The 115,343-nt window shown below is 52.2% G+C and carries 104 protein-coding genes (2 of these 104 cut by a window edge); 21 read left to right on the plus strand and 83 right to left on the minus strand.

The features are described from left to right. From MF6394_RS00650 to MF6394_RS00665, 4 genes are all read right to left on the minus strand, one after another. Positions 1 to 681, minus strand: the 5' portion of a protein-coding gene (locus tag MF6394_RS00650) for a trypsin-like peptidase domain-containing protein (protein WP_078465809.1). Its footprint begins 459 nt before the window's first position; the window shows 681 of its 1,140 coding nt (coding positions 1-681); its start codon is at positions 679 to 681; its stop codon lies off the left edge, out of view. Positions 682 to 771: 90 nt separating this feature from the next. Next, positions 772 to 1,770 carry an ATP-grasp domain-containing protein gene (locus tag MF6394_RS00655; protein ID WP_078465810.1) on the minus strand — a complete coding sequence of 333 codons (999 nt, stop codon included), beginning with the start codon at positions 1,768 to 1,770 and terminating at the stop codon, positions 772 to 774. 481 nt (positions 1,771 to 2,251) lie between these two features. Then, positions 2,252 to 2,950, minus strand: a complete 699-nt coding sequence (locus MF6394_RS00660; RefSeq protein WP_153045950.1) for a hypothetical protein — start codon at positions 2,948 to 2,950, stop codon at positions 2,252 to 2,254. A 9-nt stretch (positions 2,951 to 2,959) separates the two neighbouring features. Continuing rightward, positions 2,960 to 4,240, minus strand: coding sequence for a site-specific DNA-methyltransferase (locus MF6394_RS00665; RefSeq protein ID WP_078465812.1), 1,281 nt, complete (start codon positions 4,238 to 4,240; stop codon positions 2,960 to 2,962). A 124-nt stretch (positions 4,241 to 4,364) separates the two neighbouring features. On the opposite strand from MF6394_RS00665, the gene MF6394_RS00670 reads away from it, so the two are divergent. Further along, complete coding sequence (locus MF6394_RS00670) at positions 4,365 to 4,766, plus strand: hypothetical protein (RefSeq protein WP_078465813.1); 402 nt, start codon at positions 4,365 to 4,367, stop codon at positions 4,764 to 4,766. Positions 4,767 to 5,022: 256 nt separating this feature from the next. Here the strand turns inward: MF6394_RS00670 and MF6394_RS00675 are convergent, their stop codons facing one another. Next, positions 5,023 to 7,437, minus strand: coding sequence for a UvrD-helicase domain-containing protein (locus tag MF6394_RS00675; protein WP_078465814.1), 2,415 nt, complete (start codon positions 7,435 to 7,437; stop codon positions 5,023 to 5,025). A 194-nt stretch (positions 7,438 to 7,631) separates the two neighbouring features. Between MF6394_RS00675 and MF6394_RS00680 the strand changes: the two genes are divergently transcribed. Beyond that, entirely contained in the window at positions 7,632 to 8,279 is a 648-nt protein-coding gene (locus MF6394_RS00680) for a helix-turn-helix domain-containing protein (RefSeq protein WP_078465815.1), read from the plus strand. Between the two features lie 373 nt (positions 8,280 to 8,652). Here the strand turns inward: MF6394_RS00680 and MF6394_RS00690 are convergent, their stop codons facing one another. The 5 genes from MF6394_RS00690 to MF6394_RS00710 form a co-directional block, all read right to left on the minus strand. Next, on the minus strand, positions 8,653 to 9,768 hold the full coding sequence (locus tag MF6394_RS00690) for a hypothetical protein (protein ID WP_161952142.1): 1,116 nt from the start codon (positions 9,766 to 9,768) through the stop codon (positions 8,653 to 8,655). Between the two features lie 466 nt (positions 9,769 to 10,234). Beyond that, positions 10,235 to 10,744, minus strand: coding sequence for a hypothetical protein (locus MF6394_RS00695; RefSeq protein ID WP_153045953.1), 510 nt, complete (start codon positions 10,742 to 10,744; stop codon positions 10,235 to 10,237). A gap of 22 nt (positions 10,745 to 10,766) precedes the next feature. Continuing rightward, on the minus strand, positions 10,767 to 11,897 hold the full coding sequence (locus tag MF6394_RS00700; protein WP_228759002.1) for an endonuclease/exonuclease/phosphatase family protein: 1,131 nt from the start codon (positions 11,895 to 11,897) through the stop codon (positions 10,767 to 10,769). A 44-nt stretch (positions 11,898 to 11,941) separates the two neighbouring features. Further along, entirely contained in the window at positions 11,942 to 12,451 is a 510-nt protein-coding gene (locus MF6394_RS00705; protein ID WP_169904182.1) for a DUF922 domain-containing protein, read from the minus strand. Positions 12,452 to 12,548: 97 nt separating this feature from the next. Continuing rightward, positions 12,549 to 14,201, minus strand: coding sequence for a tetratricopeptide repeat protein (locus MF6394_RS00710; RefSeq protein WP_153045954.1), 1,653 nt, complete (start codon positions 14,199 to 14,201; stop codon positions 12,549 to 12,551). 129 nt (positions 14,202 to 14,330) lie between these two features. On the opposite strand from MF6394_RS00710, the gene MF6394_RS00715 reads away from it, so the two are divergent. From MF6394_RS00715 to MF6394_RS00725, 3 genes are all read left to right on the plus strand, one after another. Then, entirely contained in the window at positions 14,331 to 15,308 is a 978-nt protein-coding gene (locus tag MF6394_RS00715; protein ID WP_078465821.1) for a DNA replication terminus site-binding protein, read from the plus strand. Between the two features lie 112 nt (positions 15,309 to 15,420). Next, on the plus strand, positions 15,421 to 15,855 hold the full coding sequence (locus MF6394_RS00720) for a tetratricopeptide repeat protein (protein WP_169904180.1): 435 nt from the start codon (positions 15,421 to 15,423) through the stop codon (positions 15,853 to 15,855). A 2-nt stretch (positions 15,856 to 15,857) separates the two neighbouring features. Next, positions 15,858 to 17,015 carry a hypothetical protein gene (locus tag MF6394_RS00725; protein ID WP_078465822.1) on the plus strand — a complete coding sequence of 386 codons (1,158 nt, stop codon included), beginning with the start codon at positions 15,858 to 15,860 and terminating at the stop codon, positions 17,013 to 17,015. Positions 17,016 to 17,565: 550 nt separating this feature from the next. Here MF6394_RS00725 and MF6394_RS00730 read toward each other — a convergent pair. Further along, complete coding sequence (locus tag MF6394_RS00730; protein ID WP_078465823.1) at positions 17,566 to 17,934, minus strand: PilZ domain-containing protein; 369 nt, start codon at positions 17,932 to 17,934, stop codon at positions 17,566 to 17,568. Between the two features lie 186 nt (positions 17,935 to 18,120). Here MF6394_RS00730 and MF6394_RS00735 point away from each other — a divergent pair, with 186 nt between their 5' ends. The 6 genes from MF6394_RS00735 (at position 18,121) to MF6394_RS00760 (ending at position 21,289) form a co-directional block, all read left to right on the plus strand. Next, the gene (locus MF6394_RS00735) at positions 18,121 to 19,086 is read left to right on the plus strand and encodes a hypothetical protein (protein WP_078465824.1); all 966 of its coding nucleotides are present in this window, start codon (positions 18,121 to 18,123) and stop codon (positions 19,084 to 19,086) included. After that, on the plus strand, positions 19,083 to 19,349 hold the full coding sequence (locus tag MF6394_RS00740; RefSeq protein WP_078465825.1) for a hypothetical protein: 267 nt from the start codon (positions 19,083 to 19,085) through the stop codon (positions 19,347 to 19,349). The genes MF6394_RS00735 and MF6394_RS00740 overlap by 4 nt, the downstream gene beginning before the upstream one ends. 75 nt (positions 19,350 to 19,424) lie before the next feature. After that, positions 19,425 to 19,838, plus strand: a complete 414-nt coding sequence (locus MF6394_RS00745; protein WP_078465826.1) for a 30S ribosomal protein S10 — start codon at positions 19,425 to 19,427, stop codon at positions 19,836 to 19,838. Then, positions 19,838 to 20,563 (plus strand): Crp/Fnr family transcriptional regulator, encoded by a 726-nt coding sequence (locus tag MF6394_RS00750; RefSeq protein WP_078465827.1) that lies wholly within the window; start codon positions 19,838 to 19,840, stop codon positions 20,561 to 20,563. Before MF6394_RS00745 ends, MF6394_RS00750 begins: the two co-directional genes overlap by 1 nt. Then, entirely contained in the window at positions 20,542 to 20,763 is a 222-nt protein-coding gene (locus tag MF6394_RS00755; protein WP_078465828.1) for a hypothetical protein, read from the plus strand. Before MF6394_RS00750 ends, MF6394_RS00755 begins: the two co-directional genes overlap by 22 nt. 1 nt (position 20,764) lies before the next feature. Next, positions 20,765 to 21,289, plus strand: a complete 525-nt coding sequence (locus MF6394_RS00760; protein WP_078465829.1) for a hypothetical protein — start codon at positions 20,765 to 20,767, stop codon at positions 21,287 to 21,289. Positions 21,290 to 21,291: 2 nt separating this feature from the next. Here the strand turns inward: MF6394_RS00760 and MF6394_RS00765 are convergent, their stop codons facing one another. After that, complete coding sequence (locus MF6394_RS00765; protein WP_078465830.1) at positions 21,292 to 24,657, minus strand: UvrD-helicase domain-containing protein; 3,366 nt, start codon at positions 24,655 to 24,657, stop codon at positions 21,292 to 21,294. Positions 24,658 to 24,835: 178 nt separating this feature from the next. Beyond that, positions 24,836 to 27,532 (minus strand): PD-(D/E)XK nuclease family protein, encoded by a 2,697-nt coding sequence (locus MF6394_RS00770; RefSeq protein WP_078465831.1) that lies wholly within the window; start codon positions 27,530 to 27,532, stop codon positions 24,836 to 24,838. 151 nt (positions 27,533 to 27,683) lie between these two features. Here MF6394_RS00770 and MF6394_RS00775 point away from each other — a divergent pair, with 151 nt between their 5' ends. Then, complete coding sequence (locus tag MF6394_RS00775) at positions 27,684 to 28,448, plus strand: EAL domain-containing protein (protein ID WP_078465832.1); 765 nt, start codon at positions 27,684 to 27,686, stop codon at positions 28,446 to 28,448. 28 nt (positions 28,449 to 28,476) lie between these two features. Here MF6394_RS00775 and MF6394_RS00780 read toward each other — a convergent pair whose 3' ends face one another. From MF6394_RS00780 to MF6394_RS00905, 27 genes are all read right to left on the minus strand, one after another. Next, on the minus strand, positions 28,477 to 29,514 hold the full coding sequence (locus tag MF6394_RS00780; protein WP_078465833.1) for an ATPase, T2SS/T4P/T4SS family: 1,038 nt from the start codon (positions 29,512 to 29,514) through the stop codon (positions 28,477 to 28,479). A 10-nt stretch (positions 29,515 to 29,524) separates the two neighbouring features. After that, entirely contained in the window at positions 29,525 to 30,694 is a 1,170-nt protein-coding gene (locus MF6394_RS00785) for a transcriptional regulator (protein ID WP_238597266.1), read from the minus strand. Continuing rightward, a complete protein-coding gene (locus MF6394_RS00790) occupies positions 30,675 to 30,989 on the minus strand; it encodes a hypothetical protein (protein WP_153045955.1) in 315 nt (104 codons plus the stop codon). The genes MF6394_RS00785 and MF6394_RS00790 overlap by 20 nt, the downstream gene beginning before the upstream one ends. Before the next feature lie 2 nt (positions 30,990 to 30,991). Continuing rightward, entirely contained in the window at positions 30,992 to 32,104 is a 1,113-nt protein-coding gene (locus MF6394_RS00795; RefSeq protein ID WP_233100552.1) for a radical SAM protein, read from the minus strand. 119 nt (positions 32,105 to 32,223) lie between these two features. After that, the gene (locus MF6394_RS33625; protein WP_153045956.1) at positions 32,224 to 32,892 is read right to left on the minus strand and encodes a hypothetical protein; all 669 of its coding nucleotides are present in this window, start codon (positions 32,890 to 32,892) and stop codon (positions 32,224 to 32,226) included. Positions 32,893 to 32,999: 107 nt separating this feature from the next. Continuing rightward, positions 33,000 to 33,644 carry a 2OG-Fe(II) oxygenase family protein gene (locus MF6394_RS00800; RefSeq protein ID WP_078465836.1) on the minus strand — a complete coding sequence of 215 codons (645 nt, stop codon included), beginning with the start codon at positions 33,642 to 33,644 and terminating at the stop codon, positions 33,000 to 33,002. Continuing rightward, on the minus strand, positions 33,641 to 34,837 hold the full coding sequence (locus MF6394_RS00805; RefSeq protein ID WP_177345119.1) for an SPASM domain-containing protein: 1,197 nt from the start codon (positions 34,835 to 34,837) through the stop codon (positions 33,641 to 33,643). The genes MF6394_RS00800 and MF6394_RS00805 overlap by 4 nt, the downstream gene beginning before the upstream one ends. Beyond that, positions 34,834 to 36,369, minus strand: a complete 1,536-nt coding sequence (locus MF6394_RS00810; RefSeq protein ID WP_078465838.1) for a radical SAM protein — start codon at positions 36,367 to 36,369, stop codon at positions 34,834 to 34,836. Before MF6394_RS00810 ends, MF6394_RS00805 begins: the two co-directional genes overlap by 4 nt. A gap of 100 nt (positions 36,370 to 36,469) precedes the next feature. Further along, positions 36,470 to 39,901, minus strand: coding sequence for a PEP-utilizing enzyme (locus MF6394_RS00815; protein WP_078465839.1), 3,432 nt, complete (start codon positions 39,899 to 39,901; stop codon positions 36,470 to 36,472). Next, positions 39,898 to 41,727, minus strand: a complete 1,830-nt coding sequence (locus tag MF6394_RS00820) for a radical SAM protein (RefSeq protein ID WP_233100549.1) — start codon at positions 41,725 to 41,727, stop codon at positions 39,898 to 39,900. The genes MF6394_RS00815 and MF6394_RS00820 overlap by 4 nt, the downstream gene beginning before the upstream one ends. A 75-nt stretch (positions 41,728 to 41,802) precedes the next feature. Continuing rightward, complete coding sequence (locus MF6394_RS00825) at positions 41,803 to 43,422, minus strand: radical SAM protein (RefSeq protein WP_078465840.1); 1,620 nt, start codon at positions 43,420 to 43,422, stop codon at positions 41,803 to 41,805. Positions 43,423 to 43,531: 109 nt separating this feature from the next. Then, complete coding sequence (locus tag MF6394_RS00830) at positions 43,532 to 44,590, minus strand: hypothetical protein (protein ID WP_078465841.1); 1,059 nt, start codon at positions 44,588 to 44,590, stop codon at positions 43,532 to 43,534. A gap of 42 nt (positions 44,591 to 44,632) precedes the next feature. Continuing rightward, a complete protein-coding gene (locus tag MF6394_RS00835) occupies positions 44,633 to 46,204 on the minus strand; it encodes a hypothetical protein (protein WP_078465842.1) in 1,572 nt (523 codons plus the stop codon). Positions 46,205 to 46,216: 12 nt separating this feature from the next. Beyond that, positions 46,217 to 46,591 (minus strand): hypothetical protein, encoded by a 375-nt coding sequence (locus MF6394_RS00840; RefSeq protein WP_078465843.1) that lies wholly within the window; start codon positions 46,589 to 46,591, stop codon positions 46,217 to 46,219. A 236-nt stretch (positions 46,592 to 46,827) separates the two neighbouring features. Beyond that, complete coding sequence (locus tag MF6394_RS00845; RefSeq protein ID WP_078465844.1) at positions 46,828 to 47,946, minus strand: radical SAM protein; 1,119 nt, start codon at positions 47,944 to 47,946, stop codon at positions 46,828 to 46,830. Next, positions 47,943 to 49,085: a radical SAM/SPASM domain-containing protein gene (locus MF6394_RS00850; RefSeq protein WP_078465845.1), complete on the minus strand. Its 1,143-nt coding sequence runs from the start codon at positions 49,083 to 49,085 to the stop codon at positions 47,943 to 47,945. Before MF6394_RS00850 ends, MF6394_RS00845 begins: the two co-directional genes overlap by 4 nt. Further along, a complete protein-coding gene (locus MF6394_RS00855; protein ID WP_238597267.1) occupies positions 49,085 to 50,281 on the minus strand; it encodes a radical SAM protein in 1,197 nt (398 codons plus the stop codon). Before MF6394_RS00855 ends, MF6394_RS00850 begins: the two co-directional genes overlap by 1 nt. A gap of 41 nt (positions 50,282 to 50,322) precedes the next feature. Beyond that, positions 50,323 to 51,333 carry a type II secretion system protein gene (locus MF6394_RS00860; RefSeq protein ID WP_078465846.1) on the minus strand — a complete coding sequence of 337 codons (1,011 nt, stop codon included), beginning with the start codon at positions 51,331 to 51,333 and terminating at the stop codon, positions 50,323 to 50,325. Continuing rightward, positions 51,317 to 51,841, minus strand: coding sequence for a type II secretion system protein (locus tag MF6394_RS00865; RefSeq protein WP_078465847.1), 525 nt, complete (start codon positions 51,839 to 51,841; stop codon positions 51,317 to 51,319). The genes MF6394_RS00860 and MF6394_RS00865 overlap by 17 nt, the downstream gene beginning before the upstream one ends. Further along, the gene (locus MF6394_RS00870) at positions 51,838 to 53,007 is read right to left on the minus strand and encodes a type II secretion system F family protein (protein ID WP_011922843.1); all 1,170 of its coding nucleotides are present in this window, start codon (positions 53,005 to 53,007) and stop codon (positions 51,838 to 51,840) included. The genes MF6394_RS00865 and MF6394_RS00870 overlap by 4 nt, the downstream gene beginning before the upstream one ends. Before the next feature lie 15 nt (positions 53,008 to 53,022). Continuing rightward, positions 53,023 to 53,490 (minus strand): type II secretion system protein, encoded by a 468-nt coding sequence (locus tag MF6394_RS00875; protein WP_078465848.1) that lies wholly within the window; start codon positions 53,488 to 53,490, stop codon positions 53,023 to 53,025. A gap of 278 nt (positions 53,491 to 53,768) precedes the next feature. After that, positions 53,769 to 55,562 (minus strand): GspE/PulE family protein, encoded by a 1,794-nt coding sequence (locus tag MF6394_RS00880; protein ID WP_078465849.1) that lies wholly within the window; start codon positions 55,560 to 55,562, stop codon positions 53,769 to 53,771. A 2-nt stretch (positions 55,563 to 55,564) separates the two neighbouring features. After that, a complete protein-coding gene (locus MF6394_RS00885; RefSeq protein WP_078465850.1) occupies positions 55,565 to 56,245 on the minus strand; it encodes a hypothetical protein in 681 nt (226 codons plus the stop codon). Between the two features lies 1 nt (position 56,246). Next, entirely contained in the window at positions 56,247 to 56,663 is a 417-nt protein-coding gene (locus MF6394_RS00890; RefSeq protein ID WP_153045957.1) for a hypothetical protein, read from the minus strand. Positions 56,664 to 56,742: 79 nt separating this feature from the next. After that, the gene (locus MF6394_RS00895) at positions 56,743 to 57,672 is read right to left on the minus strand and encodes a hypothetical protein (protein ID WP_011922838.1); all 930 of its coding nucleotides are present in this window, start codon (positions 57,670 to 57,672) and stop codon (positions 56,743 to 56,745) included. Further along, complete coding sequence (locus MF6394_RS00900; RefSeq protein WP_078465852.1) at positions 57,672 to 59,324, minus strand: type II secretion system protein GspD; 1,653 nt, start codon at positions 59,322 to 59,324, stop codon at positions 57,672 to 57,674. Before MF6394_RS00900 ends, MF6394_RS00895 begins: the two co-directional genes overlap by 1 nt. Positions 59,325 to 59,338: 14 nt before the next feature. Beyond that, on the minus strand, positions 59,339 to 60,220 hold the full coding sequence (locus MF6394_RS00905; protein WP_078466144.1) for a hypothetical protein: 882 nt from the start codon (positions 60,218 to 60,220) through the stop codon (positions 59,339 to 59,341). Positions 60,221 to 60,350: 130 nt separating this feature from the next. Here MF6394_RS00905 and MF6394_RS00910 point away from each other — a divergent pair, with 130 nt between their 5' ends. Further along, on the plus strand, positions 60,351 to 61,868 hold the full coding sequence (locus MF6394_RS00910; protein WP_238597268.1) for an HD domain-containing protein: 1,518 nt from the start codon (positions 60,351 to 60,353) through the stop codon (positions 61,866 to 61,868). Between the two features lie 52 nt (positions 61,869 to 61,920). Here MF6394_RS00910 and MF6394_RS00915 read toward each other — a convergent pair whose 3' ends face one another. The 28 genes from MF6394_RS00915 to MF6394_RS01045 all read right to left on the minus strand — a co-directional run bounded on the left by MF6394_RS00915 (position 61,921) and on the right by MF6394_RS01045 (position 88,228). Then, entirely contained in the window at positions 61,921 to 62,406 is a 486-nt protein-coding gene (locus tag MF6394_RS00915) for a hypothetical protein (protein ID WP_078466145.1), read from the minus strand. Between the two features lie 5 nt (positions 62,407 to 62,411). Next, a complete protein-coding gene (locus MF6394_RS00920) occupies positions 62,412 to 63,752 on the minus strand; it encodes a type IV secretion system DNA-binding domain-containing protein (protein WP_011922833.1) in 1,341 nt (446 codons plus the stop codon). Between the two features lie 26 nt (positions 63,753 to 63,778). After that, on the minus strand, positions 63,779 to 64,474 hold the full coding sequence (locus MF6394_RS00925) for a hypothetical protein (RefSeq protein WP_078465854.1): 696 nt from the start codon (positions 64,472 to 64,474) through the stop codon (positions 63,779 to 63,781). 39 nt (positions 64,475 to 64,513) lie between these two features. Continuing rightward, entirely contained in the window at positions 64,514 to 65,425 is a 912-nt protein-coding gene (locus MF6394_RS00930; protein WP_078465855.1) for a hypothetical protein, read from the minus strand. Continuing rightward, entirely contained in the window at positions 65,415 to 66,332 is a 918-nt protein-coding gene (locus MF6394_RS00935; RefSeq protein WP_078465856.1) for a hypothetical protein, read from the minus strand. The genes MF6394_RS00930 and MF6394_RS00935 overlap by 11 nt, the downstream gene beginning before the upstream one ends. Before the next feature lie 183 nt (positions 66,333 to 66,515). Then, positions 66,516 to 66,887 carry a hypothetical protein gene (locus tag MF6394_RS00940; protein ID WP_078465857.1) on the minus strand — a complete coding sequence of 124 codons (372 nt, stop codon included), beginning with the start codon at positions 66,885 to 66,887 and terminating at the stop codon, positions 66,516 to 66,518. A gap of 120 nt (positions 66,888 to 67,007) precedes the next feature. Next, complete coding sequence (locus MF6394_RS00945) at positions 67,008 to 67,622, minus strand: hypothetical protein (protein ID WP_011922828.1); 615 nt, start codon at positions 67,620 to 67,622, stop codon at positions 67,008 to 67,010. A gap of 95 nt (positions 67,623 to 67,717) precedes the next feature. Then, positions 67,718 to 68,638 (minus strand): hypothetical protein, encoded by a 921-nt coding sequence (locus MF6394_RS00950; protein ID WP_102047736.1) that lies wholly within the window; start codon positions 68,636 to 68,638, stop codon positions 67,718 to 67,720. Positions 68,639 to 68,711: 73 nt separating this feature from the next. Continuing rightward, a complete protein-coding gene (locus tag MF6394_RS00955; protein WP_078465858.1) occupies positions 68,712 to 69,956 on the minus strand; it encodes a DUF3150 domain-containing protein in 1,245 nt (414 codons plus the stop codon). 561 nt (positions 69,957 to 70,517) lie between these two features. After that, a complete protein-coding gene (locus MF6394_RS00960; protein ID WP_078465859.1) occupies positions 70,518 to 70,784 on the minus strand; it encodes a hypothetical protein in 267 nt (88 codons plus the stop codon). Positions 70,785 to 70,885: 101 nt separating this feature from the next. Continuing rightward, the gene (locus MF6394_RS00965; RefSeq protein ID WP_161952144.1) at positions 70,886 to 72,940 is read right to left on the minus strand and encodes a hypothetical protein; all 2,055 of its coding nucleotides are present in this window, start codon (positions 72,938 to 72,940) and stop codon (positions 70,886 to 70,888) included. Between the two features lie 2 nt (positions 72,941 to 72,942). After that, entirely contained in the window at positions 72,943 to 73,158 is a 216-nt protein-coding gene (locus MF6394_RS00970; RefSeq protein WP_078465861.1) for a hypothetical protein, read from the minus strand. Between the two features lie 160 nt (positions 73,159 to 73,318). Then, positions 73,319 to 73,540 carry a hypothetical protein gene (locus MF6394_RS00975; protein ID WP_007250479.1) on the minus strand — a complete coding sequence of 74 codons (222 nt, stop codon included), beginning with the start codon at positions 73,538 to 73,540 and terminating at the stop codon, positions 73,319 to 73,321. A 160-nt stretch (positions 73,541 to 73,700) separates the two neighbouring features. Then, a complete protein-coding gene (locus MF6394_RS00980; RefSeq protein ID WP_011922822.1) occupies positions 73,701 to 74,519 on the minus strand; it encodes a hypothetical protein in 819 nt (272 codons plus the stop codon). Positions 74,520 to 74,534: 15 nt separating this feature from the next. Further along, positions 74,535 to 75,704, minus strand: coding sequence for an AAA family ATPase (locus MF6394_RS00985; protein WP_230383540.1), 1,170 nt, complete (start codon positions 75,702 to 75,704; stop codon positions 74,535 to 74,537). Between the two features lie 161 nt (positions 75,705 to 75,865). Continuing rightward, the gene (locus MF6394_RS00990) at positions 75,866 to 76,156 is read right to left on the minus strand and encodes a hypothetical protein (protein ID WP_078465862.1); all 291 of its coding nucleotides are present in this window, start codon (positions 76,154 to 76,156) and stop codon (positions 75,866 to 75,868) included. Positions 76,157 to 76,461: 305 nt separating this feature from the next. Next, positions 76,462 to 76,893, minus strand: coding sequence for a hypothetical protein (locus MF6394_RS00995; RefSeq protein ID WP_078465863.1), 432 nt, complete (start codon positions 76,891 to 76,893; stop codon positions 76,462 to 76,464). A gap of 125 nt (positions 76,894 to 77,018) precedes the next feature. After that, positions 77,019 to 77,390 (minus strand): hypothetical protein, encoded by a 372-nt coding sequence (locus tag MF6394_RS01000; RefSeq protein ID WP_153045958.1) that lies wholly within the window; start codon positions 77,388 to 77,390, stop codon positions 77,019 to 77,021. 281 nt (positions 77,391 to 77,671) lie between these two features. Then, on the minus strand, positions 77,672 to 77,926 hold the full coding sequence (locus tag MF6394_RS01005; RefSeq protein WP_078465865.1) for a hypothetical protein: 255 nt from the start codon (positions 77,924 to 77,926) through the stop codon (positions 77,672 to 77,674). 117 nt (positions 77,927 to 78,043) lie between these two features. Continuing rightward, complete coding sequence (locus tag MF6394_RS01010; RefSeq protein WP_078465866.1) at positions 78,044 to 78,502, minus strand: hypothetical protein; 459 nt, start codon at positions 78,500 to 78,502, stop codon at positions 78,044 to 78,046. A 60-nt stretch (positions 78,503 to 78,562) separates the two neighbouring features. After that, positions 78,563 to 79,507 (minus strand): PD-(D/E)XK nuclease family protein, encoded by a 945-nt coding sequence (locus MF6394_RS01015; RefSeq protein ID WP_011922816.1) that lies wholly within the window; start codon positions 79,505 to 79,507, stop codon positions 78,563 to 78,565. Between the two features lie 73 nt (positions 79,508 to 79,580). Beyond that, positions 79,581 to 79,739 (minus strand): hypothetical protein, encoded by a 159-nt coding sequence (locus MF6394_RS34100; RefSeq protein WP_155007399.1) that lies wholly within the window; start codon positions 79,737 to 79,739, stop codon positions 79,581 to 79,583. A gap of 435 nt (positions 79,740 to 80,174) precedes the next feature. Beyond that, positions 80,175 to 81,431, minus strand: coding sequence for a DUF7146 domain-containing protein (locus MF6394_RS01020; RefSeq protein ID WP_078465867.1), 1,257 nt, complete (start codon positions 81,429 to 81,431; stop codon positions 80,175 to 80,177). Between the two features lie 1,097 nt (positions 81,432 to 82,528). Then, complete coding sequence (locus MF6394_RS01025; protein ID WP_078465868.1) at positions 82,529 to 83,740, minus strand: ParB/RepB/Spo0J family partition protein; 1,212 nt, start codon at positions 83,738 to 83,740, stop codon at positions 82,529 to 82,531. Beyond that, positions 83,740 to 84,591, minus strand: a complete 852-nt coding sequence (locus MF6394_RS01030) for a ParA family protein (RefSeq protein ID WP_011922811.1) — start codon at positions 84,589 to 84,591, stop codon at positions 83,740 to 83,742. Before MF6394_RS01030 ends, MF6394_RS01025 begins: the two co-directional genes overlap by 1 nt. A gap of 146 nt (positions 84,592 to 84,737) precedes the next feature. Beyond that, the gene (locus MF6394_RS01035; protein ID WP_078465869.1) at positions 84,738 to 86,453 is read right to left on the minus strand and encodes a hypothetical protein; all 1,716 of its coding nucleotides are present in this window, start codon (positions 86,451 to 86,453) and stop codon (positions 84,738 to 84,740) included. 68 nt (positions 86,454 to 86,521) lie between these two features. Beyond that, positions 86,522 to 87,382 (minus strand): ParB/RepB/Spo0J family partition protein, encoded by an 861-nt coding sequence (locus MF6394_RS01040; RefSeq protein WP_011923275.1) that lies wholly within the window; start codon positions 87,380 to 87,382, stop codon positions 86,522 to 86,524. Positions 87,383 to 87,550: 168 nt separating this feature from the next. Further along, complete coding sequence (locus tag MF6394_RS01045; RefSeq protein ID WP_011923274.1) at positions 87,551 to 88,228, minus strand: hypothetical protein; 678 nt, start codon at positions 88,226 to 88,228, stop codon at positions 87,551 to 87,553. Between the two features lie 119 nt (positions 88,229 to 88,347). Here MF6394_RS01045 and MF6394_RS01050 point away from each other — a divergent pair, with 119 nt between their 5' ends. The 6 genes from MF6394_RS01050 to MF6394_RS01075 are packed head-to-tail and all read left to right on the plus strand — an operon-like array spanning position 88,348 to position 98,779. After that, entirely contained in the window at positions 88,348 to 88,728 is a 381-nt protein-coding gene (locus MF6394_RS01050) for a response regulator (RefSeq protein ID WP_011923273.1), read from the plus strand. Continuing rightward, complete coding sequence (locus tag MF6394_RS01055) at positions 88,721 to 89,206, plus strand: chemotaxis protein CheW (RefSeq protein WP_161952145.1); 486 nt, start codon at positions 88,721 to 88,723, stop codon at positions 89,204 to 89,206. The genes MF6394_RS01050 and MF6394_RS01055 overlap by 8 nt, the downstream gene beginning before the upstream one ends. Before the next feature lie 22 nt (positions 89,207 to 89,228). Next, positions 89,229 to 91,220 (plus strand): methyl-accepting chemotaxis protein, encoded by a 1,992-nt coding sequence (locus tag MF6394_RS01060; protein WP_153045959.1) that lies wholly within the window; start codon positions 89,229 to 89,231, stop codon positions 91,218 to 91,220. 2 nt (positions 91,221 to 91,222) lie between these two features. Further along, on the plus strand, positions 91,223 to 92,014 hold the full coding sequence (locus MF6394_RS01065; RefSeq protein ID WP_011923270.1) for a CheR family methyltransferase: 792 nt from the start codon (positions 91,223 to 91,225) through the stop codon (positions 92,012 to 92,014). Then, entirely contained in the window at positions 92,007 to 97,847 is a 5,841-nt protein-coding gene (locus MF6394_RS01070; RefSeq protein ID WP_078465874.1) for a hybrid sensor histidine kinase/response regulator, read from the plus strand. The genes MF6394_RS01065 and MF6394_RS01070 overlap by 8 nt, the downstream gene beginning before the upstream one ends. Continuing rightward, a complete protein-coding gene (locus tag MF6394_RS01075; RefSeq protein ID WP_011923268.1) occupies positions 97,844 to 98,779 on the plus strand; it encodes a chemotaxis protein CheB in 936 nt (311 codons plus the stop codon). The genes MF6394_RS01070 and MF6394_RS01075 overlap by 4 nt, the downstream gene beginning before the upstream one ends. A gap of 395 nt (positions 98,780 to 99,174) precedes the next feature. Here the strand turns inward: MF6394_RS01075 and MF6394_RS01085 are convergent, their stop codons facing one another. Further along, the gene (locus MF6394_RS01085; RefSeq protein WP_078465875.1) at positions 99,175 to 100,176 is read right to left on the minus strand and encodes a hypothetical protein; all 1,002 of its coding nucleotides are present in this window, start codon (positions 100,174 to 100,176) and stop codon (positions 99,175 to 99,177) included. A 463-nt stretch (positions 100,177 to 100,639) separates the two neighbouring features. Beyond that, a complete protein-coding gene (locus MF6394_RS01090; RefSeq protein ID WP_078466149.1) occupies positions 100,640 to 101,188 on the minus strand; it encodes a hypothetical protein in 549 nt (182 codons plus the stop codon). 121 nt (positions 101,189 to 101,309) lie between these two features. Between MF6394_RS01090 and MF6394_RS33630 the strand changes: the two genes are divergently transcribed. Further along, entirely contained in the window at positions 101,310 to 101,765 is a 456-nt protein-coding gene (locus MF6394_RS33630; RefSeq protein ID WP_153045960.1) for a hypothetical protein, read from the plus strand. Between the two features lie 316 nt (positions 101,766 to 102,081). Here the strand turns inward: MF6394_RS33630 and MF6394_RS01100 are convergent, their stop codons facing one another. The 5 genes from MF6394_RS01100 to MF6394_RS01120 form a co-directional block, all read right to left on the minus strand. Beyond that, positions 102,082 to 103,680, minus strand: coding sequence for a sigma factor-like helix-turn-helix DNA-binding protein (locus MF6394_RS01100; RefSeq protein WP_078465877.1), 1,599 nt, complete (start codon positions 103,678 to 103,680; stop codon positions 102,082 to 102,084). Positions 103,681 to 103,702: 22 nt separating this feature from the next. Further along, the gene (gene dnaN, locus MF6394_RS01105) at positions 103,703 to 104,812 is read right to left on the minus strand and encodes a DNA polymerase III subunit beta (RefSeq protein ID WP_078465878.1); all 1,110 of its coding nucleotides are present in this window, start codon (positions 104,810 to 104,812) and stop codon (positions 103,703 to 103,705) included. Positions 104,813 to 104,969: 157 nt separating this feature from the next. Continuing rightward, complete coding sequence (locus tag MF6394_RS01110) at positions 104,970 to 105,947, minus strand: hypothetical protein (protein WP_153045961.1); 978 nt, start codon at positions 105,945 to 105,947, stop codon at positions 104,970 to 104,972. 3 nt (positions 105,948 to 105,950) lie between these two features. Continuing rightward, on the minus strand, positions 105,951 to 106,703 hold the full coding sequence (locus tag MF6394_RS01115; RefSeq protein ID WP_153045962.1) for a hypothetical protein: 753 nt from the start codon (positions 106,701 to 106,703) through the stop codon (positions 105,951 to 105,953). Positions 106,704 to 106,706: 3 nt separating this feature from the next. Then, positions 106,707 to 108,104 carry a hypothetical protein gene (locus tag MF6394_RS01120; protein ID WP_078465881.1) on the minus strand — a complete coding sequence of 466 codons (1,398 nt, stop codon included), beginning with the start codon at positions 108,102 to 108,104 and terminating at the stop codon, positions 106,707 to 106,709. Between the two features lie 167 nt (positions 108,105 to 108,271). On the opposite strand from MF6394_RS01120, the gene MF6394_RS33635 reads away from it, so the two are divergent. Continuing rightward, positions 108,272 to 108,604, plus strand: a complete 333-nt coding sequence (locus tag MF6394_RS33635) for a hypothetical protein (protein ID WP_153045963.1) — start codon at positions 108,272 to 108,274, stop codon at positions 108,602 to 108,604. Here MF6394_RS33635 and MF6394_RS01125 read toward each other — a convergent pair. From MF6394_RS01125 to MF6394_RS01160, 8 genes are all read right to left on the minus strand, one after another. Further along, entirely contained in the window at positions 108,586 to 109,362 is a 777-nt protein-coding gene (locus MF6394_RS01125) for a PRTRC system ThiF family protein (protein WP_078465882.1), read from the minus strand. The two genes, MF6394_RS33635 and MF6394_RS01125, sit on opposite strands and share 19 nt — an antisense overlap. Next, positions 109,359 to 110,057: a PRTRC system protein B gene (locus tag MF6394_RS01130; protein ID WP_078465883.1), complete on the minus strand. Its 699-nt coding sequence runs from the start codon at positions 110,055 to 110,057 to the stop codon at positions 109,359 to 109,361. Before MF6394_RS01130 ends, MF6394_RS01125 begins: the two co-directional genes overlap by 4 nt. Next, the gene (locus MF6394_RS01135; RefSeq protein ID WP_078465884.1) at positions 110,044 to 111,510 is read right to left on the minus strand and encodes a hypothetical protein; all 1,467 of its coding nucleotides are present in this window, start codon (positions 111,508 to 111,510) and stop codon (positions 110,044 to 110,046) included. Before MF6394_RS01135 ends, MF6394_RS01130 begins: the two co-directional genes overlap by 14 nt. A gap of 102 nt (positions 111,511 to 111,612) precedes the next feature. Beyond that, on the minus strand, positions 111,613 to 111,825 hold the full coding sequence (locus MF6394_RS01140; RefSeq protein ID WP_078465885.1) for a PRTRC system protein C: 213 nt from the start codon (positions 111,823 to 111,825) through the stop codon (positions 111,613 to 111,615). Between the two features lie 9 nt (positions 111,826 to 111,834). Then, complete coding sequence (locus MF6394_RS01145; RefSeq protein WP_078465886.1) at positions 111,835 to 112,308, minus strand: PRTRC system protein E; 474 nt, start codon at positions 112,306 to 112,308, stop codon at positions 111,835 to 111,837. 41 nt (positions 112,309 to 112,349) lie between these two features. Next, positions 112,350 to 114,170, minus strand: a complete 1,821-nt coding sequence (locus MF6394_RS01150) for a PRTRC system ParB family protein (protein WP_238597269.1) — start codon at positions 114,168 to 114,170, stop codon at positions 112,350 to 112,352. 116 nt (positions 114,171 to 114,286) lie between these two features. Further along, the gene (locus MF6394_RS33640; protein WP_153045964.1) at positions 114,287 to 114,706 is read right to left on the minus strand and encodes a hypothetical protein; all 420 of its coding nucleotides are present in this window, start codon (positions 114,704 to 114,706) and stop codon (positions 114,287 to 114,289) included. A 613-nt stretch (positions 114,707 to 115,319) separates the two neighbouring features. Next, positions 115,320 to 115,343 carry the 3' end of a hypothetical protein gene (locus MF6394_RS01160; protein ID WP_078465888.1) on the minus strand. Its footprint extends 444 nt past the window's final position, so 24 of the gene's 468 nt are visible here — the last part of the coding sequence; its start codon lies off the right edge, out of view; it ends in the stop codon at positions 115,320 to 115,322.

Genomic DNA, 115,343 nt, shown 5'->3' on the forward strand with positions numbered 1-115,343 from the left:
ACGCTGATCAACGACGACCGGCTCTGCACGATAACGACCTTCAAAGGAGGAAATGAATATATCACTCATGCCCTCGATTACATGAGCACAGGTGAGCACATGGTGCTGGGAAACAGCGAAACCAGTGCCGGTTGCGCCCGCTCGTGCGCGGTCAGCCTCCGCAGAGCTAGTGCGCCCTTTTGGATGAGCGTCATTAATATCGATCCCGATGCGGCGGCCTAGAGCGGCTAAACCATAAGCCGAACCCTCAGCCAGTGCACGAAACTTCCATTGCTGATTGCGGATGTAGAATTCGCCGATAATGATCGCCGCTTCACCGTTATCGCGAAGGTCCAACCTATATTCAATCTGTTCGTCAACAAGTAGGTGCAACGAACGAAGATCGCTTACCGGTCCTGCTGCAGAAAAAGTGTATGCGATGAGGAGTAGCCTATCGCTACCGGACGGGAGGGCTGACAAGTTCAACTTACAACCAACCTTTGCTTGGTCGCCGCTCCACTCCATCCAGGACTGAGACGTCTGAAATAGGGCAGCCTCACCAGTGGGTAGGCGCTTGTCATTTACCGGCAGTATGGCAATCGCAGCGTACTCTCCGAAAGCCGAGGAGTTCCCGCATTCCAGAGTCCATTCACTCCGTGCACTAGATACCGCGGTGTTTGCGCCTGGCGCTAGCACCATCATTCCTTTTTTACTCCTTGAGTGCTAAATCCACCGCGCCACCGGAAGCGCTCCAATGGTACCAAACTTCAGGGTTCTCGATGATTCAGGATGTCATTTTGGAACTACAGCTGCAACGGAGACCCCTTTCACACGTACGCCTGCCCGCCAAACGGTAGGTGGCTCAGGAAGGTTTAGGCGGCGCGTAGCAAAGATCCCTGCCAAATTGACGCCAGCCTCCCGGGTGTAACCGACTCCACCGGAGTAGCGAGGATTGATTTCCAACAAATGCGGTTTACCCTGTGCATCATCCTTTGTTTGAACGTTCACGATGCCATCACACTGGAAATGAGCAGCCGCTTTTAGTGCCAACTCGACCGCCGCACCTTCCTTTTCAAATAACTGATACGCGCCGGTCTTCCTCCGGCCTACAAACGCAACCGCTCGGCCAGTCTCACAGACCATATCCACCGAACACTCGGTTCCAGCCATGTAGGGCATTACAAGCATCGACGGAGGATTTTCCACCTCGCTGTATGCACGCATATAGGTCGCGAAATTCGCAACGCGGGCATCGGGATCAGCAAAGCTACGAAATGGGTCAGCACCCTCCTTGAAGCGCCAAAAGCCTTGACCATAAATGCCAACGGCAGGCTTTACGCAAACCTCTCCCGAAGCAGACAGAGCCCCGTACGCTGCTAACATTTCATCGGCATTAGTTGCGGTTATTGCCGGAACGCAATCCAAGCCCGCAAGCTCCGCCTCAGCGGTAAACCTGCTTTTGTCATCAACAAGATCGAATGTGCGCATCGATGAACCACCAGTTACCAGCACCAGGCCAGCTTCCTCGAATCGATCCCGGGCGCTTTCAAATACCGCCCCCAAGCGACCCGCCAGGATTACTTTGATTCCATAGGTGCGTGCAGTAGTAATCACCCACGAAACCCGCTCTTCAGCACCACGGGGCTCGCAAAAGCTAATATCTGCTCCAGCCATAATTTCGGGGCGATTGTCGCGGTGCGAGGCGAATATCTTCACCTCAGGTGGCAGCGCGTCACGCGCACCTTCAATAATGTCACGCTGGCTTGACTGCCCTTCGAGAAACCAAATCATACTTTAACCTCACTTGTAGATGTGCACTGACAGTCAAACCCGAGGAAGGGGACTGACAGCATTCGATTGTTCAACCGGAACATAACGAGTCCAGCTGTAGCTTCAAGGCAATGCGGGGGGCCGCCCAAAATAGAGACGTCATTTCGACAAAAAGCCCCCCTCTACAATTTCGTTTTGCGGGTTTCAAATTGGTCGGCCTTGCTTGCGGTAACTGCGCTAGCAAAATATTTCTCGACGGTGGGTGTGGGGCAAAACGAGGTAAGGTAGACCGGTAAAATATAAACAACATCTACATTATAAGTTTCGGCACGGCCAAGACTGATTAACAATCCCAACAATCTCCCTCTAATTATGCAGAGACTCCAAGTTAGTCGTCCACAGATAATCTATTTCAGCATATGAAGGATCACGATACCCAGCTAAAAATGATTCGGTGTAAAGTGGGCCAACGCAGAACGGAGGATCAATATCAAGTCTATCACTAGATGTCAGGATTCACCGTTTCGAATTGGTTGCCCTTTTCCGTTTGCAAGCCGCGATCGGCCCAGGTGAAGAGAGCCATTTCAACATCGGCGATGCGCCATCCCGTCGCTGACGCAGCGGAGGGTAGATTGCACTCCGGGCGGCATATGCCCTTAGACTCGAGCTCGAAAACCAAACTCTCGCAGAGTGTTTGGAATTTCACGTAGCCTTCGATCATCGAGCTTTTATAGCTATCGTGTATTTTGGGAAGTAGGTCTGCTTTCAACAGTGCAAGCCTAATCCGGCGATCCAAGCTCCCATACCGGCCAGGGTCAAAAAAACGGAGAAGCTTGGAAGCATACGTCAGACCAAATCCCGGAATTTTAAGAGCAGCGTCAATAGCAGCAAGCGGCTGTTCAAGACTGGCCACTACTTGCTGGAGGATTACAATGAGAGACACGTTACCCAGCCCGGCCTCAAATTTCATCCCGGGGTCATTCTTCCCCGCGCCCCATGCAAGGATCTCGCGAAGGTAGTCCGTCGGGCACGCAGTAATGACACCTTTCGCCACAATCCTCACACCACGTCCTTCTAGCGACTGAATCCATGGAAAATCAGGAAACGTGTCCCCTGGATATCCACGAGAAGCATGATTAACGTTAGTCCAGCGATAGGCGCGAAGAAATGCAGGAAACTCAGCAACGTTGATGGCTGGCAAAATGGATCCTTAGCGCTGGACTGAGCCGGCGAATGCTTGTTCTAGTTGAGGGTTGATACGAAAGCCTGGGCGCTCGCGGAATAGCTCTGCTGCACCACGAACGTACTGTAGAGCCCGCTCGCCAGTGATCCAAGTCCGATTAAGCATTTCGGCGGCCAAACCTGTCATCGAGCGGCCACCCCATGGATCCACCACAAGGTCACCTTCCTCAGTCAAATATTTGATAAGGAATTCAGCAACGCTAAAGGGCTGGCCCGCACCATGACTAGGCAACCCCAGCGCTTCCGCTGAAGCACGAAACTGTGAGCCATATGGGCAGCGAATGCCGCGCTCCAGTACGTTCTTAGGAATACGTCCCTCAGTTTGGTTGCTGTAACTGCCAACCCGTAGCCGATAGGCACCGTCCCCATAGTTTGTTGTTCTCTTTTCGCCACCTGAATTGATTAATGCAAGATGCCGCTCAGAGTGAGGCTCGAGAACGCGCCTATTGTCCCCTTTAAAAAGCTTTGGGTTCTTTGCAAATATTAGAATTGGTTCATAGGTTGCGTTAAGAAGTTGCCTCGTCTTAGACGCCCAATGAACTGGCCCAGGCGGCTTGTTGGACTTCCATACCAAACGATCTATAAGCCCTAGACCCATGTCTTCCAGTGTTATCGTCAATCGCTCAACGTAGGTTGAGCGCGCGGGGGAATTAGGCAGGAAAATATCATTGCTGACATTGATAGCGAGACTACCTGTGTCTGCAAGCTTTTCAATAATTGGCTCAAGAATCCCCACAATGTATTTAACGATTTCCGATTGGGTAGGATTAGAGTAAGCCCGACTTTTTGCCAAAGGATAGGGAGGACTGCAAATAATTGATACTGGCTGAACATCTAAGTTATTGAAGATATACTCGCTACCGCCGAAAATTGCGACACCTAGATCAGTTCGAAAGCCAAGTACCTTGACGCCTGGCTTCGCCATGTTTAAATCGCGCTTAGCCTCCTCCGTAAGGCGCCAAATACCACGCTCACCCGGTACTCGCTCAAGGACCCCTGCCCTGCGCAGATCTTGCTGCGTCCATCGAATCGCACGCCTCTCTAGGCTATGCCGCTGCCCTGATCGGCCTACGGGTACACGCTCGTTCAATGCGCCAGCCGACAATCCGTTTCGCATGGCAACCAATCCATACAAGGTGGCATTGTCGATGTGTGCTTCCGGTTGGGATCTATAGATGGCGGCGATCTGATCTGCCCCGAAAAGCTCACCTTGCGAAGCTGGTACTGACTTGGCCTTAAAAGACTTCATTGCTGATAACTCGTCTAAAATATCGATGCCCTACCTTCCCATCGCGAAACCTGTGGCAGAAGCCTTCAGGTGGTAGGGATGATGTAGCGCGGTTAAAGTCTTGACTCCACTATGGAGATCTACTGTGACCCGCGATGAACTGGCTGCCCTCTTCGACCCTATCCAGCACTCGAACGTCGAATGCGATGGATTTTCACGAATTGTCTTTTCCGTTTTGACGGAGAGAGGGCACAAACCAATTCTCAAAGCGGGGGCACTGTCCGCCCGCGGCGCTATCGTGCGTCCACACCTCTGGATCGAGGTATACGGCTTTATGATCGACTACCAGGCCAGGCGGTGGCTTGGACATGAGCCATGGATTCCCCATGGCGTATTCAGAGCCTCTGAAACCGAAGCTATCTACGAAGGGGTCACCATAGAGGTAAAAGTGCTCCCTGAACCGATTAGAAGGCTGATGTTGATGTCTTTTGCCGACGTCGAGTCAGAAAGCCAGAGCAGCCTGATTACGCCCGAAATAATTCGCTGAGTAGAGGGCTCGACCCACTGTTTGTGGCCGCAAAGCACTGACCAGGTAAGCCTGCACAAACGTCAGCGCTTATGGTCACTCTGCCTACAGGAACGCTGAGATGCATGTAGCGACGCTCCACTTAATGACTAAACTTCTCAGTCAGCCCATACGCCCCATCGAGATCTACACCTGACAGAACAAGCACAAACTCCTCACCACTATTTCGAGCATCACCTATCGGCTTTACCAGCCCATCTACTAAATACCTACCGCATCAAGCACGGCGCTCATCATCGAAGAGTCCCGGCATCAGCCCACCCAGCACACTCGCGGTACGGACAGTACCCACTCCGCGATTTGGAAACCAAATGCACTTATGCCTCGCCCTGGTGATTGCCACGTGGACTAGGCGCAAAGCCTCGCCGTGAGAGACCGTATCCCCCGGCGCAGAGTCACCACCCGAACTGAACCCCGCTATCTTGTAGAGCTGATTGCGGTACCAAGACGAAACACCAGTCGACGGGTCTCCGACCATCACGACGATGTCCGCTTCAAGTGACTTCGCCTTGTGGAATGAACGAACACGGATAGACCGCCCGCCTGAAGCACGATCATCTCTAATCTGGTCCCCAACAGCAGAGTCGACCCAAGCCTTGTCGACCTCGCTGTCGATGAGTATCAAAACTTTGTAGCCATCTGCCGCTGCTGACTGGCAGATGCGTTGAAGTTGATCCAGATCATCACCAACTATCCTGACAGGCTGATCCTCCCCCTTTGGAGGTCGAATAGACCTAGGGCTTCGGTTTACTCCCAAAGAAAGGTTTTGGACCAGGTTAGATCCCGCATCGATAATGGCTTGAGTAGACCGGAATGACTCGGTCAGGGTCACCTTCGTAGCCGGTACCGGACTACTAAACATATCTTCGAAGTCAAAGAACAATTTTGGAGTCGCCCCAAAACTACCGTACACCCACTGATTCGGATCTCCTGCCACTGTAATACTTGATGACAAACCCCTTGTGTATATTTGAGCTGAGTCTCTTCTACGTATCTCAATCAGTACCGACCGCACCCAAGAGGCAACCGGGAGCGTCTGATCTTCTGCACCGTCAATGAGAAGGTGGCGGCATTGCTCGAGAATACTCATAGGCACGTACCGTACGGCTGGCAGCTTACCGCCCCCAAGCGCGGCGAACAGACGACCAAACGGAATCACCGGTCCCTCTAGTTTAGAGAGGTGCCGCTCAAGGGCCTCCCAGTAAATCGCCAATGCCTCAAAGTAGAGTGCGTCAGAATCTGCAGGTAGAAAATTCATTCTGCCAGGCACAGACCCTACCTCTATGCCCAGCGAATCAAGTAAGGCTGACGTTGAATTGAACGAATCGAGAACCGGTACCGGACCTGTTTGACCTTGTAGTGCGTAAGAAAAGCTTGGAGCGGCTTGAGCGAGGTATTTCAGCCTCTCCGACAGTTCGGCAGCATCTTGATAGGAGTCCAGGTGCACCACACCCTCTGGAAAGTAGGCCTGGAACAGGGTGCGCTTGATCGCGACCTCTTTGTACAGTTCCATTGAAGCTGAAGGATCGCGGCGCAAGCTCGGCCCTTCCGACCTATCGAAGCCAAGCACCACGTGGAGTTTCAATTGTGGGATGTAGCCATGTGTTGCATAAGGTCGACCTCTGACGGTGAAGACCTTTCTAGCGGCTGTCACACCCTCAACAGGCCAGGCCTTTGCTTTGCGCCACAAAGCCTCAACAGAGTTGGTCAGGGCCTCGTCATGCTCGCTGAGCTTCCATCCCAATGAAGCGCGCCTTACGACTTCGGGTGAATCGACTTCAAGCTGAGGTAGTCTTAGCGACGAAATCCACAAAGCAATGTAAGTTTCATTGAACCGCTTATTGGATCGATAGAGAAGGTTGAGGCACTTGGTCATCTCCACCCTCTGCGTATTGTTCAATGACGCCTCGAAGGGTCGGCCGTCAGCGAGGGCAGATGTGTCAGGCGGGCTGGCTCCATAGTTCTCAAGCGGTATCACCGTGGCAAGGTCAGGAAGAGCCATCGATTGGGTTAAAAGGCATGAGCGTGGGGTCATCACTATCGCTTGACATTCGGCCGGCGAGAGCACCACACCGAACAGACCAAAGACCTCCTGTAGATCGCTGGCCATCTCTACACGAGCCTCACGGCTGAACGTGAGAATACGTATCTGAGATAGAGGGACCTGCGCATATCGATGGAAAAACAATGCCCTGAACAGCAATGTCTTGGTCTTACCAGTACCCGCACCACCTCCGAGAAGAGTCGTATTGGATGTCGAAAGGATAGCCTTCCATTGCTCCATTGTGGGCTGTGCACACTTATCTAGCCTTGCTTCACAGTCAGCGCGCATAGCTGCGCGAGCATCACTGCTGATATGAATGCGTTCGCCGCCAAACACCAAGTCATCTTTGCCTGTGACCTGATGATCGGGCTCAGTGGTTTTCAAACCGGGAATTACGACCTGATCCTGGGTAGATGACTGCTGAGCTAATGCCTTGGCCTCCATGAGACCGATACGGCGGCCAGCCTCCCAGGACTCGAGATGTCTCGCATTAAGTAGATCCAATCCAGCACCCAACACCTGGGCTGCCAAGCGATGATGAAATGGAAGCTCATCGAGTTCGTAGGGTGGCTCGATTGGTTGATTCACTGTGATCGCCTGTCGAACAAATTAATAGATCAAGTGTGTCTTCAGGATCCTCTATGTGCTACCCAAAACGAGCTCACGGAAATTACACAGCCCTCTTTTGAGTAACACCTTCCACTGAATCTGGGTATCGTCCTGCCATCTCCCAATGACCAGGTATCTCGTCATTATGGGACTTACAGATGATGGAGCGATGAATGAAACATGCCGGCAGCAGTGCGCTCCAGAAGGCAGGCGCTAATACCTTGTTTACTGCGTCGGGCAAAAGACGAAAATTTGCTCGGGGTTCGACGTTGATGAGATTCGACTCTGAGGAACCATGTGTTTTTTTGCTCACAGAAGGTACTGCGGCTATACAAGTCACTGATCATTCTCAAGTAAGCGAGCTCAACATTGCGCACCTAATTCCTGGCGACGTATTTGGAAGCATCGATCCCGGAGAAGGCAACAAGATCGAAATGTACGTGCTTGCCAAATCTGAGTGCTTTGCATACGTGCTGACTGCCAAAGAGCTGCTGCAGGCCTGTGCATCTCAGCCTCTTGCGATGTTTGGACTCTGTCGTGAGCTTTCACGCACGAGCGTTAGGTCTTTACGCAAGGTCGGCCAATTTGCCTTCTATGACGTTCGCGGCAGAGTTTCAAGCGCGCTCGTGGAACTATGCAGTCTACCCGGTGCAATCTCTCACCCAGAGGGGTACGTATTGAAGAATACACGGGTCGAGATCGCGTCCATGGTCGGGTGCACGCGAGAGATGGTTGGAAAGGTGATGAAGGAGCTTTCTCAGGAAGGTCTTATCAGCATCAGGGGAAGGCAGACCCTCGTCCATGCCAGCACCACCAGGTGAGGTGAGCTGCAGGGTGTCTTTGCGTAGTGGACTACCTTGCAGACACTTGCGCTTTAATTAGTCCAGAGCCTTCGCCGGGAGGTCGCTATCTGGTGCGACCTTACCGAGTTGGTGGACTAGTTGCCGAACTAAAGCCGCTAATTCGTCCACCACGCGGCTGAATGCTTCCTGATCGTTCACAGCTTGTTTACTCGAAAACTGTACGGTTACCTTGATGCCATCGCCGAGTTGCGAGGCAACGAGAACACGGCCGATAGCCCCCAGTATTTGATATTCACGATCGATCCTGGGAGCGAAAATCACGCCGCCCCTACGGCAACGGCCCCACGGGTTAGGCGGGGCTTGGGTGTTCCTCATGCGATTTTCTTGATGTCTACTCGGACTTGCTAGTAATAATCCCAATTGACCATCCGCTGGGGTTGCCGATGCTGTTCACAATGTATTTTTGGAAGAACTCCGCGCTAGACTCGCACTGGGTCTGCACCATAAAGAAGCGAATCATGCATTCCGAGCCGCTGTCCTGAAACTCTGGCCCTGGCTCATTAATGTCCTGTAGAGCAGTTGTTGCACGAAGCAACTTGTCGAATGAGTCCAGCGATCTGTTCAGGAGCAGATCGCGCCAAGTCCCCTCATGATGAATCTGGCCAGCGTAGGTGAACCGCTTGCCCCCAATTTCTTTTTGCTGCAAATGTCCCCAGCAGAGGAGCAGGGTATCCGCACCAGTGATCGCTTTGGCGCTCTCAAGCATCACTCGACGAACCTCATCTGCCATCTGGTCATGATGATCTAGCGGCGTGTAAGCAAGGCTGGTCAGGAAGACCGGTACCTTTTCGCTATCGGATATTTCAGGGCTACACGGCATGAAGAACGATGGTCCACCGTATTCATAATCTTCGACAAAGGTATCTTCGATCAGGTCGAAGCCCTGATCGCTGTAAAAGTCCCAGAAATCCCCCGGTTCAACCGGATGAGAAATGCGCAGGCGGTCGGTTAAGTTATCCAGATTGCAGCCTTCGAGGCCTGGCGCACCACCTAGCAAATCCTTGAGCATTGCGTTTGCTACCCGAGGATCATCAAAGCCCGGCACATAGAGGCTCAAACCTTCATCTTCAGGCGGAGAATGCAAAGTACTTCGGTTGATTGATATAGTCTTAGGCATTTTGCCGCTGGAGGGACTGAGGTTCGCGGCCAGGTGGACGGCCATCGATGGGTTTATCGCAAAGACATCAACCATCACAGCAATGTAGCTATCCCGTCGAGCCATCAACTCGGGTACTTCTAGTTGCTCGTCTGGAACACTGGGCTGCTTGTTCCCTATCGCACTGGTAACTGCATCCCAAGTTCGGAAACCGCACAGATTTGCATACATGGCTGCGGCCTCAGCACGCTCGATGCCCAAGCTCTTGCCGCAGACCTCGACCCATAGGCGAGCCAATTTGTGTTCAGTAGCTATGAATTGCGTCATGACGGTGGCCTCGTATTCAAACAACGCTGGGTATCCCGCCATCGCTGTGGCGATACATCTGCACTGCGCCACCTTAGGCTTTTCACCACACGGTGTTGTCAGTTAAACATACGATTTCACTGCTGCGCATCTTCAAACCGATTCGGGCGACGATTTCGTCCAGCACAATGCCTTCGCATGTGAAGCGGGCGTTGACCGCGCTTTGCGGGTTCACTGGGTGGCATCAACATAGATTGACACAAAGCCCCTAAATCACTGACCACTCACGTATCAACCCGGACAGCAACGACAACATAGTTTGACACAACCTACCAGTGATTCCGGGCGCTGCAGGCTGTTGCTCTGCTCCAGAGGGCGATTCATCAGCGTTTTTGTGTCAATCTATAATGCCGAGTGTCGCAATAAGTTGTCTTGTGTCGAACGATGTTGTTTGCTGCCAACAGATCGCATGGCTCGTTTTTGTTTGCAACAGTCAGGACTGTTTCCGTGGTCATTCGTGGTCAAAAATCGCCGCCTCAATCTCTCCACTGTTTTTCGAGCGAAAACTTCTCATCGCATGAGAGATTTTATCGTGAGCGATTTTGACCTTCAAAGCGTATTCGGGTGGCATACACGGCAACCCTTCGATCAGGGTGCAAACATCTGTGATCAGCGGGAAGCCGTTATTGAAGTCCGATTCACGGAGCAGGGAGCGAATATTGAGCAGAAAGAAGTCCTTATTCTGTTGGGTTTGAGAGAACACGTTCCACCCGCCAGAATATTCACCTCCCGCAATCAAACTTAGCGAGCCAAAAACAGAGTGTATGTCACCATGAATTGCCGCTAGGGTGCGGTGACTGTCGAAAGCTAAAATTTCTTCGTCACGACCGATAATGGCATCTGCATCGCGAAGTACACTAAGAAGTTCAGTTAGGACATTCAGTACGTTTTGATTGTGTTCGGTTGCCTGCTGCATTGTGGCTTTCATTGGGTCTCTCATTTTATATTTACCGTCATTCATGACAAGATGCCGTTTGCTTACCTTACTTGCAATTACCCGCCTTCCTGTAGTTGCTCGTAATCGCTTCGGCTTCACTAGCAAATACCACCAGATTCTTCTCCGAGATCATTCCGTAGGACGGGCAACCGCTGGAAAGGTGGTAGATATGGGAGCTCTTATTACCGTGCACGCTCCCGACCTGAGTATTCGAAGCGGTAGAAAGGGCACCAAGCCCGGTCGATGCGAGAGGAGTGAAGACAGAGTCATTACGAGCCGGAGCATTCACTACCTGGTGCATCAGCTGAGCGGGTCCTTGAGGATAAGCCATCTGGACAGCACTCCCCAGCCTAGCCTTCCCAAGCTGGAAGAACACTGGCGCATGATCGCTCACGGCGCGCCGCCCATCCTCATGGCTTACCTTGAGCATCGCAGGGTAATTGACGATCCCAACACCGGACATCATCGATCGCGCTGACTGGTTGGCAAACACATTGTCGTACAGATTGGCAAACCGACCGCTTGTGTTCGACAACGTGCTTGCGCCGTCTGTAACCATTGGGATAGCACGTGCTCGAAGGGACTCGAACGCAGGGTCCGAAGGGGGCATGTTGAAATCACCCATCAGCATGATGGGCTCTCCTGGGTATACCTGCTCGAGCCATTCCCAGTAATTACCGAGCTCTTTCAGCTCTGGGGTTCTGTCAGCGGCTGACTTGCCGTAAATGATATGTACGGTGGCCAAGGCGAAGGTATTGCCGTCACTGAGGGACTTAAAGCGCGCGCTATAGGGCTCTCGCATGAACACATGCTTACGATCCAAAAAGCTTACGGCGCCGTCTTCATATTGAACTGCCGAATCGCGGCTAAGAAAGCAATACTGCTCCTTATAACTGCGCGAGCCTACAGGGCTTGAGCACAGCGAGCTCCACTTTTCACGTGTCCGTTGCTCCAGTGCCAGTTTTAGGTATTGGATGCCCTCATCATTCATCACCTCCTGAACGGCCAGGACGTCAACATTGGCGGCGACTGCTGCTAAAGCTGGGTAACTTTTCTGGTCACCGTTGCCCAGACGCATTGTATTCCAGGTTCCAACACGAGCGTCTGCGGCTGCGGCAACCCCTGATATAGCAGTAGCCAACACCAACAAAGCAGACATCAATAACGTTTTCTTCAAAGGTTATGCTCCAGGCAGTTAGGCTTCATATTCTGTGGGGGGGGTCATCTGACAACGGGGTTCAAATAAGCGCCCTGCGTAGTTCCGTGACGGGTTTGAATGTCTAGATCTTTGTCGTAGGCAGAAATCCGTTCTATCAGCGCGGCCGTAGCCTTCTCAGCGATCACCTTGGCGCGAGAACAGGGCACATCAGTGCGTGTCCCGTTTATTTTTGCCAGTAGCGTGGTGGCGGCCCGGTAGGCGTTTTGCGCATGCAATGCTTCATGAGCATTGAGGGCGCTGTAAAACCGCCGCCACTCTTGCTCAACACCTGGGGATTTGGGAATCGATTCCAGAACAGGTAGGTGAATCCTGATTTTCAAGAACACCTGCCCGTTATCGAGTAGGCAGCCATGTGGGGAGGGAATCAGGTCATAGGATGCTGAGAGATTCCATATCGTGACGCCGGCGTAGTAGGAGCCCCCGTTTCGACTGGGTGTATGCTCTGCAATCGATCGTTGAATTTGATCGATGGTTTGCCCGGACACTCCGTAAGTGACCAACTTGGAATCCACAACTGGAACCGTTGATGCCACAGAATGTAAAGGCATCCAAGCGAGGATCGCTGATATAGCGATTCTTCCAGCCCAATTTGAAGCACTCAGTCGAATCCTAAGTAGCATTTGCCACCAAGCGGGTGTCGAGCTTCTTTTGAAATGCAGCGATTTCCTTCGCTTCGCGCTTGATTAACGAGCGTTTCCCAATTCCGTGCTCAAGCATGTAATCGGCTACTTGCCGCGCAAGGGCTGCTGCGTCGACATGACCATAGATCCATGCCGCGCGAAGGAATTCCAGGGCGCCTTGCAGGTCACCACCTTTGGCAGACAATTCTCCAAGCTCGTAATTGGCTTCAGGATCCTTGCGAGAGGCGGCTTCGTTCAAGAGAGCCAGACCCTCGTCTACTCGCTTACTGTCACAGAGCATCTTCCCGAGGTCTGTCATCGCAATCGGGTATCCGAACTCGACAGCGATTCGCAGATATCGCTCAACGGCGGCTAAGTCTCCAGCTCCCAAAGCCTCATAGGCCAAGCCGTAAGAGCTCAATGGGTGCAGGGCCCCAGCCTTGCTTTGCCAAAGATGTGCCGTTACATCGCTTCCATCAGCTTTTGATGACTCATAGCACCGAGCCAGCGCTACAGCAGCTTCGACAATTCCGTCATTAAAACCCTGCTCAAGGGAGGCTATTGCCTCTTTGCGCCTGGCATCTTCTTTTGGCAGCTCTGTTTGAAATGCCAGCTTAATTCGACATGCCCACAGCAACAGCTCACGCTTGGAGCTCGGCATCAGCCTAAGCTCGCTGTCCCATAGATGGCCGACAACGCGGAGATCACGTGAGTCTTCATTTTTTTGGAAGACATGACCAGTTGAAGGGTCGATGGCCATGTTGCCAAGCAATCCCAACGGGATGATCCGGTTGAAGGCTACACCGTTTATGCGCTGGCCCAGGCTCCATGACGTATGGAGTGCTCCTTCAGCACATACGAGTCTCATCGCCGTGCGTACGAGAGCGGCCTCGCAGGGATCGCCGAGCTGCTGCGCCGGCTCAACTTTTGCCAATATTGCACCCCATCCACCCTCTACCCCTAAACCGAAGGTAGAAATGCCGTATCGGTTGATGGATGGGGCCCCGCGAGTAATCGGACCGCCAAGTGGCTGCAACTGCACAGAGTGATGTTGAATCAGGAAATTCTGTGTGTGGAGGTCGACCTCGTTAAATGAGGCCGAATAAACAGGAACACCTTGCTTGGTGGACAGCGACATCGCAGTGGAGGTATTCAGAGCCTCAGCCTCGTCTGCCGACTCTGCGGCAGGGTGAACCCATATTGCCAAGTCGACCTTCGAAAAGCCGCTCTCGACTGCTTCGCCGTGGGTCAATACGCTACATGCGGGAAGGTTGAGCGCTGTCGCAAGCTTTGAGAATTCGGAGTCCGCATTCTCGTCCAGGGTATAGATGATCTCCACAGCTCCTGGAGCTCCAAGAAATTCGCCAGCCAAGCTAGCCCACTTGGACTTATCGAATCTTATGAGAGGATCTGATCCCAGCAGGAGGACACGAATTGGCTTCTCGCTCCAGCTGATACCTGATTGACGAACGACATTCGCGACTAAAGCTCCCGGGGCCATTACCGAGGCAGCGTTGTTGAGCTTGGCCTTCACCCCGAGTTCGAAAAGTTGGGTCTTCAGCAGAGGCTTGATTGTGCGCAACCAGGCTTCAGTAAGAGCGCCCAGGTTCACTGCAGATTCAAAGGTTTTTGCCAGAGACAAGATTCGGATACCCCAATTTGGTTATGTGCCAGAGTGTACCCGCGCCATAATAGAATCCAATTCAAAACGCCTAGTCGAAAATCCAACGCCCGTTAAAGTGATGTGTGGGCTCACGCAGTGGACATCTCTATGGAACTCCACCTCAGCGCTATCAGTGAAGCAATCGCAGTGGTCAAACAGCTTGAGGCCGAGCTCAAGGTACTGGTCAGAATGCTCAATGACTCACGACACCGATTGAGAGTCGATGCGATTTTTGAGATGGAGTTTCGACAAGAGCCAGAAGTAGACGAAGCTGCGCCTATCCCGGTGAGGAGGCTTGAAGGTAGCGACGCGGTCGACGCAGCTATAGACGTCCTCACTTGCATCACGATGAAGGAAACTCAGAACGCGAAGGAAACCTTGAGGAGTCCAGGGGTAGTTGCGCTGCCTGGGGAAGTGATTGCCAAAATCATCGAAACGAATGATCTGCGCAGCAAGCTGGAAATGCTAATCGGCAAGATCAAGAAATCTAACGATCGCCGGAAGGTTTGGATTAAGTTTGAGGCCATATCGCCAAAGCAGGCAATGCGTTGCACCCCGGTGCTGATGAACCCTCAGACCATTAATTTCTACTGGACTGATACCGGCACATCCGGATCAAGGCATGTGGCTTCAGATTTAGTGAAAGAGTGGGAAGACCTCTTAGATGAGCTTCACGACCGACGTCCTACCATGTCCGACGCTCCTGAGGGATCAATTGAAGAGGGCTTGCTGACCGCTATTGATCTCTTACGGAAGCTAGGCAATGAACAGGTCGCTATTCGGAGACCAGTCAAACCCCACATCCGAGCACGGGTTCGTGACGGTGATACGCCGGTGCGCCAGATCATCTCTTCCGTGCCCTTCGTTTACGACATCGATGTATGCAAGTTTGCACCCACAATTAAACCGCTACTTAGCTACGACGTAGTCACGGCACGACGCAAATCTGCCGGCCGCGAACTACTCGAGAAAGAACCGTACATCAAGAAAATGAACCTCTATCAGTATCTCGAGAACTATCGCGTCTTTGGGCCTTTGGTACAGAAAGCCGAAAGCGATTCATTTCCTGCCTCAATTGATGAATAAGGCAATAATCAGAATGCAGTCCACTGACCAAACCACCAGTCTCCGCCTGGCCAGTCTCACTCGAGATCTGGTCTCCTGCGATGAGCGAAACCGAGCGAACGCATATCGAGACATGCTTGAGCTTGCTGAAAATGGAGATGGCAAAGCAATGTTCCAAGTGGCGAGGTGTCTCAATCAAGGCATCGGTGTAGACACTGACATAACCCGCGCTGACCACTGGCTCCGGCTCGCCTGCATTGCTAAACCTGCATCGACCGACGCCCTATTCACCTACGGAATGTCCCACGTCCTCAAACAACGCGCAGGGGCCGATCCAGTTAAGGGCATCCAATACATCGAGCGAGCTGCTTCTGCCGGTTACGTTAAAGCCACTATAGAGCTCGTCAAGATCGTCGAGCATGGCATGACTGACATCAAACCAGATCTTCGCCGCGCTTACCGCTTACTGGCATCCTCGCTTAGCGAGAAGTCCGACAAAGCCCTCTACGCGGCCTACGTTGGATTCGTAGAGCGCCACCAGCCCATCACCAACCTTCTGGACTCGTGAGCATGTACAAAGAGCAATCTGAACGTTTGGTCAAGAAAATGGCCTTGGGCATTAATGCTGAAGCGGCAAATGTGATCGTTGCGCGTGCCTACGGGTACAACCGTCTGAACGCTAAAACTGGTGAACTCGAAGAGCCAATCAATGGCCTGCAGATGATCAAGACCCCTGATCAGATAAGAGCCATTTCCGATCGAAGCCTCCAGATGATGGAGTTCTTGCGAATGGCCATGAACATGGATCCCCTCAAGAATACGTTACCCGACATTCGTAAAGGGCACCCTCAGGGAACGCTCATTGCAACCATGTGGGGGTTTAGCAATTTTGAAGCGCTGAAGGCATACGCAAGGCAAGATAAGATAGATCCAACCTCTCAATCAGCGGAGGAAATGGCGAGATTCAAGGCTCGCACTGGTTTCATGCCACCCTCCCAATATTTACTGGGACGTGATTATGCCGGCCATACCCTAATCATCCATACCGAGCCCCTGCACATCTCTCAATGGATCGACCAAGAGATTTGCCTGAACCGCCTTGATGACCTGTTCGTTGCCGTAGTGCGAGCCACACACGATGGCGACAACTATCTGAACCGTTACAGCCGCGGCCATGATGTCTTCAGAAAGTCGCTTTCTGAAGATCACAGTTCGTTCATCCTGGGTGAACGTCAGAAGCATCCAGACCACCACTTGGCGGTGACGATTTTACCAAGTCGTACCTACACGCTCGAGCAGCTAGTCTCCGCTCATTATTCTGCCCTTAACGAGGGAGCTGTGCGTGGACGCACCCTCATCATCGACCGGGTATCGGTCGCGAGGGATGAGGAATCGGTCACTGCCGGTTTGAAGCTTGCCAGTAGCGTAGGCATCAACGTCGTTCTAACCATCTCTCATCCAGACCCGATGCTTTGGGACAAATTTGATAGTCGTGTCATATTTGGCTTCGACCCTACAATGGTTGCTACGGGCCATGAGCAAATGGATCAATCGCTAGTTGCTTCAGCTCCATTCATTGGCCTCAAGAAGAACAACCTGCAACTCGCCTATCATTCGAACGACACAGGAGTAATCTTCAGCATCGTCCAGCTCGTGCCGGAAACCCAAGCCCAGGCACAAGGAGCTACGCTATTCAAACGGATATTCGGCAAGCCTGCCGTTGGTTGAGCTCTCTCATTCCCAGACGCGTCCTAAATTAGCGCGTCTGTTATTGCCAAGAATCACAACCAAGTTGACAGAATTGTCGTAAAAGGGAGGTGTAGAATTCCCGCAACAGGAAGCTACACGCCCTGAAATAGAGCATTACCAGTCCACTCGGGCCGGAGACAAGAAAAGAAAAATCCTGGTTTTTTTTGAACCGATGGGCGGCGAGAGGGTCGAAGACACTTGAGATAGAAAGCTTTTCCAGATTTTCGCCGCTTTGCGAGATTTCTGAGACCGCTGCATAGGTGTCAATTTATCGCAAATTCACGGCCTTCATCTTCACAAAGCCCGGTCGTTCGTACAGAATGTGCGGAATGGGGTTCACTCCCCCATGCCAGTTTTTGACACAGTTTCTTGAGGAAAGCATAGGCTTTAGACCTCCTAACTCCTAAGTCACCCCCTTCTACATCCAAATGCCTATGGGTGCCGTTGCTTCTCCTCGACTTATTCAAGGCCCGTCCATGCAAATGGGCGGGCCTTGTCGTATCACAACCAAGCAGTCACTGCTATCGGGTCAGCGCGCTTCGGGGAAGGACTCGCCCAGACTGTGAAGAAAAATATGTTCACGAGATTCCGGAGCTTGTTCGGACAGGGCAATCCCAAGCTGGAAATTTCCGCTTCGATGATCAGTACCGCAGTTCACCACCCTCCCTTCGAATTGAAGCTCGTCACCATTCCGCTGGATCAGCTTCATCGAGATAGCATCTCCGATTCCTTTCTTCTTTTCTGTCAGGATCATAGCGCCCGCGATCGATAAATCTCGCACCCGGCAATCGGCCCAACCCAGGAGCCCTGCTACCAAACCCTTTCCTTTGATTTTTTGAGAGAGCAGCGCTCCTTCAGAGATCACGTACCGCGTGTGCCGTCGGCTGGACGCATTCATCCTTTGTTTCCTATAGCTAGTTGTGCGGATCTGTTCAGAGCGCCGTTACAGAAATCCGAGACCCCTTTTTGGCTGGTCACCTTCAAGGAACTGAATAGTATCGTCACAACATATTCAACGGCTATTCAAAACCCCCTTATGAAATTCCTCCCTAGCACAGCTTCAATTTGGCCCCGAGGTGCTGGTGTGCTCGAGTCCCGAATACCCTGGCAACTTCAGATCCCGGTGTTCCTTTTTGTTTACTTGGCTGTGTGTGTGACTCTCACATTCGCCACACCTGACGGCGAACAAATCACTTTCCTGAAAGTGCTCGAGGATCTTGGCGTCTACGTTCTATTTCTGAGCTTATGGACTGGTATCTATGCTCATTTCCGCCGTGAAATGACCTTGGGGTGGCTCGCGGCAATTGCCGCAGTTTCACTATTCCAAGAAGAGGTCAATTTTCTTAACCTGGGGTACGAAGGAATTTGCTGGATGGTCGGTCACGTACCCACCGGCGAAGAGCGCCAACGCGGAGACGTCTACACACTGGCTCTCGTTTTTACGAGCTTGATTTTGCGGTTCATCGCCCAGCGTGGGTTCCGCAGTTTCATGCGAATTCACATCACATTCTTCCTTGTGGCCTACACCACCTTCTTGTGCTGCATCCACTATCTCTTCGCTTACTACATCCAGGGCGAATTGCTGACAGAAAGGATGCGTTACCAAGAGGAACTGACGGCGACCTATCCGGGTCGGTTCAAGTATGAATGTGAGCGTCTACCCATCAAATGCTTTCAATGGGTGGGAAATGAAATCCCAGCTGAGGTTTTGGCTGCACCTTCTGCTCAAGGTATCCTAGAGTCGATCGAAAGCTCAAAAATGAGTGTTACCGGATGGCTAGAGGTCTTCCCTGCTACCGATAACGAATCCGATACCGTCCTGAGGGGGGTTAGCGCAAGCCAGAAGGTGATCATCACTGCTTACAAAAACGACACCCTACATCGGGCGGTTTTCGATGAAAAATTCCCTAGTCATTCCCTCAACGTCGCCAAGGTTGGTCTACTTTCGTTCTCAACCACATTCATAGCTGTGTGGTTTTTTGGTGGGATGCATCTGGTCTTTATGCACCAGGCCCGCAGGAAGTCAAAACCCAAGGGAGCAATTAAGTGATCCTCGACTATAAGCTTTGGAAGCAACAGGTCATCAGTCAGGCCGTCTCTGCACATGAACAGTCACTCCCTATGGTGAACCAGCTCGCCAATCCCCAGATAATGGCTCTTTACGACAAGATCCTTGGGGTTCTCACTGGGCCGCACACAATCCGAGTCCGCCGAGACCCGGGGCTGTTTGATGCACTGCGCCTAAGGAAAGCGCAGCGATCCTTCGCAAGCGCCCTCTATCATCATCAGAAAATTGCAGATCTGAACAAATAATATCGGTCAAAGTCGCTGAAATGGGGCTGTCTCTTTCCACTATTAGGGCATGAGATATTTCAAGGGCCCCGTCCAATGTACAGCGAAGCGAAATCTGCCCAAGCCTGGGATCTTGCAGATCCCAGGACCATGCGCTCGAATTTTTCCTCCGCCAGCTTCTACATCGTCATCGATGGGCTGGACCACCCTATCGTCCTGCAAACTGCCAAAACGATTAAAACTGCCCTGCGCCGCACGCAAGGGGTGAAGGTGCGAGGCCCTCTCGCGCTTCCGACTGTACGCAGACGTCACATCATTCTCCGAGAAGCCCTGTCCAATGGCTCCCGCGGTCTTTACTGCGCCAAAGCCAAACGAATCAGGAATGTCCTCCTGGTTGAATCTCCAACCTCGGAATCCATCATGTCGCTCGTGGCGTTACCACTGCCGGCGACTGTCAACATCAAGATCGAGTCGTACCAGAGCCAATACGACTTGAAGGAAGCTCAATAATGGCAAACGGTTTCTCACACGCCATGAAACACCCAAACATTGCCGTCCTCGAAACGCCCGAACCTGACTGGTTCAAAACAAGCCCTCAAAAGGGAACGTGGGCCAGTTGGCTCATCCATGGCAACCATTACGGGACATTGATTGACCTCCCGCCAAAGACTCAACTGGACATCGACCGAGGGAATTTCTTCATCGTCCTTCAAGGCTGCGTGGTTGCCTATGCACTTTCGCCAGATGTCCAGGGCAAGGGGATCTTCGTAGACGCCCTTCGGAAGGGTGACATAATCTGGCCACTTCAACCTAAGCAGGTACGGTTTGGCTACGAGACTCGAAGCCATACCTTCCTACTCGCTGTCTCAAAGTCAAAATACGATGAGTTCATGAAAGCGAACAGCTACAGCGAGACTGTTCTCATGGCCGCTGAACTGAACTTGATGACCAAGCATTCCCAGGCTGCGCAGTACCTATTTGCCAAGGACCTTGATCGCATCAAGCGGGTGATTACCATGCTGGTTGAGCATCCCGACTCACGCCCCACGGCCCGCGGTATAGAGGTCCATGCCAGCAAAGATGAAATAAGAACCCTTGCGGGGGTCGAGAGGCGGTCGGGCAGTCGCGCGTTCAAAGCATTGGAAGAGGAAGGGTTGCTGAAGTTTGATGGGTACAAGACCTTTTTCTTTCAATCACAATCTGAGGTTTCGGCATGCGCCGCAGTACGAACGTAGCTGTTAGCAAGATCGCCGCTTATGCAGAGGATCCGCGCAAGTTCGTTGGGGCCGGTGGTGGGGCATACAACCAACGTTTAGCCAAAATGGGTACCGCAGCGCATGGCCGGATCGGCGCGGGGCCAAGCAAAGGCGGATTTATTGCCATTGTGTTGGTAGCCATCGCCGCCCTGCTCTACTTTAAGGTGATTACATTCTGACATGCTGATCATTCTTGGAATTATTGTAGCGGCCCTGTCGCTGTATCTGGCCCTCAAAGCCAAGGCACCACTCGATATTTACAAGCAGTTTTCGCTGCCTGCAACTCAGTGGGTAATTGTAGGGACTGACCTAGGCAAGGGGCATCCACGAAAACGGCTCAGCGCACTCGGCGTAGCAGGTGAACCGGATGCCATTTTCCGCGGAAATCGTACAGGGCAAATTGTAATCGGTGAATTCAAAAACCGAATGTACAAGGGGTTCGTACGACGCCGGGAATACTACCAGGTGATGCTGTATATCGGCCTTGCTCGGGAGGCATTCAAAGAATCGAATGTGGTTGGGCTGCTGAGCTTTAGAGATGAGTGTGTGCAGATCCCGTTCGATGAGCAGCTATTTCGAGCTTTGGTTTCCATCAGGACTGAGGTACCCATTTCACTCAAGAACAGAAAGCCGCAAGATTCAAGGCCTCTGCATAAGCGAATGGGCATCACAGTCAAGAACCCGAAAATCAGGTTCCCTCGTTAGGCTTAGGCAACCTCTGCAAGCCGGTCGAATGCTGGGAAATACAGCACCTTTTTAACAGGGATGGTGATACCGGCATCTTTCACAGCACGCTCGTACTCATCCATTTTCGGCCGGTACCGCTCAACCTCCCGCGCAACAAAAGCGTCTTCGGACATACCCTCCGGGCAGTCCGGAGTTTTGTAGTCGCTGATCCAGTAAACCCCATCATCTTCAAAAGGTCGATCCAGGAAGCGGTGAACCCAACGTCCGTTACGGTATGCACTGACCTGCACCTCATGGCCACTGCCCGGACGCTTCTTCAAGATCCATTGCCCATGAATACTGTTTACGGTATTGGACAGCAGCCGGAGGATGCGAGCAACCGCCTGAGGAACCTCAGCAGCAGGGAAGCCTTCACGACGAAGCATCGATGCGATAGCCTGAGCCTTTGTACGCACGCGAGCTTCATCCCAGAGTTCGATACCCTGCTTACCGATCTGCTCTACAAACCAGTGGTAGACGATACCGATGGTCTTGGCGCGATAGTCGCTCCCCTCCTCCTCCCGCAATTCATCGTTCAGTTCATTTTCAGTGGGTACTTGGTCATTGCTTGCAGCCGGAACAAAGACCGTTTTAGGCAATTCGACTTTGTAGCTGGGAGCCAGGCGTGCCTTAGAGGGAACCCCAGAATCCGTAACTGCAACAATAGGGAATGCCGGGGCGACCGCTTTCACTTGGGCTCCAATAGCCGACCACAAGCACTCAGCCAACGAACCTGCTGCTGGCTTGATTTCCTTCTCTTTCTGGACCTCACCCTCGGCAGCAGGGAAACGGTCGACGCATACGAAAAGGTGGCAATCTTCTTTGGCCCGAGTCGTCCCCACGTACGCCGCCCGACATACTTCATCAGAAATATCCTTGCGAACCATGCGGCCAACGAATTTGAATAGACGACTATCAGGGGTGGTAGTGTCCAAGTCTCCGAGGTTAGGAACGACGGAAAAGACACCATCCATCTGGCGGAAGTAGAACAGAGGCGCATCATCTTTAGCCCCGCCTTTGTTTAAGCCAGGAATCAACACAATGTCGTATTCCAGGCCTTTGGAGCCGTGGCAAGTCATGACTGTTACCGCGCCAGCTTTTGGGCTTGCATATGCTTTGTCAATCGCGCGGAAAAAGGCCTGAGGGTCAATAAGGTCACCTGACTCCGTGTGTGAAGTGAGTAGCTTGAAGATGGTTTCCACATCGTCCATCTCGCCAGTATTTACCGTTGCAGGTCCGCCCAAGGCGATCCAGGCTGATTTAACAGCCCAACCCAGCTCTGAACCACGACTGGAGCGCTTCACTCCGTCCAGAACCTCCAAGAGCCTCAACACTCGGGTCAGTCCTTCGGAAGACAATTGAGCCTGCACGCCTTCGTCGCGTAGAGCATTCTCAATGACGTTATGCCCCCGGGCGACAGTCAAACAGTCTGCCCAGCTAAGACCAACGAACGCTGCCCGTAACAGTGCGATCCACGAAGCTCGATCAGCGGAATGCCAGAGTGAACGAATCAGTGAAATCACTTCAGAGACAGGGGCAGCCTCTCCAATGGGATCAATATCCTTACCGCGAACCTCAATTCCAGCCTCTTTTAACATCGGCAGAATGTGTTTCAGGTGCGAGCGACCACGTACTAGGATTGCGATCGACTTTGAAGGGTCTTTTGAAAGGGCTTCCTGAACAACCTTTGTAACTTCTTCGGCTTCACCGATTTGACCTGTGGCCACGGGGTGTACGCTCACACCGCCATCGCCTTTCCGGAACGCTACCGATGGGACGAACTCATAAGCTGAGTCTTTGAAGACCTCGGCATAGGTCGCGTTATTCCACTCAACGACGCCCGGCAAGGACCGAAAGTTGACAGTCAACCGGAGAATATCCATTTGCTTGGGCCCGAAAGCTTTCGCCTCGACAACTGATGTGAACAGATTCAGGTCAGCGCCACGGAAAAGATAGATCGACTGAAAGCCATCGCCGACATAAGCGATAGAACGATTGTCGGCCGGCTCCCAGTTCTCTACCAGCAGTTTCAATAGGTCGTATTGGGCCTGGTTGGTGTCTTGGAATTCATCAACCATGATATGCAGAATACGGTCTTCTTCGAGCAAGGCGTCGCCGACAGTCTCACCAGCGCCGAGAGCTTGAATGGCGCGCTGAGCGATTTCAGGGAAGTCCAGTGAGTTTGTCCCTTCCATTGCCAGCGTCAGATTGGCCAACAGATACCGAAGAATTACCGTGAAGTGCTCGACCATTTTTGCTGAACGAGCTGGGTATTGAAGTTCTGGCAGGGTTGCAAGTGTGGCTAGGGCCTGAGCATATTCTTGAGAATGAGGGTTAACCTTGAGGTCAGCCAGAATTCCATTCATCTCAACTGTGCAGAAATGCTTAGCTGGGAATCCGTTGGCTACGGTTACTTTCGCCCGGAGCGTGCCGGTACTAGTCAGCATGTAGGAGGCAAATTGCCCGAAATATTCGAGCGTTTTCGCACTCGCAATGGCAGCGGGCATTTCCGCAGCCCACTCGAAACCATCAAGGGCACCGGAGGCAGATTTAAGGCAAGTCATTGCACGTTCGAGATCAGATCCTGGGATCAGTGAAATAGCTTGTTGGGCAGCATGCAGAACAACTGAGCTGACCGCTTCCTGCATTTCAATAGTGTCCAGTGCCATGATACGGCCGGCCCACTGATCGCGTTTCATTAGTAGGTTTTCGAACAGTGGAACCAAAGCTTCAAATCGGTTTTTAGCGAAAGACAATACCGCCTCAAGCGCGTTAGAGAGAGACTCAGGAATGTCGTTGTCGTTAACGGACTTGAGGGTTTCGAGAATCGCTTGACGATAGATGAGCGAAGCATCGTCGGTAGTTTTACCGCCACCCAGCCCGGACATGATTGGAGTTTTGCTTGCCAGTGAAGCGCAAAAGCTATCGAAGGTCATAATGCGCAGACGGCTAGGGTTCAAGAGAAGGTTCCAACCCATTTCCTTATCTCGATCTAGCACCAAACGAGCCAGACGGTATTGCGGGAGCTCATGGGCCAATTCAGGCTCAATGCCAGTCGCTGCCTGCTGCAACGCACCAATAACACGCTCTACAATTTCAGCAGCAGCCATGTTGGTGAATGTGATAGCCAGCACTTCCTCAGGGCGCTCCACGACTGTCAGGCAGGAAAGCAAGCGCATTTGCAAGGTAGACGTTTTACCTGATCCGGCCGGGGCCAGTAACAGTAGCGAGCGGCGAGGTTCGATAGCCAGGGCGCGCGCTTCGGCATCTGCAATGCTGAGACCTCGGATTCCAGCAAAAATAGGGTCCAGGTGCGGCAGAGCGGCGAAGGGTACGAATGCAGTCATGTGGTCAGCTCCAATTCAGATACACCCAGAATAACGTCGCCCCCGCGTGCCACCAGCCGCCAAAGTAATCTTTCAGGACGCAGGTCGGTAAACCCGGGATTGGACTAAAAGTTTTCGCATGCGGAATGTTTTAAGCTATGGGCTCCCCTTCGCTATGCATTGGGAGCCCGACTGACGCTTATCGTGCGATAGGCGCAATGTACTCGTAGCCGATTGGAAACCCCTTTCCACATAGGTCCAGAGTCGCTTCGCCACGGATGAAGCCAGCACTCATAGAATCCAACTGCCGGTTCCATGCATCTTTCTGAGCTTCCCATTTGTCCGAGGTATCGACGTCCTCTTGTCTGGCCTTCTTCCCTTCGACGAGATTGGCCGAAAAGTTTGAGCGAGCATGAAAACCGAGAGACTTTTGATTCACCTGAGCCAGCACAATGCCGTCGATTGGTTCTACTGAAGCGACACTGAGGTCGATCTTGGTCGCGTAGATTGGCAATTGAGGCTCTGTGAGGGTGGAAGCATTCAGACTGTTCATCCGCATCTCTTGGCCTGTCTTGTAGTCAAACACAACACTCCGAGAGACCGTTTGCTCTTCGTTCAAGAAGATGCGCTCCCGACGATCAAGGCTTACCGTCAAAGGTACCTGCCCAACAACGATGTCATGGCGTTCTTCAAAGCCGATAACCTCGAACTCGAATTCCCGCTTCTTTTCGAGCTCCAACCACTCAATGGTCAGGTCGACGATACGACGTTGCTCAAGCATGATCAGCTTCATGCCGTAGCGCCAGATCAGCTTGTATAGAAGGTCCTCGGAAGCCAGCTGAGTGTGGTGCTGGACCTTGGCTTTGAGCTCGGCAACCGAGAATGCCTTGAGTGCCTTGGAGGTCACCACCTCAGTCCAAAATTTTTCAAGCACAAGGTGGATCATTGTCCCTTGGATTCGAGGATCAAGGCCGATGATTGGTTGCGGAAACATGTTGGCTCGTAGGCGATTGCGCACGAATGAATAGAATGGGGACTCTGCATAGTCCTTGAAGATGCGAACTCCACCCTTGATATCAGTTAGTTCGATATCGCTGACAGCTGGGGCCTCCTCTTGCTCGTAATTATTCCTATCCAACTGGCCCATCAGGTCATCAAGGAAGTCACCCTTTGTTTCCAGGGTAGGTGCAGTTGCGGGCCACGTGCCAAACAACTCACTGGCCCCGATGGCCGCCCCCTTTTCGTTATGGCTGGGGCACGACACCGTGACGTCAGCGCTAGAGCTGAGGAGTGCGCCCACAACACTTTGAGCATATGCCAGCATCCCTTCGCTAGAGGCGTCAGAAATCCCCGCATCAATCTGAAGATCGGTAGGAATGAAGGGTGATGGCTCAGCGCGGCCCGGCAATACGTTGTTCGATGCGCCAACGATCCATAAGGCGTCGAAGTTGAGGCCGATAGCATCCTCATAGCCCAAGATCGAAACTGGGGCCAAATGGCTGATACGGGGCTGGAATTGTCGTGTGTCTACGACCTCCCTGAGCCACATGAATGCTCGCTCATACTGAACAGTCCCGAGTTGAGCATCCAGTGTGCGGAACATTGCAAGCGCCTCAGCCCAAGCATTAAGTGTCTGGAAATTGGCACTGTCCAGTTCGCTCTGACCGGGCCAGCCCATATCGTTCAGGGCTTCGGTAAAATGGTCGGCCCACTCAGATGGATATCGGCTTTGCTCGCCGGACACCAACTTCTCAAGAAGTCCACCAAAGCGCTTTCGGAAATCAGGAACTGCATCCCCCTTGTATGCCCCAATAGCCCGCAGAAAATCCTTGCCACCCATGTTCAGGCCTAGGTTGTCACGGAACCACAGATCCAGAAGGGCACGGGTCGCAGACTCGCCCACATGGCCAGCAATCCAGCGAGAGCGCAGCACACGGCTGAAAGTCTCGGAATCTGCCTTGTCGGGCGTGATGGACAACAGATCCATAGCCGCACGGATCATGGGGCGGCTACCCAGCGTTGCACCACTGGAAATATCCCACGGCGCCCGTGTTTCACCATCCGGACCAACAGGCATTAATGATCCTGGGCTCGTATGCAAGCTCAGCGCATCAAGCAAGGGGCCTTTGTAGGAACGGATGTCAGGTACGACGATGGCGAGTGAAGGTGCAGCATGAGGGGCGTCCACGAAGGGCAGCAGGTGATCTGACACCCATTGCGCGACCTCAAGCATTTCGCTCGCATTATTGTGGCTGCGCACAAGACGCGGGGTCGTCTTATCCCCCTCTGCTGAGACGATAATTACATCAGTACCGAGAGCCTCTAAGGCATCGAACACGGCCTTTTCTGCTGGGTTCAGGGACATCATGCCTACGATAATCACCCGCTCCGGGGGTTGAACATCGCCAGCCTTGATAGCCTTAAGCAGGAGCGTAGGGAGGTGAGCACGGAACACATACTGTTTTGCGCCGCACACGCTATCGAGTTGAGTCTTCCATTGGAGGAAAGCCTCAAACTCTTCTTTGAATCGGAAGCGATCACTATCCATCCCAATCAGGTACTTGTTTACCTGCGAGTACGCCACCCCAACTCGGCGAGCTGCGTTCGTGGAAGAGATCATGTTTGACGGCAGTAGGTCCGACTGGTCAATTACCGACTTCACAGTGGCCAACTCCTGAACAGGGTTGAGGGCTTGTTCGTCGGGCATCAGCTCCAACCAAGTGGTCTCAATCCACTTCGTGATGGTCATAATCTGCCCCTTGGTGAACCAAGCCTTCTTCCCACCTACCGCCTGGAGCAGTGCTGCTTGTAGCTTAATGTGTCGCGCGACACGCTCTGTCGAGGCCAGGACAACTGTCCCGTCTGTGATGTTTGAGAGGTGGCTGAGGAATTTCATTCGGGCAGATCTCCGTTTTCGATACACCCAGAATAACGGCGGTCTTTAGTGCCACCAGCCCAGACCAAATGAATCATTTCCAACGGAATGCGGCAAATGGGGTAGTGACATCCCACTATTAAGGTATCCGCTCAATGCTTGGTTGCGTCATATGTCGATCCAGAGGTTATCCCAGACTTCGCCTTGGGCACATGAGGGATCAGTGCCCGTAAGATTCAGCCTGGCATACCAGCCAGTCTTCAGTGTCATGGATGACCAAAGATCAGTAATAGCCTTTGAGTCCTTGCTTCGGATTTCTGACAGCACTGGGACTCAGGGGCCAGCTGCGCTTGTCGCGCGTGCAGAGTCTGATGGTTCGATTGTCGATATCGACCGCTGGGTTCTGGCCCAGGTGATCAATCAATTGAAATCCCGGCCGAGGCTTTCTGTCTGGATCAACACAAGCCAGTTGTCGATCGCGCACCCATCCTTCGTCGGAGATGCCGTGCAGGCCCTCCTTGCAGCGAATGTGATGGGCAGGGTCACGTTTGAAGTGACTGAAACTGCAGACGTTGAGGCTCACCTGCTTGCGAAGCGTCTTGAGGCTCTTCGTTTACAGGCGCTGACAGTGATGGTCGATGACGTGCGTGATGGTTACGCAAAGCGCTCGCTCTTGCTAAGCGACTCGGTTGTAGGCTGCAAACTCTCACGCGAGTCAACCATGGAGCTCATGGTGTCTGAGTCAGCGCGGGCAGAGGTGCAGCGTCTGGTAAAGCTTTGCCGTCGGCGAGGTAAGCAGGTTGTGCTTGAGGGAATTGAGACTATAGACGAGTTGTCACTGGCCAAGCATTTGAATATTGACCTGTGCCAAGGGTACCTGCTTGGTATGCCGGCAATCCCCTCAGAATTACAACACTTCGCCGAGATGCGCCCCTGACTGAGGGGCGCTAGAGCGTATCAATACATTACCGAACGTAGTCCAGTTGTGAGTCGTTGATACGACCACGTGTCTCAAGCCATTGGCGAAGTTCTTCACGTGTTGCCTGATTCTTGCTTACCCAAGCTGTCGCCGACTGGGCCATAGATACACGTTTCTGAGAAACCATTTCGTTCATCAACTGAGGCAGCTTCTCTGGGCCGTCAGCAATAATCTGACGTACAGAATTGGTTACATACAGCGATTCGTAAATGGGTAGCGGCTTGCTTTTCCCATCACCGCGTCGATAGACATGCTGCCACCAAAGTCCGCGTAGAACAGATGGCAAGATCCGAGCGAGTTTGGGATCGAGCAGCGAAGCCATGCGCGTTGGGATATCGATGGCACTGTCCGCATGGAGGGTACCCACAACACTGTGACCGAGGGATGCGGCGAGAACCGCTGCGTCGGCAGTTTCTGGGTCACGAATCTCACCAACCATAATTGTGTTGCGATACTGCCGGACGAAGTCACGGATCGCTTCTGCGAACGAATCAACGTGCGTACCTACTTCACGCTGAATCACCCCCCCGCCTTGGAACTCAACTTCAATAGGATCCTCAACCGTACCGAGGTTTCCGCGCTTGCGCCCCAACTGCTCAATAGCTGAGATCATCGTGGTCGACTTACCAGATGACATCTGGCCAGCAAAGATGGTCAAGCCCGACCCTTCAAGAAGCGGACGAATAGCGTTCCAGTCTAAGCCTAGGTCTTTATCAACCCTCGGAATGGACTTCATGAGCTTGCGCATTGTGATGACCTGGCCGCCGGATGAGTCAGCCAAGATGCAGCGGTAACGCTCGCCGTTAAAGGGGGTGGTGAAGTTGGCTGCCTTACGCTTGTTGCCTCTCCCCTTCTCGGAGAGCATCCGATCGAAGAAGTCTTTCCAAGCACCCGGGGGCTTCATGATTTCGAACCGACCGTTGTTATCTTCAGCCTCAAGGCTGTCTTTGGTCAGAGTGATGTTGGTCGCGTCCTCTGGCCTCAAGGGTTTGTCATTAAGATGACTGGATGTGAGCACAGACACCGGGTATCTCCTAGTACAGTTGAACGGGGCCACTGAGGCGTGGATTTATAGCGTTGCGATTGATGGCATGCGCCACAAAACGCTTTGCGCCAAAGCACTCATCGTCAGGCTTGTTTGGTTTGGCGAACTCGAGGAGGCATGCGTTACGAAATTCGCATGATGCGCACTCAGGATTGTTGTTCCTACGCATCTGCCGCCGGAGATAAAGAAGCCGCTCACGCGAACAGAGGATGTCTCGAAAGGTCACCCCCGGCTCAAGGATGTTCCCAAATGAGTGCAGGTACTCCTTCCAGCCATCACGGTAGTTGGGAAGAACCATGTCGCCATCGGGGAGGAGGAACAGTGTTTGACCGGCCATGTTGCTCATGGCGTTGCCTTTGATCTTTTCCACGGCAAAGTGTGCTTCGCCGATCGCAGGAGCATTGAACCCACGCTCCTGCAGCTCGTACCAGTAGTCGAGCATTTCGATCATGAAGTCATTGAAGCCTTTCATGGTTGGGGCAAGTACATCGTATTTGCCTGGCACGTCGTTCTGCTCATTGAGCATGAATGGCAGCCAGCCCGACTCCTGAATTCCCATCTCACGTAGCTTATCCAGAGTGTGCCTTGGGCCCTGGGTCAGGAGGTCCGAGTTGACCACGCTGATGGTACCGACATTCAGGCCTCGCCTGATCGCCTCCCGAACCTTGAGTTCCCACTTGCGTACATAGTTACCTGAACGCATATCGCCATCGTATGAGGTCTGTACATAGCCATTGCAGTGCTTCTTCCACAGCGGTTCCCAAACATCGAGGTCGACACCAAGCATTGAGGTCAGCATCACATGACGTACTTGGTAGCCCTCTGCTGCTGGGAATTCTTCAGCCATCACCTGAACGTACCCTTCGAAATATTCAGGCCCGGCGGCAGTCGGCTCCCCACCGTAGTTGTACGCAATGATGGTTTTCTGATCCGGCTGCTGCTCCTCGAAATAGTCGTAAATCTTGCGACAAATGACCCGCAGGTCATCGAGGGACATAACGCTCTTGTCTGCTCGCTGCTCCTTACTCAGATAGCAATGTTTGCAGTTATAGGGGCAGTGCAGCGTCGGCATTATGGTGAAAACGAAGTAACCATTTTCAATGGTATCTGGCCTAATATCTGGGCCCATGAGTGAAAAGCTATCGCTGCCGGACTGCACGCAGCACCTCCTCATTGATAACGAATCTGCCTTGGCCAAGCTTGTTGGATTCCTCAATGAGGGATTCAGCTTTTCTGAAATACGGCGAGGACGCTTCCTCCACGTACACTGGGGTCGACTCAAGGTGGGCCGCGAATTCGAGCTCTTCAGGCGTGCGCTCTCCGCTGCCCTGCCCCTGCTTTTTCTCAAGGGCCACGATGGTTTCGAAACTCAGCAATTTCTTGCCAGCCCGGAAGATGATTCGAGCCAGCAGAGGAAATATCGAGAAAAATCCAGGTGGTTTAGACTCGTCCACTTTCACCCCACCGCAATCAGGTTATTTCCCATCGCGCGCTCACGCTCGAGAACAGATTTTGGAAGTACGCCCTTCTCCTCGACGAGATGTCGCACGTACTTGATGAAGGTCTTGAAGCCCGGGCATTCGTCTTTCTGATTCCACTGCTCATGCAATACACCGCAGTTTGCCTGGCACAGCGTTCGCTCATCGCAGGTACGACATATCTCAGGCAATCGCCGTGCCTTCGCGACCTCTCGCAGATAGCTTTTTGAAGTGAGAACATCGTGGACGGATGTCGTAAACTCAACTTCAGTAACACCGCCCTCTCCAATGACCTCTCTAGTCTCAAAGACATTGCCGTGGGAAACGTAGTCGTTAGTGCCGCCCTTCTCGATACAGCTGATCGTACGGCCGTCAGAGTCGAAATCCAGAGCGCCAGCGACTATTGGACATACCACGTCGTCCGAGGGGACGTTCCGAAACACAGCTTCAAGCCATGACTCGCAAGGATTGATCCAGAGGTCATCGATGTGATCACGCTTGGCCAGGTACCAGTCCATCAGTTCCATGTAGAACTTTGAGGTTGCCGCGTGCTTGGGCTGAATGAGTTTTGCATTAAGATCCCCATCGCCCGATGGGATGAAGAACCCGAAATGGACTTTCGTGAAACCCAATTGGTACAACTCTTCCATCATCGCAACGGCGCCGGCTTCGACAACAGGCTTAACTAGCGCAGTCGTGACAGCGAAATCTTTGGGTCCGTAGATTTCTGGTTGTCGGGATTCATTCATGAGCGTGGTTACGTTGTTTCGCCAGATCTCTTCCTGCCTACGCTTCGTGAACCTGGTCGACCGCTCATAGGATGTCGAAATCTTGTCGAACAGCCGAGCGACATCGAGCGCCTCTTTTGTCACAAGGTTGGTCACAATCGAGAATGAAACCGCTTGTGGGATCAGGGCTAACAATGCCTTAGCTTTAGGCAATGCGCTTTCATAGAATGGCACTCCAAGCATCGAGGGTTCACCGCCGATGACGTGGATATCGACATGGTTGTAGCGCTGAGCGAAATTATGATCCGCCTGCATGTGCTCGACGATCCCAGCCACAATATGGAGAAACTCCGTTTCGCTCATGTCAGGGCTCTTGTCCTTTTTGTCGGACAAAATGTAGCAGTGTGAGCAACGTAACTGGCACCGGCGAGTGACGTTGATCTGAAACAGGAATGTGCTACGCCCCGTTTCGCCGATTGAGGTCAAGCCTGGCTGCATGGGGGCGTCCCTTTAAATAATACTGATCGGAGGTCGTCGATGCGGCCGTCGCTATCAACCACCTCGGGTTTGTTTAATCTTGCTTGGCCAACGCGCGTGTATGCACTCCCGCTTGAGTCAACGAACGATGACGGGTGGCTTGTCAAAACGACGGAGCGTGCGCTGATGAATTCGATCTCATCGTGGTTAATGATCGTTCGGTGTAGACGTCTTGATAGGTATTTCCAGCCAGGGTTGATTCCAGCTGCATCCCGCTCGCCCGGACGTACCGGAAACAACACTTCACGACCTGGCTCACCACGAATATGTCCGTGACTAGTCTGAAAGGTCGCACCATCAATCAAAGTGACCCGGCCAGTGGCCATGCAAGCGCTGCAGAGCAATGAAAGGCATTCGGCGATAGAGACCCCGGAGGGTAATGATGGGAAATGACTGCGAACTTCCTCGGCGATCGCTTCATCCCAAGAGTTGAAGATCGCGACCGCATTTTCGCCATAGTCAGGATTGGGCCATGATTTGGCGTCCAGTGTGTCTGGGAGCACGACAACTTGTTGGCCTTGGTCGGCCAGGGAAAGGGCTGCGCAAATCCCCACGAGGGGATCATTTCCCATCACAATTGTGTCGGGACGAAGCGACCCGTAAATCCCATCCACAAAGGCATCAAGAACACGTAATACAACCCCAGTAAGCGTTAGCGAAACCGGAGCCGTTATTAGTGCGTCCCTGAATTGAAGCCGCCTTAGCGGGAGGTGAACACTGCTCAACGCCAATCATCTCCATATCTCTTGCGCGGGTAAGCACGCATTACATTCTCTCGATAGCCGAATTGGCCAATCAGTGTGTAGCGCGCCTTGTCGCAAAGGATCTCAGACACGCTATGAACCCATCTCGGGTTCGTGTTAATCAGCCATACGGCTGTGCCATGGTTGGGCGACACAGCTTCTTTCACGACAACCTTTGATGGATCGACAAGCGCTCCCTTGTCGTCAATATCACCCTCACCCAACAACAGCTGCCCGCCGTCTTCAGGAGTCCAGATTTCATCCGATAGGTAGATGATCACCACCATCTGCATGGGGTCGTAGGAGTCGTGGTGCCATCCCATCGAGTCTCCACGCTTACCACGCTGGAGCATCACGTTAGTCCGGCTCCAGTCGCCCAAATGGGCCCGGATGTGCTCTGTCTCTTTGCCCAGACCAATCAATTCCATGGGCCCCAGGTAGTCCAGCGGTACTGACAGGCTTCGCGAGGGATCATCTTCTTCCCACGACACCACATCAGGGCTGCCAGGCTTATCGGGCTGGAAATCATCCGCCTTCGCGGCGTTCAGAAAAGCGTCAGCAATGTGCTTAGGGATAGAGCTTACAGCGAAGCCATCCCTGTAAATCGAATTCAGGTGCTTCAAAATTCAGCCTCCACCATTGCGGCCAGGTTGGCCCTATCAAGACCCGCTGATTTGGTGTTCGCGTGCCGCATGTCAATTCTATGAAGCCAATCAACAACCTCACCTAACCCATGCTCGGCGACGCCTTGATCGATCAGTGAGAACAGAGACTTCCAACTTGTGCAGTGCTGGCTTCTGCCGTACATGCCACGCCCTTGAGCTGCTGACTCGAACATACAGCCACCCTGGCATTCAGTGAGATACGGACACGAACGACAGTTGTCGTCGAGACGGTTCGGCCGCTCACTGAGCATTGCAACCATTTCAGCGTCCCAAACGCTTGTGAGGGCATTGCCTAGCTTCCCTATTCCGCCATCGGCCATGTCTTGGCATACATAGAGATCTCCATTCGGCTCAAGGGAAAGTGACCGCTTGGTGCAGTCGGACTGAAACGCACAGGCAGCGCCTACAGCTTGCTGCTGGCCAGACAGCGTTCGAACTCGTGCCTGAGTGAGGTAGAAGTAAGGCTCTACGATGATGGGTAGTCGCATGAACCATAGGCGGAAACCTGTTACAAATGCGTCCTTTGTAGCCTCTGCCCCCTGCAAAACCTGGCCTGGAGTGCCGCCTTGGAAGAGCGGGCGGAGAGTCAGCATTCTTTGATCTCTTGCAGAGAGCATCATTTGTCGGGTTACGCCGTTTAGGCCAGATTCATCAAGGACATATACGGCCCCCGGCACACTCCGCTCACGCCGAAGAGCGGTATCAGCTTCCTTCCAAATAAGACGGTACTTTTCTGGCGAACCGCCAACGGTCCGGACATCACTCATGTCATCTACAGAAGTACCAAGCCGGCCTTCAAACAAATCGTAAAGTCGTTTTGCCCGGGCGGGAGAACCAATCAGATTACTCTGGACACCATCTACAAATTGAATCCCACGTGAGGCTGCCATCTCGCGCAAGTAGGTGACACACTCCAATAGCTCCGCGTGAGGTACCGTCAAAATCTCTCCGCCGATGTACTGGGCAGTGAGATGTGTCGGAGAAATACCGAGTTTTTGAAACCCTTCCTGGAATATGAAATCGATAGAGCGCTTGAAGTCATTTGCGGGCATTCGTGTCGACTGCGATTCCTGCCAGCTGCTGCAATACCCGCAATCGGCATTGCAGGCCTTTGTCATTCGAATATGAAGCGTGAGTGGTGAGGGAGTCATGCTGCTCGCTCCCGCATCTGAATCACCTGGCTACAAAATTGGATCATCTCCTCGTGGCTTCCACCGATCGTTTCCGCTCCAACTGGCAGACAACCCTCAAGCTCCTGAATCGTCCGCATCATCAGCTTGGACAGATACCATTCGCCGCGGTAACGAATCTCATTGAAAACGGCGACCGGGTCGAACTCGAGGAAATGAAAATTGCCATAGACAATATGCCGATAGAGCTCTTCTCCACCTTCGTCGGCGGCTTCAACGTACCAGCCCGGATAGTCATCGATTTGGGCACCAATTGCATCGTAGAAAAAGAGCCGCTCTACCCACCTTTTTTCGAAGAGCTTTCCAGGCTTCATTGCTACTAGCCTGGCCCGGTCGAACTCAGTGAAATACTTGTCGTAGTTACCAGCAACGCTGTCCTCAATGAGTGGCACATCCTTGCCCTTGGCCACAGCAGTCGTAACGAGCCTCTTTGTCATTGCCCCCTGGCGCCGGCGAGCTTCTGTTCGTCTGAGATAGCCAGCTCGGTCCAACCTACCTACCGTGGTTTCATCTGCAAAGTCCCACACGCGCTTCAAACCAGCACAATCGCCAGACGCAATGAGCGATGACATATTTGGATCGAGATCCTTATGCCACGCCCACCCTCCAGAGCAGGTGATGGCGAATTTGCACGTCCCGCATGCTTGATAAGGCATCCGATGCCGAGAGACGTACTCAGGTGTGTTATTGAAGATGGCCTTCGCTGAGAACAGTGGATCGTGCACGGATAGAGTCTGGGTCGGGAAAATTGACTCATTACCGGTGTAGCTAGAATTGAACGTGACCTGACCGTTGGGCTCGATTTCTATGTCGTATGAGTCGTTGCCCGGATAGTGATAGTGCTCGCCTGATCGGGAAGCGGTTCGCATCTCCACAAGCGGGCTGATAGTCACACCCTGTGGAACCAACGAGTTGAGTTCAAGCAGGTAGTCGGAAACATCTCCGTACGTACAGGTCTTCAAGAAATAGCTCTTACCGCTGCCGGCCGGATACAGCATGTCGCAGCTGATGTCAGTTATTCCACGGCTGACGAACTCATCGACGATGAATTGAGGGCCGCGCTCAATGACTCCTCGACTCATAGTGATACACAGTGTTTTCCGTTTGATACCGGTAATGGCTTCAAGCGTCGCGAAATACCGAGGAAGTAGTTTGTCGTTTTTTAGAAACCTGTTGGTGTCGGGCTCCCACGGGACAAAAATGTCAATCCCGTACCCAAACTCGGTTCCTACAGAGTTGAGCAGGTCAATGTATCCAGGGTCTTTGAAGATAAGATTTGTGCACCAGATCAACGCTGCCTCAGCGTCATAAAGGGTTTCCCAGGCCTTCATAGTCTTGAGGGTCCACGGCAGGTTCCGCTCCCAGAACTGGAGGGGCATCATGGTCAACTCCCCACCCAGCAGCTCCACGTTTATCTTGGTGACCTTTTTGTCGCGACAGAACAACTCCTCGATCCGCTGGAAGGACTCGCGGTAAGTACCTTCATCCATCATGCTTTTGTCCCGCAAAAGGGCGGGATCGACATAGCAATGGGTGCAACTGAGGTTGCACAATCGGGTGGGCGCTATGCACACATTCAACATGTCTAGGGCGTTATGCACAAAACACCCCACCTGTAGGTTCAATTCGAATGGTCTTACCAACTAAATCTGCACCACATTCCACGCCCACAACATGCGGAATGTTCAGCCTGCGGGCGTGCTGAAGAAGATGCGATAGCGAGGAGCCAGATCGGACAACTAGAGCACCAGCTGTCGAAATTATGGCAAGCTGGGACATGTCCGTCGTTTCCAAGTAAACCGCTGTGCCTGCAGCAAAGTTGTCAGGGGTTGTGAGTGTCAATTCGAGCCCCGGGCGAGGTACGCCCCAGGCAATAGGCTTGGTGCCCGCCTGCGGATGGTGCTGACCATACTCAAAGAATTTGCGGATTTGCTTGGGCACTTCATCAAACACCGGGCAGTTACCGGATAGATCGCCCAGGTATGACGGCAAGATGTCTAGCAGAAGGTCGGCGACCCCGCGCCGGCAAAGTTCATCAATTGCAGGACTCAGCCTTCCAAGTTCAACCATCATCATTACTGCGCATTTGTCCTTCATCCAGGCAAGAGGGGAATCCACTACCTGTATAACGCTTGATACCAGCTCAGCGTCTAAGCAAGGTTCGGCAAACGGAGCGTATGAGGTAACACCTGCATACCCTGCCACTGATGCCATTTCTACAGTCTCGTCTGGGCTGAACTTGCTGGCCTCATGCCCGATCAAAGTGGAGGTCAAGGCCCGTTCAAATCCCTGACTTGGGGATTCAATCTTCAGCTCGATCGCGGTCGTGGCTATTCGACTAAAGCGGCCGTAAAGGCGAGAGACGACAGCAAGCTCACATGCAATAGCTTCGGCCAATGCGCGATCAGGACCGCCAAGCGAGATTTGGCGGGTCCGGCGATCGCTATCACGCTTTCTGTCAGCCAATTCAAAAGCCTTCAACAGGAGAGCTCCTGGGACGCGGGAGAATGCAGATCGAGGCAGGGACCCAAGTACCGAGGTGATATCGGCCAGCTGAAGTGCCCGAGCACTTACGAAACCGCGAACCCGAGCTAGACGCACTCCCCCAACCGAGAACTGATCACCAGGTGCCGCCATAGCGGCCACCACCGCGGCACCTACGGAGCTTCCATGGTCTACTGGTAGTGCAACGAACCTAGATGATGTACGGCCATACCCGCTGGTGCCTTTCAACAGTTTTGAAAGACCGGGTCGCCCAAGGGTATCTGTACTGACCTGGAGGATCGTGAGAACTCCATTTGCCGACACCGCCCACTCAATCGAAGTTGCCCCCATATCCCGGTGCAGGTTTAGAAGTGCTGCGCGAACCTTTTTCGTGTCATTCGACAAGCCAGAAGTTTTCCAGATAGGTATCGCTACACGCTCTGTCTTCCCTGTGCCGGCAGTAGCAGCGTCGCCCACCCCCCCTTCACAGATGAACAGATGACCGTCACCAGCAGTGCCAAACATTGCTACACCGAACATTCTCGCGGTGATAAATGTCTGGATAAGTGAAAAAGGGACTTCGCCGGCGGCAGTGATCTGCGCATGAACAGTCTTCAGTGCTGCCTTTACCTCAGCCTTGCCCTGGGCAGGTATCGACTCGAACACCCCGATTGTTTGAGCAGACGAACTCTCTGAGGAAGCTGCGGATCGAACCAGTACACGCGCTGAAGTTACCCAGTGCGGAAACCTGTCGAGGTCAACGTTTGAAACCACGTACCCCTTCTGCACGTTGTAGCCAAGCTCCGCAGCCCGCTGCAGAAGACCAATTTTCGCGGGTAAAACATCAATGACAGCGTCAGTTTTGAACTGCCGGCGGGCAAGAAAGTGCTTGGCTGCAATCCAGCCTGACAAGGCACCCAATATTTGCGAGATTGAAATGAGATCATCGCTAGCCCAAACCGGCGTTGTCTCAAGATACGCGAGCCAGAGAATGTAAGTGGCCACTGTACCAACGAGAGCTACGGCGACCTTCATGGCCGGATGTCGTGGGCGGGCAGCTAAGAATGCACCAATAAAACTGATGGCCAGGTTCAAGAAAACAACCCATGCAGCTGATCCAGGAACCAAACCGAACACGCTTCCAATAGCTCGGATGCTTCTGCCCTCGATACTTGCGTACATCGCCGCTTCCGGGTCGATGAGATCGTCGTCAGTAAGCACCGCTCGATTGAAGAGGCCGGGCTCTGTGTTGATACCGAGCCATCTAACTCCGCCTGCCGACAGGATTTCGCCCGCAAGGATGGAGTGATAAAAAGTCCTTCGATCGTATGCCAGCCCAACGTAAGCTTTGCTTTGATCCAGCCCGGCAATAGCTTGAGTAAGCCCACCTTTGGCCACGATTTCCATGTCGATATGGTCAGTGTGTGGTAACTGGTTTTTTGTTCTGGCCCAATCATCAGCAGACTGGAAGTCTAGGAATCGAACGTCTTGGTAACCCAACACGTAGTCGAACGATTGGGCTGCTCCGAAGTATCGATCTGCGTTTTTGTAAGCCTTGAAGTATGCTGGCTTGATCAGCAACTCTTCTCGGGTTGGCTGCATGAAGTAGGCATCGACACCCCTAGCTCGAAGCATATCGAGCAAAATCCAGGTATCACCCGAGTAATGACTTTCAGCCGCAGTGATGAGAACGGTCTTGCCATGAAGGGCTTCGGCAATAGCATCAGCCCCTGACAAGAACACAGGAAGGGTCACCGTCAGCCCATGCAGCCAGCCATAGTTCAAAAACTCATCGGGATTGGTCGTACTGATGATGGTTGGGTTCCGCTGCTCCTTGAACGATGGAATGTCTGCTGGCAACACCGCATGATCATCACCGAGCTTAGCCAAGTGATCCCACGCATAGTCATTGAGAGCATTGGCGCCGCCCTCCAAAAATTGTATGTGAACGCCGAATCTCTCATTCAGATCCTCAGCTATCGCAGCTGCTGTAGTCCCCCTCTCATCGACCAGGACCACTTGTTGGTTTCCCTTCTTAGCTATCCCTAGCAGTGGCTCAGGATTATTGTGGATCTGCGTCGCAGTCGCTCCAAACCCGAAATCCTTGAATAGCTGAGGGCCAAGGTCGACGCGGATGACACGAATCTTGCGATTAGAGACCCCTTTGTAGAAGTCATCTGCGGTAATGCGCGACCCTGATAATGCTTGGGCAGCATCACTTACATAAGGGTATGGGATGTCAGTAGTGCGCTGTGAGGGGGCTCCAAGGCTCTGTGTGTTAGCAAGGATCGCTTCACGATTCGCGTCAGCCCACTGGATGCAGACGATCGCGCAAATGAAAAATCCAGCCAGGGAACAAATAATCAGGGCAAGTCGGGGGAGCTTCCAGAGCTTGACGCCGAAATATAAGGCAAGACCAATTCCCAGAAGTGGGAGGAATCCCGCACCCAGAGCCAGGGCACCAGCTCCACCCAAAATCACTGGGAATGCCTGTGTCTGAGCACTGACACCAATGAGCAACAACAGCCAAATTCGATTCATGCGGCACCGTCTAGCGAAGGTTCGTTGTGATCAATGCCGAGTTCACGACCGCCAATCGCTCTTGCGACTGTTGAAATTCGACGAAGGAAACTGGCTGACTCTTCAGTTATCACCGCCGGCCGCCGAGCGAAGGCCAAGGCAAGAATGTCAGGCGGTGGACGTCGGAACAGGGCCCAAATGAGCAGATCCTCGAACTTATGGGAAACCTCTAGGCCGGAGCTTTGCCGGGTGCTACCGCCCAAGACGTCAATAGGAAGTTCTGCCCACGAAGAGAGTGATAGAGCGTCGATGACATAGCGGGACAATGGCGTCGTGGGACCTGACCTGAGAGCCGCCCATACCAGCTCGTCACTGAATGCAATCGAGTGGTAATTACCTGCCAGATGGTGAGCCAGAATCGAATAGCGCTCATCGAAACCATCCAGTCTGCCGTCCGGCAGGAGGATCTGTTTCTGCAGGCGATCGTAGAACCACAAGCGCTGGCGGGGGGTGCAGCCGAACATATCAATCGGTTCCAGTAGGACTCGAGTCGCCCCCTTCACGGCCTCGAAATAACCTTCGTAATCGCACGTGTAGTCAGCCTCGCGCAGCGGAGCAGAGTTATCCGCAACAGCTTGCTTCCTGAGTTGAGCTCGCTTAATACGGCGGACGTTGGCGTACTTGCTTACACCTAACGGATCAAAATTCTCACTCGCCTGTGACTCCCAAAGCTGGAAAAAACCTGGGCAGCTGAAGCTGTCATCTGAACTCTGCATGAACGACCGAACGGTTTCAGGCGGCAAGTCCTTGTGTGGATACCACCCGGAATTACACGCCTGCAGGTATTGGCAGTCACGGCAGAAGTCGTGCTCGTAGCTGAGCTTGTTATCGAGCTCACTGTTGTTACCCCAAACAACTTTCAGTGCAGCATTCGCATCGTGCGCATTTAGATTTATGTAGGGCTTGAGCGCCTCTGTGCCGGTCTGATTGGGATTGAGCGAAAGCTCCCCTCTCTGGTCCCAGTGGAACTCGTAAGCATCGTTAAGCGTGTTCTGGGACCGTGACAGCGTACGTAACGACTTTTTCATGTCGTCCAGGTGATCGACCGTCAATCCATATTGCTTGCCCAGCCGAGCCAGTGTCGAAATGTACTCGGCAACGTCCTGGTACTGAGGTTGGGCTCGATCGAAATACGCCTTCCCTGAACCCCATGGAAAAATCATGTCGCAGGTTGCGTCGGTAACGCCCCGCTTCACGAACGTTTCGATGATGTACCCAGGCCCAAGATCAATTAGACCCTGCCCCATTACAAGCACCAGGTTGAGCATGTTGCAGTCGCCCAAGGCTTCTATACGCTTGAGGTACTTAGGCAGGATGGCCATGCCTCTTCCGAACCGCCCACTCTCAGGTCCCTCAAAGGGGATCGCAATATCCATTGCGGGGTGCCCCTTGAACTCACGAAGGAGACCTAGATACCGATCGTCCTTCCACATCAGATTTGAACAAAAGGTGAATTCTGTCTGAATACCAATCCTGTTCATCTCATCAATCTGGCCAAGCACCCAAGGGAGGTTTCGCTGCCAGAACTCAAAAGGCATGAGGGTGGCTTCCCCCCCAAGTACGTCCAGGTGTAGGTAGGTAACGGACTGATCTAGATGGAAGGCTTCAATGATGACCTCCACCGCCCGCCGAAAGGTCGCTTCGTCGATGTACTCTTTACGTCGGAGCAGCTCTGGCTGGATGTAACAGTGTTGGCACGCCAGATTGCAATTGAGGTTGGTCGAAATGGTCGTCGACATCATCTCAATAGAGCGGTTGCGCGGAAGGGCGAAGGGTTGAATATTCATACCCTAATAGTGGGAGGCGACTGCCCCATTTCGGCTGTTCTGAAGAAAAAAACCGCTTCATGAAAGCGGTTAAGGTCAGCTTAGGTTATGACGACGCTTTTCAATTCTGTCTTTGGCTCGTGCTTCAAGCTGAAGGTGCTGCGCCAACTGCTGTACGAGTGGGTGCCGCTCGTTATCCGAATCACCAGATTGCGAAAGGCGCGGGTACCTAAGCACCCAGCGGACAAGTTCGGTATTGTGCCCGGCCACCAATATGTCTGTGTGGCTCAGCCCGCTAGACTTGAGGTCAATCTCAGCTCTTGCAAGCAGGTCAGCCAATGGATCACCGGCATTGGTGTCAACCCAACTCCATAAAGCCTCTGAAGGTATCGAAACCGTGGGTAGGTCTTGATACACCACGTGCTCGAAGAGCACACGCTGCTCCGTGGCCGCGAGCATGTGTATCTCAGTGTGTTGAATCATCGTGGCCGTTCCCACACCTTGATACGCCCACAGTCGCTGGATCAACGGCTTATCGAAACTGCTCGATGCACGCACGTTTACCTTTGCTCCGCGGGTTTGCTTCAACCAATTTGAGAATGTCTCTGCAACCTCTACCGCCTCATCATGTAAAACGTCAGAAGGGAGCTGAGCCTTAGCGCTCATCATCATCGATTGCATTTCCGAGATATGCCTGGCCTGGACAGGATCAAACGTGCCGTGTCGATCCTTAACCTTCGTCCATAACTGCTTGTAGCCCGGGCAATCTCCTTCATCCCACGGCCGGACATCAGCTGGATCGGCTACTCTGTAGTGGTACCAGCCACCAGCACACGCCGAGTGGAATTCACACTGAAAACAATAGCTGTGGTACTTGGATAGCTTGTTATCTAGCTCTTGCGTGTTATCTGCAAGGACCCGGTAAGCCCAATCATCGTCACCAACGTATATCTTACGCTCGCCCAAGGCCGCTTCAGCCGTCGTCTGATTAGCGTTGAAGGTAGTCAACCCGTCAGGCTCCACAGCCAAGTCGTAACGAAAATTTCCGATGCACTGATAGCTTGTTCCGCGGAATACGGCACCTGACATTTCATCTGCTGGAGTGAAGGTAATCCCGGGTGGCGCAATTTCAAAGAGCCGGCAGAGGTAGTCACTCATCTCTTTGAAAGAGACCATATTTGGCTGCCAAAAAGCCCTCCCCGAGCCGTAAGGGCTGATCATCTTGATGCTGAAGTCGGTTATGCCGAGCGGCAGGAACGTTTCTAACAAGTAATCTGGCCCCATCGCCACGGTAGCCTTAGTCAGAATCACATCAAGAATCTTCTGCTTGGCCTTGATCGCGCGCACAGTCTCAGCCCAAGGCCCCATGAGCTTCATGTTCTTACCAAAACGATTTGTGTCGGGCTCCCAGGATGTATAAATCGCCATCTCTGGCCAGTGGCCGTAGGTGTTGAACAAGTCGACGTACTCGCTCCGATGCTTATCGTTGGCAAATATCAGATTTGTCAGGACATTGATCGAGCCTGGCGTTTTGAAGCCTGCATTGAATTCACGGCACTTATTCAGGGCATAGGGGAGGTTTCGCTCCCAGTACGCAACGGGGAGCTTTGTAATCTCGCCCCCGATCAACTCCCACTCCACTTCTTCTAGACCAGTATCCAGCGCGACAAGCTGAGCAACACTGTCGAAAACAGATCTAAAAACAGCCTCGTCCATTTGGGCTGGATTTCCCAGCTCAGCTGGGTCGATGTAACAGTGGGTGCAGCGCCGGTTACACCACCTGGTCGCGGTGATGCTGATGTTTGCTTGGTTTACGCGAGACGCCTTATGCACTTTGCATCCTCAACAAAGAATTCCAGATGCTGAGTCCACCAGCACACTCGCCCGAGCCATCAAAAACAGGTACATGCGCAGGTCCGCCACCACAATAGCTGACATGCTCACACTCGTTACACGCTCTCATTCTTCTGCGCTCATGGGAAATTCGGGCTAACCGGTTTCGTGAAATGATCATGGAGTCGAGGGAACTATGGTGCAGATCTCCGAGTATGGTGCCTTCGAGGTCAGAGTACAGGGGGTTGGTAGTTACTGTGCCGTCTGGATTGAGGGTTAGGAACCGATCCTCGGAAAGCACATTGAACTGAAGGTTTCCAGCATCAGGATTCTGCTCGAACACACCGATTGTGATGCCGGCCCGATTCAGCCGCGCATAATGCCGCTCCTTCAGATCTGCGAGGTATGACCAGGCTTTCTGGTATGGAACAGTGAGCGGTAATGCCGGCGTACTGGCGGGGTGATATACGGGCGTCCTCAAGAATGAAGCGAAATCGACAGAAATGTCGAACTCCCATATCTTGCATTCACTTTGAAGCATGACATCCACAAGGGCATCCGCTCCAGCCCGAACCGTCTCTGCATTGAGCTCTACGTTGACAACGCAAGGAACCCCTGCGGACCAGAACTTGTTGAGGCCGGAAAGGAACCGTTCCTGGTAGATGACTTCAGATCCGGCCAGGTTGAATTTGTTGCCAAGTGCATAGGTAGTTTCGACCAGTCCATCAAACTCTTCATGAACCATTGCCAATAGCCAGTCTGGCACCGAAAAGCAGTTTGTAACCATGGTCTGCTTTGCGCTTGGGAGCTGTCGACGCGCTGTATCAACAAGAAGCTGCATCGCCTGCGGCCCGATCACAGATGGCTCACCACCCTCCCAAATGAGGGTGCATTCTCTGTCTACCCAAAATGATGACCGGAGGAATTGCTGAAGTATGGCGACCGACAACCGTTCCTTTGTGGATCGGTGCTCCTCAGTCAGATAGCACCGCTTGCAGTCGACATTGCACTGTCGGGTTACGTTGATGAATCCGATAGCTTCTGAGCGCATGAATGCCTCATTGGCTGGCAGCATAGCGCTGCCAGCCGGGACTTACCCGACAGCGATTAAGCCACTGGGTGGGGTGGGCTTAGGTGGAGCAGGTGGTGGTGCCGGCTCTATAGCTCCGCCAGCTTCGAGCACCACCTGAACAAGAGTCGCAAGCTCACCTGCAGCCAAGGCTGCAACCTTTGGTGCAACACCAAGAGCATCAGCTAGGCGACCTGCAGCCAAACTTGGAAGCGTAGTTTCCCGGTCAAGGTTGATCCGCTGATCAAGCTGAGTTGCAGTCTCAATGGAAGCCCAAACAGCTTTTAGAGCCTCAGGGCCTCCAGCAACAGAGCTGGCCATCAGGCACAAAGCTTTGGCTAGGTCAGCTTGCTTGGTATTAGGCGCGCGAACACGCTTAGCTGAATCCTCTGCCGGCACTTTGGCCTCTGGGTCGACTTGCTGAACTCCATCTGTACTCGCAGTTTCAGCACTGGAGTCGCTTGTAACTACAGTTTTAGGTTCCGAATCCTCAACTGGATCTGGAGGTAGGTACTTATCGAGCACAGTGTGGATTGCATTCTTCAGTTCGAATAGCAGACCTGCGGCGTCGGCTCCGCGAAGCCCTGTAGTCTCAGCCAGGATTCGAATCATGTTTGGGAACGGTGTACGGGTATCCAGCTCTGCCTCAAGAATACTGGCTCGAGCTTCCATGAACTGAAGATCCTTCAGGTGTAGGGCTTTAACAGTATTTAAAACGAGGTCCTTCATGAAGTCCGGGCCTAGTACCTCAATCACAACCTCCTCGATGCAGGCTTTAACATGATCCATGACCACTTCGGACATGGTATCGGTGTATAGCATGTTCATCATTTCGTCTGTGGAGATGACCTTCGGTTTGTAGCCAAGCTCTGCGTACAGCAGGTACTCCATGTAGCCATCGATAGGCGACACCCGGATATTACAACTCTGGCCCTCCAAGCAGATCCGACCGTAATCACGTAAGAGGTCACAATAGGCCTCAACCTCGGCGTTGATAACCGTAGCGTTAGCCGGGGGAAGAAGGTTCACCCCGAATCCAGCAGACTCAGCTTGGTAGAGGATTTCACGTGTATCCACCGACGTGTCAAAGGGCACATCAATTGTGCCAGGCGATGACGAACCCATTGCGAGGATAAGGCTGAACTCGAAGTTTTCGCTCAACATCGAAGGGTCAAGTTCATCCCCCTGTACAAGCAAACCTAAGGATCGTGCGTCCAAGGGGATGTGATTAAGTTGCTCGTCACAAATGACAGCTTGATAAGCTACATTGCGCTTAGGTTTCTCAGCGCCTTCCTCCCGAATAAGACGGTGCTGCTCCTCAAACATGGCCCGGAGCTCAGAGACCTTCTTGTTAAACACCACGTTGTAACGGAATTCTTCCGGGATCGACTCGTCAACGGGGTCATCACTGACCAAGCTGGTTGAAGCAATATTGTCGGCAGCTTCATGAGTAGCATCAGGATCGATTTCAAGCGGCGCATTCGGCTTACTCGACTTTCGATATTTCAAATAAGCATAGGTAGCCAGGAGAAATACGAACACTACTGTTGCCAGGAACAGGCACCAGCTTGAAAAGGTTGGATCAGAAGGAGTCATGTTCATATTGCCTTAGCGCCAGCCTCGTGCACCGTGGCATGCACCGTGGCACGCGCCATGGCACGCACTATGGCAGTAGCCCCAATTGCCCACGTTCGTGGAGTCCATGTCCTTGGCGGTTGCTGTAGCGGCCAGAAGCATGTTGTTGATCCGCGGTACGGCCTCGTGCTGAACGACGCTGTTCAAAGTATCAGCGTGCCGCTCAACCATCGGCTTGATCGGGTTCATTTCGAGCAGCTTCCGCATCTGGGCGACGTTGTGGTCAGCTTCCAGTTCGGCCTGGGTCTCGTTGATTGTAAATCTGGTTTCAACGCTGTTGAACGCTGCGACCGCGATCGCGCTTACGGCCAAAGCAGCCAGCACCCTGTTGGGAGTAAATTTACTCATTTTTTGCCTTCTCTCCAGATTATCAACGCGGCCCATACGGCACCGACTACTCACCCATTGCCGACGGGATCGGGCTTGGATGTAGCAATACTTCAGAGGTCCTGACCATTTCCGACCAGAAGTCTCGCCCAGCCCACCGAAAAACTGTGGATGTGGGAGTACAGCGGGATAGTACATTTAGGTTTCGCAATCACGAAGCCAAAATGACTCCATCGAATTCTTCAGATCCAGGAGTTCTACCCTGTGACTGCAATCAGCGAAGGCTGCTCAGCCAATGCCATTTGCTCATTGATGAGCTTGAATGCGGTATAGCCGCCGGCACACTCTCCGCTCTCATCAGTTTTTGGCGTCGCCATGCATCCTGAGCTGCAAATTGGCTTGAACTGACAGCTATGACAGTCAAGCTGGCGATCCTGGCGCATCTCAACGAGGCGAGTCGGCAGGGCATCAGATACGCCCACAGCGTTGCGGTTGTTTGATTCGGATGTGAGCGCAGTACACGCTTTGTAGTAGCCGCCATCATCAAAGGTGTGAAACCGCGTATCACAAGCGCCAGACAAGCATCCATAGCCACCTCGCTGACCGCTGCGAAGCCGCCGGACGCTCTCAGTCAAGCCATCGAGAGGGGATATATGAAGATCTTGGTAGTGATCACGGGGTGTGGCGATATACCTGGAATAGGCCATTGCGAACCGAGCGATCCAAAGACTGTATTGGCGGTTGGTTACCCCAATCCGATCCCAATTTGTGATTGCATAACCTGTCCTTGTCAGCCTTTCAAAGTGAACGTGACGAACTCCTCGGGAGCGAAGGTAGTCGATCAGATCTGAGGGGTTCCGGAACTGTTGCATAAGAATTTTGGTAGTTGTAATAACCATGTATGGCTCAAGACCAGCGGCTTGCAGGGCTTCCAAATTGCGCCAGAACCGCTCCTCAAATTCGACATTGGACTCAGGCTTGCTTGCCTTGGTGCGACGAATAACCGGGTCCCAAGAAACACCTACAACACCATCAAAGAATTCCCTATAGAGCTCGGCCCACCGGAGGTCGAAGCTCATCAGGTTTGTCTGCAGTGAGAACACAACCTTGAAGCCCTCGAGATTCGAACGCAGGTATACAACGACCTTACGCATGAACTCGACACCAACGAGCGTTGGCTCCCCGCCATGCATTTGAAACAGTATGGTGCTGCCGGCCGTAGCGAAGGTTTTGACCTTATCCGGAATTGCTTCAATCTGCTCCCAACTCATCCGCTTGGGATTGTTTGGGATGAAGCAGTGCTCACAATGTAGGTTGCAGGCCTCGATTAGCCGCACGTAGACCATGTGATCGAAATCAGGGGCGCCGATACTCACTGAATACGCTCTATGCCATAGGTGTAAGGGTCATAGCCGTATATTCCAGCCGCCGCTAGATATGACGATGCCAGCCTGTCGCCATCCGGTGAGCTCAGAAACTCTTGGACATGGATTAAGTGTGATCGATATCCAGCGCACTCACCTGGTCCTGAATGCACCTGATGGGCTGTGATAGGGCAACCTGACTTGCACCAACTGCGGAACTCGCATTTACGGCAGTGATTTTCTACGTGTTCTATATGCTGGATTCTGATCCAGCCCTTTCGCGCAGGACTTGACTGAAATGCATCGATACCATCTGAGGCCTTGGGCCAGGCGTCGACTTCATATTCCATCCTGTCGGGGCACGAATTGAGAGACCCGTCTGGGTTAATTACGAGGAAGTCACGCTGGCAAGTACCGCCCCAACGCTCACCTGGCTGGCCGTTCAAAACACCGGCTATCGAGGCACCTACAGCATTGTTGGTAACACACGAGCCAGACTGGCGTATGTCAGCCATTGAAAGGTCAAATAGATCACGTAGAAATGTTGCGTGCTCCCGATTATCAGGACGATTCTCGTCACCGCCCTGGCTGTTGTAGCGCTCGATGTTGAAGTGCCGGAAGCCGTTGCTCTTGAACCACTCGTAGATCTCAGGCGCCCTGCCAAGCTCACCGCGGGTCGGTACCATGACTGGCCCCACTTCGAGGCCATTATCCCGTGCCAGCTGAACCTTATTCAGCCAGAGATCTACGTAGCGACTATTAGACCCGTCGATTGTGCGTCCCGAAAAGTCGATAGAGGATCCAACGAAGGCACCACACCGCTCGCGCAAGAAGTCCATGTGGCTAGGGCGCAATGGGATCAAAGAAGTTTGGATCGACTCTTGTATTTCGAGCCCGGCGAGACCACGGCGCACGGCATCTGAGAACTCAAACAATATTTCTGAGGCAAGGGTGAGTGGCTCACCGCCGTGGTAGAGGATAGAGACACGGTCGTGCCCTTCCCGCGCAGCAAGATCCCGGATCAGCTGGAGCGAATGCTCCAAGGTCTCCGGGGTCATTCGATTCTTATTAGACCTGATTTCCTCAGGCAGGTAACAGAAATCACATCCAACATTGCAGTAGTTTGTTGGCTTCAAGTAGACCTGGAGCATCAGGACACCTTGCTCAAGTCTGAAATGCGCGCGTGAGCATCCGCCGGGGTGATGCCAAGCTTCAAGAGCAGCTTATCAGCCTCCCCGCTGGCTACTGATTGCTTGAGCCTGGTGAAAACCATTTTCCAGCTCTCACAGTATCCAAATTTGCCACCCATGCCACGCTCAAACAAAACCGAATCCCGGGCACAACCACCTTCACACTCGATGAAATGATCACAGGACCTGCAGTCGACCGGAAACTTGATTTGACGCCGCATTATCTCTTTTGACGCTGGCGACGCAGCTAAGGCTGAAACGATCTCAGCTGGCGGGTAAAATTTCACCTCTATAGGAGTTGACCCTTGTACCTCGCCAGTCAGAATGTTGCCAAATCGGTACCGCTCATCACCAAGGTCACTGAACTCACTGCAATTGAATACCGAGCCGTCTGGATCGATGGTCAGAAACTTACCGCCGCAAGACTTCGTCCAGGGGCACAGGGTGCTCCGGTAGCCAGCAACCTTTTGGAGCATCTGATCTAGAGGGGTAATGTTGAAAATAGGTAGATCAGTGACCCAGCGATCGTAGAGATCTACCAACATCTGACCATACGTTTTGGGCTTGATTAGCATGCCCGAATCTCTAACCCGCCCGGCTGGATACGCATAGTTGAAACGAATGTCGAAGCCATATACGCCATAAGCCTTCGCCCGGTCATACATTTCCATTGCAGCTGGAGCGGCACCTTCATCGTACACACCGATGACAAGCGGTCGATAACCATCGCCAATCGCCGCATCCATCGCACGCCAGAACAATCTGTCGTAGGTGTCTGCCGATCCCTTTACCGTGCGGTAGCGCTTATAGGGGTCAAAACTGGTTGAGATACGACCTTCGAAGACGTCTTCAAAGACGTCTTTCCAGCGCGAGGACTTGTAGGCCAAAAGGTTCGTCTGAATGGCAAATTTCACTCCAGGGTGGCGCGCCCGAGCATACTCAGCACACTTAATGTAGAACTCTGGCTTCATGAGCATCGGCTCGCCGCCGTGCCAGATCCACTGCACATTAGGTGTAAAGGAATCGAGAAGCCGATCAAACATCTTCCGGAAATCGTCGAAGGTCCAACCTGCATTGCCATCAGGCGGCGCAGAGCAGTAGGTGCAATCTGCGTTGCAGTCCTTCGTGGGCTTGGCGATGATGACTGAGTACGGCACTTTTCAGATAACCTATGGTGGCGATCGCCTCAAATGAGGCGTTAGGGGTAGTAGCAGTACACGTCTACGAGCGAGTCCAGCTTGTTACGTTCTTCCGCGGTTCCCCAGATATCCGTCTGGACTAACCACATGCTTCCGCTATCGATAAGCCGATAAACGAAACCGAAAATACCGCTACCAGTGACTCCAGGGTCGTAGCCTCCGGACATCATGCCTGGCCGTAGCGAAGCTCTCGGGAGACCACCATTTGGGCATGAAGGCTTTATAACGCCCCAGCCATGCCTTACAAGGTAGGTTCCTTTCTGAACGTAGTTTGGAAGCAGGTCAGAGAGGAGAGCGTTGTTCTTCGATCTAACCCGGATATCGTCAACTGTCAGAATGTTGTTGGTCGCGATGCTTACGCTACCAGCCCCCGATCCAAGCACTAGCTCACCGTTCTGAGCGGTAATGGAGGGATTGGCCTTGGAAAGCTGAATATCACCGCCCTCAGCGATGGTTTGCTGACCCATGAGGAGCGCTGTCCTCATCCTGTTGTCCTCAGCATCACCAGTAGCGATACGGCTCAACTTCGAATCAAGGGCAGGCTCGGTACCAGGGACCCCAATTGTCGTCTTTACGGTATGGTTCGACGTATCCGTGATGGTGGTCGCAGGCAAGCCGTTGGCAACATCCCCATCCCAGTCCGAAATGATGTTTTGAGTAATGCTGAAGGTGTAATCGGTGCAAGAAGTATTGATTGCCGATTTGAATTTGTTTGTATTGGCGACTCCCGCCAACATTGGTGGAGCAGTACCTTGAAGCACGGTCCTGGCGTCTGTGCAGCTAGGACTCGCGGGCCAAGCTCCAGTCTTCATACGATATGTACGCACAGCATCCAAGAAAGTTTGCGTCTCCTGGATAGTTAGGCTGACACGCCTTTCGTTGATCGACTCCATTAGCTTAGGGACCGTAAACACAGCCATTAGCGCAAGAATTGACAAGACAACTGACAGCTCGATGAGTGTGAAGCCAGCCTGGGCTTTGCTTCTACTACGATCAGCGCGTTTCTTCATCGTGCAATATCCGTTTCTGATTAACAACCCAAGATGGGTATGCGGAATTCTTGATTCGTGCGGTAACTATCACCCGGGTCTTCCCGCCAACCGTTTCCGTTGAATAGCCACCGTAGTCGCTCTGCAGGAACGGTAGATCTACTGCCACGTAGCACCTGGAAGCGTCGAACTTCACAAGAATTTGGGTATCGAGGGCGTTCTTCGTAGGGAGGTGGTAGTTGGTGGTCAGTTTTGACTGAAGGGCCGTAGTAGAAGCCCAGTTGTCTAAAGAACCATATGTGTGCGTGTAGCGGCCCTGGGCATCGACAGATGTAGTCAGGGCTTTGGTTCTAGCGATCTCACAGATCTGCAAAATCATCTGAGCTTGCCCGATCGACCCCTCAACCTTGGCTTCAGTAATACGTTCAAGTGCTGGAGGCAAAATCGCCGCGGTAAGCACCGCGATGATAGCCAGCACGAAGATGATCTCCATGAGAGTGAAGCCCGCTTGGGCATTTCGAATTCTCACATCTGCTTCAACGCTGAGTTGAGGTTAACAATCGGCATGTAGAACCCAATTGCGAACATCATGATGGTGAGGATCATCATTCCAAAACCGAGCATCGATGCAGCCCGGCTAACACGGGAGGAGTATTCGAGGTAGTACGCCCGGAGAGCCTCGTTCAGATTCGAAAGGATCATGTCCCGACCACTAGGGCCCTGCTCTTCGAACCCCTGCAAATTCTGATGGACAATCGCGGGCCATTCCGGACTGTCAAAAACATCAGAGAGCTGTCGACCCTCTGTCAAACGATCCGCGGCTTCCAGATAAAGGCGATGACTGAGACCCTTCGATCGAACGGCAAGAAACCGGAAGCTCTGAAGGTTGTTGAAACCGCTACCGAGCAACAGTTGGTACGAGGTTACAAAATCGAGGCCCCGAGAAATCTTCATTCTGTCATTGATGAATGAAAAGACGGGCAACGTGCGGATGTTGTCCCAGATCTTCTCCCGAAAAACATAGGTCGCTGCGATTGCAGCGATCAAGAAGACGAAATACTGGGTGTATACCATGTAGAGGAACATGATCACTTTGCTCAGGGTATTAAGCTTCAGTGGAATGCGTTGAACCTCAATAAAGTCGTGCATTGTTCCGCCCGCCCATAGCGGGATTCCAATCATGAACACACAGCCCAGCACCGTGTAGAGAAGGCCTTGTTGCATGGCCTTCCCGAATTCTTTCTTGGCGTTGATCCGCTCCTGAATAGCCTTAGAAGCCCTGAAAAGGGATTCGGACAATTTGCCGGCCTTCTCGCCAGCGTCTGCAACCAGAATTGCGGTTTCATCGAACCGGAGTTTAGTGAAGTATTCCTTGGGCGTTTCGCACTGATCCAGTTCGGCATATGTAATACCTAGACGCTCGTAATCGACCGACTCTTTGATAGCCTTGCCGATCGTTTTACCACTAGCCAGCTTGGAACCAATCGCAGACAGGATGAGAACCTGCTCAACAGGTGGAAATCGCTTCTCAAACATAGACTTCACCGCACCCAAGTGATCAATCTTCACTTGCTGGATGAAGGCCGGGGGCCGACCGGAGAGAGTAATGGCTTGCTCGCGACTCTCAGCCTTGATTGACGAAGAGGTTTCGATGGAGCCGGACTCTCCGATGTAGCGAATCTGCCAGTAAGCCATTCTCTCAATTCCCGATCAGTTGCAGCGGTAGGCAACAGCGATTTGTGTGTTACCCGAGGCAGTTGCCGACTGGACGTTGTTGTTCGAGGAGAGGGCGGTTGCCATGTCGGCAGCCGTTTTGTCGTCAGTAGAGTCCAAGGTGTAGTTGATGGTGACGGTATTAGACGTCACACCAGCAACACTCCAGTCAGTGTTCCAAACGGTCTTGGCCGGCAGGCCACGCTCAAGCAGAAGCTCCTTAGTGATCGAAGTGCTGGAGCAGGTATTAGTGCGCGATACCTGACGTGTGATGGCCGACGGGAAGTCTTTCTCGAGTTGTGTCAACGCGGTGCTGTACTTGGCATCTTCCTTGTTCTGGAGCAAGCCAGGCAGAATGAATGCAGCCAGCATCGCCACGATAGCGATCGCGATTACGATTTCGAGAAGGGTGAAGCCCTTCTGCATTTTCAGTGCTTGATTCGACACTCGGTGTTGGCGTTTCATCTTGGAGTTGCCTCGGTTTCATGACTGTTTGTAAACGCAGATGCTGTGAGATAAATCTGCTACTAGGTGCTACGGGTACCGCCGAGGCGGCCATCCATGACAGAACGAGAGACCTCAGGCAGGACAGGGGGTGAAAAGAGCTCGCCCCATCCGAATGCCATCCCTATCGCCCTGTTGTTCGGGAGAGATCTGCACTGCAAGATTGTCTTGGATGTTGTGGGGACACGCTATCCAAAACACCCCTCCCAAATTCCATAGGTGTCGCCACTCAGTACAGGTCAGAGCTGTGGCTGAATTCGAAGATGCGAAGGTGTTTGTTGCCCGGCCGGATGTGACAAGCCCTTAGCCACATGCTGACTTGCCCGGCCTGCACTTAGGCGGTCAGTCAAATAAGGACGCAGATGCTTTTCGAGCTCTTCGAAGCTGGTGATGCCGGCCTTGACCAGGCGCAAACCATCGTCCCAGAGATCGAGGAAGGAGCCGTCCGCAATTGCGTTCCTGCGCATGGTGTTAGGCGGCACGCCAGCCAGGATTGCTTCCTGGATATCAGGCGTGAACTCAAGGATTTCCAAGATGCCAGCCCTGCCTTTCATGCCACCCGATTCATGCCCGCACTTCTCACAACCCTTGAGGTTGGCGCGATAGAGGCAGACATCGGTGTCCCCATTGAATATCTGGTTCAGACCATAGAGCGAAGCCTGGGCCGCAGAATCTTTTAATCTGTACTCAACCTTGCAGCCGCTGCAAAGTCGGCGTACTAGCCGTTGGGCTGCAAACGCAGAGGTGTTGGAAGCGATTATGTCCAGCGGGATGTTCATTCGCTCAAGTCGACCGATCGACTCGTGGGCGTTGTTAGTGTGCAGGGTAGTTAGCACCAAGTGACCAGTTTGAGATGCCTTGAATCCCAGATCAGCCGTCTCCTCATCACGCATCTCACCAACGTAAATAACGTCAGGGTCTTGCCGCAAAAGTGCCCGAAGCGCGTCAGCAAAAGTCAGATGTTTCCCGCACTCAGTATGCGACATCCCCTCATGCTGAATTTCAACCGGCTCTTCGATGGTGTGGTAGTTACGATCAGGGTTATTGCGATATGCATCAACGAGCACAGCGCTGAGCGTGGTTGTTTTTCCAGAACCAGTCGGCCCGGTCATAGCTATGAGACCGTTGGGCTGGTTACCTAGCCGTCGCAAGATGTCCTCGTTGCGCTTCGAAAGGCCAAGCTGCGGGAGGCTAGAAAGCTGGGTGTTGTTTCCGAGAAGACGCAACACTAGCTTCAGCGCTTTATCAGAGCCGCGCTGGACGGGCAAAGAGCTCAACCGTAGGTTGATTTTTTTATTGCCCGTCAAATCGAAGCTGAATTTGCCGTCCTGGGGAGTACCTGTTTCAAGAATCAGGTTGCTTCGAGTTTCAATCGCCACCCGGCAGATAGAGTCATGAAGGGTGTTTAAATAGGTTCTTTGGGTTCGAAGATCACCATCGATGCGATAGCGCACCTGAACCCGATCACCCTGCGTCGGCTGCAGATGGATATCGGTAGCGTCCTTCGATGCAGCTTCACGAATCATGTCGTCAATACGCTTGGCAGCAAGCTGTTTAGCTTGTTCACCATCTGCGGTGATGACTTCATCATCATCGATAACGGTGTTGCGTAACCCGTCTAGTTTGGCTGCACCAATGACGCCAACACGAAGCTCGCTATCGGTCTTCAGCTCCCCTTCGTTCTTTTTCTGACGGGCCCAAGCCAAAGCTCGTGAAATGGACCGCTGATCCAGAGGGTTGGTTAGAAACACAATGCCATCGTAAACGCAGTAGTTTTCAGAGGGCCCCGGTAGGACAGCTTTCCGACCCTCTTCAACCTCGACAAATGCAGGACGACTCAAGGCTGTTGCTACAGCAGCAACTAATGCGTCCTCGTTATTCGTCATCCGAGCAATGTCTGGGATGATCGACTCAACGGACTCAGACGGCGGTAACGACTGAGCCTGTGAATTGGTGATCTTCCCCTCGGAAACTAGAAGATTAAGAATTTTCTTCTGTTGAAGCTCAATAGATCGTATGTTTTCAGAGCTCATAGTCAGTCGTCCGCATAGCGCTTGGAAGATGTCCAGTCAATTGAAACTACCTGGGTTCCCTTAGGCCCCTTCAAATATGCTTTATCAACTGAGAAGCGAGTCAGAGTGAGGTCATAGACCTTCTCACCAACACGGAGGATCCGGTCGCCGTCATTGGTTCTGAGAATGATTGAGTCGCCGCGAACTTCTTGGAGAGAAAGGATCTTCTTCTCGTCGTCATCAGATGCCGGCTGCTTTTGTGGCTCTGGACGCTCTTGATTCGGCAAGGGTGCCTGTTGTAGACGCTGCTGATTGCCAAATGCGGAATTCGGCGTGCTGGGTACGGCCCCGCTCATGGTCGGCTGATCGAGCATGAAGGGCATCGCATTGGGGACGATTGGTGAGCCAGAACTCTGGAACGGGTTGGCCTCGGAAACTCGGCCCTGCTTGCGCACCTCTACGCCCAGTTTCTGGATGCTTTCCACCCCAAGTGGATTACCTTCATTATCAACAATGAAACTGGCATCGGACATCTTCTTATAGGTTTCAGCCATGTCGGCTTGGATCTTCAAGAGGTCGCGCTTGTATTCCATTGCACTGAGGGTCTTCTGACGGTCAAGTACCTGGTCAGCATCATCTGCGAAGATCGGACATGCAACAACAGCAGTGACTGCGATTACCAATAAGTTAGGAAAGAATTTCATCTCAGGTCCCTACAACAGTGATGTTTAACTTCATGATTCCGCCTGAGATCGTGTAGTCATACAAGAACGTCGGAACCTCAGATTGGATTTTTTTCACCGCTCCAAGTACAGCCCGCGGCGAGCCGCTTACTTGAGCCGTCCAGTTTCGGAGAGGCCCAGAATAAGTATTGGCTTGTTCACTTTTGGCTTGATCATCCAGAGCTTTGAAAGAAACTCTGTGGATGGCAGCGGTAGCACTAGCCATTTTCCATGAGCTTTCAAGCTTCGGCAGTACCGGAAGCTTATTAATGGCATCAATTTCGTTCTGTAACCCGTTATTGACACGATCTATCTGCTTGTAGTCATTAGGTAGCTTTCGGTCTTCACTCAGCGACATCGTCACTTTGAGACTGATGAAAACTACAGAAATCATCGCCAAGTACATGGCGCCGGTGAAGAGAGGCTCACCACGGGTGTTTTTGCCCTTGGCCCCAAATCTTTTCCGGAAGGATTGAATATTAATACGCTACCTCCAGTGCATCAGGAGATACAGTCAAGAGATAGGACATTTGGGGCATCAACTTTGATGTTACACCTGGAATCTTTCCCGAAAGATCCACTGCAAAATCAGGCCGCGTCATAAAAACATGCCCAGCTGTAAAACCATTTGTGTGCCCGGCAGCAGTAGGCGTAGATATCTTGGGATCGAAGGCAAGAACCTGATCTATTCTCGAAATAACGACGCCATCATTTGGTATGGTCTGAAGCCGTTCTTTCAACAGGCCCGCGACGCGCGTATCCAAGTCGCTGCTTAACTTCTTTTTCGTTGTGTATTCGGCCATGTTCATCGTGAAAACCGCATACATTGTGTAGTTGTAGCCAACGGCGGCGACAGCAGCAACGATGCAAATCGCTAGAGCGAGATACCAACGCTTTGTACGTTCGTGTTGCTTTTTGGAGAAGAGCTCAACTCGTGTAAACGCTGGCGTCGATGGAAGGATCAGGTCGGTGATGTCAACGCGGATTCTTGGCGCTGCGAGCAGATCATAGCCATATAAGTCCGCAGAGTAGTTGTCGATATACTCAGAGGATCGCTTGATATTTGCAGGACTGTCATAGTCCGTCCCATTCTGCATCTGCAGGTATACGCCACCTGCTTCGCTGGTAGGGAATACAACAACCTCGTGCCCCAAGGGCACAAGGTTGTTTGCAAATAAGAGCTGCCAGAGGCCATACACGTTTGTGCCGGGAAAATCCTCCCTTAACGTGCCGAGCTCATTCTCATCAATATAGATTGGCGGACGACCATCCGGGCCGGCATGCTCAATGACCGTGAATACTTCAGCATCACGGCCAGTTGCCAAAGCATCGGTACCGATAGCGTCACGGAAGATGATGACTTCTTCACCACCTATCTTGATCGGTATCCCTAGCTGAAGTTCTGCCATTACAACGCCCCTTGCACCAATGTTGGGGTTACGACCAGAACCAGTTCACGGCGCTCCAGAGAGTTGTTAATGCCTTGAGTGAGCGGATTAAGAATCGCTTTGGTCACCAGGTTCTGCCATGGCAACTGGCGCATGGCTTCGTTCATACGCTTTGTGATCAAACCACCAAGGTGCACCGACTGGCCCGAGGAAGTAATCAACTGGGTGCTGAACTCTTTAAGATTCACTCTCGGAGTATTGAACGAATAATCACCGATGTTGATTGTGTCCGGGTCATTCAGGTTGGAAATCACAGGCCAGACATCAACAAGCAACTGGTCATTATCAAGAACACGGACAGTAACGCTAAGCGTTACACCAACCTTCAGTCGGCCAAGCTTAGGGGTCACTGTTACGTTTCCGCTTTCATCCTGAGACTGTTCAACATCAACGATGTAGGTCAGTTCCTCACCGGCGTAGATTTGAGCTGGGACCCCATTGCGGACAGTGATGTTGGGTTGATCTTTCAGCTCAACACGGCCGTATTGTTCGAGGAATTTAACCAGAGCCGTTGCCGTTACCTTGGAGGAGGTGTAAGTTCCTTGAACGTTCCAGAAAGGGTCGTCGCTCTTAGGAGACGTGTTAAAGAAATTCAGGCCGAGGGGGTTCCCGCTGACCGTAGAATTGACCAACAGATTCCAGTCGATCCCCTTTTGCTTGCCATCTGTCAGGAGGACGTCATAAGCCTCGACCTGAACGTTCACAACCTTCGTGGACTCTTCGATTGCACGCTTAAGATATCGATCAAGAACCTTCATTTTTGAAGGCTTGCCGCCGGCAGTAACGATGCCTACAGACCGAATACCCTCGATGTACGCTGGTGCTTCATCAGAGTCACCCAAGCCGCCAATCATAGCTGGGAGTTGTACATCGAAATTCAACCCAGAACTTTGTTGGTTCGATGGGCCAGTGGGGGAGTTGCTACCGCGGCTTCCAGATCCAACGGCCGTACTATCTGCAGTACCCATTGAGCGCGTAGAACCGCCTTTATCCGAGGCGGCACCGATGATCTTTCTGGCACCTTCCATGATTTTGGTCCATTCGTCCTCAGACAGGGTGAAACCAATGATGTTGCCAGTGGACGTGCCGGTTTCCTTTGTGTTGTCTTCACTGTCACCGGCTTTGGCACCGCGTGTTTGAGTAGACGCAATCACGTTGTTTACGTTACGGGTCGAGGCAAAAGCTGCCAAGTTCCATTCACGCGTAGAGTAATTGCTGACAAAAATTCGGTTACCTTCGATCTTGATGTCGAGATCTCGAGTTCCCTCAATGTACTCGATGAAATCCGCCATCTGCATGCCATCAGCGGATACGTCGATAGTGTCATTCAGGTTTACCTTACCGCGCGGGATAATTGAATAACCCGGAAGTGTTTGAGCCAGGACGGAGCGCAGGGGAATCCCCTTCTTGCTCAGGAAAACCGGCTTACGCCTCGCAGCATCCTCCGTGCGAATCTCACGCACATAGGTATTGCCTCGAAGAGCCTGCATTTTCTCTTTAGCATCGGGCCGCAGGGCACCGTACTGAGTTTCAGGGGAGAATTCGAATTGGCTCTGGCAACCGAGCAACCCGGAGGCCAGTGTCAGTGCAAGTACAATATGCTTGAGCTTCATTAGCTGGCCTTACGTTACGGGCGATCGGTGAGGAGGATCATTGGAGAAGGGTTGCCACTGGCATCCTTCAAATCCCAAAAATATTGGTAACGGACTTTCGCGTCGCGAACCGAGGCTGTAAGACTTCGGAGTGCGACATCCCGAGCATCCGTGGAAACGAATTCATAGGTGCGAACCTCAAGTTCAGGCTTACGGCTGAAGTCAGTCTTCACACGCCAGCCATTCGGCATGATGCCGGTTACGATTTGCTTGATTGTTGCTGCCTGGTACTCAGCGGTAACCGTTTCGTTCATCACGACTGTGGGATCGATTCGCTCCAGGATCACCCGCTTATGGGCAGAAGACTCAATCACTTCAGCATTGTTTTCGGCCAGCATTAGCAGCTGGTCGCTATGAGCCTTGATATTGGCCACTGCTGCGACTTGCTCATACTTCAGGCGTTCTGCTTGTTGCTGAGCTTGTCGGTTAAGCGCTAGCGCTTGCTGAATCTCTACCTGCTGCGCAAGCAGATCGGAACGGCGCTTAGCCGCAGTTGCTTCGGCGGTAGCTTTAGCAGCCTCCAATTGGCGCTCAGTTTCCTTACGCGCATTCATCAGAGACTGCTTATTTGTTTCTAGGTCAGCCAGGGTTTGCCGGTACTTACGCTCCGTTTCAGTTTCCTGAACGGAAATCACTGGATCATCAGCAGAGAGATCGAGTTGAAGGCCGTGTGAGGGCTTTGTCTGCTGGTAGTCGACGGGTTGGTTGATGTTTTGCGCACGACCGGCCTCATAGGACCGATCGAACGGGGACAAGGCTTCGTTGCGTGCGAGGGCGCTGTCGCTGAACGCGCTATTCGCCGCATAAGCCGCTTGGCAGCCGATCATCAGTGCCAGGATGGACAGGGCATGCTTCACAAACAAAATCCTTTGGAGGTGACTGTTACCGTAATAGTGGAAGGCCAGTGCTCCAAAAACGCGGTTTTGGTTGGAACTTTTCGAAAAAAACCGGCACCCTTTTTGAGTCCCCGCTTTTGGTATGTCAAAAATGAGCTCTTCAGCAGCATCGAGCACTAAATCCGCGATGTTCCCATTGATCGTCATGTTGGCTTTGGTGATCGGTGGATACGCGGCCTACCTCGTCGAGATCGGCGAGGAACTCAACTACCAGGCACACGCGCTTGCGCCCGTCTGGTACATGTTCAAGCCACACTTGGTTACGCAGGTGATTTCGGATGGTGGCTACTTGGGTACCCTTGCTGCTGTAGGCATGAATATTGTCCACGCCTTATTGTTCTCGGCGGTGGCTTACTCCCTCGTAACCATAGGCTTTGCGAAAATCTATGCTCCACGCAACGATCAGCCCAATGCTGAGGAAATGGAGGAACCAGATCCGGCGGTAACAGGCATTTATCCTTGTGACATTCCTGGTTGCACGATGATGGTAATGATCCCGGATAGCCGAGATGCCAGCACTGGGGCAGTCATTCCTGGTGTTAAGGATTCGGACCCCTTTGAGCAATACTATTTGCGATGCGACCGCGCACCGGTCGCCACTGCTAGGCCGCCAGAATCGCCGATTGAAAAGCTCCAAGTTGCCATTCTTGAGTTACTCAAGGCTCATCCAGAAGTTCCGGCGAGCGTAGGACATCACCATGCTGATGCATCTCTCGGGGACCACTCCATAGCAATCTCTAAATCCGTTGCTGATTACATGCGTGCCAAAGGTTGGGAGGAGCCTCTTGCTCGCGTCGCCGGCCTGGCTCACGACATCGACAAGCTCCTCGCGTATCAGCAAAAAGGCCCTGGTGAATGGGTCAAACGCAAGGACGCGACCCACCACAACACATTCAGTGCTTATCTAGTCCGGCAACAGCCCGAGTTCAACTCGCTTGCCCCTGAGGACCGCTTCACGCTCACGATGGCTCTGCGTTACTACCACCACCCGACCCATCTGCCTACTAATGCAGGGGACCGCGTAGAGCGGCTCATTAGCGCTATCCGGCATGCCGACGGAAAGATTATTCAGTCTGAGAAAGCGGCAGGTATCGCTGCTGCTCAAGCTGCCTCAAATACGGTCGATCTTGTTGCTTCGGCAGTAGAGAAGTTCTTGAACGTGGCAGATATCAATGCTTACCGTGGCGGTCAAGATGCAGGCTGGACGAAGGATGCTTTCGAGTATGTGATCATGCCCATGTCACGCTTGATTGAGTCCCTTGATGAATTTTTACCCAACGCTCTTGCTCGTCAAATGCAGTTGGGCGTGGACTCACGAAGCTTCAGCCACCCGTCGATTCCCGTAATCAAGAATGCACTCGATTCACTAGGCCTTCTGATGTGGAAGGTCAAGGACATGGAAAGCCCCACTGCGATGTTCGACGTAAGGGTTGGTGTGAAACCATGGAAGGCCTGCGTGCTTCTCAATAAGGATCGAATCTCCGAATTGCTCCCAACAACAGTGCCTAAATGGGGAACCACCAAGTACGGAAACGTCAAAGTGCTACGTCCAACACTCGACAAAAATGAAGACGACAACGAAACGCCGGATGCAGACGCAACCAGCTAAAAGATTCTGCATGCGGAAACTTTTCCCCGGGGCAATCCCGGGGAAAGTGATCTTAAGGGGTGCTCAAAATCCGAAGGGCTGCCTCAGTTCTGACAACCCTTTCAGCACGATCTATCTCACCCATTTCGTTCCAGCAGTGATAAGCCTCTTCGTACTTTGCTTTTCGCTCTGATATGCGGCACAGGGTCGTCTGATACTCTGCCCCGGATAAGTAATCTTTCGCGAACTGCTTCAACGAATCGTCGCGACCGGTCTCCCAGAGAAGAGTGGCTACGGTATCGATTGCATGCTTTCTGTTTTCGCCACTGATGCCGAAGTATTTCATTCTGAGTTGGCCAGAATTATTGCGGCTAACGTATTGGGCAAGCATCCGCTCAGCGTGCTGGTACTTACCCATTAGAACAGCCTGGTCCGCGCCCGAGAGTTGGCTCCGATCCTGCAATTCAGATTCAGAGGGTGCGAAGAAAGGCTTCTCGACGTGAGCACAACCCGACATGGCAAGGACAGCCATAGCCAAAATGGAATAGCGCTTGATCATCACAATCACCGGAAATGGTTCACGAGCGAGTATGGACCTCCGGTACCGAACAAAAGGTTCTCGCGCGGCAGGAGAGATTTCAGCAAGGTCGGACGAACACCAAACAGCTTCGTTATTTCTTGGTACGAGGCATCAGGGGTCTTGAGCAGGAAAAACGTTGCAAAGTTCTTGAGCAGATCTTTGGTGACCTGGTCGGGCTGCTGCACACCACACCAGACGCCAACACCATAGCCTCGACCTTCCGTACCGATTCGGTTAAACGGACTTATTGGAGAGACGGAGATTTCCTTGATGTGTTTACCCTCGTCCGCAATGAGGATGTGAGCTGGAAATTTAGGGTTGAAGGCGTTGTTACGCTTGGTCTCCATTACCCCCATTGCGAATACCTGGCTTGCGATAATCCGCATGATCACTTGCTGGTGAGCTGGGCTCAGAGCGGTGAGATCATAGCGGTTGATTTTTCCCTGCCTCGGCTTAGACGGATTGCCGGTGAACAGCCTGCTATCAACCATCCCTTGGATGATTGCTTTGAGACTGTATAGAGTTTCCTTTGACCAATGTTCCCAGTCGCTACGGGCGCCATTTCGATTTGTGAGGGCATCGAAGTTGATAAGCTTTGAAGCATGACCTTTTAGCGTGTCCTCAAGGGTCGCTCGAATTTCGTGAACTCGCTCCTCAATTGCTGAATTAGGCTCCTCATCGATCTTCATCTTCCGGATGTCTTTTTCAGCCTGGTTTTTGGCCTGGCCAAAGGCCTTAAAGATGTCCGCAACGGTGGTGGTGTCCATTCCCCCAGTGAGGGCATTAAAGATCAAATCGATCTCACCAAGCACGTCGATCAAGGTTGGAGATTGCCGCGCCCAAGTCTCAGGGTCATCGTGGTCGATTCCTGACTTCGTGTAGACCGTCTTTAGAATCTCGATGAGGTAGTTCAGCTGCTTCGGGCCTGCCTGCGGGTTGAAGACCTTAACAAGCTCTTTAACGTACTCAATTGTACGCACGACTCCCCCACCCTCCTCTGTCCGCGGGACCTGCAGCGGATTGAGCGAGCAGCCGTCTTGGTAGTAGTTGAACTTGATCTCATTAAAGTCTTCAGGGTGGAGCATATGCCCCAAGCCCGTAGCCTCAAAGTTCGAATGCGCGAAGTCACCCTTAATGTCGATAACGTGTAGGGTCGTACCTCGCACATACACATTTGCTGCCATGTGATGGATCGTATGTGTCTTACCGGCACCCGACCCCCCAAGGAAAATGATGTTGAAATTGGTGACCGACGGATACGACCATATTTTGGGTTCGCCAGTCTTCGCGTCCACACCGATATGGATGTCTACGAAATGGTCCAACCCACTCCCGCGAGATACGCCTTGTGCTAACGCTGAAGGTGCGTGTGCTGAAGCTTGATGCATTTGATTTTCTCTAAGAATTTTAGGTCAGCGGCGATGCGCTGCGGAATTGAATCGCCCTGAAACCGGACGTAGGGAAACTTGCAGGTGGTGCACTTCAGCTCTTCGTTACGCAATTTGGCTGAATTACCTGGGGTGTCGGCAATCACATCGATTGACTCATCATCCCCGCATTCACACTCAACCAGGATGCCGCTCTTGCTCAACCGTACTGCTCGATCATCAAACTCACCCCGAACCTTGGCCAATGGCTCAATGTCCTGATCGAAACCACCTACGAGGTCGATGAAGATGTCGCTCCAAGCCTCGTCATGTGGTTTCTGAATTTCGACGCCATCAACCTTGGACTTCACACCATGTAAGACGTGAGCTAACTCATGGGGGATAACCTCTCTGATCATCACCTCGAAGTCCTGCATCAAGAATAAGGCCTGCAGGTTTAGCTTCACGATACCGTGGGGCTGCCCCCGTATCAGCATGACGTCTAGGTTTGATGAGGAGTGGTCGCTCAATGAGTAGTCGAACCGGAGATCGATCCACACGTCCTCACCAGGAAAGCCAACCTTCTGCAAAAGCCGACTAACCTCTTTGGCCGCATGTATCTCCCGGGCGTACTCAGCGTTGTGCTGATAAATCAGTGGGAATTTCAGATTCTCGTTCATACCCCAATAGTGGGACTGGACTGCCCCATTTTGGAGAAGTCACCTGGTCGAGGGGTGAAGCAAGCCGTAAATCTTGTCCCACTCAGTGAAGTCACCAACGTTGCCGGCTTTCACAAAACGATCCATGGCATCGACTGGACCATTCTGAATGTGCTCGATCGTACCGATGTCTTTGCGTGGCCATCTATTCTTTCCAACTGCGAAAACGGCCTTCTTGGCCTTCTCAATGTCGACCTCTAGGAGACACTCACCATTGGCAGGAATAGAGCCCAAAGGAGGCTCTGCGGGGAGCTCAGTTGGTTCGGGAACCACATTGACCAGGGATGGTGTGCCAGTGGTCGCGGTGCATGAAGTTGGGGTGCTCATGCGAGGCTTCATGTGGGCTAGAAGAGCAGTATCACTCAATGATGGATAAAGCAGCTTGGCTAGCCCCAGGCAGTGCAGCTGCAGATGGAAAATGTCGGTGTCGGATAGCCCAACCAAAATAGACCTAGCACTACCATCCGAGTCATTTTCGAAGGCACGTATGCTAAGTGGGAATTCAAGGTCTGTCTCAAAGCCTGTCACCCGTTTCTTGGGAGCACCCGGCCGAATAATCTCATAGGTGAAATTGGGGGTATCGCCGGCTAACCATGCATAGAGTGATCTCACTCCACCCATGTCGAGAGTTAAGGAGATTTTTTGCATATCATCTTGCAAAAGAAACGTGCCCTTAACCTTCCGACTGAACACAAGCTTCAACCCAACGTGAACCTTAATTGCACGGCCCGCCTCGAAATCGTTCCTCAAGTAGAGGGCAACTCCAAGCCCCGCATTACTGAAAACCTGGTAGGTGCTCAGATGTCTACCTGTTCTAGGCTTTGCGGGGTTTACAGGGTTAAAACTCCAACCGGCCTCATCCATTGAACCCTTCAGGTAAGTTCGATGGACTGTCTCGAAGTCAATCAGCAAAAGACCTCCTCCTCGCGAAGCGGCGCTTGTGGAACCACAGAAGCCCAAGCGCCCCGAAAAGCCATACCGAGTGTGCTGCTGCACAAAGGATGTAGAAGGACCTCAGAATAACGGTATGGGCGCGGACACCATATCTACTGTCACCGATCACCCAGAAATGGCTGCCCTTCTTGTACACAAGCACCGCCATCGTTCCATTAGATACAAGATCATTGTCGGAGCCAAAAGTCGTACCCAGCTCTGCTATCGGTTCTGACTTAAGCATCTCAATGCGCGCCCTGACTTGATCCCGAATGTAGGGATTGAATGCTGACGGCTCAAAGGTATCGCCTTGCCAGCAAACTAGACTACTTTCGCCACAGACCCGATCCATCTCAGCGGGCACCGCTACTGCCGCAACATTGCCCCAGGCAATGCTGAAATTCCAGCCTGGCAGAATTGTCTGCACAAGCAGCATGTGGAACAAAAGCGTTGTCGCTACCACGGTGCATTGAGCACTGAAAATCATGATCCGATCAAGCGTGCGCCATTGCTTCACGACCACCGTAACGCCGACCCCGAGTAGTGAGACAGCAGCCAGGGCGAGATTTAGGAACTGTGGGTTTACTGATGGTCCGAAGATCAAATGGGCAAGCGTGTAGTTTTCACCCTGATGCCATAAAAGCAAGACGACAAAAAACGCACCGAGTCCGCTTTTGGCGTTCAGTGTCCGACGAAAAATCATGGCTATCGATAGAGCAAAGGATAGGTAAATCAAGAGGTGAGAGTAATCGACGATCCAGTCGAAAATGTTGCCGGTGAACCAGTCACGGATGTAAGTGTACGAGAGGGAGAAATGGTCGAGATCAATGCTGCGGTCAGAGGCATCCTCGGTCCACATGATCTTGAAAAACTCTCTGTTAGACATTGGCAAGCGGCTTCTCAGTATGGGCGGTCACCTATGCTGCCGGTGAGGTCCTAAGATCGCTAGTCAAAATGGGGTAGGGAAAGTACAGGAGGCGTAAGGGCCGACTGCTCGGCCCTCGGTGCGTGTCCAGGTACACGCACGCCGGATGAGGTTGCGCCAGCAGAAGCAAGCGAGGAAGTAGGCTCACTTGCTTGAATACTGGAGCATCGAACCGCCAAGTATCGGCGGTAGGGTCTCGTTCTCGACGTTGCCCATAAATGAGTTACAGAAACTGATGTCCGCAAAGAGTACCAGTACGTGGTACCCAGGGTTGGCCATCTCGTCTTCTTGACTGAAGGCATAGTACCCAGTTCCTGGATGGTACCCGTGCAGCTCATTATTCCATTTCTCCATGGTATCGCGAACGAATTCAAGCGGCAGGGAGTCTTGGAAGTAAAGCTTGGGTGCCTCAGGCCGAGCAAGAATGCACTCTGCGCCGTAGCGAAAATGGCCCTCGAACGAAAAGCCTAAGTCTGTAACAAACTGGGGGGAATTGTCGCTAACGTGATCGTACATCGTGACACCTCATCGTCTGATTTCTGGGGCGGGCGCCACCTCCAATCAACCTCCAGAGGAAGATGCTTGGAGGTGACGCCCGCCCCTTCCGTCAGTCGGAAGAAGCGGGTCACCAATCAGTTAGAACAGCGCAGCCACGGCAGCTTCAAGAAAGCTCAAGGCCATCTGAAAAATGCCGTACACAACGCCCCCGATAGCTAAGTACCAACCGAGTGCCCGAGCCGTACGGCTAGAAGCATCAACGTCTTGATACATATGATAAAACTCCTGGTCACCGAGGTTGGCGGGGCCAACAAACAGCTTGAGTTCGGTCTCCTGGTTTTTAGGAATACCCAAAGCCTTTTTCGCGTCATAGTTCAACGCAATAGAGTCTTTGGTCAGCTGCTTTTCACCAGCTATGGTCGGTACGCCCTGGGCTCGGATCATCAAGAACTTACCGTTCTCAGCGTTGTAGATCTTGATCAGACCTTTACGGCTGACCAATCCAGTACGCCCTTTCCCAGTGCTACTACCAATGTGCATGTTTGAGAGCCGAGCAATACTTAACTCAGCATCAGCACCGCGTAGTGAGAAGCAATGCGTGACCTCAATGTTTTGAACCGGCTTACGAGCAGCAAAGTGCGTCTGAAGTGGACGTGGGTCAAAGACCTTCATGACCAACCAGAGGAATTTTGCTGCCTTGAGCACAGCTACGTCGAACATTGGGACCAGCTTAGCTTTGATATTTGCTTTCATGATTTTCTCCTACTGAGGGCCGGACCTCAGCTCGCACACCGTTTGGTGGCTAATGAATTATGGAGAGGACGCCGGCAGCGCCCCTCGAACATCAGTTAGTCAAAATCGTAAGAGAAGTCGTCAGACTCGAAAGCATCCATAAGAGCTTTAGATACTGGTTTTCTTCTCCCGCCCTTACTCGCAATGACTTCATCTGCTTCGTCGTCAAACTCAGCGAGATCTGCATTGAGCTCAGGCTCAGGTACGAATTCGTCTTCGACCTGTGCAGGCTCTTGCACGTCATCCACCGCCGGCACGCAACTGACCTCAACTGTCACGGAAGCAGGAACCACAAGTGGCTCGGCAACCTTGACGGGTTTAGATACAGCTTCGATCGGAGGTAGACCCTTTGCAGCACGTTGCTTGGCACGCATTTCACGCATCTGATCCCGCTTGGTAAGAGACCGGATGGTGTCCCCCGTGCGGGTGTTGTCGATGAAGTCGTGTTGGGCAAGAACTTGAAGGAAAGCTTTGAGGCAATATTGGTGGTCCTCATCGGCGTCCATCATTCTCAACCGAACGTCTAGGACGATAATTGAGTTGATGACCAACCAGGAGCAAGGGTCATGGAACAGCGGTTCGATTGCAGACCTCGCGGAGGTCAGCACAAGCTGCTTATTCAGATCCCGGAAAAGGCTGCCCTTCTCCCCATAACATTTGGCGCCTTTGAATGGCTTACCAACGCGCCGGTATTGAAACCCGAACGTGTCGTTTAACCACTGCCCATTCTTCACGAGAGGTTCGAGCCCTAGAGCCTTTTCCAATCGCTCAATCGTTGCGTTGTCAGATCGAGTATCAGATGTGGCCATAACCTCAGCCACGTTTTCCTTATCAACCTGAACAGCACCGGGCAGATATCCAGAGGTCGACCACAGAGCCTTACGATCAAAAACCAGCCGGGTGGCGGTAGCTTTTCGGTCGGACTGTTTTCTAACGGATGGTGTGCGAATTACTTCGCCGAACAGATCAGTTTGCATAGCGCGCTCCAAATTGGGCGCACCACTCCCCTAACGGGTGTGGTGGCCCGTCAGGGGTGGGAAGTTTCGAAATTTAGAAGTAGAAAGCGAGCGAACCGGGGTTAGCGGTTTGCTGGGCAGATACGCTTGATTCAACGGCCGGGACCGCCTGCTCTAGCTTCACATCAGCAGCTTGTGCAGCTACGGCTGGAGCCGCAGCTTCTTCAACAGGAGCAGCCACAGAAGTGACTTCAGTTGTTGTCGAGGCAACCGCGGGGGCGGTCGCTACATTTTGCTGTTGAGCTACATCGCCCTGGACAGGAGCGCTTGCAGTGTTGCCCTGGGGAGCCGAGGCACCCAACAAGGTTTGCTGCGCTGTACTCACAACAGAGATCAATGGCAAGCCTTTGGTCAGGTGATCAACGACTTTCCGTTGGTCACGTAATGCAAGCAGGCACTGTTCAAAGTTGGTGAACTCAGGAGCACTCATGAACCCAGACTCAGGCAGCTTTTCCAACTCAGCCGAAAGGGCGTCGTGGAGCGGCTTGATCAGCGGATGAATGAAGGCCAGCGGAACCAGCTTTTCAGTCATCGCTTTAGCACGACGAATCGTGCGAGGGTTCAATTTGATCTCGCCAGTGCTAGTGGTCCGATCCTTACTGTCTACAAGCTTCCAAATTGCATACGCTTCAGCACAAACATGCTGAACGCAGGCACCCATCACCCCTTCACGAAGAGCCACAACGCTGTCGCGCTGGGCCTTGTAAAGCTTGGTATTAAAGTTCGCATCGTCCAGCTGGATAATGTGAACGCTGTACGCAAAGGTGAGGTTCTTAGCTACTTCCTCCCACGTTGGTTGACGCTTGACCAGTGCTGCCATCAGTTTCGAGACAGTGAGTTGATCTGCGCCACCTTTAATTGCTTTGGCACCCAATTCGAGCAAGTGCTTTCGGCACATGTCGGTGTAGCGCGCCTCATCAGTTGCCAACAGCTCATCCCATTTAACTTCCAATGCATCAAGTTCTTCTGCCTTCTCAACTGCCGAAGCGATGGTGTTAATACCGCCGAGATCAGTTTTGATGGAGCCGAGCTTGTCCAGCACCTCTTCCGCTTGTTCGCGAATGCGGTGGTATGGACGCAGAAAGTCCTTAGGGAAGATTTTCTCACAGAGCAGTTTACGTGCCTCCTTCGGCAGCTCTCCAACCACAACGTCAATGTCTTTCATGTCGATCTGACGATCTTCAGAAATGCACTTGATTTGATGATTTAGAACAGCAACCTCAGTTTCAGCAGTTTGAGCAACGATCTGAACAGAGCTGTTTACGTTTGCAATAGTCATGGTATTTCTCTCGCACCCGCCGGACCACGGGGCAAATTTAATTAACACCCGGGGCCGGAGCCGGGTGTGTATCGAGCAATAAACTCGAGCAAACACCCGGCGTAAGCCGGATGTTTGATCCAGCTCACTAGGAGGAGAAGAGGCCCGATATCGGGCCTCCCTGACTTATTGGCCGAAGCCGAATTCGTCAGGTTTAACGGTATGACTAAAGCGAGCCTGTGCGTTAAGTCCGATCGAGAACCACTCGGTGAGGAGAGGGAATCGCTCGAACTCTGGTGGGGTCAGTGCTCCCGGAGGGGCATTGAATCCAGCATTGCACGCTGCACAGATAGCGGCCTTTTCATCAGGCGCGCCACCGTTAGGAGCTATGTTCGTTAATGCGCTTACAGCGGTATCTACTAGGTCCATGATGGATCTCACTCCCGCCGTGTCGGGGTATTTGGTTTTCAAACACCTGGTCACGGGGCCAGGTGGAATCGAGATCGATGTCTCGAAAATCACCCAGCTAGGTCTGCCCGAAGGCCGTCCTGGTTGAGATAAGGCTCTAGAGAGCCTTCAGCTTCACTTCGCGGATTTCTCAGCGAGACGCTTAGCTGCTTCTTCCTTTTGATCGCGCTCACAAGCGGCTTTCCACCCAGCATTCCAGCCTTTCAGCAGAACAGGAGTGGTTTTAATCACGTCCGGTGCACCCCATGGATAACCATGGAAACCAGCTGAGTAACCGTGACCCTCTACTGTTTCCAGAGAGATTTCACCGGGCTCTAAAACGTGATCATTGAACGCCGAAATTGCTACTTCGACGTAGTCGTAGTTGATTAGACCGGACATAACTTCCTCGCACCCTAGTTGGGGCATTTATGAAAAACGCCCAGGGCTACCCGGGCGTTCTGAGGCAAGACCTCGGAATACCCAGGTGGGTACAGTGATTGTTACATCAACAGTTTTCTGGCTTCAGCCAGTAGAACAGGTGTTACCTCAACACTCGAAGCTGCTACTGCATATGGGATACGAGCCTCAGTGAGCCAGTCTGTACGGACCTTTTCTCCAATGACCAGATACACCACACGAACACCACTGCTTTCGCAGAAGCGGGTCATTTCAACAGCCTTGGCAACGTTGCCAGGGGCACCATCCGTGAGGACAAACATCACCTTACGGTTGGCTTCGTGGCACACCAGTCGACGCCCTGCATGGAATACAGCCTCTCCAATAGGGGTGTGACCGCCGCCCGCCACTTTCCTGAGTCCGCCAATGCGGTTGATTGCAGTTTTAGAGGAATCGCCGAAGCAGCGAGCCATAGAAATCAGCTCGCCGCCTTTAGGTGCGAACCCAAGAATCTCGCGAGGGCAACCGATCTGGTCGAAGACCTTCTCAAGGAGCATCACGGATTCAAGGATCGAACGAAGAGTGCTTGGAGCCTCAGCGGCCTCAAACTGGTCCTTCTCACCTTTGGCGAAATCTTTATCGGCTTTATCCTGAGTAGAGCTGGATAGGTCGACAACAATTGAGATTGCGGTAGTAGGACGTTGAGCTTCCTCACTTTGAGTGAAAACGCGAACATCGCCCAGGCCTACACGGTAGAGATGGTTTTGCCCCAGCTGACCGCGAGTAGTCGTAAACGACTCTGCTTCCTGCTGTTGCATCAGTAAGCCTTTCAGCTTACTAGCTAGCACTTGAGACCTACGCCCCAAACGCTTTTCCATATCGCGGGCCTCAGAAATGTCTTCGGGGCATACCGTCATCCCGTCGACCTTCTCCTTGTTGCCAGCGCCTCCACCGAAGCCCTTACCTGCTTTACCTGGTGCTTGATCCAGTTTGCCGTCAATGACGCAATCAGGAGCCAGCGATTGGCCTTTGTAGTCAGGGTTGGTACCGCTTTGTACAGACTTGGAGACAGACTTGACGGCGTCACCGTCGTCAAATACTTCTTTGTCGCCGAGGCCAGTGGTATTGAGAATCTCGTCAACGATTGATTTCAGGGAGCGACCATCAGCCGCCTGTGAACCGCCGGTTTGACCCGCATTACCATCAGTTGTACCAGCCTGTGTACCAGTTTGGCCATCAGGCCCAGTAGCGCCATTACCTGGGGACTGCTCATCACCATTGCCTTTCCCGCTGTCAGCACCATCACTGTCCTGAGACTGTTTTGGGTCCTGGCCGCCGTCTTTGCTCGGTTCAGATGGATCCTCAGGTTCCAAATCGCCAGTGGTACCTTCAGTGCCACCGTCCTGTTTGGGCTCCCCATTCGAACCTGAATCGTCAGCAGGTGATGATTGCTCACCTCCCTTCGACTCCTCAGGTTGACCCTCATCCTTCTTCTCTTCATCTTCACCAAGCGCTTTCAGCATCGCAATGATCCGCAGCGTCAAGCTGCCAGCATCTTGAGTTGATTGCACATTTGGGAATTCGTTGATCAGAATTTCATTGAGATTGCCACGAACGTGATCAGCATGAGCACCGAAGTGCTTATTGAAGTTAGCCTCGATTACCGCGAACGGGTCACGATACTCACTCCACCGATCGGTACGTAAGTAGCAAAGGGAATAGCAGGCAACCGCTTCAGCAACAGAATTGCTGCCGTCACGGAATCGCTTGCGTTCAAACAGGATGCTCGCCTTACGCCGGAAATAGATTTCGGCTTCTCGGGTCGCTTGTGCTTGTTTGTACTCCATGTAGACGTCGTCCAATGCATTGAGCAGGAAGCGGGCGAAATCGCCATGCTTCGCAGCAAATGCCTGGAAGAAAACCACATCAGAGAATTGGATGTGCCCAACCTCGTGGAAGCCAAAGGCTTTCGTAAGGTCAAGATCATCTTTAGTCAGGTTCATAGGCAGGCTTGGAAGGTAGACACGTCGACCGTCCGTACGGGGTTGCTCATCCTTACCAAAGACGAACTCGATCCCCGAGTTTGAAGCCAAGACCCGAAAGAACGAGATCCAGCCTTGAGTGATTGCATTTTTGCTGAAGTTCATCATTGCAGACATGGTCATTCTCCGATTCGGATTGCTTTAGCTTTCTGATCGTGCAGCACTGCGTTGCCACGCAGCTTCGCGATAGAAGCTGTGGGAACGCGGTGTTGCGTGTGAATGACAAGATCGGCGTGATGAGAAGCCAGCTTCCGGTATGCCAGAGCCATGCGGCGGTGGTAACGGATCATCACGAATTTGGAAACAGCCTGCGCTACGGTTTTGAACAGTTTCATGGTGTTGCCTCGCACCCGCCGGACCTCGGGGCATAAAAGATCTACACCCGGGGCCGGAGCCGGGTGACGTTGAGTTCGAAGAACTCGACAAACACCCAGCCAGAGCTGGATTTCAACTCTCAGAGCAAGAGGCCGCCCGTTAGGGCAGCCCGTAAAACTGTTAAACCTTACCCTGCAGCAAATCAGCTTCCAGCTTGTGACGGAGAGCCTGGTGGCTCACGTAGTCAATCCGCGGGTGCTCAACTGCTGCAAGGGCCAGACGCTCAGCCAAACGGCTAAAACGTGCGGCCTGCGCTTCGTGATAAGTACGCAGAACGATGCCAATCCAGAACAAATCCAGAGCAGCGTCAACGCGAGTGATTGCTTTCATCAATGCTTTCATATTTGGAGCCTCTTACCTGCCGTGCACAGGAACAAATTTGGTTTCAACCCGGGCACGGTGCCGGGTCGTGTGAGCTCAGTGAACTCGAACAAAAACCCGGCGTGAGCTGGGATTTTGGTCCAACTCACTAAAGAGGTGCGGTCCATTGAGGACCGCATTTTCAACAATAAAAATCTACTGCACTGAAGACTTTCGTCGCCTGTACAGGGATCGTTTGGTCTAGCTTGAGAACACTGCTGAGAACTTCAGGGTGATCCTGATACCACTGAAGATGTTTCACATCAGCGGCAATGAACGGATTCGATTCGAGAAAGCGCCAGTTCTGATCAGATGTAAGCTCGATCACCGCGCCCGCCTTGATGGCCCCTTGCAGAAATGCTCGAACGTACACATCAAGAACGGTTTCGCGAGTGCGCAGATGCAACAACCCACGCCCATCAGGGAGAAGGTAATTGTCATCCAGCATTCCGCGGTTCTCGCAAAGCTCCTTCGCCTTCGTGGTCATGATTTCCCATAACCGTTCAGGCACAAATCCAAACCTGATGATTTGAGCCCCAAGGCGCATCTCAACAAATTTGTCATCGTCATAGCTCTGTAGCTGGACATCAGCATGTGACAAGACCTCATGAACTGCCCGCAACCTGGCAAGCCCGGCTGCGAACTGATCTTTGGCCATAGTCTTCACACGTGCGTAAAAGCCTCTCAACACCAGAGGGAATTCCTCATGGTGAAGATCTGCTGGCACCTGCAATTTGCTGGCAGTGAATGCAGTGTCGAGATAACCGTCAGCTCTCGCCTCAGAAACCATCTCGCACATAAATTCCCATGCATCGTGAGAGCTGCTTGCAGCTCCCTCCAAACGCTTAGTGATCTTAGGTTCGCCTTGAACCATTTGACCCTCGAACATGATGCTTTCGCGCGTCCCAGCCGGCAGGAAGCCGGCCAGGAAACTTCCATTGGGGTTCACAACGTAAAACATGGCGAACTCCTTTGGTTAGGCGGCTGCTGCTTTTGAGGCAGCTACACTTTTGGTGATGAAATCGTCCGCGATCGACGTAACCGAATAAGCATGCTCTTCAGGCAAAATCAGGTCGCGGCTGAATGTTGACTTGAACAACTCAATAGCCAGCACTCGGTCGGTTTCTTCAAGATTGGTGTAGATAGAATCCACGAAGGACTCATCAGTATCGCCGTACATCATCCACTTGTAAGCCCAACGCTGAATCTCGCGGAACGAGATATTGTCGCAGGCTTCTTCCATGGCGAACGCTTTACGAAAACGGAAAGCGAACTCTACGAGTTGATGGATGAACATGTCATCCATTGGGGTCAGCTCACGCTTGGCAGCGTAGGCATCTGCAGCACCTTTGAGGGCTTTCATTTCCTCTTCAGGTGTCATGAAGCCCACCTTGAAGCTGGTCATGCGACTACGAACAGCAGCGTTCTGAGCGTTGACACCGGCGAACCGGGCATCGCTCTGCTGCTTACCACCAGTGTTATCGGTCGCGAACAACCGGAACATTGGGTGTTTAACGATAGTCATCCCGCCGTCCACGTTCAAAAGATCACGTGGGTTGAGCGTAGGATCAATACCGTGGTGTTTCAGGTTGATTACCCCGTCACCCTGAAGGATGTCGTTGACACCAACCATAACACCGGGACGCAGTGTGCAGATCTCGTCGATGAGGCATGTCAAGCCAGTGCGATACGCATAGCTCAAAACACCATCGAACTCTTCAACGTCACCACCCTTGATGGTTTTGCAACCAAGCAAGTGAGTGTCGTCGATGCCATTGCTGCCAGTGATAGCGATCATCGGCTTCTTCAGGCGATTGTGCATCTGTGTAACCAAGGAGGATTTACCTGTCCCTTTGTCACCTACCAGCATAAAGCTGGTATCACCACCCTTCATGCTCAACAGGATCCGGCGAACCAGGCTCTTGTTGAAGACATGATCATCGTTACCCTTCGGCACTAGAGGATGGTCCCCAACGAAGACAGGCAGTTGCCCTACTCCCTTGAGTTCCTCAGAGAAGCCAAAAAGCTCGTGAGCCATGACCATTTTAACCGGCTGCGAAGCCAGGGATTCACGGTGCATCGCTTCGATATCAGCAACAGTGCGAGCAGCTACGGTGTTGGTTACAGCGTTAGTTACGTTAGTCATTTTAAAAGCCTCTCACCCGCCGGACCACGGGGAATCTTTAAGTAACACCCGGGGCCGGAGCCGGGTGCGAATCGAGTAGTGAACTCGAGCAAACACCCAGCGTGAGCTGGAGGTTTGATCCAGATCACTAGGAGAAAGGACGCCCGGATAGGGCGTCCGAATTACAGAAGAATGAGATGTGTACCCACACCCAATTGGACCGGGCATGAGTAGTCGCCACCTTCAATCTCAGTGAGATCGAAGGAGTGCAGTTGACCCATCCATTTCAGCTTCAGCGTAAGAACGTTGCCGTTCATGCTCAGCTGCGTGCCGGTGTACATAGCAACCTCTTCAAGGTACTGCTGGAACTCAACTTTCGAGATCCTGCAGCCCGTGGAAGCGCGACGAACGTTCAGCAACGTTTCGGTAGCGATACCAGTAAAACCTGGTAGCCATTCGGCAGATATAGACATTTTGGTTCCTCGCCGGCAGTCGCCGGGATTCAAAATCCAGGCGAAATGCCAACGAGCTAACCGTCTGAGATTTACTCAGACTGGTTGAGCAGACCAGATATAACTTGGTGGTAAATGACGAAGCTGAGTGGTCACTTCATCGTAAGATCCCTTTCGGTGATACTCACAATTCGAATTCCCATCCCATACTTTAATCAGCCACATATTTATTTCCCTTACCTACTAAATGCATGCGAAAGCACACACGGTCGAATGTTTAAAACATCCGGCAAGGCCGGATGCTTTATCCAGCCCTAATGCAAGGGTTACCCCGCTTCGCGAATTCCCAAAGGAATCGCATCCTCATCCCAGAAGTGATGAAGGATCATTCCAGCGCTTAACTGATCCCGAGAAACACCCAAGCGCGCAGCAAGTGCGAACTCAGACATTCCACCGACAGATAATCGGTTAGCTTCGGCCCAGAAGGCCCTATCAGGTAGGTGCTGCACTTCCATCAGAGGTAGTGAAACTACAACTGAAGCATTGATGGATTGCGACACCGCCGGAGCGTCATGCGACACCCCATGAGCAAAACCTTTCGCCCATTCAGCATGGTTGAAAGTGTTTGTCTCAAAAGGGTTGCTGGTGAAGCCCGCTTTGAGGTTAGCAGCCTGGCGGCCAGCCTCCCAAGGAGTGACTAGATCGTTAGCGAGGGCGATAAACCATACGAGGTCACCGCGAAAATTCATGTTGTTCATTGCAAAACTCTCCTACCCGCTGCAGACGGGAGATTAAAAAAAACGCCCGTCTGCAGACCGGGCGTGGAATTGCCGACGCCCGGCAACAGCAAAGCTGTGCCGGACGTTTTCACGACCAGACAGCGTTAGCTGTTTAGATACCCGTAGTGCTTCATTTCCATCTCTGCAGCTGCGACAGCTATCGAGAGAATTTCACCGGTCATCACGCTAGCGACTGAAAGCCACCAAGGTAGATGGATACCGTTGAAAAAGAGGATATAGAGCGTAAAACCAGTCACCCCCCATTTGAAAACCTTAGCCAGCCATACCGACACGAATGTAGGTACAACTAACCAGTGCCTCATAGGTCGCTCAGAAGTGATCGTCGATGCAAGAAGCACGAAGACCAGGACCAAGCGGTACTGATGATAGATTTTAATCAGTGCTTTCATAGGAGCGAGCCCTTTCTGAAATCCTGATAAACGAGTTTGTTGATTTTTGCAGTTTTGATAAAACATATATTCACCATTATTATTAGATTTTGTTTTTATAGAGTGCTGCGCCCTCCCAAAACCTAACAACCCAAAGGGGATTGTTAGGGCCCCTGGGCGGTGAATCCTTGCAGCTCCCTCAGTTACGAGGGGTGTGTCTGAACGGAATAAAACGCTTTCCGTTTGCTTCGCAGTGATCGCAACGTAACCATACTAAAAAAGCCATGATCAATACCGCTATGATTGCTGTGGAAGACATGGTCAGTTCCTTAAGTGAGTTAATGAAAGTTTTCATCTCACCATTACACTTAAGGGCCATGACCTTTTCTTTTCTTGCCGCGTAGGGACTTACGCTTACGCGCTCTCCGCTGCTGCAATTTCATTTTTCTGCTCTTCTCCTTTGAGGAAGTTGAAGACTTGGTCAGCATTACTGCGACCATCAGTACCGAAATCAGAAAAACAATCTTCTGTTCCTTAACAGTCCACCCTTCAAACAAGGAGGCAGAGACAGTACCCATGATAGCTGACACAATTGCCAGCATCAGGTTTTTGATGTATGACATCAGTACCTCCAGTGACGCCGTCGCGCGTTAGTTGATAACACTCCCGGGGCGTCCCGCCGGAAGTATTTACTTCCGGCCCGAGGGCTGGATTTAGCCCATCGTCTGATGGAAAACTATTTAACCGACATTAGCTTCAATGAAGTCTATAGCAAGTTGATTCTTTTGATGCTGACGCACGGCAACTCGTCTCTCCAGTCTGTCACGCAATGTAGTGCGTAGCGCTTCATACTGATGAGGACCTACCTTACGAACCCAAGAACTAAGGTAATGCTGTCCTTCGAACTCCTTCCGAAGTTCGGATGATAGGAGTCTATGGGTCAAAACCTGTGAATTGGGACACCAAACCACGTTGATCCCTTCCGCACCGTCTGAACTTTCGATCAGTTCGGTGTGTTGGGATATGTACATTTGCCGCTCCATTTGGCTCATCTTTTGCAGTGCCTCACAAAGATGATCACCTTGCGCAAGATATTTGATCAAGACAAACTGACCAATCTTGCGGTTAGAGTCTTCCTCTTTACGGCGCTTATCGACGGCACGTTGAGCATACCGCTCCATACGAACTGACTCTTTCATTTGTCACTCCGAAGGGCAGCATTACCCTGGGGGCAGTTGTGCCCCACTAGGTAGGATGATTTAGACCAGATCAGCAATTGTTAGCCCACCTGGTATTCTGTAGCCACGCTTTGAACCTTCCAGACACAGCCCAGCGAAATCACAACGAGTTTGACTATCACAGGGAGAGTTGTAAGCAGCACCAGACGTTCGATGAAACTCACCACGTCTAATACGGCCAGCAACTACACGAGCGTAGTCGAATGCTTCTTCAACATCACTACGTGTACGCTTGGTCCATTGCACTGGCTGCCACATGGCTTTTACAAGAGACTCGGAATCAGGTTTTGACATACTCGGCTTTAGCCCTGAGGCAAAACCACACGCTGTCGGTTCCTTAATCCCAAGAGACTCACACGCTAAACGTACAGCTTCCCAGTAAAACGTCAGTTGCAAAGCGATGCCTGCAAATAAAGCGCCTTCCTTAGTAGCTGCCGTTTTCCAGTCAAGAATGACTGTATCCCCTTTAGATGCGATAAGAACACCATTGAAAATGATGTCCCTTTCCGCAACACCAACAAAGTCGATGACCAGGTTGATGTAGGTATTGTGTGAAATCCTTAGCCGAAAAGCTCCCTCAATGATCAAAGGTCGAAGACCCAGATTCTCGAAAAACGATGGGAACTGATCTGCTAGACGCTTGCCGATTGCTTCGTTAACCTCGCGCGTCTTTGACTTTGCCATGCTGATTAAGCCTGACATAGACAAACGGAAAAACTCATCTGAGAAGTGCTTTCCCATTTGATCGCGGTCGATATAACCTTTGATATAACCTTCTATTACCCAGTGCAAGGCAGAACCAAACACAAGATTCAAAGGTGTAGCCATTGGTTTTATACGAGCTCGGTAATAGCCAAGTGAACGTTGGCAGACCTGAGATTTCAAAATCTGCGTAGGTGACATATCAACAACAAAGTCATCAGAGACAGGGTTGAAAATATATGTCGGATTAAGATATGCAGTCATGCTCTCACCTATTTACGGCGCACACGACTAACCCAAGGGCAGTGTGAGTGCCCTTGAGGGAAATAATATTTAGTTAAAAAGGAGAATCGTCAGACTCTTCCTTTTCATCCTTCAAATCAAAATTACCTTCGTGTTCGTGCGACAAAAAGCGTGCTTTCGCTTGCTCAAATGAATCGCCTGAAGGTGTCCTCCAAATTGGAGGGACACTCACGAGTTCAACTTCGTTCGACATGAAGAACCTCCTATATCCCTGACTGCACCAGGAATAAGCTCATAGAGATTACCCGTGCAGGGGAGTTGGCATGAAGCCGGAGGAGCCATTATCAGAGCAAGAAAGCGCTGAGATGGCAGAGATACAAAATCCTGGGACAAATCTACTGAAGCGCGAACGCAGCAGGAAATGCCTAGTACCTCGAATATGGAAACGTCAAAAGACGGGTCCAAAATGGTTCCAGCAATGTCTGTGCTCAACAAGCCAAGAATTAGCATGACTTGAATCACACCCTGAAAAACCTCATAGAAATGCTACGACGTAGATCAGGTTAGCTCTCGAGGAGGGCTAGTAGGACGGGTTAATGCTGACTCACCTCTGATCGGCCGTCAAGCCAAAATGACAGCATAAAAAAACCCTCTGGCAGCAATAGCTGGCCAGAGGGTTGTTTTGTAGTCACGCCACTTTAGCCTCAGCCAAAAAGGTCTCTTTCGGGATCTTCTTAACGTGGCCTGTAGGTGTAAACACACCGCCTTCGAGAGCACGGGTACGCAGGTAGTCAAAACGCTCAGTCAGGGGCATCTCCAGCACCTTCTCATTGACCGCGATGTCCTCCCAGTCAGGACCTTTCGCTTCCTTGGTGGGGTTCGTATCGGGGATCATGAGACATACGCGAAAGCCTGCACGCATCAGCTCGATGAAGAGCTTGTACATGTAGGTCTGACCTGCACCATGCTTTTCGCTAACTTCGTTGTAAGGGTCGTGATCGGCCCAAAGCACAACGTCGTCAAACTCATCACGGTTGACGTAGAGACCAGGCAAAGACGTGCAGCTATTAGCAGCCCGTACGCTTTCACCTGTAACCAGATGAAGCGCCCATCCTTTTTCGACACCTTCACATATGTGCAAGGTTCTGCACTCTGGGACGGTGGCAATAGCAACGGGTGTCTTCGACCAGTTGTCCAAACCTGAGCAAACCTTCTTAGGCTTCGAAACCAGGGGGTGATCAAGCTTGAATCCGTCCTGAGTGAGGAAGATGCGATGAAGGTTCATCACCCTACCCTGCCCATTACGAAATGCAGACACGATCGCCGGGAACCTTCCTACCAGTTCCTTGATCCGGACTTTGTTCTCCACACGAGTGCGGTAGTACGGAAGAGCTGGATGGAATTTAACATCGCCAATGGCTTTGTTGAGTGGGATTCCGCGGCGACGGAAGTACAACCGTCCGACTGCAGCATCAGGATGACCAAGCGGAAGCAGATCCTTGACAATCTGTTTCATCGAAGCCGCCTTAATTGCATTGTCTTCAGCAGTTGAACGAGGACGCTGACGCTTAGGAGCCGGAGCTTCTTTAGCCTTATACGCCTCACTACCGCCACCAAACGCCCGCTTAATCTCTTTACAGACATCGACAAAATTACTGCCAACACCTGCTTGAATAAGCAGATCAAACTGACTCCATCCGTCCTGGTTGCAGGAGCAAATGGCCCGGCCTTCATGGTCCGCCTTTTCGGAAAACCTGAAGGAGTCACGACCGCCGCCTTCCCGATGACGCTCTGGGAAAGGACAATCTACGCCGTGACCATGATGTCGAATTGCGGGCGCGAGGATAGGGGCTACACGTTCGATGACGTTTAACCAACCACCAGCGTGCTTAACAATATCGGCAACCTCGTCCTTCAAAGGAAGACGTTTTTGACTATCTGACATGGCTGTATCTCCTTGAAAAATGAGGCAGCCATGTCCCAAGGGGCATTAGGCGTGCCCTTGAGGGTGTGTGTTACGTGAATACGGATTTTTAAAGAGCCCTAGCGCAGCAAATAGCTGTACGAGGAACCTTCGACAGAGTTCGATGCGAAATGCGCATGCGAAAAACTGACAAAAAGATCACCTATGACGCTAAAGCTGTCGGAACTCGTATTCAAGGACACGATGTACCAGAAACGCAAAAAGCCCTGACGCGAACGCCAGGGCCTGTTGGGATTGCTTTCGCCTGGGTACCGCTCCTACAGCCTTGAGAAAAGCTGTACGAGGGGTACCCAGACAGAGTCATAGATGCAAAGAAAACGCTCTAAACCTACATCACGAAGTGTGGTGCGGGCGAAATACACGACTATGAACTGCGCATCAAGAGCTGATAACCAGCAAAGAGCAGCGGCGAACACGGTGGCATAGTCCTGAGGTTTTCAGTATCGACAAACGATAAGGTAGTCGAAACACATCTCTCTGAGGAGATTTGATACTGCATCAGAGATGTCATAGTTTTTAAGATCGGGACGGCGAACTGCGACAAGATAGTGATGAATGGTGAGTGCGAAAGGACACACACACAAACGTCAAAATCCAAGCAGACCGACCACATGCAAGTGAAAGCACAGATGGGCAATGAGCGAGGTGACGGATGGATGTGTAAACACCAAACGACAAGTCGCAGGAAGCAATCCTGAGAAAAACCGAAGACAATGACTTTTTAAAGAGCAGATCAGCGAAGCCGAGAGACCTGAAGTCAAAGGCAAGCTGTGAAGCTGAAGCAAGTGCAAAAAAGCAAAAGCAAAAGTCAAAGCAAAAACGATTAGTCAGGCCGGAGGAGAAGTAGCACCTCAGACAGACCACCTAAACAAACCAACGAAATAACGTAGGTCGGAGCAGGCCGTGATCAGCGCTTGAGAAATACTCGAAGCACAGGGAGATCACTAAAAACACCTTCAGGCTACTTTTGCGCAGATTGAGAATCAAGGACGGCATGTCCCAAATCAGGCACAAAAAAAGGGCCGCAGCCCTTTAAATGTTTTCGCATGCGAAATCTTTTAGTCGCCCGACGCTAGCTGAGCAATAGTAATTATTTCGATCTGATCAAGGTCAAACAGAGCTTTTTGCTGCTTGCTTCCATCGAGATACGAAACCATGCCTTTGTTAGGGTTTCCGCAAACCACATTCAGAAGCAACTCGCCGGTGAAGTGCTTCTTGTCAGTGCATACCCGAACCTGCATAACCATCTGATCAGCTGGAATCTCACGGACTTCGCTTTTCCCGAGCTTCTTCGCCTGCTGCCTAGCCGTTGGTGGCGTAGGGTTCAGTTCAGTGTGGCCGGCTCCAGGTTCTGACGGTGTAGTTACTGGTGGCGGAGTCTTTGGGAGGCTTCCTCCGCCGTTTTGTTCTTTTGCAAGGTTATCTTCGCCGCCCTGTTGCGCTTGCGGATCGGATGTTTCGATACCACCCTGCCCTACCCCGCCGGCTTCAACTTCAGTCCCACTTTGATTTGTTGTTAGTGGGTTCACCTGAGATGTTACATGAGGGGGCTCGGATGGTTGTTTAGGCGCAGGCGACCCTTTAGCTGCCTTTAAGTGATCGCGGGCCTCAGAGCGGCTTAAGCCGCCTTCAGACCGTGCTTGATCGATCAGTTGTAAATATAAATCTGGTTTAAGTTCACAAATTTTGGCTAATGACTGAATCAATTCCGAATCAGACGTGATCTCATCATCAATGAGAGCGGCAAGCTCATCAGGTAGGTCAGCAAGTGCCAGGTGTTTAGAAACCCACGATTCGGGCTTGTTGCAATAATCTGCGAGTTCACGGCCGGTGCCTTTCTTGCCCTCTTCCTTCATCTGTTCGCGTAAATCAACCAGCGCGATTGCGACTTCGATCGGGGTAAGCGGTTCACGCTGAATATTCTCAGCCAACTGGCTAGCTGTGGATTTAGACTTTGTTCGAATCGTCGGGTCGACGATAGCTTTGATTTTAAAACCTTCTCCGATGAGCATCGCGGCACGCAGCCGCCGCTCGCCTTTCTGAAGCAGATAAGTGTTAGTGTTTTTGTCTAGAGGCGAAACGATGATCGGAGATTGCTGCTCCTCCTTCATCGATCTCGCCAACTCTTCGATGTTACGAAATTTTTTACGGACCTGTTTTTCTACGCGAATTTGACTTGGGTCCAGCTCGAGAACAGTTCCCTGCTGAGCTCCCTCTGTCAGCGCATTAACGCTGGAAAGGCCTTTAAGACGGGTAAGATCGCGGGCCATTACTTTGTAACTCCTGATTGCTTCGCTACAGCCTTAGCTTGTGGCGGTTGGATCTTAGCACCCACATAACCGCAGATTTCCTGCATGAGAGAAACCATGCTCTTGGCTGTCTCTCGTTGAGCACCTGTTCTTTTGTTCTTCCACACAGGCACTCCATCCCGTAACGCATCATCCACTGCGCCGTTTGTCCCCAAACGAGCTGTCAGGATGTTCACGCCCGCAGCATTAAGCTCGGCCAACGCTTCCGTGTGGGAGTTAACCGGACGGAGCCGGTTACAAATGACGCCGGTCACTTGTAGCCGGTCCGATACATAACGCTGAATCTCAGCCAGAGTTTCAAGAACACTTTCGACCCCTGTTACGGCGAAGGCAGCCATTTCAACAGGAACAAAGATGTAATTGCTGGTGATGCTTGCAGCAGACATCTTGTTGCCGTGGGCTGGAGGCGTATCCATGACGATGTAGTCATACGCATCCAGCATAGGGTCAAGATTTTCGTTGAAATTGATCAGGGCTTTGTCGAAATCCATACGCTCAACGTTGAAGAGCTCGACATCGCGATCAATCGAATAGATCAAATCGACGCCGTCTGGTGTGTCCAGAGGTTTGAGATCAGGCGCAGTGTCGTTGAAAAGATGAACGGAGCGGCAGCCACCTACTCGCTTGGATCGATCGAGGAACCGGCTTGAGAGGTTTCCTTGGCCGTCTAGATCGATAGCTAAGGTTTTGTACCCCTGCTCAGCCAGGTAGCAGCTGAGATGGTAAGCGATGGTGGTTTTGCCAACGCCGCCCTTCTGGTTCTCGATGACAATGACCTTCGCAGGCTTGTGGGTGCGTTTCTTCGGTGACATGACTGGCTCCTTTGCAGATGCAGATCAATGTAACCGCATCGCGGGCATTTTCAAGGATAAAAGCCCGCATGCGCAAATATTTTTTGAATTCTCACGCAATGCGGGATATAGACCAAATAAAAAGATTCTGCATGCGGAATCTTTTTCTATCGAGGAACCTGCGTTTCGCGCACCTTCACATTGGATGAGGCGGTCGTTTTGTTTAAGTACGCAACTCGAGTCGCTGCTTCATCCTTGTCGTAGTAACGACCGCAATAGATGAAAAACTCACCTGCCTTGTTATTCCTGGTAGGCTCGAAATCAGTGATCCCGTATGCCTTCAAAAACTGCTGAAATTTAGTCCAGCTCCCCTCGTCCTTGTACACATAGTAAACGTCGTAGATCGTGCGTGTTTTGGGCGAGACCATCAGAGGGGCTACAGAAGCCTGTGCGGCCGGCATAGAAACTCGTGGACCTCCTGCTAGCACAACGCCACCGATCTCATCGTTCGTGACAACTTTGGGCGTTGCATCTACTTTTGGTTCGAACCTACTAATGGTGAGAACTGGAGCTCCCTTAGCCACAGGAGTAGCAGGCTTTTGAGGCGAGGCTTGTGTTTCAGTTGGGATTTTGGGGGCTGCCTTGGTTTTCATTGTCCCGTTGTAGACGGCCCTTCCGGTTACAACCGGTGCAATCACATCCGCTTTAGCCATTTCAGTGTTTGCTGAAAGCGAAGCTAGCTCTGTCCTTGCTCTTGCTGTGATTTCGTTTTTATCCCGAGCGGATTGCGACTTCACTTCAGCAATCAACTGAGTCTTCCGGACATCCGCCTCTGCGCGAGCACGACTGAACTCGGCATTTTTCGCCTGCACATAGTCAGAGCCTGCTGGGGTAAGACCAGCTTGAGCTGATGATGCCGACGTCTTGAGTTCGCTACTGATCTTAGCGAGCCTATCGACTTCACCCTGGGCGAAGCTCAACTTCGATTCCTGAGTTCGGATTGCAAGCTGATCTTGGCCTTTGACCTTGACCAGGTTGGCTTCGATTACACCAATTTGTCGTTGAAGCTCTGCAATTTTTGCTTCTTCAGCGCTCACATGCATGGAAGCTTCGGCTCGTGCTCTATCTAACGCGGCCGACTCTTGATCACGGCGCTCCTTAGCAAGCCTTTCAGCCTCAGCGTTAGCTAATGCAAGGGTAAATCGTTGATCATCAAACCGCTTTGACTCAGCAAGGCGTTCAGCGCTATCAATACTGCGCCTTCCCTCAATGTCTTGATTGATACGATCCTCAACCTTTGAGAGATCCTTAGCAGCGTTGATCTCTATATCGGCAATCAGCTTAGCGGCTTTGCTGTCCGCTTCTAAGAGCTCCTTATCTCGCCTGTTCTCGATCAATGACTGCTCGATAGCCATGCGAGAGGTAGCTTCAGCAACACGTGACTGAGAGGCTCTTGAGGCCTCCTGGTACTCTTGTATTCGCCCCGCTTCAGTATCAGAAACGGGTGCGTCGGCTAGGCCACTTTCGTAAGCCCTGGCGTTGAGCCTTGCGTCCAAGTCACGCCGTTTCTTTTCCAGATCGTCGATCTGCGTTTGGTAATCGTTGAACCTGCGCTGATAAAGGATCTGTGCTTCTGTGTACTTTTGGGCGCCCAAAGCATCTTGAATGCGATCGTCATACTGGCTCTGCGGTTCAAGGGTCGATAACTCTGACGGCTTGGACGCGTGAGAACCGCATCCCGAAAGCGTCAGCGCCGCGGCCAACAGGGTCAGTTTGAAAAGATTTCGCATGCGGAATGGTCCTGGAGCTGTACCGCTGAGGATCTCCTGCCCAGCATCGCGCTCAGGACTAAAACAATCTATGAGTTCGAGGTGGGAAAGCATCTGCGGGGAATCCATATGTATTTATCTAATAGTGGAGGGCAGGTGTCCCAAAAACATGATGTCGCGGTTCAGTTTTCCAAATCAGAATCGAAGCGGACACCCAATCGGTCTAGAAGGCCGGTAAACGATTCACTTTCGGGTGCGAGAAACCCCAACTGCCAGCTGCCGCCAGGAGTGCGTTTAACAACGCAATCTAGCCCAGTGACCTCTGAAATGTCCCGCTCAAGACGCTTGAGATCAGGATCCGTATCAGACAGCTTAACGGGGGAGGGCTTACGCTGAGTGAGAGCGTTCACTGCCTGCTGAATCTTTTGAACGCTCCATTCAAACCGAACAGCCTTTTCCGCAATGTTTCGTTGATCAGCTTTGTTTTTCAATGAGCAAAGAGGCCGAGCATGACCGTAGGAAAGCCGGGAGCTGATTAGCGAGTCGCGTACTCGAATGTCCAAATCCAGCAAGCGAACATAGTTAGAGATGTGGCTTCGGCTCTTTCCTAGCTGAGTAGCCAGATCGCCATGTGAAAGATTCAGTTCCGTGCAAAGGTCATTGTATGAGGTAGCTTCCTCGATGGGGTTTAGGTCCGTACGCTGAAGATTCTCAACAGCCGAAATGTATGCAGCCTGCTCATAGCTATAGGCACCAACCTCGCATTTCAGGGTTCGAAACCCCAGCCGTTGGCCTGAACGCCATCTACGCTCGCCTGCAATGATGCTGAAGTCACCATCTGGCCGGAAACATACAATCATGGGGACAACGTTCGTTCCCGTTGTCTTCATCGAGTCCGCCAGGTCATCCAAGGACTCTTCACTGAATAGCTTTCGCTTCTGCCAAACCCCAGGGTGAAGCCGCTCGACCTCAATGTTCATGAGGGTTGTAGGTACATCCTGGATACCCAGACAGGACAGCTTTTTCGGATCTAATTGATACACGTGTATCCACTCTGTTCGTCGTGTAACGGATACACAGGTATACCCGACATGAGAATTAATGCAAGGTCAAGCCAAAAATACAATAAACGACAACTCAGCTAAGGCCGAGACTGTGTAGATCTCGTCCTCAAAAACCATGTCGTCGAGGATTGGGTTTCCACAGATCGTTCAGTTCCCGAGCATTGAAGTCCTAGCTCGGAGCATAGTGTCGTCATCGATCAAGCCCCACGGCTTAGGAGTAGGCTTAAACCGGATGAGGAGACCAGGATTCTGGCCCCTTTCAGTGAAGGCGAGGGGATGGGCTATAAAGTGACCGTTGTCGTCCGGCAAAAAGCCATTCACGACGAATGCATCGAGGATAGGCTTGCAAGCTGCTGCCACTGATTCGTGGTCCAAAAGCCTAACTTCTGGGGTTATATAAATCTCTTCCACAATGACTGGGTACTCAGCGCGAGCAAGCCACTCTTTGAAAACTGGCATGCCTTCAAGCTTCATCGCTTCAATTCGTTTAACCCAGGTAGCTTTGAGAGAGGTGCTCTTCGCATCATGCACTCGCAACATCACATTGAGTCCTAGAAGTAGGGCACCTGGGAAAAAGGCACACAAAGACTTAGTCAACGTGTCGAATTCAAACCGATCATTCCGTCCGTCCATATTGGCATCACGCACCTTGCGCATGCGGGTGGTTGCCTTGCTTTCACCTGTCCGGCCAGAGGGTTGGGCGTTTATCTCTGAGCGAGGGGTGGCAGCTGTTTGTGTGTTTGGGGTTAACCCCTGCTTTGCAAGACGCTCAAGAAACTTCGGGTCAGAGGCAAATGCAGATCGATGGTTTGTTTTTGACGGCACTGGGTTCTCCTAAACCCAAGCAACATAACGACTGCCAAAAAAAAACCACCTCAGATTCGCTGATACCCCAGATATGGAGCACCTGAACCTCACTATTAGGGCATAGAAGAGGATTCAATATGCCCAAAATCAGATCTGTCTGCATCGTCGATGATGCCGGCGGTATGCGGAAGCTAGGTATCACGCTGCTTGAAAAACTCGGGTACGAGGTTCACGTCGCTGAGGATGGGTATAAGGCCCTGGCCGTGATCCGAGAAACAAACCCCGACGCATGTTTCATAGACCGTGAAATGCCCCAGCTCGACGGGCTTAGGCTCATCGAGCTACTACGCGGTTGGAAGGATTGGGGTGACAAGCCAATCGCAATGCTTTCAGGTGCAAGCAGCGTTTTCGACCAGCAATCTGGTCTCATAAGCGGAGCCGATCTGTACCTGACTAAACCCTTCACACGGGCGAAGCTTGAACAAGCTCTAACTGAGATGGATGAACTCCTTGAATAGCCTCAAGCAGAAAGGGGGGATGCACTTTGCCGGTTACCGGATAGGTGAAACTTACTGCCTTAGCCCGTCTACTTCGATCATTGCTGTAGATCAGGTGCCGAAGTTGCTCAATCAAATTCCGGGCACCAAGCCGTGGTTGATGGGCGCTGGGAGATTGGGCAGACAACTCCTTCCCTTCGTAAATATTTCACGCTTTTTGAACATATATCGAGACCCCGCCCTAGTTAATGAAGCAGGAGCGGCCCTGTTTGTTAAGGGCGGTGAGGGCGTCGGTAACGTGGCACTTGTCGTAGATGAGATTTGCGAATTCTTACTTGCGAGCGAGCTTCGGGATTGCGATCAGAGTGAATTCATGATCCCCCCAGGGCTTGGTAAGAGCATGCGGAAAGCTGTAACTGCAAGGGGCCGCACCTGGGCCCTCATTGATCTCCCAGCGCTAATAGCAGACGACAAGCTGCAGAACGTTGACCTCACTTGACCCCCACCCGAGATTGGACAGCATGAGTAATAATTCTTCCATCGTTTCACTAGCAACAATTATGGTCCTCCTGTCGGGTGGCGCAGCCGGTTATACCGGGTATCAATTCCTGAAAAACAATACCCAGCAAGGCTTCTTGCTGAAGGCCAGCTACCAAGCACAAACAAGCGCTATGCAGGCCATTTACCTTGCTGAGCGAGCAGCGACAGATAGCAGCTACAACTCAGATATGGCTAATTTAGAAAATGTTGTAGAGAAAGCATTCGCTGCTCTGCGCAACGGTGATCCAGTCCGAGGTATCGAACCAGCTCCACCAGTAGTGCTGGCGAATCTGGAATCACTTCAGAAGGTCTGGGCAGAGATTTCACCATCAATCTCCCAAATTGTTAGCCAGCGTACAGTTACTGATCAATACAGCAGGACTCTGGCTGACACCCAGAGAACCGCAGCCGAGGCTTTAAAAGCTGCGAAGGAGGCTCGTGCGAGCCTTGAAGCATCATCGGCCGGGCCGCAAATCAAGGGGCAGCTTTCTAAGGCTGTGTCGTCGCTGGAAGAAGGCCAGCAAGCTTTGAGCTCGGATGGCGCTATCAACAGCGATACGTTGCGGGCGGCTGCGAGCGCATTCAGCCAGTATGTGACTACATTGGCCAGGCTCGGACAGTCGCTTCCAAAAGATCAAGACTTTATGACCCCCTTGGTCAAAAGCTATCGAGAAGCTGAATCCGTCGTTCGCCTGGTTCAAAAGACCATTGATAACGCATCAGGGGTAAGTGAAAACATTCCGCATGCGAAAACTATTTGGAATGTCCGTGACCGAGTTTCTTCGTCCGCGGCCAGCCTCATCGGTTCAGTTGAAGCACTGCCTGACAGTCGCCCAATGGGGATCACTATCGTCGCAGGCCTGGGCGGATTAACGTTGCTCCTTTCGATTATCTCAATGCTGATGATGCGATCGATCACTAGCAGTCGTACAGAGTCCATTGAGACTCAGGGCCGCCATCAAGAGGTCTCGATAAGCACACGATCTAAGCATTTGAAATTGCTGCTTGATGAGATCGAGTTGGTAGGGCAGGGCAAGCTCAATACACGGTTGACTGAAGACAACGAAGCTACGCGCGATATCGCCAAGGGCCTTAACAAAACATTTGGCAATTTCGCCACAATTCTTGACGAAGTCAAAGAAACAATCATTGGCCTTTCCGCAGCGACTGAGCAAACCCTGATAACTGAGCAGAACGTTGCACAGAATCGTGGCGAGCAGGACAAGGCAATTGAACATATCAGCCAATTGTTTGGCGATCTGTCTCAGTTCATCAACCAGATTGAGGATATGACGTTAGAGACTCAGCAGATCTCTGACGACATGGTGCAGAAGGTTGCCTCGGGTGAATCGTCGGTAACACAGGTTCATGACAACATCCTCGAGCTGCAACAGCAGACCCTGTCAATCCAACACCGCTCGAAACACATGATCGAGAGTTTCCAGGTTCTGGAAACAATTGCGCAGGTTGTTGCAGAGGTAGCCTCCAGGGCCGCGATGCTCTCTTTCAACGCAAACCTTATGGCTGATGAGCTTCAGGATAAGGGGCAGTCGATCCGCATTGCCAACGCAGCAAAGGCAATGTCCCGCCTTAGTGAAGAGACGAAAGATGCGGTCGTGCAAATTAATGTCCAGCTGAAAACAATGAACGATGCCGCACGCGAAAACCAGTCCGCGGTGGATCGTGCGCAGCGTGAAACAGACAAGCTCCGTGATAGGTCGAATGTTGCTCAAGACGCATTGAAAGACATCAAGGACCTGGCTGGTAACCTGACTCTGGGTGCACAGCGTGCAACCGAAGACACAAAACAGCTGAAGGCGAAGTCGAGCGACGTGGGAGATCTTGTAGACAGCGTAAACCAGTACAGCGCTGATAACAGCGCAGCTAGCGAGCAGACAGCCGTCGCAATCAAAAACGTTAACCGACAAGCTCAAGACCTACAGAGCACGATCGCTCAATTCTCCAAGGACTGACGATGAATAGCCTCGATGCACCGGCTGAGCTGGACATATTTGACCGATGGTTAGTGACTATCGAGGCTAGGTTCTCAATACAGATTGATGCTAACCGTCAGGGCGCGTTCAAGAGCGCTCTGACGCGTTTTGTAGAAAGTATTGGTATGGACCTGGAAAGCCTGGATGAACGGCGTAAGTCGGGCCGTGTGGACGCTGAGACATGGTCAATGCTTCTACATCTGGCTACGAACCATGAAACTCGGTTCTTTCGATCGCTGCCAGCCACTGAACGAATCGTCAAGCTATGCGAAGGCATTACCTCGCCGCGGATTCTCTCTGTCGGATGTTCGTCCGGAGAAGAGCCTTTCAGCATTGCTTCCGCGCTACTAGATGCTGGTCACCCGACTTTCAGGGTTCACGGTACCGATGTTTCATCTGTGTGCATAAACACTGCGCGTGAGGGGCTGTACCCAAGGCATGAAGGTGTTGGCTTACTGGCCGCGGCCCCTACCCGCGGTAACAAGATGCGATTTCACAGGTTCGTCCGTGAAATGGTGACGTTTGAGGAGCACAACATTCTGCAAGACAGACCCGTGCAACTGGCGAATCCGAACATCGTAATCACACAGAACATGCTCATCTACTACCGCACAGATACTAGATACGAAATCCTGGACAGACTTTCAGCAATGCTTGTCCCAGGTGGCCACCTCATCACCGGCCCCGGGGAGACCCTCAATTGGTCTCACCCATTCATGACCCGTATTCCAAACAGTAATCCCAACGTATTCCAAAGGTCTGTCGATGTCTAACAAACTGCGTATCGCCCAACTGACTTGGCTTCGGGCTCCTATACAGAAGAGCGTCGACACGACCAAGTTGCAGCTTGAAGTCTTTAATAAAAAGTCAAAAGCTTTAGCGAGTCCTCCACCCGATGCCGAGCCTGTTTGGTTTGAAAACCAAAAGAAGGATCGCGATGCTGCATTCAAAAATGTCGAGATCGAGGTCAAGCATATCCATGCCGCGCTCGATGTTGCTGAGTGCATCGGCGGCAGTGCCTTAGCACTCGAAGTGAAGATCATCGTTACAAACATTGCAGATCATCGACTAGCTCAAGAGAAGATTGAGCAGGCGCTCGTCTCAATAATGGGTAGTCTTCTGACCATACCGAAGTTTCTGGGTATGGTTGTGGACGGCGCGCCAGATAGCGCTGGCATCCTTGCTAAACAGATCAACGAATTGAGGGAGCTCCGTGGGGTTCCACTACTGGAAGAGGACAACCTTCTTCCACCCGATGTGGAGTTCGTCTACGTCGAGCCACCACATCGAAACCGCGATGTTTCTGACGATGAACGTCAGGATGTCTTTGGTCGTTCGCCCAAGCGATTTCAAACCGCATTCAGCGCGTACATGACCAACCAGAATAAAGCTGCGGTTATCGAACTGCGCGACATTCTTCGAGAACTTCAGGTCGTAACAAGCGATTTGGAAGTCGGTTGCTTTTGGTGGGTCGGGGAGTGCCTGACTGAAGCACTTGCTTGTGGTGCTATCCGAGCGGCTGGCGATACCCTTTCAAAAATTCGTATGCTATCTGTTGCCATTCAGAAAGCCGAGTCTGACGGAGAGGATGGTGCTAAAGCGACGCTAGGTGTCACAAGATTCAAATCCCTGCTTTCTGTCTTAAGCATGTCCGCGAAGCTACCCCAGTCCATCGAAGACGTGTTGGCCGTATTCAACGTCAGAAAGTCAGTGGACGCTACCTCGCTCGCGGAGCTTCAAGCCCGTATTGAAACCGCCAGTGCTGACTCGATAAAGGATGTGGTAGTCGAGCTCAAACCTCTGCTGGAAACCTCTATGGTTTCCCTTGGCCGGGCGATCATCAGCAAATCGCCGCTGACGTTTGATGCCCAGATTGCGACCTTCAGGGCCTCCATCCGGCAGGTAGCCAGCGTGTTCTACATGGTGAACGAGAGCGAGATGGCTGCTGTCGCGGCGCAATCGCTAGCGAGAGTGGAGAAGGTGTCCACCGTGGACGGTTTCACAACTGAAGTGATTGAGAAGCTGAAGTCGGATTTCATGTTCCTTGATGAACACATCCGACGCCTGGACTCAAACGAATCGATTCAATCATTGCGTATTCCAGGGGTAAAACCTGACGTCATCGCCAGCGTTGTGGAGCAATCCATCAAAGAGTTGGCACTCACCCGACGCTCGATCACCGATCACTTGGATAGCGGCGCAGGCATCGAGGATTTGAGATCAGGCCTAAACTGCTTGGTAGGCGCCAGCGCCGCACTGTCCTTCACGGGATTGACTCGTGCAGGTCTTGTTCTCAATGGGTCATGCCAGGGCTTCCTGAGTCAGATGACTGAACAGGGGATCAAAGGGTCCACTGCGGTAGATATGTCGGCACGGGCACTTGTAGCCGTCGAGAGTTACCTTGCGGCCATTCTGGCCGGCATGGCACCGTCCCCTACCCTCATGACACGGGCTGAAGAAGCACTTAGCGAGCTGAACATCCAGGTTGAGCACGTTGATGTTGTATCTCCCTCAGAATTGATGGAAAAGTTTGAGGCAGCAATCGCTACCGACGAAGTTAATGAGAGCGACGAAAATCACTTCCTCTCAGAAATCTTTGAGCTCAGAAAGATCTTCGAGCCCGTACTGCTCAAACCAGATGTTCGCGATAGAAAGACAATGGAGCAGCTGTACAAAGCCGCGGACCGTTTGGCGATGGGTGCGAAACTGTATGGGTTCGACTCATTCCACCGCCTTGCAAGAGCAATGGGCACGTTCAGTCAGACGGTTAATAACCATTCACGAGATGAGGGTTTCAATCGCACCGAAGCTGACGCTTTAGTCGTTTCGTCCCTCCAGATGATTTTCCGTTGCATGGACGAATACTCTGCTCGCGGTAAGGTCTCTATCTTCACTAGGGATATGGAGAAAGCCCTACTTGCCCAGTCCGATCCAGGCATCGTCCAAGCACTCGACGAACCCCAAATTACCAACCACGACGTGAATCAGAATCCTGACTCCTCAGATACTAGTTCGGTGCTGGTTGGTGAGTTGGTTGAACTCGATACTGTTACTGAGCTCCGCGAATATCCAGAAGGCATCGACGGCGGCCACATCGAACTCTACCGTGAGGAATTCGTCCTCTACCACGGGATTCTCCTGTCATTTAGCGAGGCCAGCCAACCTCATCTGACTCGTGACATTTGCAGAGCTGCGCATTCAATTCACGGCATCTCAGGGTCTGTGAATTGTGAGGTATTGCACGAGGTATACGGCGTCCTAGAGTCTCGTTTTGAGGTTCTGTTCACGGCTGGCAAAGCGCTAACGGCCGACGACATATCGGTGCTTACCGACGTACTCGCGCAGACGCATAAGTACATGTTGGATTTCCCGTGGGTGTCTGAGACTTCGCGCTTAGGTGCATGGGTCACGATGGCTGCCTCGATTGGAGATGACATTGAGGAAGCGGAATTCACTGAAATGCCTGCCGCGATTGCTAAGCCGCCAACCGAGCAGAAGGTGGAGGTTTTCGCAAGGCACGACAAATCGGAAGGTGATTCTGAGGAGCAAAAAATTCCGCATGCAGAATCTTTTTTGACCAACGACACAGGACCGACCCATGGTGAGGAAGTTGAAGCAGTCACCATTCAAGCGTCTATGGAGATTCCTCCAGAGTACAACGAGGATTTCCAGTTCTATCTAGATGAAGCTGAGGATGTGTTCCCCGATCTCGAAAGCAACGTTGCAGCCTGGCTCGAGGATATGAACGATAAAGATTTGGTGCTGACCATCAAACGCAATATGCACACCCTGAAAGGTGCAGCGTTGATGGCGGAAGCACAATCGATTGCAGCAATTACGCATTCGATGGAAAGTCTGTTTGAAAGCCTTTCAATTAAGCTTATCAATCCAAGTCCAGCGTGCGCTCAGCTAGTTATGCTGGTGATGCAAGCTATTACGGCGATGACGGAGGATGTTAAGAAGGGCCGTGGATACTCAATACCGAGTGCCCTGATTCAATGCCTTGAACAATCCGTAAATACAAACACAATCGATCTGTCTTTACTCCATTCAGATCAAGCAATTCCCGGTGCTCAACTCGAGGCACAGATTCAGACCGTGATCCCAAGCGAGCCCGTTCTTGAGCCTGCCACCGAAGACCAAACCAGTCTCGAGCAGCCTCATGACACAGGCGAAGTACCGGAACAAATGCCGGAGGTAACGTTCCTCGATGAGGTCAGCGCTGATCAAGCTGAAACCAAACCGGCTCGGAAGAAACGAGGTGGCCGCGGAAAAGGTGGCAGGGGCCAAGCTTCAACGGCTGCTGCCGAGATGGAAACTGATGGCGAGTATGGCCCAGCTGTACGTGAGCATAGCGTTCAGGGAGGCATAAATAATGAGGAAATCACCACTGATGACGCCGAGCAGGCGACAGTCTTAAACATTCCTCAAGCACCTGAACAGCTGATTCAGTCCGACGATATCGTAGCGAAAGAATCAACTGCTGATCAAAATCCTGTGCAGGAATCCCAACCTCAGCGGGAGACTGATGACCAAAACCAAATCGCCCCTAGCAAAAAGATTTCGCATGCGAAATCTTTTGAGGACGATCCAGTACGAGCCGAATACGCCCGCCAAGCTTCCGAGGCATTCGACAGGCTCTACACCATTAAAATGGACAGCGATATTGAAGTCGAACAACCGATCGTCTCTAACGCTGTACTAGACCTGCTAGGGCGTGAGCAGGCCCAGGCCAGTAATGAGGGCAAGAAATCTAACGGGGGTACCTCCGAAAAGATCCGTGTAGAACTTCATCTGTTAGAGGCTGCTGCGGAAAGGGCTTCGGAATTGGTCGCGGTACGCTACCGTCTTAGTGCCCTGAACGAAGAGGCGCACATCCGGCTAACCGGTGCCCGGGAATTACTTGAAGCCAACAGTCTTCAACACGGTCAGCTTACGACGGCCCTCAGGAGCTTCTTCAACAATCAACCTCAGGCCCGGAAATTTGAGGATGCTGCTGAAGCAGATTTAGAGCGGTTCAATGACCTTTCTGCGATGCATGTTGCAATGGGTGCACAAGTAGATGAAGTCCGTGAACAGGTTCACGAGATCTTCTCGTACATCCGCCAAATGCGAAATGCTCTCTATGAGCTTGATCCCGCCCTAATCGGACTCCAGCGAGATCTGCTCCATTCTCGCCTGGTACCATTCCTCAACGCCAGACAGAAGCTGACAGGGGCTGCGAAGACAGCCGCGAAAGCAACTGGCAAGGAAGTTGAAGCGACGATGGCGGGTGAAGAAGTCATCATGGATAAGATGATGCTGGACGCAATATCTGACCCTTTGACTCATATTATTCGGAACGCCATAGACCACGGTATCGAACCCCCTGCCGAACGTTTGAGGCTTGGTAAGCCGGAATTAGGCTCTGTAAACATCAAAGCATCCCGCCGGGCTAAACACATCGTTCTCGAGATCAGTGACGACGGTCGAGGCATTGATGTTGAAGCCGTACACCGTAAAGCCATTGAGATGAAGATCATCTCCAATAGCGATCAACTGAGCCGTGCCGAGATCATGCGACTGATCACACATAGCGGTTTTTCGACCGCGGCTAAGCTGACGCATGTCTCGGGCAGGGGTGTTGGGATGGACATCGTTGCAACCACTGTTGAGGGGCTTGGGGGTCGCCTCTATATCGAAAGTGAGAAGGGTATCGGCACTCGGTTTCTGATTGAGTTGCCATTCACAATCGGCTCTAACAAAGCAATGATAGTGAGCTCTGGCAGCCAATGGTTTGCGATTCAGAGCTATTCAATGGTTCAAGTATTACTTGTATCTCGTAGTTCCCTGGCAGCGCAAAGAGCAGCTAATGGCTTTGCTACTGTCACGTACGACGACCGCAGCTTCGACGTCGTTCACCTAGCAGATCTGGTCGCTATGCCGGACTCACGCAGTGCCGATCAGAAAGGAGGGGATGTAACAGTCATTCTTTGCCAGCAAGGTGATGAACGGATAGCTATCGAGGTGGCTGAAGTCGACTCTATGCCAGAAATCCACATCAGAAAGCTTGAAGGTATGCTCGCGAATGTCCGTGGATTGGTGGGTGAGACAGAGATGCAAGATGGCAGTCCTGTCTTCGTGCTGGACGTAATGGAAATGGCTCGACTGAATCTCAAGCAAGGTTCGAAAGGGTATCAAGTTCGACAAAATCGCGTTCGTTCGCTGAAGCGTGAAAAAAAGCCAACTGTTTTGGTAGTAGACGACTCAAGAAGCTACCGCAGTCAACTTGAGCGAATCTTCACCGGATTCGGATACACCGTCATAACTGCAGTCGACGGTCAGAACGCGTTGCACAAGTTGGGCTTAATCGATAAGCCGGACCTGATGCTGGTTGATGTTGAGATGCCGAATATGAACGGTTTCGAGTTCACTGAGGCGATCAGGCGCAAGCCGGAATTTGACGACACTCCAATCATCATGATCACTACACGTACGGGCCTTGAAGAAAAAGCGATGCGGGCCGGCGTGACCAAGTATCTACTCAAACCTTGTGATGCACCGTCTCTTCAACAGGCTGTAGCTCAGATCAAGGCGCAGAAATCGATGGAGGAATCCGCAGCATGAGAGTTGGCGTAGTAAGTACGGATGAGGTGCAAAAGGCGTTGTTCACTGAGCTTCTTGCACCACTGGTCGGCGACCTGATCATGTATGACGTTTCGCATGCGAAAGATGGCGACCTGGAAATCAGCAATGCACATATCCTGCTGATAGACATGGCGGACTCGAACGTCGTGGAATGTGAGGAGGTGATGGAGGCACTGGGCCGCGAAGAGCCCATCTGTCTTGTGCACGATAAGAATCTGTATGCCATGGCTCAACGTGATCGTATCTCATGGCGAAACCGTACGATCGAAGAAATCAAATTGGCTCTGCCTGACCTAGCCAACGAATTGGATGAAAAAAAGGATGAGGCGGACAATAAGAACGTGCCCGACCTTTGGATCATTGGTGCGAGCTCAGGTGGACCGCAGGCGCTGCGTCAGTTCTTTGGTGATCTTCCAAGGATGCCCATTTCAATTTTCGTTGCCCAGCACATGTCAGAAGCTGGATACAGTCAGATGCTGGCACGCTTGAAGGATGTTGCTCCGGGGTGGGGAGTTCAATCAGCGGAGTCAGGCATGAAAATCAAGCCTAACTCCGTGTACCTGGTTCCGCGCGATAACACGATTGTGATCAATGCTGGTGTGATCCACCTTCAGCCATACAGCGCTCAATCTGTGTCATTCAACCCATGCATAGATGCAGTGATTCGTTCTGTCTTCGACTGTCACCCGCACCTCGGGGTGATCATTTTGTCAGGCATGGGAATGGATGGGTCTGGTGGGATCAGAACGATCAAGGGCAAAGCAAAAATGATCATGGCCCAAGATCACGAATCATCTGGGGCTAAGAGTATGCCGGACACTGCTCGCAATACCGGCGCGGTTCAGTATTCGGCGAACCCTGAGGGACTGGCCCGAAAGCTTGCCCAAATTTACGGACAAAAAACATTCTGATTCAAAGGCTACCCAAGGGTAGCCTTTTTTTTCGAGAGTTAGTTGTTGTGCCGGTTGGGAGCGGAACGAAGCAAGTCACCGATTGCCGTACGCTGATCTTCAACGCAGCGGCTTGCGACTTCATGAATTAAGTCCAGGGCGCCTGGATTCGAAGTGGCAATCAAGTCCAGGAGAAACTGCAACTGCTGATCTGAGTCGACGGGGTAGTCGGCAGGTGGGAATTCAGCCCTGAGAAGCGTCTGAGGTCCCATTTTTGTGGTCACCTGTATGCAGGTATTCGGCATCAGGGTAGCGAAATTGCGTAGGAGGGGAGAGGTATTGATTTGAACGCTTGGCATAGTGTGATCCTCATGGTCGGGACCACTCTATGCGCTAAATCACGTGCCAGAAGCCCATCAGCCACACGTTTGTGGAGTACAGAAACCCATGATCTCATCATAGGATTTGCAGCAAACAACTGGGACCCACCACACAAAGGTATAGATCTCCTCCAGCGATACTGGCCACAACCGCATCTGGGTATCCAGAAGCAAGCTACCAGCCTCAAACCCTACAGTTACCCCTGGTGACGTCTGCTGAAGCTTTCCGACCGAAAGAGAGGCATTGAAAGGGAAAGAACCAACAGAAAAGCCACTGACATGAATTGCTCGGTAGGCAGCCTTTCCTGCGGCAATTGCCGCATTGTCATCGTGATCAGCCATTTGCCGCGGATAAAGGGCTCCCCACCTGGTGCCTATGCAGATCTCCGACCCAAAAAGGGAAACGCTGGATGTCAGAGGATTTGTGCATGCCACCATACCCAAGGCGGAAGCAACACCGATATCTCTGCACCCGGTGTTCCAAGTGGGGTCAAATTCAGTGTCATAGATCATTTTTGGAAAGCAACTAGGCAAGGCTTGGTTGAACGCATTGAGCGCTTTGCTTTGGAGGACATTAGATGCCGCTCCGCATACATCAAGGATATTGGTCAACCCAACATTCGAGGTCCGAGCCATATCAGGCCCGCAAAGCTTGCAGCTTTGATAGGCCATAGCGATATCAAGGGCCCAGTCAGGGATCTCCCAAAGTCGCACATGCATTGAGGTGTAGTCGTTGTTATCAGTGCCGGCACTGAGCGGACCGCTGATGGGCTGACCCAAGGCGGTATCGCCCCCGCCTTTGATCACTTCACAGATGGCTACAGGCTGATAGTGGGACACGATGAGGTAATCCTCACACCACCAGCAACAAGGGCCATAAACCATATAGCTGAGGGTGACAGGATCAATGACAAGAAGGGTCGCTAGTGATGTTACTGCAGCTTCGGCATCTTCCGGCTTAAGCCCAAGGCCCAGACCAGACGCAGCTGCTAGAGCGGTAACCGCAGAAAGCTTGTTGAATTCGCGTCGAGTGGTCATCCCAATCTCCAAAAAGGAATCTTTACCTAATAGTGGAGTTGGAGTGCCCTAAAACGGGCTAAGGAATGTTGGTTACGGGTACGTGCGAAGGCCAATGCAACGCATCGGCCGTATCGTCAGAGTCGCACCCTTGCCCTACGCCCAAGGCAGCAGCGATCTTGACGGATAAGTGGTAGCCAGCTTCCAGGTCTGGAGATGGATCAAGAACCGATACCGTGGAGTCTGGATTGGCCGCCTGGTACAAATAGCCAAGGGGGTTTCGGACTAAGCCACAGCTAGATCGCCCATCATTGTGTTCGAGAGCGACGCAAGGTCCAGAGGTACAGTTCAAGTAGGTGCTGGCCAGCATGCAAGGTTCAACCGTGCAGCAATAGCCACATCCGTTGCAGGGCTGACCCAATCTAGGTTTTGAGAGGGTAAAGGGATTGATCATTATGGAGTCGACCTCCCACTCAATGTCGAGTCAATTTAGGGCGAATGACATGCCACGGAATGGAACACTCACCAAAGGCGCCTGACCATCGAGGCTCATATCTTCGTCAAATGAGGGGTTCATAACGTGCACAGTGGGGTCGGAAGCGTCCATCCGGACAAGCACGAGCACTCGCTCTGCGTCAGTCTGTGGACAGCGGCCTGTAACGTAGACATCGTGCTCAGATACGTAAGCGCAGATTCGACTGCGATACCGGTCCGCCCCGAACTCGCCCTTTCGCGGTTTAAGCGCAACAAGCGCACCTGATACGTTCATTGAGAGGTCGTGCTGTACCTCAAACATCAAATCGCCAACCTGGGCTTGGCCCTCAGTGCTCCAAACATCACCCTCAAACGAGAAGGAGGCTTCCCCCGTCTCACCCATGGCGGTTTCAGCTTGGAGGAGCTGCTTGAACTGAGCGAGTGCCATCGCGCAAAACTCCTCAGCATTGACATGCGCGGGGAGTGTGACGTTAAGCACACCATTGAAGTTTACTGGAAGGCTGATGCTTTGGGTCTGTTCGCTGCGTACTGTGTTCATGGTGATGCCCTTGAGAGAATGACTTGAGTATCCGCTCAGCGAGCTGTGCCACCAGCGAAAACCACATAAAATGGGGTAGTGGGTGGCCACTATTAGGGTATTAGCAACGGGAGAATTTGTCGTGATTGATGTGCCATCGAATTTGATTTGGATTGTAGGCTTAGTGTTGCTCGTAATTGCCTTGGCGTTCCTTTGGAACCTGAAGCTGAGCAACCATGCGTCCGAGGCGCAGCATTATGAGCATCCTCCTGAATTGTCGCATCCAGTGAATGAGGTACGGAGATACAAAGGCATGCCGGTTCTTGCGCCCGCGCCACCTCCTGTAGAGATCATCCTGGAAACTGAAACAGTTACTGTAGAGGAGGTCAAAACGGAAGAGTCCAAAATCGACAACCTCAATGAGGTGCCTGACTGCGAGGATGCGGAACGCATGCTTTCGCTGGCATGGAAACTTGAGGTGAACGGTGATTTTGAAGGTCGTGATGAGTTCGCAGGCATGGTCGTAGAGAAACAGGATGCGTCACCACGTCAACGAGACCGTGCCCAAGCCATGTTGCGCCGTGACAGCATGGCCTGAAAACCTTGAACATCTTCAGATGCCTGGAAGTCCTCAACAGAGTGACCGAGCATCGTTGAGAAATCCTCATCGAATCGATCCCCAGTCGGACTCTTGCGCCACTTACACGCCCCCGATGAGACCGTAACGACACAGTCACTGATTCGCTGGATACCTACCAGGCAATCAATGCACTTGATGGCCATTAAGGACACGTTCGAGGCCGATGATCGAATCGTGAAATAAACCTGCCCGTTACTCATAAGATCGGCCCCCACGAAGGTTCCCATAACGCCCTGGACTTCTACGTCGGCCCCAGGAAGAGGCAAGCGATCGTTCACATGTCACCCCACATTTCGAAGAGCGTCTCAGCGAATTCAGAGTCGCGAATTTTACTCAAAGCCTGGATCTCCAACTGACGCACTCGTTCTTTCGAGAGGTTCATTTCGACCGATAGTTCTGCCAAGGTTTTTTCACGGGCGTCGCCCATGCCGAAGCGATTGACGATTACGAAGATCTCGCGCTGAGTTAGAACGTCTCCCAGGGCGCTTTCTACAAACTGGCGCATGCTGTCTTCTTCGATCTCAGACATGAAATCGTTGTTGGTGTCAGCGAGCAGCTCATGAAGGCCATCTGCATCTGAAGAGTCAGTGCCCTGGAACGCTGTGTCGAGCGATCTCTGACCGCCGGCGAAGTGGACAAGGTCACGAACAACGTCCTGCTCCAGCTTCGTTGCCTCGGCCAGGGAATTGATAGACACGTTTGGCTGATCACGAAGCATATTAGAAATCATGCGACGGTGTTTATGCATACCTTCGGGTAGGCGGATGGACTCTTGGTCAGCCAGATCTCGACTGATGGATACATTGATCCAAGTGAGCGCGATCGTCGAGAAACGGAAACCCATCTCAGGCGCAAATCTGTAAACCGCACGAGTCAATCCCATGTTGGCTGCAGACCGAGCAATTTCCTTGTCCGCAAAACGGAAGCGGCCGATTTGCTGCTCTACCAGACGAACATTTGCATTGGTGAAGATATCAGCGCATTTCTCAATATCACGATCAACGCGGTTGAAAACGGACCACGCGGAAAGAATCTCAATGGCTGGTGCTTCGCCGGTGGACGCAGCGTCAAGGATTGCTTGCTGACGGCTGGTGATACCGAGACGGAGTTTCTTCATCGCAGCTGGGGGGAAAAGCTTAAGCTCATAGCCGCCAGAGATCAGTAATGCCGGAATCAGCTTAGGTGATGTCCAGTTGCCAGAGATGATCCCTTCAACCTTGATCTTAGAAATCCGAACCTCGTCGCAGATAAACTTGATCAGATCACGAGTGCGAGCACTCAACTCCTTGCAGTTGACGCGAAATTGATCAGCCGCACGATTCAAGATGTAGTCGTATGGAACGATCTCAGCGAGTTTCAAACGCAGCTCATCGCGAACAGCAGCGCTGAAGAGAGTGCCGTCCATGCCTTCGGCCGCATAGCCCCGCAATTCGCTAATCAGGGTTCGGATCGTGTTCAGCTTGCGTCGAACAAGTGAGGCGAATTTCTGATCAGCAATAGCCTTTGCATTCTTGTGAGCCTCTTTGGCTGAGTAGTCGCCTTCAGGCAGGGTACCAACACGTAACCAGGCACCGTCGTGGTAGATCAGCGCAACCGCTTTGTCGACCTTGTCCTTCTCGCCCATGGCATCCCAGATCTCCTTGACCATCGAAGAGACAATGCTCGTATCGACGGCCAATGCCCGTACCAGGTCCAGTTGACCCATGAGGATCCGGAAGCCCAGAGCTTGCTCATCTTGAGCGCTCAGGAGCCCCTTTGGGCCATCGAGGCTTGGAAGTGCCGGGGTCTGGGTAGGCAGATCGAAGCCCCTACCAATACGTGGCTCTGCCGGGCTTTGGTGTTGTGTTGAAAGCTGGATCGCAACATTGCTCATCATTTATCTCCAGAGCCTGGCCCTATAGGCGTACCGGCATCAATACGAAACTGTGTGATGGCAAGTCTCGAGCTCTTAGGAGCGTGCCAGAAGCAGCTCCGGAAAAAATCACATCGATCTCGGCGGCTCCAAGAGAACGTACAATTTCCCCAGCCAGCTGGCCGTTGAAACCAATCTCCAGCGGCTCCGCGTTGTAGTCGCATGCGAGAACATCGTCGGCCAGGTCTTCGGCCTTACCGCCCACTGACTGGATCGAAATGGACTCGGCGGAAACTGCGAGGCGCACCAAGGAAACTGCACCTTCGGACAAGAGCCCGACACGGGCCATAGCACCAGCAAATTCGTCGCGGACAATGCGGGCGACGTCGCCTTGCTCAGCAGCTGCTAACAGCTTGCGGTAGTCAGGGAATTTTCCTTCAACTAGCTTCGTGTGTAGTACGCCACCCTCTCGAGTGAAGCGCGCCATGCTGCCAGAGGTTGAAACCCGAACACTTCCGGTGCCAACGAATTGGCAAACATCCTCAATGCAGCTGCTCGGCAGGATGAAGTTTTGCATCGGTTCACCAGTCACAGGTACTTCAGTGACACCCAGGCGAAGTCCATCAGCGGCAGCGAGGGTCATGAGCCCCTGTTGGAAATCGAACAGAATGCCGTTGAGCATCACCCGAACGTCATTACGGGCAGCACAGAAGCCCACTTGATGAACTGCGGTACTGAGGGTACTACCAGCGATGTTCAGCTCACCCTTGCTCTGGTCGGCAGTGAACTCCATGACGGGAAAGTGATCGGCAGGAATTGTGGCGAGAGTGAAGCGCGATCGCGCAGCTGAAATCACGAGCTTAGGCTCGGCAAACTGGATGGAAACCATCGCATCTTTTGCCAGAGCTGAAACCACTTGGTCGAACTTGACTGCCGGGACGCAGACAGCAAACCCATCGCCCTGCAGGGTGAACAGATCGGCTGGGATGGTTAGGCTCATTTGCTTCTGGCCGTTATGAGCAGACAGCACCAAACCTGAGGCATCTACCTGTATCAAAAAGTGACCGTAGACGTCAGTGGCTTTGCGCTGGGGTACACGTGCAACGGTTTTGAGGTAGTGAGCTAGATCGGAACACTTGATGGAGAATTTCATGGGCTAATCCCTTTGAGGTATTGCCCATAATTACTGCCAAAAGAATGTGCCAGAATCAGTCGTGCTGATCAATTATTAACCACATCCTTTGAGGGTTGTTACCGTATGAGTTGCGGAGGGTTATGCACACATTTGTCCCTGGAAATTGTGGATAACATTACATTGCTTCGATCAGAACCTTGCTGAATGCGTTGGTAGCATCACGTCCGTCGACTCTAAATGATGACTTCTGTGCAAACCTTGCCATGTCACTGGCTACCCGGTGGGCGTACCCAGTTTGCCCTGAACGGTCAAAAAGGATCGCCAGCTGAACGTAAGCTTGAAGCCTCATGGCGTCACTAGAAAACTCGTAAAAGTCCTGTGGAGGAGGGTAGACACCTTGGGCTGCTTTGATAACCAGCCGGAACAGCACACCAATGTCTTTGCTGTTCAGTTCTTTGACTAGGCCTGCCGCCCGTTTCAGGAATACGTTTGCGTCTTCGATATGTCCGGTAGTCGCGTAGCTAATCGCTATCTGAGCGAGCTCCATCGTGCTGCCCGGTCGCTTCGCGTAAAAATCTAGCAACACGTCTCTCAGGGTATTTGCCCGCTCGATGTCGCCTGTTGCCAGAAGAGTGAGTAAGCGTTGCTGAAGCGCGTCCATATACGCTGGCTGGTCTACCGAGTTTAAGGTGTTGAGGGACCGTCCAATCGCCTTAACATCGCTTGATCGAGATGCCAGCGCAGCAATGTGGCGAAGGGCTAATACCTGCGCTTCCGGATCCTTCACACTCAGTGCCTCATCGAGTGCTGAATCAAAGCGCTTCTCTCTAGCCGCGTTGATCGCTTGCCCAGCACTAACAAAGTCGCTATCGGGCCTCAGGCACATGAAGGTTTCAGACTGCGTCTTCAGGTCTATCAAAAGCTGGGGGGTTGGAATACCAGCGCCTAGAGTTAATGCCGTAGTGCTGCGGATGGCTGAGTCCCGAACTGAACCAGGATGTTCGGTCTCAACGCTTTTAGCGATCATGTCACCGATGCACTTTTTGTCCGCGTGCTCAAAACAGATGGCTTTTGGAGGCGCTACAACCCAGGCAGGGTCTGCAGCGCAGCCACATAGCGAAAGCATTGCAATGATCAGCGCTTGGGCCTTCACGACTTAACTGACCCAAGGGAAGCGATGAAAGACCTTCCCCTGCTCCGCAGCGAGTTGTAGCAAACGGTTTGCCAGGGAAGAATCCGACTCAGCCTCTACACTGATTGTGAAGACATGGGTTCCCTTAGCGAGCATCTGATCAGCACAGTCTTGATCTGCTGAAGTGAACACTCGAAGGGGGATGTACCTGGCAAGTGCATATTTGTGCACCATTTCAGCTACCCCCGGTTCATCTGAAACGTAGATTTCATCGGGCATTCGGTTCTGAAACAGATGGTCAAAGGTTTTGAATATCTCTGCATCGATCACGCCTACGTCGCCCGCCAGTACAACCCGCCGCAACTCATTTCCTGGCTCATGAGCTTTCATCAACCGCTCGTAGATGTCCGCGGCAACCTGGTCAATCAATGGAACACCTGTTTCGCATCCTGCCTGAAGCAATGACTCACGCAGGTGGTCTTGGTGCTGAACCAACTGCATCCACATTCCTGCTCTTATCAGAGCAAACCGAACCTGAACCCAATCCTGCCGTACACCACCCTGGTCAATGGCACCTGTCTCCAGCAGGAAGTCATCACGATCATCTTGCTTCAGCAGGAACTGACGATAGGACTCATCGACACCCCGGAATTTCTCAGATTCGACGAAGTGCATCAATGAGTAGCAAAACTCTCCCTCGGGCCTATCAAGAGAGCGATAGGCAACAAAGGGTAAAAAAGCATATGGGTCGTAGCTGGGTGAGGTCGATGATTCCATGACTTATCCGATATTGCGGGTAATGCGTTTGTGCAGCTGCATAAGGCCGACTGCCGCTGATGATGCTTCATTGCCATCTTGTGCCTGTTTCAAGAGCTCTGCTACCCAAAGTGGGGGGGGCGAATTTTTGGCGAACCGCAATTGAGTGAATGCATCAACCTCGCTTCTTTGGCCGCTTGTTAATATTTCCGGGGCTATCCTGCCCAGCAGACGGACTACTAATTCATGGAACCTACCGTCGCTCGCGCCAACAGCTAGATTTAGCCATTCCCCCATAGGCGCTTGATGGAGCTCTTGCATCAGTACCTGGTCTTTAGGTGAAAAATCTCCTGCCCACATGCGGTGGTACACGTCAGAAGGTTGAGACGACAACTGGAGTACAGGTGTTTCCTTTAACCTGGACGGTAAGAGCGTCGCAGACCTGAGCTGGGCGATCCTTCGCTTCACCAGTCCGATATCGATGGAAAGCCGAGCTGCATCGGCCGGTCGTATGGCCGAAAGCGGTGCGCAGAAAGGAAAGCGGCTGAGGGAAATCCGCACAAGCGGCCCATTTGGATTTGATGAAGGGTTTCGGACAAAGCTTTGGTATGAAGTGATTGCTGGATTGCATAGTTGGCTAAGATCGGACTCAAGATCCGCCACATACAAAATATCGGGGTATGTGATATCGACACCAACTGGCAGTCCAAGGATGAAGCCTTTCGGTGCCTGCAGACTTTGGTGGACCAGGTACATGGGTGTGGCGCTTTCGAGATCGCAGACCTCACCCTGCTCTAAGCCCAAGGCAGATTTGATGCTCTGTAGAGATGAGTGCTTGAGAGCATGGCCAACAAGCTTGGGACAGCTGGCGTGCGTGTCCGCCAGTAGATCTCTCAACCTCACCGCGCGATTCTCGCCGCTTACATTCGCATCCCACATGAGGAAATGATGGAAGGATTGGGTGTTGGTTGGGTCAGGGCTGTCCGCCCAAGGGTACTCATCCGGCCTTAAGATATTAATGGCCCGGAGCATGGTTTCTAGATCCAGGTAGTAGCTGTGTCCCGGTAGCCCAATGCAGGGGAAAGGCAGAAGATTGCGGTAAAAAGTTGACCTTAGAAACGGATCAACCCGCGTAGTATTACCTAAGCCGATATGCAAACAGTTTGGTCGCGTGAAATGACGATGGACTGTTCTCGCACACTCCAATTCCGAATGGCCGCTCAGCAGATCCATTGAACCGAGTTCAGAGTTAGCAGCAGCCTCCAGATCAACATGCACATCACTGCGCAAACCGACCATCATCTCCATAACCTGAGGCATTAGAGACTCCTCGCACATGAGCGAGTCATAGCGCACGATTTGACCTTCAGCGGGTGATTTACCCGCTGTGATTGCATCGTAGAAATGGATTGCTAACGGCATTTTGTCTCCCCTATAGCCTAATAGTGGAAGGCAACTGCCCTATATTGGGATATTTAGCTAACTGAGCCAGGATTCAGAAGGTTTGCTTTCAGATGACTCATTCAGCGCCAGCGTTATACTCGTATCACACCTCCAAACGTGATCGATCCGTGGGCCCAACGACTACCTTGCAACAAGCTATTCGCCAAGGGGACACCTTGGTGATGCTGGTGATGCACAAGCACGTTCACCTTGCTATGGCCCGACCTGAACCAGCTTTGATTGCAAGGCTAACTCTTTGTGATCTGTCTGTAGCTGGGAGTGAGGTCATCTACACTGTGGAAGTTGATGATCTGCCCGTGCTTCAGGATTTCACGATTTGTACATCGTGTGCCGCAGCATTCGCAGCAAATCTCAGGGAAGGAATGATTGCCCGGGCTAAGGCGTCAGGGCATTCCGGTCTGCCGCCCCAGTGTATGGAGCGGATTTATTTCGAGGCGAATCAGCTATCGCTGTTCTGAGGCGGGAAAGGGTAGGTTTGCTGCTCGCCCGTTTCCAAACTGACGGTGATCCAATTTCGATTTGTAGAGCCAGTACGTATCAACTCCCACACGACGTTCATCGCCGCCGTGGCAACCGTTCGATTAACTAGACAGTCTTGGGCTGCAATCGATTCAGCAGCAGAGCACGACTTCGTATGGTTGTCAGCCATGTCAGCAATTTCGGGGTAGTGATCCAGTACACATGGAAACTTCTTACGGTCTTTGGCCCGCAGCCCACCAAAAACAACCTGACCGTGACGATGTCCGTTGCCCATGTCGAGCCACATTGCGTTGTGCTTGAAGTCACCCTCACTATTCCCGATTGCTAACCGGGCCGAGTTCACATCAACACATGAAATCAGCAGGTCGGCCTTGGCGATCGCAAATCGAGTTTCCTCACAAGGAAACCGGTACGGTAGGCCCACCCAATCAAGTCCAAGGTTCAGGTTGTAACGGTTGGCTAGGGCCACACTCTTGTATGCGCCCAAATCACAAGGCCAAAACCGCTGCCGGACTAGGTTGGATTCGCGCACGATTGCATCATCGATGACGGTGACATGCAGCCCATGTGAATGACCAAGGCTGCGCAGGGCGCAGTGCAACGACGACAGGCAGTCTACGACCTCGCTTCCGTTGCCCCCAGCTCCAAGTACGACGATACGAATTGCTCTAGAAGTCCATTCGTTGGGGGTCTTGTAACGTGTCGCCACTGGCAAGGCCTGAACGGTAGCAGTCATTCTTCACCCCCTGTAACCACTGCATCCTTCAGAGTGAGTTGAACCCCCTTGGCAAGCATCGGAAGCAGTTGAGCTGCCGGAAAGTTTTTGGCGCTGGTGTCGCTCAGCATTTTATAGAAGGCAATAACCTCCTCGTAATTCGTCGGAGTCTTGAGCACCTTGATACCCATGTGCGTATTCACGCATTGCAGCACGAATCGCTCCCAGCCGGGGATGCTCGCGATGGTGTTGTCCTTTGGAACATCGCAGTTGCCCGAGCAGAAGGACCCCGAGCTATACATATTGCCCATTGGGGCCAAGAACAGTTTAGTGTCAGGGGTAGGTCGCCCTTTACCCTTGAAGGCGAAGCAGCGGAGCTTTCCTTGGGAAGCGATAAATATCAGGCCCGGGATCGGAGCTTTGTGAACAGAGTCCCTGAACAGAACGTCAATGACCTGAGGCGGGTTGTACCAAGCCAGCAAGCTACGCGACTTGATCAGAATCCGGGTGTCGATAAATTCGATGCCAGCGTCAATATTCAAAAGAAGATCAACCAGCGTTTCCTTGTCTTCTTCTGAGAACGCCCGACCAGCTCCGAGAGTGAACCCACCTTCTACTGGTGAGTTAATGACCTCATGGGAAGTGAAATCGAGACGATTGGTCTTGGTGTGGTGAAACGCAATGAGGGCGCGGGCCGTGACATCATTGTTGAGCATTTGCAGGAACCTCAAGAGAGAGCTGGATGCGCCTTAGCAGTTCAAGGCATTGGCTAGTTCTCTCCATTATCGGGACTGTGACCTGTGCCACCAGCACCCCGGTGTTTAGCGGGAGCTTCACCGTCACATCGGCGCACTCCTCTAGATCGGCGTTGAAGCCCTCAACAGCTTCAACGTGAAGCGCCTTATGGCGTTCATCTGCGAGCACCCAAATGCAATCGAAGAATCGGTTTGGGCTGTTCTCGTATCCCCCAAGCTCCTCGCTGTCGCCGTAAGCCTGAGCAATTAGGGCGTCAACGGGTTGGTGTCCGTCAACCCGGCTAATGCAAGAGCTGAGCGCGTCAGACAGAACTTGCGCAAGACCAGATTCCCTTGAGTTCCGGCGGCTAATTTCCCGAGCCTGGGAAAGCAATTCACCCAATTCGGCTTTACGGTTTTCGTTGGTAACATCTTGGCCATAGGTAAGCTGATATTTGAAATTGCGCTCGACGTCATCCATCTGCCACAGCAGTGAAGCGGCGCGCTCAACAGATGCATCATCCATTTCGTCGGCATCCATCTCCATCCCCAGCCAGCCAAGCTCGTCGAGGTCATCGTGCGCCTTCAAAACCTCTACAATTTCAGCATGGCTCTTGCCCGTAACGTCATCCTTGATTGCTTCGTAGCTCTCAGAAACCCCGCCCGTGTACTGGCCCCAGCAACTGAAAGCTGTGAATGGCGTGTGAAACGGGATCAAGTAGGTATTCATCGCGTCGAGCGTCTTGGTCAGCAGGATATGCATCTCAAGATTCTCTTGGGTCAACTCTGGCCAATCGAGGTAGAAGCAGTTGCGCTCGCAGGCTTCTAGATAGAAGTCGTTACCGTGGATGTGGCTGTAAAAAGGCTGATCGGTGTAGACCGTGCCGCCTTCGACATTTCGGCATTCGCGCTGAGCTTGAGGCCACAAGGCGTCAAGGGCTGTCTTAGTTGCGTTGACAAGGTCATAGCCGCAATCGGCCCCCTGAGTGAGGATGGGGGCGAGAACAGAATCGTGCAGCAATCCTGCCTCAGCTACCGACAGCGCAATCCCGGAAGCGTATGTGATGTCGATGTCCTTACGGGCCAGACCGTAAGCAATTCGCTCGGCATCAGGAACCGCAGCCTCGCGTGTGAACTCGACCCGCGACTCAATGCTACGCACAACCTTGCCAGTCACCAGATGCAGGCCGTACCCATTCGGGTAGCAGTTGAGAGGGCTTAGGTCAGATTCGTGAAGCAATCCTCCCTGAAGGGCCTCCAAGCAGAAAGCGCTGTGACCTTTATGATCTACCAAATAGCCGTGCTCGCGCATGAACAAGGCAGCAACACTGTGTTGCACTGCTGCACTAACATGCGGGATGGTCAGCGCGGTTAGCGGGGCGCTAGGGAACTGGAGAGGACTCCAGGTTTGCTTGGTTTGTGCATGAGATTCCACAGTCTGACCTGCTGGCTGCGCTCAAGGCAGCAATCGTTGATGGTGGGTTCGGGAGTGGGGGCGGCTGCACCGCCCGCCCATGCCCTGAGTTGTTCTATCGGGCTAGCCGCGGTCGCCGAAGTTGCCTTGACGGAACTCATAAACTTGAGAATCTCCTTCGTTGATAGGGTCGATCAACTTGCCGCCATTCAGGCGAGGAAATTGACGGGCATAGTGCTTGAGCACATCCATCGGCTCCATGCTCGGATCAGGATCAGGAAGATCGCGACCGGCAAAGCGAAACAAACGGCTCAGAGTGAGAATTGAAACGGCCATAAATCCCCCTTAAAAGTTCGTTGCACTGTTGCCAGTAACTTCAGTTGCCACGGGGGCGCGATGGCCTGAGGCTTCGCTGTCTGCATCGCTGTCGGCTTCATCGTCACGGTCTTCGCTTTCGCCCACAGCAGGTGCAGTGGAGGCAGCTTTTGCCGCAGGCTTCGACTTGGCTTCATCAACCGCCTTAGTGGCAAGGCGCTCGATTTCATCCAGAGCGCTCAAACCACGACGCACTACAGCCGCCTTGGATGCGATCAACTCTGCGAACGCTTCCTCGATTTCCTCTGGCGTGCCACTCACTACCATTGGCTTTGCAATTGCGGAACGAAGCTGAACGACTGCCTCGGAGGATTTTTCAGGGGTTGGGCCAATGTCCGGGGTGTACAACAGCTTTATCTTTCCATCACCTAAGCCATGCAGCTCGACGGTTGATTTCAGGCCGGTGGTGAGTACCGCACCTACTGACTGGAGAAAAGTGTTCATCGTTTGTGTTCCTCGTTAAGTTGGAGCCAGTGTGGGGGTGGTTAGACTGTGCCAGAACCATCGTAAGCAGAGATTTTCATCGTCTCTGGCAGATAGCCTTTCCAGCTGAATTCCTCAAATGCTAGGACGGCCTTGATAATTTCATCGCTCTTGCCCATCACAAGTTTTGCGAACTCTTTCGCCCCTTTGACTTCGTCATACTTCGCTTCAAAACCGCTGGCTTTACAGTCAGCGACCACACCGGCTTTAGTCAGGGACTTGAGGTAGCTTTCGGTCATCTGAAAATGATCGACCGGATCCATACCCGCTGCCTTGATGAATGCAATGGATTGAGCACCAGGAATCGATTTCTGGAATTGGTCGCTGCCGTCGCGGCGGAAAACAGTACAAGCGGCCAGTTGGCTCAGATATCCCTGAAGCTCCTCTGCGGGTTTCTGTGCCAGTGCAGCCTCGGTAGATGCCCGGTCATGCCCGAACAGACCATTCGGTAAGCCAAGGGCCTTCTGCAAGCGGGTAAGCAGTTCGCTTGGCAGATCGGAACGCATGTCGAGGTACATCGAAACGATGGCAATCGCCAACGAGTAGGATGGATTCGCTTGAATAGCCTGACTGCCCATTTGCGAAAACAGAGTGAATGCCTCGCGCTTGATCGCCTTTTTGACCTCCTGCGGCTTGGCAGGGGAGTTAGCACCGGGCTTAGTTGCCGACTTTGGGCCGGTAGCAGCCGGAGCTTTTCCAGTCGGGCTAAGCGATTGTGCGTTGTCGCTTTGATTCGCTGCGGGTTCAGCAGTGGCGCTAGCGATCAAGGCTTTATAGGCAGTTTTATGCTCGTTATGGCAAGACGTATTGAAACAGTGACCACCGATGATGTGCCCTTCGTTCCCCGGCTTGGTGCTCACCACAGCGCCGTAGCTCTTGCAGGCTGTGCAAGCAGTGAATTGATTGATGCCGACGCCATTCGGGCCTTTGTCTTCCAAAAGCACATAGCCATTGTCAGGAAGGGTCAGGTCGGTATGGACGATTCCGTACTCTTGCTCGGCCTCAATGAGCTTGACCTTAATGAGCGAGGACGTTTTCTCCTCCCAGCAGGTGCGATTCTGGCACTTAGCTTCACCAAGCGAGGTGCCGAACAGATCACCGAATTGCGAGCTGTTATGTTCGCAGCCTTGGCAGGCAGTTGTATCGAAGGGGGCATTAGCGATAACCCCGGAAAGTTGGATCAGTCGCTCGCGGGTCGCGGCAACTGTCATCTTGCGCTCAACAATACGGGCACAGATTAGTCGCTGGTCATCGTGAATCATTGGTGCAAGCAGTTCGGCATGGCCGAGCTTGATATCCCCTTGCACAAGGGCTTCAGCAACATCGTCGCAGCATTTGGACAGAAGGATGCGAGCGTCGAGCTTGGAGCGCGACCAACCGAGTGTTCGGCATGCCTCTTCGTGATCGTTGTTCTGATCAGCAAGCTCAGTAACGGCTGCATACGACTCCTCAATGGGAGTCAGATCGGCGCGCTGGATGTTCTCGATGGTGGCTGCGCGGCGCGCCTCAACATCGGTCATTTCACGAATAATCGCGGGGATATCCGATATGTCCAGATCGACGCTGATATCGAAACGGGTGTTCCCATAGACGACTTCGTATGGATAGTCAGCATTGAGGACAGGGCGCAACAAGATGGGTTGAATGACACCTTCAGCCCGGATGCTTTCTTTCATCTGTGCATAGCGGGCCTTATTGCGACCCTTACGGGGGTCATTCTTTGGATTGCGTCGGATTAGATTACAGGCCACTCGCTGACCAGAGAGCGCTGGATCAATTTGGGTGTGGGGGACATTGGTGGTCGCAAGAGAAAGGTTCGTCACGGGAGGATCTCGTTATGTTGGGATGGGCAAATTGTTGACCCCATAACTGCGTGCCAGAACCCTCAGCGTCCGTATTTATCTTTAAATCCAGTTCAAAGTTTAAGTACGGAGCCGGGTTAGGGTTTTATTTTCCTTTGCCCTTTTGATTTCATAAATTCGGGTACCACAACACCATTGAATACCTGGGTGTCGAGATGGGGGAATGAATGGACCTTCTTACGTAGCCACTCACCCCAGCGGTTAACCGCTGAGAGTTGAGCTTCAGTGAGATGCCACTGACTATGGAGTTTATTGAGCATCGCAGTCAGAAATTCGCGTCGATCGGCGTGCGTGTTCTCCAGAGCCTCACGAAGCCAGTGATTGACTCCAATGCAACGCATCACATTAGCCTCACTGAAAACCGTATTCTGCTCACCCGCATTCCGAATCGTCCCTGCAACTCTCTTGCGGTCAGCTTCATCAAGTTGCCCCGTTCGGGTATAGGCATCAAAAGCCTGAGTCAATATTTGAGAGCGATGGTGCGCAAATTCGGACATGAATTCGCACCTCAGCCTGAGGTACTGAACGATCTTGTCGAGAGGTGGAAGTGGAGAGCGGACCTGAACCTGAGTCTTGGGTACAGACCCAAGCTGCGGAACTGATTTCAAGCTTGGAAGAGTCGAGGGGGCGGGAGGCAAAGTTGGGTCATCGTCGGAGACTACGAGCAGCGCAAGGCGAGTAACGTCCAGAAGGCGTTCTTCTGGAGGGCCTAGCATTGTTTTCGCGCAATTAGGGCCGGCAAAGGCCTCTTCAGACCCGTTGGAAATAACGATTCCTTTGCGGCTCCGCAGAAGCCGGTTGCAGAAAATGCAAATGGCATGAGGGCCCAGATAGTCAACACGCGAGTAGTGCCACATTCTGAAACCCTCTAAAAAGCCGAAAAGGTCTACATCACTTTCCGGGGGGCGGTGAGTAGGATCCTGTTGTACGAATGAGCCATAAATATCAAACGAACCAACCTTTGCCTCCCCATAATCCGGACGTAAGGGCTACAGCAATAGCAGCGCACACACATACGAGTATCAAAAGTCTTAACAAGGGGACCTCCAAGGACACACCGATCTAAAAACGTTAACCCTCGTAATACATGCCGAAGCACATTCAAAAGTGCTAAAGCACCTTCAACATCACCAC

Source organism: Pseudomonas sp. MF6394 (genome assembly GCF_002018845.1).
In the GTDB taxonomy this organism is placed as follows: domain Bacteria; phylum Pseudomonadota; class Gammaproteobacteria; order Pseudomonadales; family Pseudomonadaceae; genus Aquipseudomonas; species Aquipseudomonas lactis.

Excerpts from the sequence above, each read along its gene's own strand:
- MF6394_RS00655 (WP_078465810.1), bottom strand. The coding sequence starts at position 1,770 with ATGATTTGGTTTCTCGAAGGGCAGTCAAGCCAGCGTGACATTATTGAA.
- MF6394_RS00665 (WP_078465812.1), bottom strand. The coding sequence starts at position 4,240 with ATGAAGTCTTTTAAGGCCAAGTCAGTACCAGCTTCGCAAGGTGAGCTT.
- MF6394_RS00680 (WP_078465815.1), top strand. The coding sequence starts at position 7,632 with ATGAAACATGCCGGCAGCAGTGCGCTCCAGAAGGCAGGCGCTAATACC.
- MF6394_RS00695 (WP_153045953.1), bottom strand. The coding sequence starts at position 10,744 with ATGAATGACGGTAAATATAAAATGAGAGACCCAATGAAAGCCACAATG.
- MF6394_RS00715 (WP_078465821.1), top strand. The coding sequence starts at position 14,331 with ATGGAACTCCACCTCAGCGCTATCAGTGAAGCAATCGCAGTGGTCAAA.
- MF6394_RS00720 (WP_169904180.1), top strand. The coding sequence starts at position 15,421 with ATGCTTGAGCTTGCTGAAAATGGAGATGGCAAAGCAATGTTCCAAGTG.
- MF6394_RS00725 (WP_078465822.1), top strand. The coding sequence starts at position 15,858 with ATGTACAAAGAGCAATCTGAACGTTTGGTCAAGAAAATGGCCTTGGGC.
- MF6394_RS00730 (WP_078465823.1), bottom strand. The coding sequence starts at position 17,934 with ATGAATGCGTCCAGCCGACGGCACACGCGGTACGTGATCTCTGAAGGA.
- MF6394_RS00745 (WP_078465826.1), top strand. The coding sequence starts at position 19,425 with ATGTACAGCGAAGCGAAATCTGCCCAAGCCTGGGATCTTGCAGATCCC.
- MF6394_RS00750 (WP_078465827.1), top strand. The coding sequence starts at position 19,838 with ATGGCAAACGGTTTCTCACACGCCATGAAACACCCAAACATTGCCGTC.
- MF6394_RS00755 (WP_078465828.1), top strand. The coding sequence starts at position 20,542 with ATGCGCCGCAGTACGAACGTAGCTGTTAGCAAGATCGCCGCTTATGCA.
- MF6394_RS00760 (WP_078465829.1), top strand. The coding sequence starts at position 20,765 with ATGCTGATCATTCTTGGAATTATTGTAGCGGCCCTGTCGCTGTATCTG.
- MF6394_RS00765 (WP_078465830.1), bottom strand. The coding sequence starts at position 24,657 with ATGACTGCATTCGTACCCTTCGCCGCTCTGCCGCACCTGGACCCTATT.
- MF6394_RS00770 (WP_078465831.1), bottom strand. The coding sequence starts at position 27,532 with ATGAAATTCCTCAGCCACCTCTCAAACATCACAGACGGGACAGTTGTC.
- MF6394_RS00775 (WP_078465832.1), top strand. The coding sequence starts at position 27,684 with ATGTCGATCCAGAGGTTATCCCAGACTTCGCCTTGGGCACATGAGGGA.
- MF6394_RS00795 (WP_233100552.1), bottom strand. The coding sequence starts at position 32,104 with ATGAGCGAAACGGAGTTTCTCCATATTGTGGCTGGGATCGTCGAGCAC.
- MF6394_RS00805 (WP_177345119.1), bottom strand. The coding sequence starts at position 34,837 with ATGACTCCCTCACCACTCACGCTTCATATTCGAATGACAAAGGCCTGC.
- MF6394_RS00810 (WP_078465838.1), bottom strand. The coding sequence starts at position 36,369 with ATGATGGATGAAGGTACTTACCGCGAGTCCTTCCAGCGGATCGAGGAG.
- MF6394_RS00815 (WP_078465839.1), bottom strand. The coding sequence starts at position 39,901 with ATGAATCGAATTTGGCTGTTGTTGCTCATTGGTGTCAGTGCTCAGACA.
- MF6394_RS00820 (WP_233100549.1), bottom strand. The coding sequence starts at position 41,727 with ATGAATATTCAACCCTTCGCCCTTCCGCGCAACCGCTCTATTGAGATG.
- MF6394_RS00825 (WP_078465840.1), bottom strand. The coding sequence starts at position 43,422 with ATGGACGAGGCTGTTTTTAGATCTGTTTTCGACAGTGTTGCTCAGCTT.
- MF6394_RS00830 (WP_078465841.1), bottom strand. The coding sequence starts at position 44,590 with ATGCGCTCAGAAGCTATCGGATTCATCAACGTAACCCGACAGTGCAAT.
- MF6394_RS00835 (WP_078465842.1), bottom strand. The coding sequence starts at position 46,204 with ATGACTCCTTCTGATCCAACCTTTTCAAGCTGGTGCCTGTTCCTGGCA.
- MF6394_RS00840 (WP_078465843.1), bottom strand. The coding sequence starts at position 46,591 with ATGAGTAAATTTACTCCCAACAGGGTGCTGGCTGCTTTGGCCGTAAGC.
- MF6394_RS00850 (WP_078465845.1), bottom strand. The coding sequence starts at position 49,085 with ATGCTCCAGGTCTACTTGAAGCCAACAAACTACTGCAATGTTGGATGT.
- MF6394_RS00860 (WP_078465846.1), bottom strand. The coding sequence starts at position 51,333 with ATGAAGAAACGCGCTGATCGTAGTAGAAGCAAAGCCCAGGCTGGCTTC.
- MF6394_RS00870 (WP_011922843.1), bottom strand. The coding sequence starts at position 53,007 with ATGGCTTACTGGCAGATTCGCTACATCGGAGAGTCCGGCTCCATCGAA.
- MF6394_RS00875 (WP_078465848.1), bottom strand. The coding sequence starts at position 53,490 with ATGAAACGCCAACACCGAGTGTCGAATCAAGCACTGAAAATGCAGAAG.
- MF6394_RS00880 (WP_078465849.1), bottom strand. The coding sequence starts at position 55,562 with ATGAGCTCTGAAAACATACGATCTATTGAGCTTCAACAGAAGAAAATT.
- MF6394_RS00885 (WP_078465850.1), bottom strand. The coding sequence starts at position 56,245 with ATGAAATTCTTTCCTAACTTATTGGTAATCGCAGTCACTGCTGTTGTT.
- MF6394_RS00895 (WP_011922838.1), bottom strand. The coding sequence starts at position 57,672 with ATGGCAGAACTTCAGCTAGGGATACCGATCAAGATAGGTGGTGAAGAA.
- MF6394_RS00900 (WP_078465852.1), bottom strand. The coding sequence starts at position 59,324 with ATGAAGCTCAAGCATATTGTACTTGCACTGACACTGGCCTCCGGGTTG.
- MF6394_RS00910 (WP_238597268.1), top strand. The coding sequence starts at position 60,351 with ATGAGCTCTTCAGCAGCATCGAGCACTAAATCCGCGATGTTCCCATTG.
- MF6394_RS00915 (WP_078466145.1), bottom strand. The coding sequence starts at position 62,406 with ATGATCAAGCGCTATTCCATTTTGGCTATGGCTGTCCTTGCCATGTCG.
- MF6394_RS00925 (WP_078465854.1), bottom strand. The coding sequence starts at position 64,474 with ATGAACGAGAATCTGAAATTCCCACTGATTTATCAGCACAACGCTGAG.
- MF6394_RS00935 (WP_078465856.1), bottom strand. The coding sequence starts at position 66,332 with ATGTCTAACAGAGAGTTTTTCAAGATCATGTGGACCGAGGATGCCTCT.
- MF6394_RS00940 (WP_078465857.1), bottom strand. The coding sequence starts at position 66,887 with ATGTACGATCACGTTAGCGACAATTCCCCCCAGTTTGTTACAGACTTA.
- MF6394_RS00945 (WP_011922828.1), bottom strand. The coding sequence starts at position 67,622 with ATGAAAGCAAATATCAAAGCTAAGCTGGTCCCAATGTTCGACGTAGCT.
- MF6394_RS00950 (WP_102047736.1), bottom strand. The coding sequence starts at position 68,638 with ATGCAAACTGATCTGTTCGGCGAAGTAATTCGCACACCATCCGTTAGA.
- MF6394_RS00955 (WP_078465858.1), bottom strand. The coding sequence starts at position 69,956 with ATGACTATTGCAAACGTAAACAGCTCTGTTCAGATCGTTGCTCAAACT.
- MF6394_RS00960 (WP_078465859.1), bottom strand. The coding sequence starts at position 70,784 with ATGTCCGGTCTAATCAACTACGACTACGTCGAAGTAGCAATTTCGGCG.
- MF6394_RS00965 (WP_161952144.1), bottom strand. The coding sequence starts at position 72,940 with ATGTCTGCAATGATGAACTTCAGCAAAAATGCAATCACTCAAGGCTGG.
- MF6394_RS00970 (WP_078465861.1), bottom strand. The coding sequence starts at position 73,158 with ATGAAACTGTTCAAAACCGTAGCGCAGGCTGTTTCCAAATTCGTGATG.
- MF6394_RS00975 (WP_007250479.1), bottom strand. The coding sequence starts at position 73,540 with ATGAAAGCATTGATGAAAGCAATCACTCGCGTTGACGCTGCTCTGGAT.
- MF6394_RS00980 (WP_011922822.1), bottom strand. The coding sequence starts at position 74,519 with ATGTTTTACGTTGTGAACCCCAATGGAAGTTTCCTGGCCGGCTTCCTG.
- MF6394_RS00985 (WP_230383540.1), bottom strand. The coding sequence starts at position 75,704 with ATGACTAACGTAACTAACGCTGTAACCAACACCGTAGCTGCTCGCACT.
- MF6394_RS00990 (WP_078465862.1), bottom strand. The coding sequence starts at position 76,156 with ATGTCTATATCTGCCGAATGGCTACCAGGTTTTACTGGTATCGCTACC.
- MF6394_RS00995 (WP_078465863.1), bottom strand. The coding sequence starts at position 76,893 with ATGAACAACATGAATTTTCGCGGTGACCTCGTATGGTTTATCGCCCTC.
- MF6394_RS01000 (WP_153045958.1), bottom strand. The coding sequence starts at position 77,390 with ATGTTTTATCAAAACTGCAAAAATCAACAAACTCGTTTATCAGGATTT.
- MF6394_RS01005 (WP_078465865.1), bottom strand. The coding sequence starts at position 77,926 with ATGTCATACATCAAAAACCTGATGCTGGCAATTGTGTCAGCTATCATG.
- MF6394_RS01010 (WP_078465866.1), bottom strand. The coding sequence starts at position 78,502 with ATGAAAGAGTCAGTTCGTATGGAGCGGTATGCTCAACGTGCCGTCGAT.
- MF6394_RS01015 (WP_011922816.1), bottom strand. The coding sequence starts at position 79,507 with ATGACTGCATATCTTAATCCGACATATATTTTCAACCCTGTCTCTGAT.
- MF6394_RS34100 (WP_155007399.1), bottom strand. The coding sequence starts at position 79,739 with ATGTCGAACGAAGTTGAACTCGTGAGTGTCCCTCCAATTTGGAGGACA.
- MF6394_RS01020 (WP_078465867.1), bottom strand. The coding sequence starts at position 81,431 with ATGTCAGATAGTCAAAAACGTCTTCCTTTGAAGGACGAGGTTGCCGAT.
- MF6394_RS01025 (WP_078465868.1), bottom strand. The coding sequence starts at position 83,740 with ATGGCCCGCGATCTTACCCGTCTTAAAGGCCTTTCCAGCGTTAATGCG.
- MF6394_RS01030 (WP_011922811.1), bottom strand. The coding sequence starts at position 84,591 with ATGTCACCGAAGAAACGCACCCACAAGCCTGCGAAGGTCATTGTCATC.
- MF6394_RS01035 (WP_078465869.1), bottom strand. The coding sequence starts at position 86,453 with ATGCTTTCCCACCTCGAACTCATAGATTGTTTTAGTCCTGAGCGCGAT.
- MF6394_RS01050 (WP_011923273.1), top strand. The coding sequence starts at position 88,348 with ATGCCCAAAATCAGATCTGTCTGCATCGTCGATGATGCCGGCGGTATG.
- MF6394_RS01060 (WP_153045959.1), top strand. The coding sequence starts at position 89,229 with ATGAGTAATAATTCTTCCATCGTTTCACTAGCAACAATTATGGTCCTC.
- MF6394_RS01065 (WP_011923270.1), top strand. The coding sequence starts at position 91,223 with ATGAATAGCCTCGATGCACCGGCTGAGCTGGACATATTTGACCGATGG.
- MF6394_RS01070 (WP_078465874.1), top strand. The coding sequence starts at position 92,007 with ATGTCTAACAAACTGCGTATCGCCCAACTGACTTGGCTTCGGGCTCCT.
- MF6394_RS01075 (WP_011923268.1), top strand. The coding sequence starts at position 97,844 with ATGAGAGTTGGCGTAGTAAGTACGGATGAGGTGCAAAAGGCGTTGTTC.
- MF6394_RS01085 (WP_078465875.1), bottom strand. The coding sequence starts at position 100,176 with ATGACCACTCGACGCGAATTCAACAAGCTTTCTGCGGTTACCGCTCTA.
- MF6394_RS01090 (WP_078466149.1), bottom strand. The coding sequence starts at position 101,188 with ATGAACACAGTACGCAGCGAACAGACCCAAAGCATCAGCCTTCCAGTA.
- MF6394_RS01100 (WP_078465877.1), bottom strand. The coding sequence starts at position 103,680 with ATGAGCAATGTTGCGATCCAGCTTTCAACACAACACCAAAGCCCGGCA.
- dnaN (WP_078465878.1), bottom strand. The coding sequence starts at position 104,812 with ATGAAATTCTCCATCAAGTGTTCCGATCTAGCTCACTACCTCAAAACC.
- MF6394_RS01115 (WP_153045962.1), bottom strand. The coding sequence starts at position 106,703 with ATGGAATCATCGACCTCACCCAGCTACGACCCATATGCTTTTTTACCC.
- MF6394_RS01120 (WP_078465881.1), bottom strand. The coding sequence starts at position 108,104 with ATGCCGTTAGCAATCCATTTCTACGATGCAATCACAGCGGGTAAATCA.
- MF6394_RS01125 (WP_078465882.1), bottom strand. The coding sequence starts at position 109,362 with ATGACTGCTACCGTTCAGGCCTTGCCAGTGGCGACACGTTACAAGACC.
- MF6394_RS01130 (WP_078465883.1), bottom strand. The coding sequence starts at position 110,057 with ATGCTCAACAATGATGTCACGGCCCGCGCCCTCATTGCGTTTCACCAC.
- MF6394_RS01140 (WP_078465885.1), bottom strand. The coding sequence starts at position 111,825 with ATGGCCGTTTCAATTCTCACTCTGAGCCGTTTGTTTCGCTTTGCCGGT.
- MF6394_RS01145 (WP_078465886.1), bottom strand. The coding sequence starts at position 112,308 with ATGAACACTTTTCTCCAGTCAGTAGGTGCGGTACTCACCACCGGCCTG.
- MF6394_RS33640 (WP_153045964.1), bottom strand. The coding sequence starts at position 114,706 with ATGTCCGAATTTGCGCACCATCGCTCTCAAATATTGACTCAGGCTTTT.